The organism is Acidovorax sp. GW821-FHT10A04, from assembly GCF_059415825.1.
This window is the reverse complement of record NZ_JBWKNZ010000015.1, coordinates 1-113585: the sequence shown is the minus strand read 5'-3', so window position 1 is coordinate 113585 and position 113585 is coordinate 1. Positions and strand designations below refer to the sequence as shown.

Genomic DNA, 113585 nt, shown 5'->3' with positions numbered 1-113585 from the left:
CGAGACGCACAACCTGGGCGTTCTCCTGGGGTACGAGCTCACGTCCACGGTGCGCCTATATGAACCGGACTTCACCCAATCGTCCATCTACCAGTTCACGGCCAAGGCGGGTGCCACCTACCACATCCACAGCACGTCCTTCTTCGAGCCCTGGATCAAGCTGTACGACCAGAATGGCAAGCCGGTTGCCCGTGGAGACCTCACGGACGACTGGTACTCGGGTTCCTCCTCCTACGATTCCATCAGCGGGTGGAAGGCCCCTTACGACGGCGTGTTCTACATCGATCCGGGCTGGGACAGGGGGGTTGCGCAAGGCCACCGAAGCACCAGCCTGACGGTGGACGAAGATACCGACTCGTCCGGCTGGAACACGTCCCCGGCGCCCGCACCCGCGCCCGCGCCAGCACCGGTGGTCGCGGCCCTGCCGTCCGTGCTGATGGCACCTGCACCGCGCCCCGATGCCACCTTGCCTGCAGCAACTACCGTCCATGGAACGGATGCGGCGGACACGCTTGCGGGTGGAAACGGAATGGACCTGATCGACGGCGGCAACGGCAATGACGCGGTGACCGCCGGCGCAGGCAACGACTTCGTGCGCGGTGGCAGCGGCAACGACAGGCTCAACGGTGGCTCGGGCATCGACACTGCGCAGTATGCGGGTGCCTATTCGGCCTATACCGTGACCGTGGACCGTTCCGCCAACACCATCCAGGTGGCGCACAACGCGGGTGGAGCCGACGGCACCGACGTGACCTCGAACTTCGAGTTCTACCAGTTCGGCGACAGGATCGTCCCGGCATCGCAGCTGTGGCTGCTCAATGCCCCGCAGATCAAGGGCACGGATGCCAGCGACACGCAGGAGGGTACGGCTGCGGCGGACATCATCCTGCCGGGCAAGGGGAACAACCAGGCGCTTGGCAATGGCGGCAATGACCTGATCGTGGCCAGCCTGGGCAGCAGCAACTCTGCCGAGGGCGGCGACGGCATCGATACCCTGTTCATTGATACCGCCTCTGCCAACGTCACGGTCACCAAGTACCCTGCCCACTGGGCGGAAGCCAAGATCTCTGTGGAGCAGAACAATGTGCTGGACGATGACATGGAGCGCGTCCAGCTGAAGGACAAGTACTTCGTGCTGGACCTCGACCCCGGCACCAATGGGAACAAGGCCGCTCTGCTGGCCTATACCCTCAAGGGCCCGGCGGGGCTCAGGGATGGCGACCTGATCGCCAAGACCCTGCTGCCCCTGTTCGACAGCGGTTTCTCGGTGGCCGACGTGAGCTCCTACCTCATCGACTCGGGCTACATGGCGGGACTGGCCGGCGGTGCATCGAACGCGCAGTTCGTCGCCACGCTGTTCAAGGCCGTCACCGGGATCAGCGCCGACAGCGCCACCGTGGCCACCTTCGAGGGGCTGATCACGAGCGGGACCTACACCCAGGCCACGATGCTGGCCGGCGTGGCCCAGTTGGAGCTGGTGGGCACGGCCGCCAACCTGCCGCAGTACGCCAGCACCGGCTTGGCGTTGGGCATCTGATCACCGGTGCAGGGTCGCCACCGGGACCGGGCTGGCCATTGATTGATTGCAGCGGCCCCACCTGCCCCTATGATCCAGGGATGGCAGAAGTTTGCATTTTCCACTCCACAGACCGTTGCACAGTGCCCTCACCGTGCGCAGGGGATGGAATGCTGCCAGCGCAAGAGAAGAGGGCGGACACCTAGCCATGCCGTCCCCGGTACCCCCCGTGGTGCCCAAGCGTCTCAGTACCTTCCCGACGTTGTGGGCGTTTCTGTTCAGCCGCAGGCGCTTTGCCGACATGGCGGCCGCCCACGACCTGGCCATCATCATCCAGCCGGCGGACCAGCTCGCGCGCTACAAGGCGGGCGGGTGGAGCACCGGCACCGAGCTGGAGGCCCTGCGCCAGGCGTCGCTGGAGCGCCTGTTGCGCACGCGCGCGCAGTTCTGGCGTGCGGGCCTGGCCATCGTGGGCGTGTTCATGCTGCTGGTCATCATGTACTCGGGCCTGGGCCGGCCGGTGGAGCTGGAGTTCCCGAACGACATGGGCAAGGTGCTGGCTGCGCTGGGCGCCATCTTCGCCACCTGGGGCTCGGTGATCCAGCTCACGGGCGTGGAGTCGTGGTCCGGCGAAAGCGCGGACGAAAAGCTGCGCAGCATGTTGTTCCAGGCCATGTTCGTGCTGGGCGGGGCGTTTGCGCTGATCGGGGTGCTGTGGTGAGAGTGGTGGTTCCCGCACGCGTCCGTTTGCGCAGGCCCTGAGCTTTTCCAAGACCTAGCCCGCTCCGAGCGGGCTTTTTTTCGCCTGCGCGGGATCTCCGGGGCGTTGCGGCCAGGGCAAGTCTCGTCGGCGTGGACGGGGGCTGTTCCGCGCATTGCATATATGCCCTCCCTGGTCGGCGGCGGGGGCGCGGCGGACAGTGGCGCTCCGATCCACTACTTCCTGCCGGGGCCGCCAATGAACCTTTTAGAGTATGCCTTTTCGGCGATCACCGGACGGGACACGGCGGATTCGGGCGTCACGCGGGTGCCGCTGGAGCGGCCGGTGCAGGACAGCGAAGCGCGGGCACGGAACACCCGTGTGGAAGAGGCCTTCGACCTGGCAGCCCGGCAGTTCCAACTGGATCCGGGGCTGCTGCGCTCCATGGCGGACCGGAGGGCGGGCGGGCGGGGCGAGTGGCTCAATGACGGCGATATCGATGCCGTGGGCATCATGCGGTTGCCACCGCAGACGGCGCAGCGGCTCAAGGTGAATCCCCTGGACCCGGTGCAGTCGATCTATGGCGCCGCTGCGGAGTTGCGGGCCCAACTGGATCGTTTTGGTGGCAACTATGAGCAGGCATTGGCCGCCTACGGTGCCGGTGGCAGGCAAGGCTCTTCACCTGTGCCTGCAACTGCACCTGCTGCGCCGCAGGACACGCAAGCCGAGCAGCAGGTCATCTCCTCGGCCCGTGCCTGGCACGGCGGTGGTGGTGGAAGGGGGGCGGTTTCGGGCATGCGGCTCGATACCGACAAGGGACGTCGCGAGTTGACGGTGGAGCAGGAGATGGACCGGCTCGCGGCGATCAATCCCGGTAGCCGCGAGAAGCTGCGCGCGTTGGCGGAGTTCAATGTGTCCCCGCCCGCCGTTGCGCCCAAGCCAGTGGACCGCAAGGCGCAGTATGCGGGGCGCGGGTATGGCGATGCGGATGCCAGTGCCAACGCGCGCTTCGATGCACGGCTTGAGCAGCGCCTGAACGCTCGCACGCGCACGGCAGCCCCCGACGCGGTGACGGGGGAGCGCATTGTGCTGGGCTACAACCCGAACACCGAGCGCGAGCGTGTGGTTGCCGAAGAAAAGGAAATGCGTGCGCTGCAGGCCGATGCCCGGGTGCGTGCCGCTGCACAAGACATGCCGGCCGTGGTGCGCGGCCTGGCCAAAGGGGGCGGCGAGCTGATCGCACTGGGCCAGAGCGCGGCTGGCCTGGTGGGGCAGTTGACAGGCGATGAGGCGCTGCGCGAGTGGGGCCTGGCCGGTTACCGGGACACCATGCGCACGGTGGACAACATCGGCATGGCGCCCGGCTTCACCGGCATCCGCAGCGCGGACGATGCGGCGCAGTGGGCCATGGAAAATAGCGGCTACCTGGCCGTGCAGGCCGCATCGGCGGTGCTGGCTTCGGGCATGGGCGGCGTGATCGCCAACACCGTGGGCAAGAGGGCGCTGGGTGAGGTCATCGGCAGCACGCTCTTCGACGCCAGCCAGACCTTCGGGTCGGTGTATGTCGACGCGGTGGAGCAGGCCCGGCGCACGGGCCAGCCCGTGGACCTGGAGCGGGCGATGGCCGGTGCCGCCACCTCCCTGGCGATCAATGCGCTGGCGGGCCGGATCGGGCTCGACGCCCCATCGGCCGACGCATTCAAGGCCCGGGCCTACGCGCAGGTGGCCAGGTCGGTGGGGGCCCAAACCCTGCAGCAGGGCGCCATTCAGGGCGCACAGCGGGTGGCCGAGGACTGGGGGGCGAAGGGCGACCCGTTCGGCGAAGGCCAGAGTGCGGGGTTCATCGATGAAGCTGCGGTGGGGGTTTTGTCGGGCGTGCTGTCCGGGGCCAGGGGCGCCCGGCGCGCGGCAGGTTCGCCTGCCACCCCGCACGCCATGGCGGCGCGGGCCGAGGAGCCGGGGGGGCGCCCGGCGCATGTGCCTGCCGGCAATGGGGTTCCCCGGGTCGAAGACCAGCCCGCCAGGCCGCAGGTGCCCGCGGACAGGCCGGGGCCCCCTGCGGCTGTGGACCCGCGGCATGGGCAGGCCAATGGGCAAGCGGTGGAGCCCTTGTCTGCCGTGCGCCAGCAGCGCGCCCAGGATGCGCTCGCCCGTACGCATGCCTATCCGGACGCGGATGCCCCCGCACAGGCGATAGCCGATGCGCCAGCACCGGTTGCAGTGCCATCGCGCGGGCAAGCCCCGGTGGCGCCTGCGGCGTCGCAGGCCGCACCGGGCGACGCCGCAGGGGTGGACGGCCCGGGCGGGGCGGGGCGCATGGAGCCTTCTTCCAGCGCACACCAGGTGCACGCGCTGGACAGTGGGACCCTGCTCGTGCAGGGGGATTCGTCGCACATACGCACGCAGTTGCTGCAGGCGGGCGTGGCAGAGGCGGACATCCAGCCTGCCGGCGCTGGCGAATTGCTGGTGGCGCAGCGCAGTGCTGCGCATGCACGCGAAGCCTTGGCATTGCAGCCGGGCCCAGGGGGGCATGGCGCGAGCGCCGCGCAAACTGTGCCTGTTGCATCCGCGCCCCGCATGCGCAGGCTGGACAAGGGCAGCCTGGCCGTGGAAGGTGCCGGGCCGTCCGAGCGGGCGCGGCTGCAGGCGGCGGGGGTGCCTGAAGGCGACCTCAAGGACATGCCCGGCGGCCAACTGCTGGTGGCACCCGGCAGCGCAGCGCGCGCGCAACGGGTGCTGGCTGCGGATGCCGCGGACGCCGCAGCCCCGGCCTCCGCGCGTGCGCAGGCCCGCGGCCAGGCGCGGCCGCCCAGTCCGGCACAACCCGCAGTCGCACCGCCGCCATCGGCCATGGACGGTGCGCAGACCGGGGTGATAGATGGTGGCGTCACGCAGGCGGTCGTCAGCACGCTGCCATCGAAAGCCAATGTCGATGACATGATGGAAAAGCGCCGGTCCGAATGGCCCAAGACGGGGCCTGACGGGCGGCCCTGGAAGCCCAACGCCTACACGGTGGCCTTCGAGATGCAGCTCGACCTGGACGACTTTGGGCACCATCGCAAGGTCCACTACCAGCGCGCCAACGCCGCATTGAAGAAAGCGCTCGATGCCAGCCCGGAATTTGCGCGGATGATGGAGGCCATGATCCCGGGCGTCGGCCACACCGTATCGGCCCGGGGCACGCCCAAGCCACCGCCCGGCTGGATATGGGAGCATGCTTCCACGTCCACTGCGGACGGCCGGAAAGGGGTCATGCGCCTGGTTCCGAAGGAGCAGCACACACCCGGCTCGCCCTTCTGGCGGGTGCTGCATCCGGACCCAGGTGCGAGCGGAGGGTACTCCGAGTGGGCAATCCCCGCTGGCGCACCCCCCAACCGCAAGAAGAAGAAAAAAAGCGATGACAAGGAGCCCGGCGAATCCGGCTCCGCACGCGAAACATAGTACAAACAACGTGGAGCTTGGGCAGCGCTGCTTTCGGCACCCCCCGCAAACAGTGCCAACCAGTTCCGTCACCCCAAAAGGCGGGGCCAGGCCCTGCACAACCCAAGGAGGAATGCGATGGACCGCTACGCAGGCAAGCCGTTTCTGAGGCTGCTGGACAGCTATTTTCTGGACGTGATCGGGCAGTTGAGCGAGGAGCAGGACGAGGCGCTGGTCGCCATGCAGCCCCGGCTTGCGCAGGTGTATGGCGACGAGGGGTCGTGGCAGGACATGGTGGCCGCGCAGATGCAGTTCCCGCCGCGCCTGGACGAGCAGGTGCGCCGGTTCTGGGCAGGCTACCTGGAGCACTGCAAGGCCAACGGCATGCCTGCAGACCCCAACGAGTTTGTGGTCTCGTTCATCGACCAGAACTTTCCGGGGATCGAATAGACCCGTCTCTGCGTGAGCCATGGGCAGCCCGCTTCGAGCGGGCTTTTTTTTGCCTGTTTGTTGCCATGGTGCGCGGCATATATGCCACCCATTCAACGTGGTCGCCTCTTCGCGGACATTGCTTTCACGGGCGATGCGCCCGGTGTCAGCAACCACCACCCGCCACCACTGCCTCTGGCCCCGCGGGCCACGCCGAAGAAGGACCGACCGCACTATGAACACCACCGACAGCAGCAACAGCAGCAACACCAGCCACGCCACCGCAGCCAGCCTGGAACCCGGCGAGGGCGCCGCCAGCGCAATGGATGCCGAGGACCAGATGGCGCAGGCGCTGGATGCGCTGCGCCAGGAGCGTGCGGAAACGGGTGGTGACGCACAGGTGTCCACCGCCACCATGCCGGCTGGTCCCGATGGGGACTTGCCCGCAGCAATGGCGATGGGCGCCGAGGCCACCGGCACCGATGCCGCGCAGACCCGTGCGCGCCAAGCCGCCGCGCAGCACAGCGACCGGGCCGGCAACCCCGACCCCGCCGAGCTGCTGCGCCGCACGCAGGAAGAGCTGCACAAGGCGCGCAGCGAGATGGGCCGCGTGGGCCAGCTCAACCGCTACCTGAACCAGGCACGGGCCGAGCGCGACCGCTTGCTGCAGGAGAACGCGCAGCTCAAGGGCCGTGGCGGCAGGGCTGCGCCGGGCACCCAGGGCGACAGTTCCGCCGCCGCGTCCGCGCGGCTGGCCGAGCTGTCCGCGAAGGTGCAGCAGTTCCCCGAACTGCATGGGCTGGTGGGCGCCGTGCAGCAGGCCCTGCAGGCCGTGGATGCGCAGGCCGCGACGGTGGCCGAGCAGACCGCCGCCCGCATGGTCGAGCCGCTGCACGGCCTGCGCGCCGAGCACGAGCAGCGCGCCCAGGAGCAACGCAGCGCCGCCTACCAGGCCGCGATGCAAACCTTCGAGGCCACCTACCCGAACGCGGTGGAGGTGGTGCGCAGCGCGGACTTCAGCGCCTGGATCGGCACGCAGCCCCAGCCCATCCAGGTGGCCTTCTACCAGGGGCAGGACCCCGGTGAGGCGATTGCGGTGATGGATGCGTACGACGCCCATCTGCGCCGCGCGGGCCGCGCACCGATTGCCCGCTACCCCCAGCAACAACAGCCCGCCGCACAGCGCGCCAGCGCCAATGCCGCCAGGCTGCAGTCGGCGGCGGGCCTGCCTTCGCGCACCAGCGGCGCCCGGGGCGGCCTGCCGCCCGAGGACGATTTCGAAGCCTCGCTGGACTTCTTTCGGCGCCAGCGCCTGGGCGGCCTGGCATAGCCACGGGCTGCGGGGCCGCAGCCGCGCGCTGGCGCACACAGACACGTTTGAATTTTCCGACAAGGAGCCAATCTCATGACCGTTTACGGTGACATCACCCCCCGTACCGCCGCCTATGCGGTGGACAAGATGCTGGAGCGTGCCCAGCCCTCCCTGAACATGGCCAAGTTTGCCGTGGTGACGGCCGTGCCCAAGGGCAAGACCAAGGTCGTCAAGTGGCGCCGCTATGGCCGCCTGGCGCCCACCACCACGCCGCTGACCGAAGGCGTGACGCCCGTGCAGGGCAACATCACCAGCACCGACGTGTCGGCCAACCTGGAGCAGTACGGCCAGCGCGTGCAGATCACCGACGTGATTGCCGACACGCACGAAGACCCGGTGCTCAGCGAGCTGAGTGCCTCGCTGGGCGAGACCGCGGGCCAGACGCAGGAGCTGATCCTGTACAACACCATCAAGGCCGGCACGCAGGTGCTGTATGCCAACGGCGTGGCGCGCAACGCGGTGAACACGACGATGACGGCCAACGTGGCGCGCCGCGCCATCCGCCAGCTCAAGGCGCAGGACGCGCGCCCGCTGACCACCGTGCTCAACGCCACCGACGGCGTGGGCACGCTGCCCATCCCGCCGTGCTACGTGTGCTTTGTGCACCCCAACGTGGAGATGGACCTGCAGAACCCCGCGTTCTTCCCGGCCGGCTACACGCGCATCCAGAACTACGGCACCTTCAAGCCGCTGTGCGAGAACGAGATCGGCGCGTTCGAGAACATCCGCTTCGTTTCGTCCACGCTGTATGCGCCGCTGGTCAACGCCGGCAATGCCACGCTGAACGGCATGCTGGGGGGCACGGCGGTGGACGTGTACCAGTCGGTCATCGTCGGCAAGGAGGCCTATGCCACGGTGAACCTGTCGGCATCGGGCTCGGGCCTCACGCCCATCGTGGTCAACCCCAAGCCCAGCGACAGCGACCCCATGGGCCAGCGCGGGCACGTGGCTTTCAAGATGTGGTCGGCCGCGGCGATCTTGAACGACGCCTGGATGACCCGCATCGAACATGGTGTGAGCGCCTGACGCCGGCTTGACCCCCGGGGCCGGCATGCAGCCGGCCCCTTCTCTCAACAGAAGGAATACTCCCATGGCAAAAGCACAAGCCAAGGCCGCCGCATTGGCCGAAACCACCGCAGGCACCGACACCGACATCGACGTGGCCGTGCAGCAGCACGGCTTCTCGGGCCAGACGGTCGAGATCAAGCTCTTCAAGGGCGAGCTGCACGAACCGCAGCAGCCCTTCTTCGGGCTCAACAACTACCAGATCCAGATCCAGCGCGAGCGCTGGGTGCGCGTGCCGGTGGAGATGGCCGACCACATCGAAGGCCTGGCCTACACGGTGCGCGAGGCCGACCCCGAGGAGCCCGAGAACATCGACAAGATGCGCTGGGTCGAAAAGCCGCGCTTCCCCTTGCAACGCAAAAGCTGAGCGGGGAGGGCGCGCACCATGAACTTCCTGCAACTGGCCCGGGCCGTCAAGCGCGAGAGCGGCCTGTCGGGCGGCCCGCCGGCCTCGGCCACGACGGCCAGTGGCGACGATTCCCGCGTGTTCGAATGGGTGAACTGGGCCTGGCGTGACATCGCGCTGGCGCACGAGTCCTGGCTGTTTCGCCGCGGCGAGGCGCTCGGCCAGGTGCCGGCCGGCACCCTGGTGATGGTGCCCGAGGCCGCGGCCCCGGGCTTTGCGCTGGCCGACTTCGCCGCCTGGAAGCCCGCGGCCGATGGCTACCGCCCCAGCGCCTGGCGCGTGGCCGATGGGCAGGTGAGCGAGCATGCGCTGGCCTGGCTCGACTACGAGGCGTTTCGCCAGCGCTTTCTCACGGGCACGCACGCGCCGGGCGCGCTGCAGTACTGGAGCATGGCGCCCGGTGGCGAGCTGCTGGTGGGCCCCACGCCCGATGCGGTGCACATGGTGCGCGCCGCGTACGTGAAGGACGTGGTGGACCTGGTGCTCGACGCCGACGAGCCGGCCCTGCCGGCGCGCTTTCATCCCCTGATCGGCTGGCGTGCGCTGCGCGAATACGGTGGCTTCGATGCGGCCAGCGAGGTCTACCAGCGTGCCGAGCAGAACTACAGCATGGGCTTCTCGGCGCTGGCGCAGTCGCAGCTGCCACGCCCCGGCTTTGGCGCAAGGCCGCTCGCATGACTGGCGATATGCGCATGCCCGCGCTCAAGACCCAGTACTTCCCGCTGGCGGGCGGGCTCGATGCCGAATCGGCCCAGCTCACGTTGCGCCCGGGCATGATCACGGGCGCGATCAACTACGAAAGCTCGGCGCTGGAGGGGTACGAGCGCATCGGCGGTTACGAGCGCTTCGACGGGCGGCCCCGGCCCAGCGATGCGGCCTACAAGTGCCTGCGCGCCGCCACCGCCTTCACCGGCGTGGCCGTGGGGCAGACGGTGGCGGGCGCCAGCTCCGGCGCCACGGCGGTGGTGCTGTTGCTGCGCAGTGCGGCGCAGATGGTGGTGACCCGGTCCACGGGCGTGTTTGCCGTGGGCGAAGCCCTCACCGTGGCGGGCAGCCCGGTGGGGGTGTTCGACGGCGATGCCTCGGACATCGATGGCTTCGACGACAACGCCTTTGCGGCGCTGGCCGCTGACCACTACCGCGCGGCCATTGGCGCCGTGCCGGGGTCGGGGCCGCTGCGCGGCATTGCCGTATTGAACGGCACGGTCTACGCCTGGCGCGACAACCTGGCTGCCACGGCGTGCAGCATCTACAAGAGTTCGGCCACCGGCTGGGCGCCGGTGTTCCATTACTACGAGCTGGCCTTCAGCGGCGGCAGCGGCACGGAGCCTGCGGTGGGCGCCAACGTCACCAAGGGCGCGGTGTCTGCCATCGTCAAGCGCGTGGTGGTGGAGTCGGGCACCTGGGCAGCGGGCACGGCCAAAGGGCGCTTCATCGTCACCGCGCCCTCGGGCGGCGCGTTCACCGCAGGCGCCTTCACGGCGGGTGTGACGGCCGTGGCTGCCGGTGCCGAGGCGGCTATCACCCAACTGCCCGGCGGCCGGCTCGATGCCGTGGTCTACAACTTCAACGGCCGGGCGGGGCAGCAGCGCATCTATGGCGCCGATGGCGTGAACCGCGGCTTCGAGTTCGATGGCGAGGTGCTGGTGCCGCTGGCCACCGGCATGGCGGCGGACAAGCCCGTGCACTGCGTGGCGCACAAGAACCACCTGTTCTTCAGCTTCGAGGGCTCGGTGCAGCACAGCGCCGTGGGCGATCCGTGCCGCTGGTCCGCCGTGGTGGGCGCCGCCGAGATCGCGGCCGGCGATGTGGTCACGGGCTTCCAGGTGCTGCCGTCGGACGCCGAGGGCGGCGCGCTCATGGTGTTTGCCGCCGAGCGCACCTGGGTGCTGTACGGCAGCAGCAGCGCCGACTGGCGCTTCGTGAACTTTGCCGACGACGTGGGCGCCCAGCGCGGCAGCGTGCAGAACCTGGGACGCGTGCTGGTGTTCGACACCCTGGGCGTGGCCGTGGTCAGCGCCACGCAGGCCTTCGGCAACTTCGAGCGGCTGCCACTGTCCTCGCGCATCCAGCGCCTGCTCAAGGCGCGCCAGGTCACGGCCTCGGTGGTCAACCGGGCCGACAAGCGCATGCGCCTGTTCTTTGCCACGGGCGAAAGCCTGAGCGTCACGCCCATTCCCACGGCCGACGGCGGCAGCGCGCTGGCCTTCATGCCCATCGACTACGGGCGCACGGTGCGCTGCACCTGCGATGCGGTGGTGGGCGGCGAGCACCGCAACTTCTTCGGCAGCGACGACGGCCATGTCTACGAGGCCGACCGGGGCCGCAGCTTCGATGGCGCTCCGATCCAGGCCTACCTGCGCCTGGCCTTCAACCACACCAAGAGCCCGATGGAGAAAAAGCGCTTTCGGCGTGTGGACCTGGAGAGCAAGAACCGCAGCGCCTGTCGCCTGCTGGTGCAGGGCGAGTACAGCCTGGGCAAGCCCGACGTGGGCCTGACCGACGTGGTGCATGTGCTGCAGAACGCCGGCGGCGCCTACTACAGCGTGAGCAACTACGGCCAGAGCTACTACAGCGTGCCCGCCAACGTGCTCTCCAAGGTGCGCCTGGACGGCGTGGGCACCGACCTCAGCCTGAACATCGTGAGCACCGCGCGCGACGAACTGCCCCACACGCTGCAGAGCGTGTCGGTGGTGTACACGCCGCGGCGCCTGGATCGATAGCTACCAAGGAGCAACAACACCCATGGCCAACACTTTCTACCACCGCGTCTTCAACCCGCTGCCCGGCCAGCGCGTGGACGAGCAGGTCCTCAAGGACGAGTTCCAGCGCGTCGAGCTGGGCTTCGACGGCGTGGCCACCAAGGCCGGGCAGGTAGATGCCGGCCTGGCCACCAAGGCCAACCTGGCCGGCGGCAACGCCTTCACGGGCGACCAGTCCATCGCCGGCCACCTGGCTGCAGCCGGCACCGTCACCGCCGCCACGCCGCTGCCACCGGGCGACAACAGCCAGGCCCTGGCCAGCACGAACTGGGTGCGGGCCTGGGTCAGCTCCCAGGCCGGTGGCGCCCTGGGCCTGCCCGTGGCGCCGGTGCATGCCCAGCCGCTGGCGCTGTTCGTGACCCAGGGCGTGCAGCAGTGGGCCCCGGTGCAGTCGCGCAGCAAGGTTTTCTTTCTTTCAGGAGCTTGATCGACATGGCAAACGGACGCCTTTTTGCACTGGACCTGGCCGCGGCCACGGCCACCACCCTCTACCAGCCGGCCACGCAGACCGGCACGCTCACGCTGTCGCTGGTCAACCGCAACACCTCGGCCGTGCTGGCCCGCGTGGCCCTGGCCGCCGCGGCCACGCCCACCGACGCGGAGTGGATCGAGTACGACGTGTACCTGGCGCCCTCGGGCGTGCTCGAACGCACGGCCATCGTCGTCGGGCCGGGCCAGTACCTGGTGGCGCGCACGAGCGCAGCCGGGGTGTCGGCCGTGGGCTTCGGGTTCGAGGAATAGGGCAGGGCGGTCGCTCTTTGTCGCCAGGATGCAACGCTGGATGGCACCCCCCATTTGGGTGAAGTTGTTGTAACCCTTTGTATGGGGGCGCGTTGCCCGCACGGGGTGCCGATTTGTGTGCACATGTAACCGTAAAACTGCCGCCGCCAGGGGGCTTTCTGAGATAATTGCTCCGTGTGTGCCGTACACACGCCAAGCAATCAAAGAAATCGGGAGAGGGCTGTGCGCGCTGCGTTCGCCGTTCGGGCGTGGGCTGCGATAGCACCGGGCCTGCAAAGTCAGGAGCAATGGCTGCAGTGGGCCAAGGCACCGGTGTGCCCCGTGGGGGGCACGGCGGTCGAGCTGCCCCACGTTCCCGCCATGGCGCGGCGCCGCCTGGGTCACCTGGCGAAGATGGCCGTGAGTGTGGCCGACAGCGTGCTGCCACCCGAAGAGGGCGCCGATATTCCCGTGGTCTGGGCCTCTCGCTACGGCGATGCCGACAAGGCGCTGTCCCTGCTGCGCTCCCAGGCCCAGGATGAACCCCTGTCGCCCACCGCCTTCGGCCTGTCGGTGCACAACGCCGTGGGCGCGCAGCACTCGATCCTGCGCGGCATGCGCGCCAACGCGGTCTGCGTCGCGTCCTCGCACTGCGCGCCCGAAGCCGGCGTCGTCGAGGCCGTGGGCCTGCTGCAGGATGCCGAGCCCGGTGCGGCCGAGGTGCTGCTGGTCTGCTACGACGAACCGCTGCCGCCCGGCTACGCTGCGTTCCACGACGAGCCCATGGCCGAATACGCCTGGGCCGCACTGCTGGCGCCCCTGCAGGCCGGCGAAGCGGGCTTTGCACTGCAGGCACTCGATGCGGCGCCACAGGGCGACGAAGAGACCCCGGGGCGTGGCGGGGCCGGTGCCTTGCCGCATGGGCTCGATGCCCTGCATTTTCTGCTGCAGGGCGAGCGGCAACACCTGGTGCATGGCCATGCATCGGGCCAATGGATGTGGGAGCGCGTGCATGCTTGAAGTCATCAACCGGGCCTGGCGCATCGTGGCCACGGGATTCTGCTTTTCCGTGTTCGGCCTGGGCGGCCTGGTGCTGCGCTGCGTGGTGTGCCCGGTGTTCACGCTGGTGGTGCGCGATCCGGCGCGCCAGCAGCAGCTCTCGCAGGCCGCCATCCACCACTGCTTTCGCTGGTTCGTGGGGCTCATGAACTTCGTGGGCGTGATCTCCTACGAGGTGCATGGCCGCGAGCGCCTGCAGCGCCGGGGTCTCTTGATCCTGGCCAACCACCCCTCGCTGATCGACGTGGTGTTCCTGATCTCCTTCGTGCGCCATGCGGACTGCATCGTCAAGGCGGCGCTGGCCCACAACCCCTTCATGCGCGGACCGATCCGGGCGGCGGGCTTCATCACCAACGGCGACGGCGCCGGGCTGCTGGAGGACTGCGTGCGCTCGCTCAAGGACGGCAACAACCTCATCATCTTCCCGGAGGGCACGCGCACGCCCGTGCAGGGCGCCAACCGCCTGCAGCGCGGCGCCGCCCACGTGGCGGTGCGCGGGCGCATCGACATCACGCCCGTGCACATCCACAGCAGCCTGCCCATGCTGACCAAGGGCACGCCGTGGTGGAAGGTGCCCGTGCGCAAGCCGCACTTCACCATCGAGGTGCGGCCTGATATTGCGGTGGAAGAATTCTGTGACTCGGCTGCCAGCGACACCCTGGCCGCGCGCCATGTGACCGAGCACCTGTCCGTACAACTTTTCAAGGGGCCTGCAAGTGCTTCAACTTGAGCAAGAAATCAAAGAAATCATCATCTCCTCGCTCGCGCTCGAAGACATCGCGCCCGAGGACATCGACCCTGCGGCGCCGTTGTTCGTCGAGGGCCTGGGCCTCGACTCCATCGACGCCCTGGAGCTGGGCCTGGCCCTGCAAAAGCGCTACGGCCTGAGCATGTCGGCCGATTCGGAGCAGACGCGCAAGCACTTTGGCAGCGTGCAGGCGCTGGCCGCCTTCGTGGCCGCCAGCCGCACGCACTGACTGATTGAAGCGCTCGGCATTCACGGAAATCCAACATGAACAAAGAAGCCATCTACGAACGCATCGCCGCCATCCTGCAGGAGACGTTTGAAATCGACGCCGCCCGCATCACGCCCGAGGCCCGCCTGTACGACGACCTGGACATCGACAGCATCGATGCCGTGGACCTGATCGTGCAGCTCAAGCCCTGGGTGGGCAAGCGCCTGAATGCCGACGCCTTCAAGTCGGTGCGCACCGTGCAGGACGTGGTCGACGCGCTGCACCGGCTGGTGAACGACGCCGCCTCCACGGCCTGAGCGCGCGGGCAAGCAGCCAGCCTTCCACCATGCACAAGCTCGTGACCACCGTTCTGGTGGTGCTGACGGTGCTGTACCCGCTGGGCGTGTACCTTGCCATGGGGCACGTGGCGCCGCAGTGGCTGGCCGTGCTGCTGGTGGCGCTGGCCGTGCTGCGCGCCGTGGTCACGCGCCAGCGCTTCTGGTGGGCCGTGGCCTCGGGCGCAGCGGTGCTGGCCCTGGCCGCCTGGTGGCAGGGCGATGCGCTGGCCGTCAAGCTCTACCCGGTGCTGGTCAACGCCGTGCTGCTGGTGGTGTTTGCGGTGAGCCTGCGCTACCCCCCCACGGTGATCGAGCGGGTGGCCCGGCTGACCGCGCCCGACCTGCCCCCAGCCGGGGTACGCTACACCCGCAAGGTGACCGCCGTGTGGTGCCTGTTCTTCGTGGCCAACGGCGCAGTGGCGGCCTACACCGCCGCCTTCAGCAGCGATGCCACCTGGGCGCTGTACAACGGGCTCATCGCCTATGTGCTGATGGGCTGCCTGATGGGCGCCGAGTGGTGCGTGCGCCAGTGGGTCAAGCGCCGCAGCGCGCTGGCGTGACCCTGCGATAAAGAGCGAGTCAGATTTTTCGTCCGTCCCTGTCCAAACAACTCCAAGAATCAGGAATCGAGCAAGTGAACACGTTTACAGCGTTGTCCGAAGTGGCCCTGCCGCAGGCCCGTGCGGCCGCGCATGAAGTCGCGGCCACCGGTGGCCGCACGCTTCCGCATGCGGACTGGGTGCGCGCCGTGCAGGCCTGGTGCGCCGCCTTCCAGAAGGTGCAGGGCTCCGAGGTGGGCCTGTATTTCGACGACCCGCTGGCCTTTGCCGCCGCCCTTTGGGGCGCCTGGCATGCGGGCAAGACGCCGGTGCTGGCCAGTGACCTGCAGCCGCACACCCTGGCGCACCTGCTGCCCCAGGTACAGGCCTGCGCAGGCCTGCTGCCCGGTGCCATCGGGCCCGACGACGCGGGGGCTGGCGCTGTGTCGCTGCAGCCCCTGTCGCTGCGCACAGCGCAGGTGGTGCTGTTCACCTCGGGCTCCACGGGCGTGCCCGAGCGCATCGCCAAGTACCTGTCGCAGCTCGATGCCGAGGTGCATGCCCTGCAGGCGGTCTTCGGCCCCATGGCGGATGCGCCCGCACTGCGCACCCTGGCCACCGTGTCGCACCAGCACATCTACGGCCTGCTGTTCCGCGTGCTGTGGCCGCTGGCCGCAGGGCGGCGCCTGGGCACCGAATTCCTGCGCTACCCCGAGGAGCTGGTGGCCCAGCTCGCGCAGCCTGGCCCCACGCTGCTGGTCTCCAGCCCCGCCATGCTCAGCCGCCTGCCGCAGCAGCTCGACTGGGCGGCCGCGTCCCGGGGCCTGCGCGGCATCTTCTCGTCGGGCGGGCCCTTGCCGCCCGAGGCCTCGGCCCATGCGCTGGCCTTGCTCGGCCATTCCACCACCGAGGTCTTCGGCAGCTCCGAAACCGGTGGCATCGCCTGGCGCCGCCGCGCGGAGCAGGGCGATGCCTGGCAGCCCCTGCCGGGCGTGGAGGTGCGCCTGGCCGACAGCGGTTGCCTCTCGGTGCGCTCGGGCCACCTGCCCGATGCCGCCGCCTGGTGGGAGACAGCCGACCGCGCGCTGCCGCAAAAGGCCGGCGCCGGCTTCGTGCTGCAGGGCCGGGCCGACCGCATCGTGAAGATCGCCGAAAAGCGCGTCTCGCTGACCGCCATGGAAAACGCGCTGCTGGCCAGCGGCTGGGTGGCCGCGGCCAAGGCCGTGGTGCTCGAATCACCGCCCGCCGCAGCCCGCGTGGGCATGGTGCTTGAATTGAGCGACGCCGGCTGGCAGGCCCTGCAGCAACAGGGCCGCAAGCAGATGGGCGCCGCGCTGCGTGCACTGCTCGTGCCCCTGGTGGACCGCGTGGCCCTGCCGCGCAGCTGGCGCTACGTGGCCCGCCTGCCGCAGAACGCGCAGGGCAAGACCACGCAGCACGACCTGCTGGCGCTGTTTCGCCCGCTCATGCCGCAGCCCGAGTGGACCGAGCGCGGCGAACACCAGGCCACGGCCACACTGCTGGTGGATGCCGGGCTGCGCGTGCTCGAGGGCCACTTCCCCGGTGCGCCCATCGTGCCCGGCGTGGCGCAGCTGCACTGGGTGGTCACCCTGGGGCAGCAGGCCTTCGGCATCCCCGCAGCCTTCCTGCGTGCCGAGGTGGTCAAGTTCCAGCAGCCCATTCTGCCCGGCGCCAGCGTGCAGGTGCAGCTGCAGTGGGTGCCCGACAAGGGCTACCTGCAGTTCGCGCTGACCTCCAGCCGCGGGCCGCATGCCAGCGGGCGCCTGGTGCAAGGGGAGGGGGCCGCATGAGCGCCGCCGCGTTGTTCAACCCCGTCGCCATCATCCCGGTCTACAACCACCCGACGACCATCGGCGCCATGGTGCAGGGCGTGCTCGCCGCGGGCCTGCACTGCATCCTGGTCGACGATGGCTGCGAGCCCGGCTGCGCTGCCGTGCTCGATGCCCTGGCCGTGCAGCATGGCGAACAGGTCACGCTGCTGCGCCTGCCGCAGAACCAGGGCAAGGGCGGTGCGGTGATGACCGGCATGCGCCATGCGCTGGCAGCGGGCCACAGCCACGCGCTGCAGATCGACGCCGACGGCCAGCACGCCGTGGCCGACATCCCCGCCTTCATCGCGCTGGCCCGCGCGCAACCCGGTGCCATGGTCTGCGGCGCCCCGCGCTACGACGCCAGCGTGCCCAAGGCGCGCCTGTACGGCCGCTATGCCACCCATGTGTGGGTGTGGATCAACACCTTGTCGCTGGACATCGAGGACTCGATGTGCGGCTTTCGCGTCTACCCGCTGCGCGAAGCCATCGGCGTGATGGACGGCGCGCGCATCGGCAAGCACATGGAGTTCGACACCGAGATCCTCGTGCGCATGCACTGGAAGGGCGTGCCCTTCATCACCCAGCGCACGGCCGTGACCTACCCGCAGGACGGGCTCTCGCACTTTCGCGTGTGGCGCGACAACGTGCTCATCTCGGGCATGCACACGCGCCTGTTCGGCGGCATGCTGCTGCGCAGCCCGCTGCTGCTGGCGCGCAAGCTCCTGGGCCGGCGCGGCGCAGGGCAGGCGGCATGACGGCACCCACGCCCGCACCCGGGCCGCAGGCGGCCCCGCCTGCCGCTGCCCCGCACTGGGCGCAGCTGGGCGAGAACACCTTCGTCGCGGGCATGTGGCTCATGGTCCAGGTGCACCGCTTCCTCGGGCGCTGGCCCTTTCTGCTGTGCCTGTACCCCATCGTCGCCTACTACTGGCTGGCCAGCCCGGTGGCCCGTCGCGCCTCGCTGCAGTACCTGCAGCGCATGCAGGCGGCCCACGGCCTGTGGCCCCGCATGCCGGGCTGGCGCCAGAGCCAGCGGCACTTTCGCATGTTTGCGCAGGTGATCCTGGACAAGCTGCTCGCGCTCAGCGGGCGCTACCGCTTCGACCGCGTGGCCTTCACCGGGCGCGAGCCGCTCAACGCGCTGCTCGCGCAGGGCCAGGGCGCCGTGGTGGTCACCGCGCACATGGGCTGCATCGAGCTGTGCCGCGCGGTGGCCGAGCGGCGCTCGGGCCTGCGGCTGAGCATCCTCGTGCACACGGCCCATGCCGAGCGCTTCAACCGCGTGCTGCAGCGCCTGGCGCCCGACAGCGGCGTGCAGTTGCTGCAGGTGACCGAGTTCAACGCCGCCACGGCCATGATGCTGGCCGAGCGCGTGGCGCGCGGCGAGCTCATCGCCATCGCCGGCGACCGCGTGCCCGTGCGCGAAAGCCGCGTCACGCACGCCCCGTTCCTGGGGCATCAGGCGCCTTTCCCCTGCGGGCCCTACATCCTGGCCTCGGTGCTCGAATGCCCGCTGTATTTCATGGGCTGCGTGCACGAGGGCGCTGGCTATGCCGTGGAGTTCGTGCCGCTGGCCGAGCGCGTGCTGCTGCCGCGCGCCCGGCGCGAGCAGGCGCTGGCCGAATACGCGGCCCTGTTCGCCCAGCAGCTCGAACGCATGCTGCGCAAGGCGCCCTACGACTGGTTCAACTTCTTTCCCTTCTGGGAACAGGGCGCGCCCGCACGCCCTGCTCCTGCTGCCCACACCGCATGATCCACTTTCACGCCACCCCATCGACCCGGAGGCCTGCGCATGTCCACTGAGAAAGAGCTGGCCTCGCGCGAGCGGCTCAGCCACGAGATCGAGATCACGCCCGCGTTCTACGACATCGACGTGATGGAGATCGTCTACCACGGCCACTACGTGCGCTTTCTCGAACTGGCGCGCAGCGCGCTGCTCGCCAAATTCGACTACGACTACCCGCGCATGCGCGAGTCGGGCTATGGCTGGCCCGTGGTGGACATGCGCCTGAAGTACGTGCGCCCGGCCACTTTCGGCCAGGTGCTCAAGGTGCGCGCCACCATCACCGAGTGGGAGAACCGCCTGCGCATCGACTACCTGATCAGCGACGCCGCCACGGGCCAGAAGGTCAACAGCGCCCACACCATCCAGGTGGCGGTGGACATGGGCACGCGCGCCATGTGCTTCGTCTGCCCGCCGGTGCTGTGGGAACGGCTGGGGGTGGCGCCATGAAGCCCGCTCTCTGGCTGCGCGCCGCCGCGCTGGCCCTGTGTGCGCTGGTGCTCGTGCCGGCCCATGCGGCGGAACCCGCGGCCCAGGACCTGCTCGCCCAGGTGCGCCAGCGCGTGCACGACGCACCCGTGGTGCGTGGCGAGTTCGAGCAGCTCAAAACTGTCAAGGGCTTCAAGCAGCCGCTGCGCTCGGGCGGCGACTTCGTCGTGGCGCGCGGCAAGGGCATCGTCTGGCATGTGCTCAAACCCTTCGAGTCCACGCTGGTGGTGCGGCCCGACAGCCTGCAGTCGCGCGGCAGCGACGGCAAGCTCACCACGCAGATGCGCGCGCAGGACGAGCCCGTGCTGCGCACCGTCAACGCCATGCTGTTCGCGGTGATGTCGGCCAACCTGACCGAGCTGGCCCAGCACTTCGAGGTGACCGGGCAGGTGGCGGCCAAGGGCTGGTCGCTGCGCCTGGTGCCGCGCGACCCCACGCTGGCCCAGTGGCTCACCGCCGTGGACCTGCAGGGCAACCAGTTCGTGCAGGAGGTGAAGCTGCAGGAGGCGCGCGGTGACAGCAGCCTGATCCGCATCCTTGCGCCCGTGGCCGAAAACGCCCTGCGCCCGCAGGACGCGGCCCAGTTCGAATGACGGGCAGCCCCCCCCTGCAGGATGCCGCCCCCGGCCGGCTGTGGCGCGCGGCCGCGCTCGCCTGGCTGCTGGTGGTGCTGGCCGTGGGCCTGCACCAGTGGCAGTTCTGGAAGCACGACGGCATCGACACCGACGTGATGGCCCTGTTGCCCGTGAACGAGCAGGCGCCCGACGTGGCCCTGGCCACCGAGCAGCTGGTGGGCCAGATGTCGCGCCAGGTGGTGGTGCTGCTCGGCGCGGGCGAATGGGCCGATGCGCGCGCTGCGGCGCAGGTGCTGCGCCAGTCGCTGGGCAGCGGGGCCGGCGCGCGCCTGCGCGAGGACCCCATCGCGCAAAAGACCTCCATCGACGCCGCACTCGGCTTCTACCAGTCCTGGCGCGAGCGCCTGCTCACCCCGCAGCAGCGCGCCCTGCTGACCGGCACGCCCGATGCCGCGCTGGTGCAAAAGGCGCTGCAGGACCTGTACCAGCCCGCCGTGCAGGCCCGCCTGTCCGACTGGGTGAGCGACCCCCTGGGCCTGTGGACCCAGTGGTGGACCACGCGCGGCGCGCAAAGCCAGGCCCGCCCGCGCGACGGCCAGCTGTGGGTGGCGGCCGATGGCCTGCAGTGGGCCGTGCTGCAGTTCACGCTGGAGGGCTCGGCCTTTCGCCTGTCGGGCGAGCCGGTGCTGGGGCAGGCCCTGCAGGGCGCGCTGGCCCAGGTGCAGGCCCAGTGGCCCGGCGCCCGCATGGTGGTGGCCGGCGTGCCCCTGCATGCCGAGGCCGCGGCCGTGCAGGCCAACAGTGAGATCAACACCATCGGCTGGGGCTCGCTGGCCGGCGTGCTGCTGCTGGCCTGGCTGGCGTTCCGCTCGCTGCGGCCGGTGGCGCTGGTCGGTGTGTCGCTGCTGGTGGGCTGCGCGGTGGCGCTGTCGGTCACGGCACTGCTCTTCGGGCAGGTGCACCTCTTGACCCTGGTGTTCGGCGCCAGCCTGGTGGGCGTGGCCGAAGACTATGGCATCCACTACTTCGCCAGCCGCCAGGGCGCGCCTGGCCGCAGCCCGCACGGCCTCATGCGCGGGCTGATGCCGGCGCTGTGGCTGGCGCTGGGCACCAGCGCCATCGCCTACCTGGCGCTCGGGGCCGCGTCCTTCCCGGGCCTGCGCCAGATGGCGGTGTTCTCGGTGGTGGGGCTCACGGCCGCCATGCTCACCGTGGTCTGCTGGTTCCCCTGGCTCGACCGCGGCACCATGCCGCACAGCCGCGTGGCCGACCGCATCGGCCAGACGCTGATGGCCTGGCCGCGCTGGCGCCAGGCGCTGCCCGGCTCGGTGGCGGTCTGCGTGGCCATGGCGCTGCTGCTGTGGCTGCTGGGTGGCCTGCGCGCGCAGGACGACGTGCGCCAGCTGCAAAGCGGATCGGCGGCCCTGGTCGCGCAGCAGCGCCAGGTGGGCGAGATCCTGGGCCTGCCCAGCCCGGCGCAGTTCTACCTGGTGCAGGGCAACACGCCCGAGCAGGTGCTGCAGCGCGAAGAAGAACTCAAGGACCGGCTCGACGCGCTGGTCGCGCGCCAACTGCTGGTGGGCTACAGCGCCGTGTCCGACTGGGTGCCCTCGGCCCGGCGCCAGGACAGCGATGGAGCGCTGGTGGCCCGTGCGCAGGAGGCCGTGTACAAGGGCGTCAACGCCGCGCTCGGCGAAAGCTTTGCCCGGGCCGCCACGCCAGCGCCGGCGCCGCTCACGGTGCAGGCCTGGCTGGCGCAGCCGATCTCGACCGCCGCACGGCCGCTGTGGCTGGGCGAGCGCGAGGGCCGCTACCGCAGCCTGGTCATGCTGCGCGGTGTGACGAACCTGGATTCGCTGCCCGCGCTGGCCGGCGCGGCCCAGGGCCTCGAAGGCGTGGCCTGGGTCGACAAGCCGGCCGAGATATCGGGCCTGCTGCAGCGCTACCGCATCTCCATGACCGAGCTGCTGCTGCTGGGCCATGTGCTGGTGCTGGCCGCCCTGTGGCTGCGCTTTGGCCGCAAGGCCTGGCGCGCCTGGATGCCCACGGTGCTGGCCAGCCTGGTGGTGGTGGGCGTGCTCACGGCCTTTGGCGCGCCCTGGCAGCTGTTCAACGTGCTGGCGCTGATGCTGCTGCTGGGCGTGGGCATCGACTACGGCATCTTTTTGCAGGAGCATGAGGACGACCCCCATGCCTGGCTGGCGGTGGTCATCGGCGCGGGCAGCACCTGGCTGTCATTCGGCCTGCTGGGCCTGTCGGCCACGCCGGCACTCAAGGCCTTCGGCCTGACCCTCATGCTGGGCCTGCCGCTGGTGCTGGTGCTGGCGCCGCTGTTTCGCAGCCCTACCGACCCCAAGGAACCCTGATGCCCCAACGCCGCATGGAACAGACCGAGGTGCTGATCGTGGGCGCGGGCCCCTCGGGCGCCGTGGCCGCCGGCCTGCTGCGCAAGCAGGGCCGCCAGGTGCTGGTGCTCGAAAAGGAAACGTTTCCGCGCTTTTCCATCGGCGAGAGCCTGCTGCCCCAGAGCATGGCCTACATCGAAGAGGCCGGCATGCTGCAGGATGTGGTGGAGGCAGGCTTCCAGTACAAGAACGGCGCGGCCTTCGCCAAGGGCGATCTGCGCACCGACTTCGACTTCCGCGACAAGTTCTCGCCCGGCTGGGGCACCACCTACCAGGTGCAGCGCGGCGACTTCGACAAGGTGCTGGCCGATGCCGCCGCCAAGGCCGGCGCCGAGGTGCGCTACCGCCACACCGTGACGGCGGTGGACGTGTCGGGCGAGCGCCCCGAGGTATCGGTCACCTCGCCCGAGGGCGAGGAATACACCGTGCAGGCGCGCTTCCTGCTCGACGCCAGCGGCTTCGCGCGCATCCTGCCGCGCCTGCTGCAGCTCGAACGGCCGTCGGATTTCCCGGTACGCGGGGCGCTGTTCACGCACATCCAGGACGGCATCGCCCATGGCGACATGGACCGCAGCAAGATCCTGATCTCGGTGCACCCGGTGCACCACGAGGTCTGGTTCTGGACCATCCCCTTTTCTGGCGGCCGCTGCTCGCAGGGCGTGGTGGCCACGCCCGAGTTCCTGGCGCGCTACCAGGGCAGCGAGGTCGAGCGCCTGCGCGCCATCATCGCCGAGACGCCGAGCCTGGACCACGTGCTGCGCAACGCCGTGTGGGACACGCCGGGCCGCTCCATCACCGGCTATGCGGCCAACGTCACCGCGCTGTGGGGCAAGGGCTTTGCGCTCCTGGGCAATGCGGGCGAGTTCCTCGACCCGGTGTTCTCCAGCGGCGTGACCATCGCCGTCACCTCGGCCAGCCTGGCCGCGCGCTGCATAGCCCGCGCCTGGCGCGGCGAGGCGGTGGACTGGCAGCAGGACTATGCCGTGCCGCTGCAGGCGGGCGTGAACACCTTCCGCGCCTTCGTGCAGGGCTGGTACGACGGGGGCTTTCAGGACGTGATCTTCCACGACCGGCACAGCCCCGAGATCCGCCGCATGATCGCCTCCATCCTGGCCGGCTACGCCTGGGACGCGAAGAACCCCTATGTGGCCGAGCCGCAGCGCCGCCTGCAGGTGCTGGGCGAGCTGTGCCGCATGCAGCAACAGCAACCACAGCAACCGGGGGCCGTGCCCGCATGAGCCTTGTTACTTCACTCGGCTGGGGCGCCGCCCTTTCGGTTCTGCTGCTTGCAGGCTGCGCATCGCCGGGCGCCCCCGATGCCACGCGCAGCCCTCGGCTGGCGCTGGCGCCTGCGGCCCTGCGCTGCGAGGTCGCCGTGCAGCAGCGCTTGACGGTGGAGGTGCCCGGCCGGCCCGCGCAGCAGCTCGAATCCCTGCTCGAAGTGGATGCCGAGGCCGTGCGCCTGGCCTTCTTCGTGATGGGGCAGGGCATGGGCACCCTGGTGTGGGACGGCTGGCAGTGGGACAAGCAGCTCTCGCGCCACTGGCCTGCCCAGCTCGCGCCCGAGCAGGTGCTCAGCGACCTGCAGCTCGCCTTCTGGCCAGCCCGGGCCGTGCAGCGCGCCGTGCAGCCGCCCTGGAGCGTGGAGGTCGGCCCCACCGGGCGCCGCCTGCTGCGCGATGGCCGCGAGCAGGTGCGCGTGCAGTTCGTCGGCAACTCGGCCGTCGAGATCATCTACCCCGGTGGGCCCTTCACCCTGCGCGTCGAATCGCCCGGGGGCTCCCGTCTGTGCGCCCCGGCGCAGGAGTTGCCGTGATGGCCCGCCCGCATGTCTACCTGAACGCCGCATCGGCCCACAGCGCGCTGGGGCTCGATGCCGCATCCATGCGCGCGCACCTGTTCGCCGCCACCGACCCCGCCACCCTGCAGTGGACCGAGCGCTACTCCCCCGGCCGCAGCTTGCCCCTGGGCTGCCTGCCCGCGGGCGCGGTGCTGCCGGCGCTGGACTTTGCGCCCATCCACCAGCAATCGCGCAACAACGCGCTGGCCTGGGGCGCCGTGCAGGCGCTGCAGGGCGCGGTGCAGCAGGCCATCGACCGCTTCGGCCCCACGCGCGTGGCCCTGGTGGTGGGCACCAGCACCGGCGGTATCGAAGAGGGCGAGGTGGCCGCGCGCCACCTGCTGCACGAGCAGCGCTTTCCAGCCGACTTCGCCTACGCCGTGCAGGAGATGGGCAACGTAGCCCAGTTCCTGGCGCAGCACCTGGGCATCCGCGGGCCAGCGCACACCGTCTCCACCGCCTGCTCCTCGGGTGCCAAGGCCCTGGCCTCGGCCGCGCGGCTGCTGCAGTCCGGCATGGCCGATGCGGTGCTGGCCGGCGGCGTGGATGCGCTGGCGCGCTTCACCGTGGGCGGCTTCAGCGCGCTGGAGGCCGTGTCCGCCGAGCGCTGCAACCCCCTGTCGGCCCACCGCCGGGGCATCAACCTGGGCGAGGCCGCGGCCTTCTTCATGCTCAGCCGCGAGGCCGGCCCGGTGCGCCTGGCGGGCTGGGGCGAATCGCAGGATGCACACCACATGTCCGCCCCCGACCCCACGGGCCAGGGCGCCGCGGCGGCCATGCAGCAGGCGCTGGCGCGCGCCGGCATGCAGCCCACCGCAGTGGACTACGTCAACCTGCACGGCACGGCCACGCCGCACAACGACGCCATGGAAAGCCGCGCAGTGCAGGCCGTGTTCGGTGGCGTGCAGGGCAGCGATGTCGCGGTAAGCTCCACCAAGCCGCTCACCGGCCATGCCCTGGCCGCCGCCGGTGCGCTGGAGGCCGTGGTGGCCTGGCATGTGCTGCAGGACAATCCGCAGGGCGTGCTGCCCGTGCACTGGTGGGATGGCGTGGCCGACCCCGCCATGCCGGCCCTGGCCGCCGTGGCGCCGGGCATGCAGCTCGGGCGCGCGGCGCGTGCCGTGATGAGCAACTCCTTTGCCTTTGGCGGCAGCAACAGCAGCCTGCTGTTCGAAGCCGCCTGACGAATGACGACAAGCCGACTGATGAGCACCGAACTTTTACCCGTCGAGAACTACGTGCCCCACCGGGGCGCCATGCTGCTGCTGGACCGCCTGATCGCCGCCGACGTGGACAGCGCCGTGGCCGAAGTCACCGTGCCGCGCGGCGGCCTGTTCCTGCACGATGCAGGCATGCCCTCGTGGGTGGGCATGGAGTACATGGCGCAGACGGTGGCCGCCTGGGCCGGCTGGAACGCGCTGCGCAAGGGCCAGGCGGTGAAGATCGGCTTCCTGCTCGGTTCGCGCAGGTACGAGACGGCCCAGGCCTTCTTCGCGCCGGGGGCGCTGCTCAGGGTCAGCGTGCACTGCGACCTGATGGGCGACAACGGCCTGGGCATGTTCGACTGCCGCATCCATGGCCAGGATGAGACGGAATTGGCAAGTGCGCGCATTTCCGTGTTTGAACCCGAGGACGGTAGCGCCTATATTTCCCCATCCCCCGCCGCGGGCTAGGGCCGGGACATGCAGGCAGACAGGCCACCACAGACAACAGATACAACAGGCAATCGATACCGAGAATGAATGAGCTGACGACGAAGACGACGACGACACCAGCGCCCGCTGCAGCCACCTCCGTGCTGGTGACCGGCTCCAGCCGGGGCATCGGCCGCGCCATCGCACTGCGCCTGGCCCGGGACGGCCACGACATCGTGGTGCACTGCCGAAGCGGCATCGAGCAGGCGCACAGCGCCGCGGCCGAGATAGAGGCCCTGGGCCGCAGCGCGCGCGTGCTGCAGTTCGACGTGGCCGACCGCGCCGCCTGCGCCGCCGCGCTCGAGGCCGACATGGAGGCCCATGGCGCCTACTACGGCGTGGTCTGCAACGCCGGCATCGCCATGGACAACGCCTTCCCCGCCATGACCGGCGAGGAGTGGGACCGCGTGGTGCACACCAACCTCGACGCCTTCTACAACGTGCTGCACCCGGTGGTCATGCCCATGGTGCGCCGGCGCAAGCCCGGGCGCATCGTCACGCTGGCATCGGTCTCGGCCCTCATGGGCAACCGCGGCCAGGCCAACTACAGCGCGGCCAAGGCCGGCGTGATCGCCGCGACCAAGTCGCTGGCCATCGAGCTGGCCAAGCGCAACATCACGGTCAACTGCGTGGCCCCGGGCCTGATCGACACCGAGATGGTCAGCCAGGAGGTGCTGGAACACGCCCTGGAGATGATTCCCATGCGCCGCATGGGCACGGTGGACGAGGTGGCCGGCGCGGTCGCCTTCCTGCTGGGGGCCGAGGCCTCGTACATCACGCGCCAGGTGATCTCGGTCAACGGGGGGATGGTCGGATGAGCGCTTCCAGCACCACCCCGAACAACAGCGGCAGGCGCCGTGTGGTCGTCACCGGCGTCGGCGCCTTCAGCCCCCTGGGCAACGACTGGGCCACGGTGCGCAGCCAGCTGCAAAGCGGGCGCAACGTGATCCGCCGCATGCCCGACTGGGCCGTCTACGAGGGCCTGAACACCCAGTTGGCCTGCAGCGTGGCACCCTTCGAGCTGCCCGCGCACTACAACCGCAAGACCATGCGCAGCATGGGCCGCGTGGCCGTGATGGCCACGCGCGCCACCGAGATCGCACTGGAGAGCGCCGGTCTGCTGGGCGACCCCTTCGTCAAGAGCGGACAGATGGGGATCTCGTACGGCTCGTCGGCCGGCACGCCGGCCGCCATCGGCGACTTCGGCCGCATGATCGCCGGCAAGAGCACCGAAGGCATCAACGCCAACACCTACATCAAGATGATGTCGCACACCGCCGCGGTGAACATCGGCGTGTTCTTCGGCGCCACGGGGCGCATCATCACCACGTCGAGCGCCTGTACCTCGGGTAGCCAGGGCCTGGGCTACGCCTACGAGACCATCCAGAGCGGCAAGCAGCTGGCCATGCTGGCCGGCGGGGCCGAAGAGCTCGACGCCATCCAGGCGGCGGTGTTCGACACCCTGTTCGCCACCAGCACCAGGAACGACACGCCCGAGCTCACGCCCCGGCCCTTCGATGCGAACCGCGACGGCCTGGTGCTGGGCGAGGGCGCCTGCACCTTCGTGCTCGAAGAGCTCGAACATGCCCGGGCCCGGGGCGCGCAGATCCTGGGCGAGATCATCGGCTTTGCCACCAACTCGGATGGCACCCACGTCACCCACCCCAACTCCGCCACCATGGCCCAGGCCATGCGCATGGCGCTCGACGATGCCGGCCTGGCCCCGGGGGCCATTGGCTACGTCAACGCCCACGGCACGGCCACCGACCAGGGCGACATCGCCGAGAGCCACGCCACCTGCGAGGTCTTCGGCAGCGCGGTGCCGGTGAGCACGCTCAAGGGCTACATGGGCCACACCCTGGGCGCCTGCGGTGCGCTGGAGGCCTGGATGACCCTGGAGATGATGCGCGAGGGCTGGTTCGCCCAGAACGCCAACCTCACCGAACCCGACCCGCGCTGCGGCGCGCTCGACTACATCATGGGCCAGGCGCGCGCGCTCGACACCGACGTGGTGATGAGCAACAACTTCGCCTTCGGCGGCATCAACACATCCTTGATTTTCAAACGTTGGAGGGAGTAGTCAAAAATGGGAATTCAGACATCCATCATCGGCCGCAGCAGTGCCCTGGCCATCGGGGCCGTGCTGGCACTGGCCTTGCACAGCGGTGCAGCCCACGCGCGCGCCGAAGCGCTCTACGACGCACCGCAGGTCGTCTTCTCGGGGGCCTACGTGCCCACCGCGCCGCAGGTGCGTGACCGCATCATCCAGGCCGGCCAGTCGCTGGGCTGGGTCGTGACCCGCGAAGCCCCGGGCGTGGTGGAGCTGCAGTACGACAAGCAGCAGGGCAAGCACATGGCAGCCATCGTCGTGCGCTACGACCATGCCGGTTACAAGATCGACTACGTCAACAGCTACAACCTCAACTATGCTGACGCGGGCGCGGGCCCCCGCATCCACCCCAACTACAACCGCTGGATCCGCAACCTCATGCAGCGCATCAGTGGCGGCTGAAACCCGGCGCGCAGGCCATTCGAAACCGCCTCCCCCGCGTGGAGAGGCAACGACCCAACAGGAGATCCGCATGAAGCAATGGATACTGGCACTGGCCGCGCTGTCGGCCGTGACCGCGGCGCAAGCCCGCAATACCGTTCTGACACTGCCCCTGGACGAGGTGGTGCGCATGGGCGTGGAGCAGGGCAAGCTCGACGGCAGCGTCAAGTTCTACCTCTCGGGCGCCAAGACGCCCAAGGTCGCCGCCCGCCTGGGCGAGGACATCGCCAACAAGAAGACCAACGGCGTCGGCAAGGACGACGCCTACGGCTGCAAGTGGGCCGCGCTGTCGGCGCTGATCGCCTTCCAGGAATCGGCCAAGCAAAAGGGCGCGAACGCCGTGGTCGACCTGCACAGTTACTACAAGCGTGCCACCTACAAGAACCCGGCCAACTACGAGTGCCATGCTGGCGCCGTGGTGATCGGGGTGACGCTCAAGGGGACTTTCGCAAAAATTTGACCCCCTGAGCCGCTTCGCGTCATCCCCCCAGGGGGACGCCCCCGGTGCGGCGGGGCGGCCTTTGCACGGGGGCACTGGCGTCGGGCGCGCCAGTTGCGTGGGCCGGTTGGTTTATGAGGAACCATGGATGAAGACCAGGAAATCGAAGCATTGGGTGCTGGCCCTGGCCGTGCTTTCGGCCGTTGGCGTGGCGCAGGCGCGCGAGGTCAAGGTGTCGATGCTGCCGCTCGAAGACACGGTGCAGATGGGCATCCGCGAGGGCAAGCTTGACGGCAGCGTCCGTTTCTACCTCTCGGGCGTCCCCGTGCCGCAGCTCGCGGACCAGCCTCTGGGCGAGGAGTACCTGCACCGGCGCACCAGCAACATCGGCAAGGAGCTGGTGTTTGCCTGCCACTGGGCCGCCCTGGCCGGCCTGATGGCCCTGCAGGAGAACGCCAAGAAGCGTGGCGCCAACGCCGTGGTCGACCTGCACAGCTTCTACAACGAAAAGACCGTCAAGGACCCGGCCCGCTTCGAGTGCAATCAGACCAGCTACCAGACCATCGTGGCCTTCAAGGGCACCTACGCACGCACCGCGCCCTGAGCCGGGACCGCGAATCGCCCAGCCAGCCATTCATCCATTCATCCATTCAACACCGCGACTCCTGAAGAGCGCCAAAGACCAAGAGGGAACACCGACATGCGCATGAAGAAGACCACAACCATCCTGGCCCTGGCCGTTCTGGCCGCCGCCAGCACCACCGCAGCCCATGCCGAAAAAGTGCTGATGCTGCCCCTGGAAGAGGCCGTGCAGCTGGGCCTGGCGCAAAAGAAGCTCGACGGCAGCGTCAAGTTCTACCTGTCGGGCGCGCCCACGCCCGAAGGCGGCACCGCCATCGGCGAAGAAACCGCCAACCGCCGGACGGCATCCGGCGGCAAGAGCAAGGAAGAGGCCTGCCACTGGGTGGCCCTGTCCACGCTGATCGCGCTCGAAGAATTCGCCAAGAAGCGTGGCGCCAACGCCGTGGTCGACCTGCACAGCAGCTTCAAGGGCAAGGTCTACAAGGACCCGGTCAACTACGAATGCCACGCGGGCAACATGCTCACCGGCGTGACCTTCAAGGGTACCTACGTCCGCTTCGGGCAGTGACACCCTCCACCCCGGCGGCGCCCTTGCAACTGCTGCTCGCCGCCCAGGCCCCCCTGGCGTCCGGCGCCCGGCAGCTGGCGCCGGGATGGCTGACCGGGAGTGAAGAGGCCCGGCTGGCGGGCATGCAGAACCCGGCCCGGCGCGAGGAGTTCATCGCCTGCCGCCATGCGCTGCGCCACCTGCTGGCCAGGGGCAGCAAGGCGGCCGCCAGCGACTGGCGGCTGGACGCCCCCGAGGGCCGGGCGCCGCTCCTCAACGCCCAGCACCATGGCGCCGACGCCGTGGCTGCCACCCACCTGTCCCTGTCCCACAGCGGCGCCTGGCTTGCCTGCGCGGCGGCCCCGCACTCGGTGGGCATCGACCTGGAGGTCAAGGACATCGCGAAGCGCCCCGGCCGGCGCGACGTGCTCGCGCTGGCCGCCATGGCCTGCACACCGGGCGAGGTGGCACAGCTGCAGGCCCTGGACGAGGGCCCCGCACGCCAGCGCCACTTCCTGCAGATCTGGAGCCTGAAGGAGGCGTATTTCAAGTGCACGGGGACGGGGGTGGATTTCTCGGTGATAAGGCGTACCGAGTGCCGGCCTGCTGGAACATCGGATGTTTCCCAGGCGCTTGCCAGTGCCCGGTCGTGGCGTGGAGCCACGCCACAGGGCGCGGATGTGCTGTTGTCCGCTTGCGTGCTGGGGGGCGCGGGGCTGACGCCGCGTGAACTCTTGGCCGATGCGGACCTGAGGTGGCACAGCGAGCAGGACTGGATTCTGGTGGCGCTGCCGGAATGAGGAGATTGCTAGCCCGTCTCCCCGGAGCACTCCAGGGTTCGCTGACAGGGCTTGGGAGGCGGGTTGCACCGCTCCTGAGCGGGTATGATTGCGGGTTGGGAGCAGGTTCCGCGCTTGCCCCATGCTCCGTGGCGCAAGGCCGCTCCCGGATGCAATCTGCCTGTAGCTCAACTGGATAGAGCAATAGCCTTCTAAGCTATAGGTCGGGGGTTCGAGTCCCTCCAGGCAGGCCAACATTCTCCTCTGTGGCAGGTATCTTTTCCGCCGACAGTGGGTCCAGTCTACCCAAAGGGCCGGGCCAGGCAGGCGAAGGCCCATTCAACCGCAGTGCCCGCGCACGATACTGACCGGTGGCTTTGTTGTTACTGGCCCCACGCCCCGCGCACACTCAGGCAGCTCACCTCGTTCTTGGTGTGCAGCAGCTTGCTCGGCGGTATCACGACCACTGCCTGGGCGTTCTTGCGCAGGGGCTTTTTCAGCCGCACATGTACGATGTTGGGCGGCTGCTTCTTCTCTTTGCAGCTGTCGATCCAGAAGGCCAGCACCACGCCCGCGATGGTCTGGCCGGTGCTGTTCTCCATGTGGATGAAAGTAGTGTCGTCCTCGTACTGCCACCAGGTCTGGTCGTCGTTGAGCTTTTCCACCTCGAAGGTCTTGCGCTCGGTGGTGGGCACGATAGTGCCGCCAACCTCGGCGAGCTTGCCCTCGTTCACCCGGTCCTGCAACTCGTCCACCCGTTCGAAGTAGCTCTTGCTGAGCTTGGGGGCGGCCTTGGAGGCCGGTGCGGTTACCGCCGCCTGCTGGGCCCACGACGGCGCGGGGGACGCCAGCGCCAGCGCCAGCACCAGGCCGGACAGTGCGAAGAACCCGCGCGAACCGGCGGTGGGCGCGGTGGTTTGGCGGGGCAGGGCGGCGCGCGTTGGCGTTACAGGCTGGGGGGACGGAGGCAGGTAGCTCATGGGGTGCAAAGGCCAGGTATTGCCCTTGATTTTTGCGTGCTGGCCGCTTCCGGTTATAAGATATTCGACAGCTTCCGTGAACAAACACACGCAATCCGCCTGCGTGTTTTCTGAGCGGTTTCCTCGCGCGCCCTTCCTGCCCCTTTTCGCTTTTTTCGCTTTTTTTGCCACCATGCCCCACAGCGTCAACCTCATCAACACCATCGCCGCCGCCCTGGGCCTGGCGCTGGCGCTGGGGTTCGTCGCCACGCGGCTGCGCCTGCCGGCGCTGGTGGGCTACCTGCTGGCGGGGGTGGTGATCGGGCCGTTCACGCCGGGCTTCGTGGCCGATGCCGCCATGGCCAGCCAGTTGGCCGAGATCGGCGTCATGCTGCTGATGTTCGGCGTGGGCCTGCACTTCTCGCTCGGTGACCTGCTGGCGGTGCGCAAGATCGCCGTGCCCGGGGCCATCGTGCAGATCATGGTGGCCACGCTCATGGGCATGGGCCTGGCCTACTGGTGGGGCTGGGGCCTGGGAGGGGCACTGGTGTTCGGCCTGGCGCTGTCGGTGGCCAGCACGGTGGTGCTGTTGCGTGCGCTCGAAACCCTGGGCATCCTGGAGACGTATACCGGCCGCATTGCGGTCGGCTGGCTGGTGGTCGAGGACCTGGTCATGGTGCTGGTGCTCGTGCTGCTGCCGCCGCTGGCCGGCGTGCTGGGTGGCGCCGGTGCCGATGCCAACGCCGATGCCTCTGGCCTGCTCAAGACCCTGGGGCTCACGCTCCTGCAGGTGGGCGGCTTCGTGGTGCTGATGCTGGTGGTGGGGCGCCGCGTGTTCCCCTGGGTGCTGTGGCAGGTGGCGCGCACCGGCTCGCGCGAGCTGTTCACGCTGTGCGTGGTGGCCGCGGCCGTGGGCATCGCCTTCGGCTCGGCTGCGCTGTTCGGCGTGTCGTTCGCGCTCGGGGCCTTCTTTGCCGGCATGGTGATGCGCGAGTCCGAATTCAGCCACCGTGCCGCGCAGGAGTCGCTGCCCCTGCGCGACGCCTTCGCCGTGCTGTTCTTCGTCTCAGTCGGCATGCTGTTCAACCCCGCCGTCCTGTGGGACCGGCCGCTGCAGGTGCTGGCCGTGGTGGCCATCATCATGGTCGGCAAGACGCTGGCCGCCGCCGCCCTGGTGCTGTCGTTCCGCTACCCGCTCAACACCGCGCTCACCGTCTCGGCCAGCCTGGCGCAGATCGGCGAGTTCTCTTTCATCCTGGTGGGCCTGGGCGCATCGCTGGGCCTGCTGCCGGCCGAAGGCACGAGCCTGGTGCTGGCTGGCGCGCTGATCTCCATGGCGCTCAACCCCATGCTGTTCCACGCCATCGCCCCGCTGCAGGGCTGGCTGCGCACGCGCTCGGCCCTGGCGCGCCGGCTTGAAGAGCGCGACGACCCCCTGGCCGAGCTGCCCATGACCACGCACGCCAAGTTCCTCGCCCACCAGGTGGTGCTGGTGGGCTACGGCAAGGTGGGCCGCCGCCTGGCCGCTGCACTGGCCGCCAACGACGTGCCCTTCGTGGTGGCCGAGCAAAACCGCGAGCTGGTCGAGGCCCTGCGCGCCAAGGGCACCGCCGCCGTGTTCGGCGATGCGGTGGAGCCCGCCGTGCTGATCCAGGCCCACATCGCCCGCGCCGCCATGCTGGTCATCGCCACGCCCGACACCCTCAAGGTGCGCCAGATGATCGCCACCGCCCGGCTGCTCAACCCCGCCATCGAAACCGTGATCCGCAGCCACAACGAGCAGGAGGCGCGCCTGCTGGAGGAAGAGAACGGCAGCACCGTCTTTTTGGCCGAAGAGGCCCTGGCCCAGGCCATGGTGCGCCATGTGCTGGAGCGGGCGAACGACATGGCGCGGCATGGGACGGCGACCGCGCCCGCACGCCTGCACGAGAGCGGCTGAGCGGGCGCCGTCTTCCAATCGCCCGACTTAGTGCCGTACATGCTGCGGCCTCACAGCCCATCGAAGTGGTCGCCATGCACAGCCATGGTCGCGCAAGCTTCGCAGCGCGTGTGCAGTTATCCGCACTGCCGCTCACCTCGCAAGACCCGCAAGATTGCCGAACCCGAGCAGGAGTGCTGTCGCTACCGCCACAGGGACGAGGCTGCTCAGTGCCAGCAGGCACAAAGCCTTGAGGTTTCTGAAGCGACCACTGCACATCGACGGGATCGCCACGGCGATCAGCGGGCATGTTGCAAGATAGGCGAGCACATTCGCCACGACGACGAGCGTGCCCGCATCGCCGCCATTCCAGTCCCCAAAAACGGGGTCCCGGACAACGGAAAAAATCCCGAACACACCGATCAGCCAGACAACCCCCAGGCAACCGCCCAGCAGCACGCAATATCGGTTCTTCACGGTCCTGGCAGTTTGCGGCATCGGATCTGAGGGTGCATTGCACTGTGTCAATTCAAAAGGGCGGGGCCGAGATGAATGCTTCGGAGCTTGTGGGTCACGCTTGCGTTGGGTGCCGGCTACCACCGGGTCAATGGTAAAGCAGCTCCCAGTGGCCAAGAGTGGCCGACAGAACTCAAAAGCCACGCGCCAGCCTGGCCACGCAGGCGGTCAGCCTTGGGTCTTCTTCCGCAAGGTGAACGCCCAGATCACCCAACCGATGCCTGCAGTTGCGGCAAGGCCCGCCACCCCGATAGTGGTGCGTTGCGCAACTGCAGGGAGTGCGTTGACCATGCTGGCGCCCAGCTCGCAAGCCAGCTTGCGAGGCTGTACTGGACACTGGATCCTTGCGGGACCTGGTTCCAGGATCAGCGGTACCGACCCGTAAACCAGCATTCCCGCCATCGCCAGCAGCAACAGCGCCGCCAGCCCTCTGAAGAAAGGCCGAACCTGGGTTTGGTCGGGATCAAGTTCGCGCGGAATCATGGGTTGCGATGGAGGCGGGTTGTGGGTGTGCCGGCGCGGCTGGTGTATCCGTGTGCAATGCAGCGCACCACGCTCAATTTACGGTGCACCCCATCCATGCATCGGTGGTTTGCTTGCATCGACGATAAGCGAAAAATGCCCAACCCATACGGATGTACCCCACACCCGTTTGGTGCATTGACGCAAGGAATGCCGCACGCAGAGTGCAACTGCAAAAAGCTGCTGAATTTGCCCAAGGAGATGCCGGATGCGAACCCAACACGGAATGATGGAGGGCCCCGTCCCCACGCGCTCGCCAGCTCCTCCTTCACGCAGGCCTCACACATCCGCGCCTCACCGGCGGCCCGGACACTTTTTCTTTTCGCGGGCACTGCCGCCGTACGGTGGCAACCGCCTTGGATCGGCCACCTGGAAGAACGAGACCCTGTGAACCTTGCACATGGACATGGACATGCACCTTCGGCGCCCGGCTTCGGATCCGCCCGGTGGCTTTACTGAACCCACAGCACCTCAAACTGCTGTCGGATGGGGGCGCCCTGTATCGACACCTCATCACCCTCGCATTTGCCCAGCATGGCCCTGCCCAAAGGGGCTTCGGTGCTGATGACCTGAACGGGCTGGAGGTCTCTGACCAACTGCATGCTGCCCCCATCCGGGCCGAGAAAGAGCAGTTGCTGCCTGTCGCCTGCATCGACCAGGCAGACCAGCGCGCCGAGCTGTATACCCTGGCCGGCGTCGTAGGGGCGCGGGCGCCATTGGCGCCAATGGGCCATCGCCTGGCGGATGGCTTGCGCGCGCCGGGCCTGGCCGGTGGCCAGGTAGGCGGCTTCGAGTCCCAAGGTGTCGTATTTGTTTTCGGCGATGTTTTCTTCGTGGGTCGCCGTCTCATGGGCCGCCTGCACGGCCTGTTCGGCTTGCAGCAGGTCTTCGGCGAGCCGTTGCAGCACCTGCTGTTGCAGCAAGAATTTATCCATGGTGAAAGGTCGGTGTCTCGAACAAGCGGGGGCGGGCCTTGATTGTGACGGGCTCCACCAGCCTTCGACGCGAAGGGGCTGCTCAGCAGCGACCGAACTGCGCGGGCGGGCAGGGCTTGTCGGCGCAGACATCCCGGCCTTTGTTGTGCCGCAAGCCCGACGCTCAGATCACCTAGAGTTTGGCGTACAAGAAAACCGCAATCGCCAAAAAAATCCCGCCTGGCAGCGTATTTCCAAGCCAGATGTAGACACGCGAGGTGGAGCGCCCTGAGAAGCGACTCTGCAAGCAGATAGGCGCTTCCCTCCGCCGTCAGCAGCCACCCTATCATCACGGCACCACCGGCAAGTGACCCTGTGCCGAGAGCCGCGAGAATCGCCACAAAAATGTTTCCAGACACACTGGCGGCAGGCACAAGCCCAATCAAGGCCCCAAGGGCTGTAGCCGCTGCTTGTCTTCTTTCTGCATGGTCAAAAGCATCCATGAAAATCCTTTCGATAACATGCGCGCCCGTGAACAATGAGACAGCAGGAATATACCGAACCCCTCACCTGGTCACCAGAGAGCATCGCGCGGACCCTATCGAGTTGTCTCAGTAGGCCATCCCGGTGTGGATTTCAAATCTCATCACGCCGTCTGCCAACTGTTGTTTGGTCAGCTCGCCGTTGAGTACGCGAAATGCCGTCCAGCCAGGTCTCGGTTCCACCGATCACGTGGGCCGGAACGTGGCCTCCATCATCTGGTAGATGACCTGCCCGAAGAGAAGGGCATCGGCGCGTTTTAGTCCACTGAAACCGAAAAATCGGCTGTGCGTGAGGGCCTGGCAGGGCCGCAATTTAGGCGGCGGGCGCAGCCGGGTTGGACACCCGGCGAGCACGGCAACGACGAGTGCGGCCCTGTCAGGCCCTCACCCTTCGGGCCGGCGTGGCAGCGGGCGCATCGCCGCGTTGCGGGCTTTGCCAAGGCGGCCAGCCTTGGCCGCAGCCCGCGCCTTTCGCTGCATCCCGCTGCCACCCCGGCGCACAGCCGATTTCTCGGTTTCAGTGGACTAGGTTCGCCACCGCGTGGCGGTGCAGCTCCTCGTCCGCAGGCATGGCGCGTGGTCGCAACACCCGTCCAAGGTGACGTTGATGGAGTACCGGAGGGGGCGCATCGCAGGGGAAGGGGTATGAATGGGATCCATTCGCAGTGCATTGCGCCATTCCAGAAATGGGTTTTCCATTTTTGAAGCCACGGCAGGGCCAAACCACGATGATCGGGTGTAAAGCCTGCCACTGTTACCTCTTCTGGGGGCATCCAGGGGGCATGGCGCCACTATGATCAGAGCACTGTTCCGCATCTCCGCGGCCCATAAAAAACCATAAGCCTGCAGGAGAAGCCCCATGGCGGTCAGTACGCAAGAGCAGAAGCTGCTCATCAAACTCGTCATCAGCATGCTGGGCATTTCGCCCGGCCATGCCTACATGCCGCTGGTCGAAAAAGTCTACGAAGACCTGGGCCGCAGCCTGCCCGATCTGGCCTCGGCGTTGGCGGGGCTGCCGCAGTTCCAGGCGCGCTACCCCGCCGGCATGGCGGGCGACGCCTTTGCCACCCAGTTCCTAGCCGGCATGGGCCTGGCGGCCGATACAGGGCTGCACCGCCTGGCGGCGGACCTCTTCAACACGGGTACGCCGCCGCAGCAGATCATGCTCGCCGCCGTGCAGGCCCTCGCATCGCCCACCGTTCCGGCGCAGTACGCCGCAGCGCGCGCGCTGCTCGAGAACAAGGCCGAGGTGGCCTACTATCACACCCAGATCGCGGGCCGCACGGAAACCGACTTCGCGGCCCTGGCCAAGGTGCTGGAAAACGTGACACAGGACCCGGCCTCGGTGGCCGCGGCCAAGCTGGTGCTCGATCAGCCGTCGGTGCCGGCTGCAGGCGGTGGTGGCGGGCCGCCACCGGTGTTCGCGGTGACCAAGAGCGCGGGCAACATTGCCTCCTTCACCAGCGCGGGCACGCAGATCGACGTGACCGAGGCGGCTGGCACCTTCACCTTCACCAGCAGCGGTGGCAACGCAGGCACCGCGACGCTGGCAGGCCCGCTGGCCGGCATCACCGTGCCCGGGGGTACGACCGTGGCCCTCAGCAGTGCGCTGGCCAATGGCAAGGCGTTTTCCGGCGCGGGCACCGCCCTGGTGGTGGCCAATGCGGCCGGGGAAGACCTCACTGCCTTCACCGGCACCGGGGTCGGCGGCTTTGCGCTCACCAGCGGGCAGAACTACACCCTCACGGCCGCGCAGGCCGCCATCGGGCGCATCGGCACCGGCGGGGCGGCGGGCACGCTGACCGATGCGGGCACCACCACCGTGCGCGACACGCTGACAGCCCTGGGCGGCGGCACCGCCGCCACGCTCAAGGCCCACGGCGCGGACAACGTGATCGCCACCACCACCGTGGGCGCCAATATCTCGGGCATCGCGGTCGCCGGCATCGACAGCATCGTGCTGGTCGCCGGCAACTACACCCTCACGGCCGCTCAGGCGGCGCTGGTCGATGGCACCACGGGCCCCCAGACGTTGACCCTGACCACCCACGCCAGCGGCTTGCTGCTGCCCGCCAGCGTCGAAACCTTCGTGCTCGGCAACTTCGCCAACAGCGTATCGCTGGGCGCGCCAGGGCAGAACGTGAGCAGCCCCGCCGGCTCGGCGATCACGCTGGCCATCGGCGGCGCTGCGCCCACCGGCGTGTTGGCGTTGGCCCATGCCAGCGACGACACCCTGGTTGCCACCGACGGCGCCAGCATCACCGGCGTCAACGGCGGTGCCGCCACCACGGCGGAAAAGCTCACGCTGACCGGCGGCATCACCATGACGCAGGCGCAGCACGAGGCGCTGGCCAGCATCGCGGCGCCCGGCTCCTCGGACAGCGTGACCATCACCAACAGCGGCACCGTCACCGCCCGCGCGGATGTGGAAACCTACAGGGTGGCGAACTCCGGAACCCCGAACACCGTCCTCATCACGCAGGGCAGCACCAACGTCACCGGCGGCTCGGGCAATGTGACACTGGTCATCGATACCGGCGTGGCGGTGACCGGCACCTACGGCCTGAACACCGGTTCCGACGTGATCCGCGCTGCCACCGGCGTGGACCTGTCGGGCGTGAACGGCGGGGCCGCCACCACGGCCGAGAGCCTGGACTTCAACGGCGCGATCAAAATGACGCAGGCGCAGCACGGGGCCTTCACCTCGTTCACTGCCGCCGGCGGTTCGGACTCGGTGGAAATCACCACCGGCGGGTCCGTCACCGCACGCTCCGGCGTCGAAACCTACATCCTTTCTGGAGGAGGCCTGAACACGCTGGCGGTGAACGCGGGTGCCACCGGCATCGCCGGTTCATCGAACAACGCCACGGTGGTGAACGTCGGCGGCAACGCCGTGTCCGGCACCTGGTCTCTCGACAATGGCGCCGACACCCTCGTCGCCACCGACGGTGCCGACATCACCGGCGTCAACGCCGGCAGCGCCACGAAGGCGGAAAGCCTTACCTTGACCGGCGGCATCTCCATGACGCGCGCCCAGTACGCAGGGCTGACCAGCATTTCGGCAACCAGCGGGTTGACGGACCGCGTAAACATCACCGATGGCGGTGCGGTCACCGCCCTGGCTGGCGTGGAAACCTACAGCCTGGCGGGCAGTGTGGGCAACGTCACCGTGCTGGCCGCCACGAGCGTGTTGGGCAGTGCAGGCTTCGCCACCACGGTGAGCGTCGGGGGCAACACGGTGACCGGCACCTACGCCCTCGCCCATGGTGCCGACATACTGGACGCCACCGACGGAGCCAACATCACCGGCGTCAACGCCGGCGCCGCCACCACGGCGGACAAGCTCACGCTGACCGGCGGCATCACCATGACGGCGACGCAATACAACGCCTTCAATGCCGGCGGCATCACCGCCTTGGGCGGCAGCGACAGGATCACCCTCACCACGGCGCTCGCCGGCGGCCAGGTCCTGAACGCGGCGGTGGAGAATTTCACCCTTGCCGACGACGCAAACTACACGGTCGCGCTGGGTGCGGCGCAGTCGATCGATGCGCAGGCCCTGGCGGCCGGGCGGTCGCTGACGCTGGCCGGTGGCTTCGCTGCCAGCGTGCTGCTAGCCAATGGCAACCTCTTGGCCAGCAGCGCCTCGGGCGCCACCACGGTGACGGGCGCAGGCGGGGCCAACACCATCACGCTGGGCAGTGGCAACGATACCGTCGCCGCCGGTGGCGGCGCGGACGTCATCACCGGCGGGGGCGGCGCCGACACCCTCAGCGGCGAAGCCGGCAACGACAGCTTCCTCTACGGCGCGATGGCCGACTTTCTCATCGCGGGCTTGGTGATCGACCGCATCCACGGCGGTGCGGACACCGATGCCGTCATCATCAACGGCGCCATCACACTCGACACCTCCAGCGACCTGGGCCGGATGACCACGGTGGAACAGCTCAAGGCGCAGGCGCAGTCGGCGACCCAGAACACGCACAGCATCGCCATCAGCTCCGATGCCTTCCTGGGCGACCTGGCCACCATCGACCTGTCGGGCGACACCAAGAACACTTCCACAGGCGCCTTCGACCTGCGCGGCGTCACCAAGAACCTCACGCTCAAGGGCGTGGGCGCGGGTACGAACACCTTTCACGGCGGCTCGGGCGCGGACACCCTCATCGGCGGCAGCGGCAACGACAGCTTCTTCTTCGACACCGCGGCGGATGCCGCCAGCGACTCGCTGACCAGCGGCGGTGGCAGCGACAGTGTGGTGTTTGCATCGACCGCGGCCGGGACACTGGTGGTCGGCAACAATTTCAGCGACATCAACTCCTTCTGGATATCCACCGGCGCTGCAGGGACCAGTACCGGCACGACCGGCGAGAACATCAATGCCAGCACCCGCACGGTGGGCAGCGGGGTCACGCTGGGTGGTAACGCCGGCGCCAACACTCTGACAGGCACCACAAGCGCCGACACCCTGGCGGGCAACGGTGGTGCCGACGTGCTGCGCGGCGGCGGCGGCAACGACACCATAACCACCTTCGCCACTGGCGTCAGCACCTATGTCTTCGAGGCAACGGCCTCCGGCAACGGCACGGACACGCTGAACGGCGTGCGCAGTGGCGGTACCTTCGATTTTCGGGCGTTCCTTGGTAAAGCGGGCTCGATGAGCGGCGCTGTGGTGGACTCACAAGTCACCAGCGTGGGCCTGGACCTGTCGGCGGCCAACAATATCGGCGTGCGCTACGGGTCTTCGAGCCTGAGCAATACCAACATCCTGCTGGCGACCGACACCAATGTGGCCGGCGAGGTGGCCGTGGCCGACAACGGCAAGGTGGTGGTGTTCTCGTTCTCGAGTGCCAGCACGGGCAACAACGCGAATGGCTCCATCTACTACGTGGAAGACACCGACCCGGGTGCCGGGCAGAGTTGGTCTGTGATCCTGGTCGGCACGATGAGCGGCAGCTTCGCCAGCATCACGCAGATCGTGAGTTCGGGCGTTTACCTCTAGCCGGGCCCGCACCGCCCGGCGTGCGCCACCGCCATGGCCTGCGGGTGGGCAGCCGCTCGGAGTCCGCTCATGTGGGCATCACGTCGCTGCCTGCTTGGCACTGTCGCGAATGCTCTCGGCGGTCTGGTTGAACAGCACCTTCTTCTGCTCGTCCGTCATCGGCTTGCGCAGGTCCTTGAGCAGGTCCAGGCCGCGCTGCACGGCAGGGCGCTCCATGAGGGTGTCGTGCCAGCGCTTGAGGTGCGGAAAGTTGTTCTCCAGCGGGATCTCGTAGGCCACGTGCGAGCGGATCCAGGGCAGGCTGGCCATGTCGGCGATCGAGTAGTCGTCGCCTGCCACGTACGCGCCCGTGCGCGCGAGCTGGCCGTCGAGCACGCCGTACAGGCGATTCACTTCCTTGCCATAGCGGTCGATGGCATAGGGCACCTTCTCGGGCGCGTAGTTCTTGAAGTGCCCGTTCTGGCCCGACATGGGCCCCAGGCCCCCCATCTGCCACATCAGCCACTGCATCTGCGCATAGCGCTGGCGCAGGTCGGTGGACCAGAATTTTCCGGTCTTCTCGGCCAGGTACATCAGGATGGCGCCGCTCTCGAACACCGACACCGGCGCACCGCCGCCCGGGGGCGCGTGGTCCACGATGGCCGGCATGCGGTTGTTGGGGCTGATGGCCAGGAAGTCGGGCTTGAACTGCTCGCCCTTGCCGATGTTCACCGGCAGGGTGCGGTAGGGCAGGCCGCATTCCTCGAGCATGATGGAGATTTTCCAGCCGTTGGGCGTGGGCCAGTAGTGCAGGTCGATCATGGAGAGCGCTTCATCGGTAATGGATGGAAGCGGCAGCGTAGCAGCCTTGCGCCAAGCGTGCAGGGGGGGCCATGGCAAGACCCCGCCGGGCCTCCATGCCCGGCGCGTCGGCGGCCTACTTGAATCCGTTGAGCACCTTGTAGGTGATTTCGGTGTTGGTCGCGTCGATGACTTCCAGGCGCGCGCCCTTGTAGCCCACGATCCGCGATTCGGACAGGTCGTAGCTCACGTCGTTGCTGAAGGCCGGGCGTGCCATGCTGCCGCTGGACTCGCGGTAGCCGATGGTGATGCGGTTGCCGATCTTTCCGCTGTAGATGAGCGTCTGCTGGAAATGGTTGGCGCTGAACTGGGTGGTCCTGTCGATGGAGTAGTCGATGTCGCCGCAGACGCTGCGCGACAGGCAGACCGTGCGCGTGCCGTTGTGCCTGGTGTACACGTGCAGGTTGCCGTTGTGGGGGTGCTGCGTCGTCGCGTTGTGGAAGTTCACGCGGCTGAAACGGATGTACTCCCGGGTCTGGCTGGTGGCCGTGTACTTGCCCGCGTGCACCACGAAGTCGCCCACCTTCTGGTCCGTGGGGATGACGATGGCTGGCCGGCTCATCCCGGTGGCCTGGGTGAGCATGGGTTCGCCGATTTCCTCGGTGGCGGTCACGCCGTTTTCCGGAAACGTGTAGGACCCAAAGGACGTGGTGGGGGCGGATCTGCAGGAGGCCAGAGCCAGGCAGGCGAGTACAAGGGCGGCGGTCGTCGTTTTCATGGCGGGTTGGAGTGCAGCAAGGCTTCTTGTAAATGGCATGGCCCTTGCCCGTCAGACGCAGCACGCCTTGGCGTGCCAGCCGTGGAGTTTCCACCGTGGCAAAAGCCGTCTGGAGGCAAGGAACGTGAACGCAAGGGTATCAGAATGCCTGGCCTGGCCCTGGTGGAACGTGGCGGCGTTTCATTGGCAATTTCATGGAATGATCAGGCCATGGGGTATGTTAAAAACTGCAACCACCCCGCATTTTTTAAAAAGAAAGCAAGAGCATGAAGCGAGTCTCTTTAGCCGTTGCCACTGCCGCTGCCCTGGCGTTGACGGGTTGCGTGACCATCCAGCAGGTTCAACTGTCCACCGTTTACGATCCTGATGCGGCCGCAACCCTGCTTGCCCCCGGTACCAACCAGGTGACCGGCAGCGCTCTGATCAGGCAGTCGGGTGGAGGTGTGGTGACTTGCGCTGGAAACCCTGTTCATCTGATGCCTGTAACGCCCTATGCAAAAGAGTGGGCGCGCCATCTTTTTGCATCCGAGCAGCAGGGATACCGGTCGGCCAGCGGGCCGGGCACCAGGATCACCAACCTGGATCCGCGGTTTACCAGTGCATTTCGGACGACAAGCTGCAACGCGCAAGGATTTTTCACCTTCGCCGATCTGGCTGACGGTGAGTTCTATGCGTACACGGTAATCCATTGGCGGGTCGGGGACAGCATCCAGGGGGGATCGCTGATGAAGGCTGTCTCGGTTCGTGGAGGCCAAAAGCAAGAGATCGTCATGGCGCCCTGACGCCCCCGCTGCGCTGCCGCCTCAGCCGATCAGCGGCAGCGGCGCCTCGGGGTGCACCAGCCCCGCAGCCCGCAGCTCGCGCCAGAAATCCGCCGGCACGGCCAGTTGCAGCGCGGCGTGGTCCTCGGCAAGGCGCTCGGGTCGGCTGGCGCCCGGGATCACCGCTGCCACCGCCGGATGGGCCAGGGCGAATTGCAGGCCCGCGGCCTTCATCGATACGCCATGCCGGTCTGCAATCGCCTTGATGGCAGCCACCTTGGCCAGGATGGCGGGCGTGGCCGGGGCGTACTCAAAATTGGGCCCGCCGACCAGCGCGCCCGAGCTGTAGGGGCCACCGACGACGATGGACAGGCCGCGCTCTGCCACCTTGGGCATCACGCGCTGCAGCGCGCGGCTGTGGTCCAGCAGCGTGTAGCGGCCCGCCAGCAAAAAGCCGTCCGGGCGCGGACCCTGCAGGTCCAGCAGCAGCTCGATGGGCTCGACCCGGTTCACGCCCAGGCCCCAGGCCTTGATGACGCCCTCATCGCGCAAGCGGTCCAGGGCCTTGAAGGCGCCCTTGCGTGCGGTCTCGAACACGCTGAGCCACTCGTCGCCATAGAAGTCCTGCGCCACGTCGTGCACCCAGGCAATGTCGATGTGGTCGGTCTTCAGGCGCTTGAGGCTGTCCTCGATGGAGCGCAGGGTCGCGTCTTCCGAGTAGTCATTGACGATGCGGTTCGGCCGCCCGTGCTTGAACACCTCTCCCTTCTCGCCCAGGTCACGCGCGGCGATATCCTCCACCTCATCGAGCACCAGGCGGCCGACCTTGGTGCTGATGACGTAGTCGCTGCGCGGGCGGTTGGACAGTGCCTCGCCCATGCGGATTTCGGCCAGGCCGGCGCCGTAGAACGGCGCGTTGTCGAAGTAGCGGATGCCATCGTTCCAGGCCGCATCCACCGTGGCGCGGGCCTCGGCCTCGGGGATGGCGCGGAACATATTGCCCAGCGGGGCGGTGCCAAAGCCCAGGGGGCCAGGCAGAAGGTTCTTGAGTACGGTCATGGTGTCTCTCCTGGGAATGGCAGGCTCACGCTGCCTGCGCTGTGGTGAATTCGGTATAGCCTTCAGCCCCGCCGCCAAAATAGCCCGCTGCCGGCACATTGAACAGTGGCAGCCGGTGCTGCAGCCGCTCCACCAGGTCGGGGTTGCCGATGAAGTCGCGGCCAAAGGCCACCATGTCGGCGTGGCCCGAGTCCGTGGCGGCAACGGCGCGCTGGCGGTCGTAGCCGTTGTTGGCGATGTAGGCACCTCCGAAAGCGGCGCGCAGTGTCTGGTTGTCGAAGCGGGTGGTGCCGTCCTCGGCATGCATCTGGCCTTCCACCACGTGCAGGTAGGCCAGGCCCATGGCGCCCAGGCGCTGGGCCAGCCAGGCATGCGTTTCCATGGGCGTGCTGTCCAGGGGGGTATCGCCGATGGCGGTGGACAGCGGCGACAGGCGCAGGCCCACGCGGTCCGCACCCCACACGCCGGCCACGGCCTCGACCACCTCCAGCGTGAGGCGGGCCCGGTTCTCGATGGAGCCGCCGTAACGGTCCTCGCGGCGGTTGGTGCTGTCGCGCAGGAACTGCTCGAGCAGGTAGCCGTTGGCGGCATGCACCTCCACCCCGTCGAAGCCTGCGGCATGGGCGCGCAGCGCGGCCTGGCGGTAGTCCTCGACGATGGCGGCGATCTCGGGCAATTCCAGCGCGCGCGGCGTGCTGGGCGCCTCGAAGCCGGCTTCGGTGAACACGTTACCGCCCGCCTGCAGGGCCGAGGGCGCCACGGGAGCGGCGCCGTTCTCCTGCAGGCTGGTGTGCGACATGCGGCCCACGTGCCACAGCTGCAGCACGATGCGGCCACCGGCCGCGTGCACAGCGTTGGTCACCTGCTTCCATCCCGTGACCTGGGCATCGGTGTAGATGCCGGGTGTGAAGGCGTAGCCGCGTGCCTGGCGCGAGATGTTGGTGGCCTCGGCGATCAGCAGGCCGGCGGATGCACGCTCGGCGTAGTAGCGCGCTGCCAGGGCCGATGGCACGCCGTCCGTGCCGGCGCGCGAGCGCGTCAGCGGGGCCATGGCGATGCGGTTCTTGACGTCGATGGCACCCAGGCGGGTGGGGGTGAACAGGGTTTCGGTGGCGGTCATTGTGGTTCCTTGCAGTAACAGTGGATGAAGACAAAGGGCTTGCACAGGACGAAGGATGCGCGCCGGAGTTAAATTCATCCAATTTATTTGCTGGATTCCAGATATGCGTATAAAAGCATATCTATGCGCTACGATCTCAACCTGCTCCCCGTCTTCCTGACCCTGATGGAAGAGCGCAGCGTGACCCGCGCCGCCGAGCGCCTGGGCACCACGCAGCCCGCGCTGTCCAACGCGCTCACGCGGCTGCGCACGCTGCTTCAGGACCCGTTGTTCATCCGCGAGCGCTACGGCATGCAGCCCACCGAGCGGGCCCTGGCGCTGGCGCCGCAGATCGCGCAGGCCCTGGGCGTGCTGGACGGCATCGTGCTGGGCCAGCAGGCCTTCGACCCCGCCAGCGCCGACCAGCTGGTGACCATTGCCGCCAACAGCTACATGGAGTTCGCGCTGCTGCCGGCCATCGTCGCGCGGCTGCGCGCGCAGGCCCCAGGCATCCGCTTGCGCCTGGTCCCGTTCGGCACCGACCTGGCCGAGACCGGCGTGGTCTCGGGCACCACGGCCCTGGTGCTGGGCCGCATCGTGGACCCGCCGGACAACCTCATCGTGCAGCACCTGGGCGACGATGGCCTGGCCTGCGTGGTGCGCGCCGACCATCCGCAGGTCGGCGGCAGCCGCCTCACGAAAAAGCTCTACGAGCAGCTGCGCCACGTCAACGTGCTGCCACCGGGCCGGCTGCGCGCCGGCCTGTTCCAGGCGCTGGAGCGCCAGGGCCTGCAGCGCGACGTGGCCGTTTCGGTCACGCACTTCCTGGCCATACCGGAGATGGTGGCCATGACGGATTACTGCACCACGCTGCCGCGGCTGATATGCCGGCGCCTGGCGCACGATGCGCGGCTCAGGGTGCTGCCGGCACCCGTGGACCTGGGTACCTTTCCGCTGCACATGGGCTGGCACGTGCGCTACCGCGACGACCCCGCGCACCGTTGGCTGCGCACCCTGGTCGCGCAGGTGGCACAGGAGCTGGTGGGGGAAGGGGGGCCGGCTGGCGACCAGCCTGATGCGGCGGGTGCCGCGGCAAAGCCATCCGCGCCAGTGGCAGCGCGCCGGCGCCCCCGGCGCTGAATGTTCGCGCGGCCTCGCGAGGCCGCGAACCGGCTTTTACTGCGACATGCGCTTGGACAAGAACCGCATCGCAAACGGCAACAGGATCCCCAGCGTGATCATGATGAAGCGCACCAGCGGCGGCTGGTTGCCCATGGCCCAGTGGCCGAACCAGGCGACGATGAAGACGGTGTACGCATAGGTGCGCAGCACCTGCATCACATCGAGCGGCACCTCCTCGATGAACTCGTAGTTGGTGGTGCGCTTGAGAAAGGGCACGCCCTCGCTGCCCAGGTCGCGCAGCCGCACACTGCCCAGGGGAAAGATGGGCGCCACGATCTGGAACCACTTGGTGGTGACGAACGAGTCGTCCTGCTCGAACTTGCACTTACCCAGGTAGGATGTGCCTATGCCGTTGTAGGTATCAGGCATGGTGCACTCCTGGCTGTACGGCCCCGCTGCAATGCTGGCCGCAACCGGCCATGGCGCCTCGCGTCTTCATTGGTTTCCCCTTGTTGGATTTGATTTTGGATACCGCATTGCGCGGCTGCCGAATCAGCCAGGGTCTGCGGTGGCGGGATGGTGCCATGGGACGCGGGGGACCATCAACCCGGGGCGACAGGCGGAGCGTTGCCGGGAGCCAACGGCGCCGCGGCGGGCCGCCCAAAGGGCGTCTAGCTCTCTCGGGCTGCGCCGCCCTCATGCCATGCAGGCACCGCATCCCCATGGATGCTGCGCAGCGCCTTCTTCGGCACGAACGGCGTATCCAGCGTGCCCAGCGAGAACGACATCCATGCCGCCGCATCGCCATGCGCGCTGTGCCAGGTGAGCGGCGAGCCGCACTCGGGGCAGAAGCTGCGCGTGACGCCGGGGGATGAGTCGCGGCGCTTCACCAGGTCTGCGCCGCGCGTGAAGGCAAAGCTGCCCACCGGCACATTGCCATAGGACCCGAAGGCTGCGCCATGCGCCTTTTGGCACATGCCGCAGTGGCAGTGCGATGGCGCCTTGATCTCGGCGCGGGCTTCGTAGCGGATGGCACCGCACAGGCAACTGCCCTGGTACAGCGGTGCGGTGGGGGTGTCTTCGTCGGCCATGGCGCGATTCTGCACCGTCCGCTATGCCCCCGCAGCGCCCGCCGCGTGGATCTGGTAGCCGTTCTTGCCCGAGCGCTTGATCTGGTACATGGCGCTGTCCGCGTACTCCAGGAGCTTGCCCAGCGTGTCGCCGTGCGCCGGGTACAGGCTGATCCCGATGCTGGCGCCCAGGGCAAAATTGCGCTCCTCCACGGTGATGGGCCGGATCAGTTCCGCAAGCAGCTTGCTGGCGATGTCGCCGGCCTGCTCGCCGCGTTCCAGCTGGGTGCAGATCACCACGAACTCGTCGCCGCCGATGCGCGCGCAGATGTCCGTGCTGCGGGTGCTCTTCTTGAGCCGACCGGCCACGGTGCGCAGCACCTCGTCACCCACGTGGTGGCCTGCGAGGTCGTTGATGGGCTTGAAGTTGTCCAGGTCGATGAAGATCACCGCGGCCGACTGGTGGGGCCGGTTGGCCAGCACCAGGGCCTTCTCGAACAGGGTGTTCATGTAGCGCTGGTTGTTCAGGCCGGTCAGCGGGTCCTGGAAGGCCATGTCCAGCGCGCTGGCCTCGGCCTGCACCAGGCGGCGCTGAAAATCCATCAGCACCGCCGCCAGCAGCGACAGGTACTGCGCCAGCACCAGCACCGTGCCCAGCAGAAAGCCCTGCACGCGCCAGCCCGGCAGGGCCTGGAAGATCACGAACGCGGACATCCAGTGCACCACCAGGGCCGCGCTCACCACCGCCGTCAGCAGCATCAGGTGGTGGGGCACCTCCTTGCGCTGCCGCAAGGCGGTCCAGGCCACAAAGCTGAGAAAACCCGCGTTGAACGCCGCCAGGCCGAAGCTGCGGGCCACCGGATCCACCTCCGACAGCCAGGCCAGCAGCACCCAGCATTCGGCAACCAGCAAGGCCCCCCAGAACCAGCGGTGGCGCACCTTGAGGCCCAGGAACTCGACCAGCCCGATGGCCAGCAGCGCCTTCTCCACCACCACCAGCGCGGCATAGACGAACACGGCCACGGCCAGGTCGGTGCCGCTCAGCAGCACGGAGTAGGCCAGGCGCGCCGCCAGGGCAAACGACATCGCAGCCGCCCACCAACGCGGCCCGGCCCGGGTTCTGGGGACCCTGCCCATCCACAGGAACAGGAGGGCAAAGACAAAGTAGATGGTGCAGCCGATGGTATGGACTATTTCGCTGGGCATGACGGCGCTCCATGGGCAGCGTGGTCATCGGCTTTCGCTCCCATGGCCACGCTGTGACTGCGCGTGGCCGATGGGCTGTTGTCGCCCCCAGCCCCGCTGCTCCCGCACAGTATGGGCGCACCCCGTGGGTGGCATGCCCCGGGTCAATCCCCTTGCAATCCGGGACGTTTTGTAACAACTCCCGGCCACTGCAGGGCCCTCAGGCCCGTGCCGGGCAAGAAGATGTTTCGCGCTGGGGTGGCCTGTCCCATGTGCCGGGCAGCGCTGCCGGATTGCAGACCCTTCGCCGGGCTGCTCAGGGCTATCGGGGGTGGCTTGTGTCCTCTGCCTGGCACCACGGTAGCCAGGTCGACGGGCATGGCAGTGCCATGGGGCTGTCGATGGCAAAGCGGATGGGAATCCGGGCCCAGGAGGCGCGTGCCACCCCGTCCATCCTGGCGGGGGTGAACTGGAACTGCTGGACCGATTGCAGGGCTGCCGCATCCAGTACCGGGTGCCCCGAACTCCTGTAGACCGTCACGCGACTGGCTGTGCCCGCGGCACTGATGTGCACGCTGAGCACGGCCGTGCCCTGCATGCCGGCGCGCAGGGCCTCGGGGGGATAGTCCGGCTTCTTCATGGCCGCATACCTGGCGGGTTCCTTGCGCAGAGGTGCCAGTGCGGGTTGCACCACACCGTACGACACCAGGGCCAGAAGCGGCCAGAGCCTGGCCGCCCTTGGAAACTTCGGCATCCGCAGAGTCATGGCCATCCCGTTCAGGGTTGCGTGGGGCCGCAGGTTGCGGCCGGTGGTGGCGTCCAGCGCCGCCAGGGCAAAGCCCGTGCCCTCGTGGGGCGGGGCCCCGGGTCCTCGCTTGTGTGCCGAAGGCCCTGGTCAATCCGTCTCGTCGAACACCAGCGACGGCGTGGACATCACGCGCACCGTTTGCGACAGGTCTTCCACCAGGCGGTTGGCAAAGTAGCTGTTCTGCGTGTCGGGCTCCAGCGCGGCCACGGCCAGGTGGGCCAGGGGCTGGTTCAGGGGCACGTAGTAGCTGCCGGCGGGCACGTCGATGGCGGCGCGCACCGGGGCCACCTGCACGCGCAGGATGTCGGCGCTGTCGCTGATGGTGCCCAGCACGTCGCGGCGCTCCGAGGTTTCGCGTGCCGTCTCGCGGTAGGTGTCGGCCAGCAGCGAACCGCCTTCGCCGATACGCAGCACCTGCAGGCCCAGCAGCTTCAGGCGCTCCACCACGGGAGCGGCCTGGCTGGCCACCCAGTAGCCGCAGGGGCGGGCGCGCGACTTCAGGGTGCGCAGGCTCAGCGAGGAATTCCAGTCCACGCGCACAGGGCGGTCCACGCCGGTCTCGGGGTCGATGAAGACCACCTCGCGCTGCGTGGGCGTGGGCCCGGCTTCGATGACCACGTTGTCGCGGCAGGCCTTGGCCGAGATGTCGCGCACCACAAAGCTGCGCACCTGCTCCAGGTTGGCGGCGCGCTCGGCCGTGGAGCGCAGCGCGCTGGTGATGGCCGTGACCTGGGTGTGCACGCGGCGCTGGATGTGCAGCGTACCGATGCCCACGCCGCGTGTCTCGACCAGCAGGCTCACGGTGTTTTTCAGGCCGTGTACGTTGCGGCCGGTGTCGGGCTGCGTGCCGCCCATCGACAGGGTGCGGTCGTCCGCGCCCGTGGCATTGGTGTAGTACCACTCGCTGGACAGGCCCTGCGCCTTGAGCGCAGCCACCATGGGCTGGTGGTACCACTCCTGCGAGGCCTTGGTCAGGAACTCGGGGTAGTTGGCCGTGGTGGTGTACTGCAGCAGCGCGTCGTAGCGCTGCACGGCGTTGAACTTTTCCTTGTAGCGGCCGGCCACGGTGTACTCGTGCGCGTCCACCACCAGGATCGGGCGGTAGTCGCGCACCAGGCGCGCGATGGCCTGGGCCTCGGGCGTCTTGAGCAGCAGGTGGTCACGGTTCATGTCGATGCCGTTGGCTGTGGCACGCGTGTCGGCCTGCGCGCCATCGGGGTTGGCGCGCGGCACGACGATCACGTTGATGCGTTCGAGCAGCGGCTCCAGCAGGCCCTGGCCCAGCTCGCGGGCGATGACCAGCAGCGCCTCGGCGCCGGCCGGCTCATTGCCGTGCTGCTGGCCGATGAGCACCACCGTAGGGCGCTTGCCGGCGTCCACGCTGGCCGGGTCGTCCCCCTGGGCGCGCGTGAGCAGCAGGCCCAGCAGCGGCTCGCCGCGTTGCGAGGTGCCCAGGCGCAGCACGCTGGCGCGCGAGGGGCTGCCCGCGGCGCCCTGGGCCACGGACTGCAGCCACTGCTCCAGCTCGGCATTGGTGGTGAAGGCGCGGCGGTCGGGCGCCAGGCCCGGCGTGCTGTAGCGCACCTGGGGCTCGGGGAAGCGGGCCATCACGGCCGGCCCATAGGGCGGGGTGGCCAGGGGCTCGTTGCGGGCCACCACCGGTGCCGTGGGCGGCAGCGGGGCGGCGATGACGCCCGTGGCGGCAGGTTGGGCGGCGGGTGCCTGCTGGGCCGCGCCCAGCGGCGCCGGCACCACCTTGCCCGGCTGTGCGCGCGGCACCGGGGCCGGGGCATTGGGTCGCGGCGCGGGGGCGCCTGGCGAGTTCCAGGGTGGCAGCGGCGTGCTGGTGCAGGCCGCCAGCAGCACGGCCACCAGGGCGGCCGCCGCCGTACGGACCGGCCAGCGGCTGGCGCGGGCGTCGGGTTGCTGGGGCGGTGTGAAGGTATGGGCTCTGGGCATGGTCATGTTGGTCTCGTCGCCCGCACGCAATCCGGGGCTTGGTCCGGCATCTTACTGGGGGGCTGGTTACGACTTGTGTCAGCCGGCACGCCGTGTTGCAAAGCCTGCGCTGGCGCGGCCTGTGGCAGCGCGATGCCCCTGGTGGCGCAGGGACTTCAGGCGCTGATCAGGCGCAGATCAGTTGCACAGCGTCTGGGCGCCCACGCGTGCGCAGCGCTTTCCGGTAGCGGGATCGACGAAGTCCGGCCCGCTCTTCATGTGCACGCCGCCCTTGTTGTCGTGGCAGAGGCCGGCATCGCAGTAGATGAGGACCACGGGCGCGGACGCCGTCGCGGCAGGTGCCTTGCCGGCCACGGGCGGCGCGGGCGCACCAGCCGCCGGATCGGTGCCGCAGGCGGCCGCCACCCGTGTCTCCTGGGCCTGCACGCGGATGCGCTTTTCTTCGGGCGGCAGGGTGCGCAGGCCGGCGAGCTGGGCCAGCTCTTCCCTGGCCGTGCGGCAGGGGGCGGAGTTGGCCGTGCCGGCGCCTTGGGCCCGGTTGCGCGCCTGCTCCCAGGCGACTTCCCGCACGGTGGGGTCGGGCAGTATCACCCCGCCGGTCTGGCTGCGGGTGCATGGCTGGTCGCTGTAGACCATCTTGCCATCGGGCTGCTTGCAGCGGTGTACCTGCGCGCCGGCGGACAGGGCGGCGAGGCCCAGGCAGGCAAGGGCGAGGGTTCTCCAACGCATCTGTCTTTTCCTCGAATTTTCCGGAAGGAATATAGGGCATGTCATCATTCATTTCACCCCCGCGAAAGCCTGCAGCGCGGTGCAGTGCAAGGCGCCCTGAGTGCCGTGTAGCTCGGCTACACAAGCGAAGGGCAACGCCGCAATGTGCCGCGCTGCAGGCTTTCCCTTCGGGCTGGCCCCGGCATGCGGCGTCTGCTTTGTCGCTCGGCTTGCCCATAGTCCACTATGGGCTGCGCCGCGCTTCGCGCATCCATCCGCATGCCGGGGCCAGCGCGGGGGTGAAATGAATGATGACATGCCCTGGCACCGGCAAGCGCCGCCGTGGGCAGGCAAATGGGTGATGCCGCGCCCGCTGGTGGCGGGTGTGCTTTCAGCCCACCGGCTGCGGGGCTGCAGGCGCCGGCTGGGCCTGCTGCGGCCCCATCTGCAGCCTGAGCAGCGCGCGCACGAAACCGTGGTCCGAGCGCGTGCGGTCGCGGCCCTCGTGCAGGTGGTCGTTGAAGTAGTCCACGCGGCGCACGTCGCCCAGGCTGTTGCGCCCGCGGGGCAGGAACTCCTCGCTCACCAGGATCTGGTCCAGCACCGAAGGCGAGCCCTGGTGGATGTGGGAGAAGGCCACGTCCTTCTTGAGCGCCATCTCGCCCTGCAGGTCGTAGGCGTTGAACAGCGCCACGTCGCGGGCCGAGCGGTCGTAGGCGATCTCGGTGGTGGCGCAGATCAGCTGCGTGGTCACGCTGTCGGGCGTGTCGTTGAAGTCGCCCATCACCACCAGCGGCACGCTGGTGCGCTGCAGCAGGTCGATCACCAGGCAGCGCAGGGCCATGGCCTCGGCGCCGCGCATCACCAGCGAGCGCAGCGAGGCCAGGGCGCCCACCTTGCGGTCGTCCTTGTCCTCCAGCGCATGGCCATTGGCGTCCTGCAGGAACTTGGGGCGCTTGGACTTGAGGTGCGCCGTGAGCACGTTCACTCGCTGCCCGTGCTTCATGCGCAGCGTGGCCACCAGGGGCGGGCGCTCGAAGCGCGTGTGCAGGCCCAGCCCCGGCACATCGACCTGGAAGGCCGGCGGAAACTGGGCGAACGACTGCAGCGCCTCCACCTTCAGCCGCGTGGCCAGGCCCACGCGCGGCGTGCCCTGGGCGCCCTGGCGCGTGGCGTCGTTTTCGGCACCGGGCACCGCCACGAAGTCGTAGCGCAGCCCGCTGTGCGCGATGGCCGCTTTCAGGGCCGCCTCGTCCCACACCTCCTGCACGGCCAGCACGTCGGCGTTGAGCGTGCGAAACCGGTTGCCCAGCCACTCCACCTTGCGCCCGTACTCGGCCTCGGTGTAGGCGTCCTGGTTGGGGTAGAACATGCGGCCTGGGTTGGCCAGGTTGAGCACGTTGCAGGTGGCCACCATCAGCGTGTCCAGGGGTGGGGGCGTGTCTGCAGGGATGGGGCGCATGGCGTGGACGGTGGGGCCGAGGGAGGGGGGAGCACCATCCTAGCGGCTTTGTCCGCATGCCATGTGTCAAGTCAAAAAGCGGGGAGTTGGTAGCGGCTGTACAGGGTGACCCCCAGCACCAGCAGAAAATACCCTGCCATCGCGCCGGTGACCCCGAACTCGGTGGCCTGCTGAACAGGGGTGCGCTCATGCTCCAGCGGCCCGATCGCCAGAGCGAACAGCAGCGCCGGTATGATGAAGTAGCGCCCCTGCAAGCCAGATATGGCGGTAGCCGGGTAATCGTTCCAGGTGACCGACAGCGCAAAGAAGACCAGCAGCGTGCTGGCGACGGCGCAGGCCGTCAGCACGGCGCGCAGCAGGGTGTACTGCCGCTCCTCGCGCTGCGCGTAGGCCGTGGCCAGCAGTGCCAGGGCAGCCAGCACGGCCCAGATGCCGCGGATCGCCGGCTTGGGGATGAAGGCGTCGAGCCAGCCCAGGATGCCGACGAACGAGTCGGCCAGGAAGGTCCCCTTGTCCGGGTCCGCCAGCGTGCTGCCGACCAGGCCCAGGAAATACAGCGGGTCCCCCAGGTAGATCTGCACGATCTGCAGCGTGGTGTGCGAACGCACGACCCGCGCATCCGTCGTGGTCAGCAGTACGAACAGCGTCCAGCCCAGGCTGGCCGCGCACAGCAGCACGAAAGCGCCGAGCCGGGCCCGCGAGAAGCGCTGGCACAGCAGCAACAGCGGGATCGCCAGCAGGGGCAGCAGGTTGGTGCGCGAGGTGACGAGCACGAAGGTGAAGCCCGCGATGGCGGCAAACCGCCAGCGGCAGGGCGGTGCGGTGCTGCCCTTGCTCGGGGCCTGGTACTCCACAATGGTCAGCCCCGCGAGCACCAGCATCATGGCAATGCACAGGCCATCGATGGTCGGCGACAGGATCTGGAAGGCCGACATCGGCATCAGCACCAGGGCGCGCACCAGCAGGTTGGGCGGCAGCAGCTGCCATGCCCAGGCCAGCAGGGCCAGCACCGTGAATGTCACCAGGGCGCGCGTGAAGTCGTAGCTGGCCCGCATCGACCAGTCCAGGTGGCGCGAGATGGCCAGGCCCACGGCGTGCGGCAGGTAGATCAGCGGTATGTAGTAGGCCGAGCCGGCAACGTCCACGAACTGCCTGCTGTTCGCCCAACGGTGCTGCGATGCCTGGTCCATGAGCCAGGCGGCAGAAACATCCTGTCTGTCGGGCCCCGCGATCTTGAGCATCCACTGCGCGAACTGGACCAGGTGCTGGTCTGCATAACCGCCGCTATAACCCTTGGCGTCCGGGGCGGGCTTTTGCAGCAGCAAATGGCCATTGCCGATCATATCGGCACGGAACAGATGAACGACTTCGTCCGGTGATTGAAAGGCGGGAATCAACCGCGCCATTCCAAAGGCCAGAAGAAATGCGAGGCACAGTAATCCGATTTGCAAGGGGAGCCGCATCCCGCCTCGCATCGGCACTGCTGGCTCAGCACGCAGCGGCGCACTTGCCGCGGTACTGCCAGGCCTTGTGGCCAGCGTTGGTGGGTCGGCCCCGAGGGTGGCTTGCATTCGAGTATCTTCCTGCACTGTTGGGTTTATGCTTTTTGTGTTTCGAGAGATCCCGGCAGCGCCTGGAGAGAGTTTGTGCCTTTGAATCGGCCAAGTCCATTCCCGCCTTCATGGCCATGGAAGAAAAAAATCGGGCTGCGGAAATTCAAGGCGATGGATATCCATCGCCGGGCGCGATCAGCAATTGAAAATGGTGGAAACGGCATCCGGACTGGTGTACACCAGAAAATCGAAACGTGAACCATTGTGGCGCGAGCCCGGGTTCACGAGCAGTGATTACCGTCACGTCCCGGTGGCGCTTGGGGCAAGGGCGCCGTCCCATTCTAGCTGCGGCCGGGCAGCGAATGCCCGCGCGCGTTCGTTGTTCAGTCCGTCACTCCGACAGTGCCACGCCGTGCAGCGACTGCTGCGTGACCTTGGCATAGGCCAGCACCGCGATGAGCTTGTGCAGCAGGGTGCGGTCGTCGCTCTCCAGGGGGTGGGCCAGGAGCGGCACCAGGTGCGAGAGCGCCTGCTCGACCTCCTGCGTCGAAAACGTCTGGTCCTCGTAGAGGCCGAAGATGCGGTGCAGGAAGAACGAGTCGGCATGCGCGAGCAGGCGCAGGATCGCCGGCAGCTCATGGTGGTCGATGCTGCCGACATGGTGGGCCGGGTTGCGGATCTGGGGGCCGTTGCCGGCGATGAAGTCGAGTGCCATGGGCTGCTGGGGGGTGTGCGTTGCGCGTTGGAACGGCTCAGGCGACCGCGGCCTTGCCTGCGTGGTAGGTGGCCAGGGCCGAGGCAATGGCAGAGGGCCAGTAGAACAGCGCGATCGCGATGACTGTCGCGACCCAGCCCAGGTAGATGCACCAGAAGTGGCACCGGCCCTTCGAGCTCGCCTGGCGCCAGGTCATTACCGACAGCAGCAGCAACTGGGCCGGCAGCACCGTCAGCAGGATGTAGTGCACCCGCAGCGTCGGCGACACCTCGGAATCGGTGAAGGCGTAGGCCAGGAAGGAGCCTGCGCTTTGCAGGAAGGGCACGCCGGAGGAGGCATCGGGCGAGAGCAGCATGAACCAGACGCCCAGTGGTAGCGCTGCGCTGAAGGCGAACTCCAGGCTGGCAATGCGCAGTTCAGAGAGCTTCATTTTGCGGGCGGGGCGGTTGGGTTCCAACGGTGGGGCAGGCTGGGGTGTGTGCATGCCGGTCAACCTGCAAAAGCCACCGGGGGCGCAGCCGGCGGACGCGGCTGCACCTTGAGCAGCAGCCAGGTCAGCAGCGGCAGCACGCAGAGCCACTTGATGAAGTCCACCGCGGTGGAGGCCAGCATCCGCGGCGGCCAGGAGGGCAGGTAGAAGAACAGCAGCCACAGGTTGGGCAGCACCAGGGCGGCGATGCTGAGCCCGAAGGCCAGCGCCACGGGCCGGCGCAGCGCAGCCAGGCGCAGCGCCAGCGCAAAGGGCAGCGCCGCCGCGAGCACGCCGATGCCCTGCGCCACCTGCAGCCACGTGATCGCGGACAGGGTCCGGGACAGCGGTGGCGTCCACCAGCCGGGCTGCGGCATCCACAGGGCGGTCACGGCCAGCGCCGTGGCAGCGTTGTACGCCAGTGCCGCGGCCACGAAGGCCAGGGCACACAGGAGAGGGGTCTTCCAGCGGTGCATGGTGCTCACTCCCATGGTGGACAAGGATTCAGGCAGCGCAGGCCTGCGCCACGGTGCGCACGGCCCGCTGGTCCAGGACCAGGCCGATATGGCTGGTGCCGGGTACCACGGCCACGGGCACGGGCCGGCCGGCCTGGGCGAACAGGGGGGCATAGCGGTCGGCGTGGAACACCTCGTCGTCCTGCCCGGCCACGATGGACAGCGCCCTGCGGGCCTGGCGGATATCGCCCAGGTAGTTCCCCCGGGGCCGGAAGTTCATCGCCACGGTGTACGAGTAGCTGGGCGTGAGGTGGGGGCGCGAGGCCTCGTCCAGCGCAAAGCGCAGCACCACCAGATGGTTCCACCAGCGGATACCCAGCTGGTTGAGCAGGCGCAGCGCCAGCAGGCGCGGCAGGCCGACCGATGCCCAGCCCCCCACGTCGGGCCGCGCGGTGGGCGCGTTCTGGTGCAGAAAGGGCGCCAGCAGCACATAGCGCTCGAACAGGCCTTGCCGGGCGCTGCCGGCAAAGCGCAGCGCAAAGCCGCCGCCCGCGGAGAAACCCATCAGCGTCTGCGGCCCCGCATGGGGCACTGCGCGCAGAAAATCCTCCAGGTCATCCTCCATCTGCCCCAGGTAGGACGCCTGCCCGCGCGCGCCGGAATCCCCGTGCCCGCGCATGTCCAGGGCCGCGACCTCGTACCCCGCAGCGGCCAGCGCCTGGGCCAGCACATGCATGGAGCGCGCGCGCGACGAGGAGCCATGCACCAGCACCACACGCTGGCGCGGCGCGGCGGGCGATCCCGTCGGCGCATACGCATGCCAGGCCAGCCGCGTGCCATCGCGCGCCGCATAGCGCTGCACCGGGGGCAGGCCGCTGAAGTCCACGCCCTCGAAGGGGCTGTTCACGCTGGCCAGCGGCGCGATGTCCCGCGGCCCGCCCCAGGCGATGGCCGCGGCCAGGCCCGCGAGCGCGGCGATCAGCAGGACGGCGAGGAGGGTCATTGGCAGGCACGGGAAAGTGAGTGTGGGCGCCATTGTGGCGAGATTCCCCGCGCTCGGGCAGCACTCAAATGGGTGATACGCCGGGCGTGCCGGGCCGCTTTGCAGGGCCCGCTTGCTGTCGGTTCTCTCCTACAGCGATAAATTTACAAAGGGCTACACTCATTTCGCGCTCTCGCGGGGGGCAGGTAGGTTGGTTTGTCTCAACGAAATTCTCGAAAGGCGAGTGCAGTTCCATGACGCAGACCGTTGCACCCGAGTCCGTGGACCAGAAACCGCCAGCCCGCGAGCATGCCCTGGGCGCTTCGGCTCCGGACGCGCTGGGCGAGGCGCGATTGCGGCAGATCCTGTCTGCGCTGCTGTCCTTTGCCGAGGGCGACTTCCAGGCACGCCTGCCGGTCGACTGGCCCGGCACGGACGGCCGCATCGCCGAAGCCTTCAACCAGACCATCCGGCAGGCCGCGGGGTTCACCGGCGAGGTCGCCCGCCTGAACGAGACGGTGGGCAAGGAAGGCCGGCTGGCGCAGCGCCTCACGGCGCCCGCGGCGCAGGGCAGCTGGGCGGCGCAGGTCGTCGCCCTCAACACCCTGGTGGACGACCTGGTGCGACCCACCACAGACATCGCGCGCACCATCGGCGCGGTCGCCAAGGGCGACCTCGGGCAGCCCATGGCGCTGCAGGTCGATGGCCGCGCGCTCAAGGGCGAGTTCCACCGCTCGGCCGAGCTCGTCAACACCATGATCGAGCAGCTCTCGGTGTTCACCTCCGAGGTGACGCGCGTGGCGCGCGAGGTCGGCATCGAGGGCAAGCTGGGCGGCCAGGCGCAGGTCAAGGGCGTCTCGGGCGTCTGGAAGGACCTGACCGAGTCGGTCAACCAGATGGCCGGCAACCTCACGGCGCAGGTGCGCAACATCGCCGATGTGACCATTGCCGTGGCCAACGGCGACCTGTCCAAGAAGATCACGGTGGATGTGCGCGGCGAGATCCTGCAGCTCAAGGAGGCGACCAACACCATGGTCGACCAGCTGCGCTCCTTCGCCTCCGAGGTGACGCGCGTGGCGCGCGAGGTCGGCACCGATGGCCGCCTGGGCGGCCAGGCTGTGGTGCCCGGCGTGGCGGGCACCTGGAAGGACCTGACCGACTCGGTCAACTCCATGGCCAACAACCTGACCTCGCAGGTGCGCAACATCGCCACCGTGACCACGGCCGTGGCGCGCGGCGACCTCTCGCGCAAGATCACGGTGGACGTCAAGGGCGAGATCCTGGAGCTCAAGGAGACCATCAACACCATGGTCGACCAGCTCAACGGCTTCTCGTCCGAGGTGACGCGCGTGGCGCGCGAGGTGGGCACCGAAGGCAAGCTCGGCGGCCAGGCCCAGGTGCCCGGCATCGCCGGCACCTGGAAGGACCTGACCGACTCGGTCAACTCCATGGCCAGCAACCTCACGGGCCAGGTGCGCAACATCGCCGGCGTGGCCACCGCCATCGCCAAGGGCGACCTGTCCTCCAAGATCACGGTGGAGGTCAAGGGCGAGATCCTGGCATTGAAGGAAACCATCAACACCATGGTGGACCAGCTCAACGGCTTTGCCAGCGAGGTGACGCGGGTGGCGCGCGAGGTGGGCACCGAAGGCAAGCTCGGCGGCCAGGCCGCCGTGCCCGGCGTGGCGGGCACCTGGAAGGACCTGACCGACAACGTCAACTCCATGGCCAACAACCTCACCGGCCAGGTGCGCAACATCGCCGACGTGACCACCGCTGTGGCGCTCGGCGACCTCTCGCGCAAGATCACCGTGGAAGTCAACGGTGAAATCCTGGAGCTCAAGAACACCATCAACACCATGGTGGACCAGCTCAACGGCTTTGCCAGCGAGGTGACGCGCGTGGCGCGCGAGGTGGGCACCGAGGGCAAGCTCGGCGGCCAGGCCGCCGTGCCCGGCGTGGCCGGTACCTGGAAGGACCTGACCGACAACGTGAACTTCATGGCGTCGAACCTCACGGGCCAGGTGCGCAACATTGCCGAGGTGACTACCGCCGTGGCGCGCGGCGACCTGTCCAAGAAGATCACCGCCGACGTGCGTGGCGAAATCCTGGAGCTCAAGAACACCATCAACACCATGGTCGACCAGCTCAACGGCTTTGCCGGCGAGGTCAGCCGCGTGGCGCGCGAGGTGGGTACCGAAGGGGCGTTGGGCGGCCAGGCCCAGGTGCCCGGCGTGGCAGGCACCTGGAAGGACCTGACCGACAACGTCAACTCCATGGCCAGCAACCTCACCGCGCAGGTGCGCAACATCGCCAACGTGGCGACGGCGGTGGCCAATGGAGACCTGTCCAAGAAGATCACGGTGGACGTGAAGGGCGAGATCCTGGAGCTCAAGAACACCTTGAACACCATGGTCGACCAGCTCAACGGCTTTGCCAGCGAGGTGACGCGCGTGGCGCGCGAGGTGGGTACCGAGGGCAAGCTCGGCGGCCAGGCCCAGGTGCGCGGCGTGGCCGGCACCTGGAAGGACCTGACCGACAACGTCAACTCCATGGCCAACAACCTCACTGGCCAGGTGCGCAACATCGCCGACGTGACCACTGCCGTGGCACGCGGGGATCTGAGCCGCAAGATCACCGTGGAAGTGAACGGCGAAATCCTGGAGCTCAAGAACACCATCAACACCATGGTGGATCAGCTCAACGGCTTTGCCAGCGAGGTGACACGCGTGGCGCGCGAAGTGGGCACGGAGGGCAAGCTCGGCGGCCAGGCCGAGGTGCCCGGCGTGGCCGGCACCTGGAAGGACCTGACCGACAACGTGAACTTCATGGCGTCGAACCTCACCGGCCAGGTGCGCAACATCGCCGACGTGGCCACCGCCATTGCCCGCGGCGACCTCTCGCGCAAGATCACGGTCGAGGTCAAGGGCGAGATCCTGCAGCTCAAGCAGACCATGAACACCATGGTCGACCAGCTCAATGCCTTTGCCGAGGAGGTGAGCCGCGTGGCGCGCGAGGTGGGCACCGAGGGCAAGCTCGGCGGCCAGGCCGCCGTGGAAGGCGTGGCTGGCACCTGGAAGGACCTGACCGACAACGTCAACTCGATGGCATCGAACCTCACGGGCCAGGTGCGCAACATCGCCGAGGTGACGATCGCCGTGGCCAACGGCGACCTGTCCAAGAAGATCACGGTGGACGTGCGCGGCGAGATCCTGGAGCTCAAGGAGACCATCAACACCATGGTCGACCAGCTGCGCAGCTTTGCCGCCGAGGTGAGCCGCGTGGCGCGCGAGGTGGGCACCGACGGCAAGCTCGGCGGCCAGGCCCAGGTGCCGGGCGTGGCGGGCACCTGGAAGGACCTGACCGACAACGTCAACTCCATGGCCAACAACCTCACCGGCCAGGTGCGCAACATCGCCGACGTGGCCACCGCCATCGCCCGGGGCGACCTGGGCCGCAAGATCACCGTGGACGTGAAGGGCGAAATCCTGCAGCTCAAGGAGACCATCAACACCATGGTCGACCAGCTGTCGGCCTTTGCCTCCGAGGTGACGCGCGTGGCGCGCGAGGTGGGCACCGAGGGCAAGCTCGGCGGCCAGGCCACCGTGCCCGGCGTGGCCGGCACCTGGAAGGACCTGACCGACAACGTCAACTCCATGGCCAGCAACCTCACGGGCCAGGTGCGCAACATCGCCGAGGTGACGATCGCCGTGGCCAATGGCGACCTGTCCAAGAAGATCACGGTGGACGTGCGTGGCGAGATCCTGCAGCTCAAGGAGACCATCAACACCATGGTCGAGCAGCTGCGCTCCTTTGCCTCCGAGGTGACGCGCGTGGCGCGCGAGGTGGGCACCGAGGGCCGCCTGGGCGTGCAGGCCGTGGTGCCCGGCGTGGCCGGCACCTGGAAGGACCTGACCGACTCGGTCAACACCATGGGCGCCAACCTCACCAGCCAGGTGCGCAACATCGCCGAGGTGACCACCGCCGTGGCGCGCGGCGACCTGAACCGCAAGATCACCGTGGACGTGAAGGGCGAGATCCTGGAGCTCAAGAACACCATCAACACCATGGTGGACCAGCTCAACGGCTTTGCCTCCGAAGTCACGCGCGTGGCGCGCGAAGTGGGCACCGAGGGCAAGCTCGGCGGCCAGGCCGCGGTGCCCGGCGTGGCCGGCACCTGGAAGGACCTGACCGACAACGTGAACTTCATGGCCAGCAACCTGACCGAGCAGGTGCGCGGCATCGTCAAGGTGGTGACCGCCGTGGCCGACGGCAACCTGAGCCAGCGCCTGACGGTGCAGGCCAAGGGCGAGGTGGCGGCGCTGGCCGACACCATCAACGGCATGACCGACACCCTGGCCACCTTTGCCGACCAGGTGACCAACGTGGCACGCGAGGTGGGCGTGGACGGCCGGCTGGGCGGCCAGGCCAACGTGCCCGGCGCGGCCGGCACCTGGAAGGACCTGACCGGCAACGTCAACCTGCTGGCGGCCAACCTCACCACGCAGGTGCGCGCCATTGCCGAGGTGGCCACTGCGGTGACCAAGGGCGACCTCACGCGCTCCATCCAGGTCGATGCCAAGGGCGAGGTGTCCGAGCTCAAGGACAACATCAACACCATGATCTCCAACCTGCGCGAGACCACCGAGCGCAACCGCGAGCAGGACTGGCTCAAGACCAACCTGGCGCGCTTCACCGGCATGCTGCAGGGCCAGCGCGAGCTCACCACGGTGGGCAAGCTGCTGCTGTCGGAGCTGGCGCCACTGGTCGATGCCCACCAGGGCACGGTCTACCACCTGGACGGCCAGGACGGGGTCGGGGGCGCTCTGGCGCGGCTGTCGGGCTATGCCCAGGTGGGCCAGGCGCGCCTGGCCGAGCGGCTGGCCCTGGGCGAAGGCCTGGTGGGCCAGTGCGCGGTGGAGCAAAAGCGCATCCTGCTGACGGGCGTGTCGCCCGATTTCATCCGCATCGGCTCCAGCCTGGGCGAGGCGCAGCGCGTGAACGTGGTGGTGCTGCCGGTGCTGTTCGAGAACCAGACCAAGGCGGTGATCGAGCTGGCCTCGCTGCACCCCTTCACCGCGGTGAACCTGAACTTCCTGGACCAGCTGGCGCTGAACATCGGGGCGGTGATCAACACCATCGAGGCGACCATGCGCACCGAAGGCCTGCTCACCCAGTCGCAGCAGCTCACCGCCGAGCTGCAGTCGCGCCAGAGCGAGCTGCAGCAGACCAACGAGGAGCTGGGCACCAAGGCGCGCCTGCTGGCCGAGCAGAACGCCGAGGTGGAGCGCAAGAACACCGAGGTCGAGCAGGCGCGCGGGGCGCTGGAAGAAAAGGCCTCGGAGCTGGCGCTGACCTCCAAGTACAAGTCGGAGTTCCTGGCCAACATGTCGCACGAGCTGCGCACGCCGCTCAACTCCATCCTCATCCTGAGCCAGCAGCTGGCCGAGAACGGCGCGCGCAACCTCTCGCCCAAGCAGATCGAGTTCTCGCGCAACATCAACTCCTCGGGCACCGACCTGCTGCACCTGATCAACGACATCCTGGACCTGTCCAAGATCGAATCGGGCACGGTCACGGTGGACGTGGAGGAGATCAGCTTCGCGGCGCTGCGCGACAACATCGACCGCAACTTCCGCCATGTGGCCGAGGCCAAGAACCTGCCGTTCCACATCCGCTTCGAGCGCGACCTGCCGCGCTCCATGGCCAGCGACCCCAAGCGCCTGCAGCAGATCCTGAAGAACCTGCTGTCCAACGCGGTCAAGTTCACGAGCCAGGGCCAGGTCGAGGTGCGCGTGGGCATCGCCAAGGTCGGCTGGACGCCCGAGCACCCGGTGCTGCGCCAGGCGCAGCAGGTGGTGGCCTTCGCGGTGGAGGATACCGGCATCGGCGTGGCGCCCGAGAAGCAGCGGCTCATCTTCGAGGCCTTCCAGCAGGCCGATGCCGGCACCTCGCGCAAGTACGGTGGCACCGGCCTGGGCCTGGCCATCAGCCGCGAGCTGGCGGTGCTGCTGGGCGGCGAGATCCGGCTGACCAGCGTCTTCGGCCAGGGCAGCGTGTTCACCCTGTACCTGCCCCTGGAGCATGTGGACGGCGAGAGCACCGGGCCGCGCGGGCCGGCTGAGCTGGCCGAGCAGGCCCCGAGCCGCGCGCTGGCCACGCTGGGCGGCCTGCGCGAGGAGCAGGTGGCCGACGACCGCGAGGCCATCATCCCGCAGGACCAGGTGCTGCTGATCATCGAGGACGACCCGCACTACGCGCGCATCCTGCTGGGCCTCGCGCGCGAGCACGGCTTCAAGGGCATCGTCGCCAACAAGGGCGCGCTGGGCCTGGCGCTGGCGCGCGAGTACCGGCCGGCGGCCGTGTGCCTGGACATCTTCCTGCCCGACATGCTGGGCTGGACGGTGCTCAACCAGCTCAAGCTCGACCCGGCGCTGCGCCACATCCCGGTGCAGATCATCACCCAGGAGGAGGAGCGCCAGCACGGGCTGTCGCACGGCGCCTTCGCCTACCTGGTCAAGGGCCCCACCACCACCGGCCTGGAGGCGGCGTTCGGTCGCATCAAGGACTTCATCGTGCCGCGCACCAAGCGCCTGCTGGTGGTCGAGGACAACGATATCGAGCGCGCAGCCGTGCTCGAGCTGCTGGGCAACGACGACATCGAGATCGTGCCTGCCCCGAGCGGCGGCGAGGCGCTGCAGGCGCTCCGGGCCGAGCCCTTCGACTGCGTGGTGCTGGACCTGCGCCTGCCCGACATGAGCGGCTTCGAGCTGCTCGAGCAGGTGCGCGCCGAGCCGGCCTGGTCGCAACTGCCGGTGGTGGTGTTCACCGGCAAGGACCTGAGCCGCAGCGAGCAGGAGCGGCTGCAGGCGCTGTCGCGCAGCATCATCCTCAAGGACGTGCAGTCGCCCGAGCGCCTGCTCGACGAGACCGCGCTCTTTTTGCACCGGGTGATCACCGAGCTGCCGCCCGACAAGCAGGCCATGCTCGAGCGCCTGCACAACTCGTCGGACGCGCTGCGCGGGCGCAAGGTGCTGGTGGTGGACGACGATGCGCGCAACATCTTCGCGCTGACCTCGGTGCTGGAGAACCATGCCGTGGAGGTCATCAGTGCCACCAACGGCCGCCAGGCCATCGAGATCATCGACCGCACGCCCGAGCTGTCGATGGTGCTGATGGACATCATGATGCCGGAGATGGACGGCTACGAGACCATGCGCGAGATCCGCAAGGACCGCCGCTTCGGCACGCTGCCCATCCTGGCGCTCACGGCCAAGGCCATGAAGGGCGACCGCGAGAAATGCCTGGAGGCCGGTGCCAGCGACTACATCGCCAAGCCGGTGAACACCAACCAGCTGCTCTCGCTGATGCGCGTATGGCTGCACCGCTGAGCCAGGGCCCGATGACCATGTTCCCTGCGTCCCCCGACCTCCCGGCACCCCTGTCGCCCCTGGCAACTGCCGTGCCCGCCGCCATCGCGGCGCAGGAGGGCGGCAGCGGGCCTGTGCCCGAGGCGGGCCCCGGCGTGCCCGTGAAGATCCTGGTGGTGGACGACGAGCCCTCGAACCTGGCCGTGATGGAGGCGGTGTTCCAGGACTCGGGCTACAGCCTGGTGTACGCCTCGTCGGGCTCCGAGGCGCTGATGGCGCTGATGAACCACGAGTTCGCGGTGCTGGTGCTGGACGTGAACATGCCGGACATGACCGGCTTCGAGCTGGCGCAGCTGATCAAGCAGCGCAAGAAGACGGCGCACGTGCCCATCATCTTCCTGACCGCCTACTTCAACGACGACCGGCATGTCGTCGAAGGCTACGGCAGCGGCGCCGTGGACTACCTGCACAAGCCCTTCAACGTGGGCGTGCTGCGCTCCAAGGTTGCCATCTTCGCCGACCTGTACCGCAAGACCCTGGCGCTGGAGCAACTGAACCAGGCCCTGGTGCAGGAGGTCGCGGAACGCGGCGCCGCCGAGGAGCAGCTGCGCCTGCTCAACGAAACCCTGGAGCGCCGGGTGCAGGAGCGCACCCATGCGCTGCAGCTGCGCGACGCGCAGCTGCGCGAGGCCGACCGGCGCAAGGACGAGTTCCTGGCCACGCTGGCGCACGAGCTGCGCAACCCGCTGGCTCCCGTGAGCTACGCGCTCAGGCTGCTGCGCCTGAAGGGCGAGCAGGCGCCGCATGTCGAGCGCGCGGCCGACCTCATCGACCGGCAGGTCAAGTCCATGAGCCGGCTGATCGACGACCTCATGGACGTGAGCCGCATCAACCAGGGCAAGATCCAGCTGCACAGCAGCCGCGTGGCGCTGGCCGGCATTCTGCAGGACGCCATCGACGCGGCGCGGCCCATGATCGACGAGCAAAAGCACACGCTGGAGATGCAGTTGCCCCCCGCGTCGCTCACGCTCGACGGCGACCCGACGCGCCTGGCCCAGGTGTTCATGAACCTGCTGCTCAACGCCGCCAAGTACATGGATGCCGGCGGGCGCATCGAGCTGTCGGTCGACACCTCGGCCGAGGAGGCCCGGGTCACGCTGACCGACCAGGGCATAGGCATTGCGCCGGGCCGCCTGGAAAAAGTGTTCGAGATGTTCTCGCAGGAGGAGGCCGCCCTGTCGCGCTCGCGCGGCGGCCTGGGGATCGGCCTGGCCCTCACGCGGCGCCTGATCGAGCTGCATGGCGGCGCGATCGCGGCCTTCAGCGAGGGCGTGGGCCACGGCAGCTCCTTCGTGGTGCGCCTGCCCCTGGTCGGCCCGGCCGAGCGGGCGGCCGTGGCGCTGAACGCCGGTGCCGCGCAGGGCGCCCGCGCGGCGGCGCCGCTGCGCATCCTGGTGGCCGACGACAACCAGGACGCGGCTGACGCCCTGGCCGAGCTGCTGGGCGCGCTGGGCCACACGGTGCACTGCGTCTACGACGGCGAGGCCGCGGTCGAGGCGGCGCGGCACTTCGATCCCGAGCTGGTGCTGCTGGACATCGGCATGCCCCGGCTCAACGGCTACGAAGCCTGCCGCGCCATCCGCGCCCTCGGGGGCCGAAGCCTGCTGCAGCTGTGGGCCATCACCGGCTGGGGGCAGGCGCAGGACATGCGCTGGGCGCGCGAGGCCGGCTTCGACCACCACCTCGTCAAGCCCGTCAGCCCCGATACGCTGATCGGCATGCTCGCCGACGCGGCACCGGCCCGGCCCGCAGCGGCGGGCTGAGTGGGCGTCGGCGACAATCACCTGCCGACCACCAGACCCCAGGGAACCATTGGACCCCACCATCCTCGCGCGCCTGCTGGCGCCGGCCTTTCTGGCCGAACACATGGCGCGTCAACCGGCGTGTCACCTGGCGCTGCAGGGCGCCACGCTGCGCTCTGCAACCCCCCGGGAGATCGATGCCCCAGGCTACCTCTCCGACCTGACGGGCGTGGTGCTGGACTGGGGCGATGCAGTCGCCGGCGCACCGGAACGCGCCGTGCTCAAGGTGTCGCACCCCGGCTTCGGCCAGCCGGAGCTGCCGTTCTACGAGACCATTGCTGCGCGCCTCGCCAGCCCGGTGATCCCCCGCTTCTACGCCGGTGGCGTGGACGAAGCCACGGGACGCACCTGGCTGCTGATGGAGGACTTGTCGGAGTCGCACCAGCGCCCCAGCGAGGCGCCGCTGCCGCCGACCCTGGCACGCAATGCGCAGATCGTCGAGGCGCTGGCGCGCTTTCATGCCGCCGGCAGGGATGCCGGCCAGGCGCCGGTCTTGGGCGGCACCACGCTGTGGGAGCGCCTGCGCGCATCGGACTGGCAGGACGGCGCCTGGCAGCGCTTGCAGGCCCAGGCCGGTGATGCACTGGACGAACGCACGCGGGGCATGTACGCCCAGTTCCTGCGCGGGTTCCCGGCCCTGGTGGAGCGCGCCGACCGGCTCTCCCACCGCACCTGGGTCCACGGCGACGCCCATGTCTGGAACTGGATGGTGCCGCGCGAGGGCAACGCCGCCGGGGTGGCCAAGCTCATCGACTGGGACGGCTGGCACCTGGGCGTGGGCGTCTGGGACCTCGCATACATGATGGCGGTGCAATGGGACCGCCGCGTGCGCGCACGCTTCGAGATGCCGCTGCTCGACCGCTACCATGCAGCGCTCGTGGCCAGCGGGGTGGGCGACTATTCACGCGAGACCCTGCAGCAGGACTACCGGCTGGCGGTGCTGCTGCACCTGCGCACGCCCCTGGCGCGCTTTGCGCGGGGCATGTCGGCCTATGTCTGGTGGCCGCAGATCGGCCGCGTTGCGGATGCCGTGGAAGACCTGGGCTGCCTGGAGCTGCTGGGCTGAGGTGCAGCCCCATGCGTCCCCGGACCAGGGGCGGGGGGAGGGCGGCGGTTCTCCGGCAGTGACGGCAGGGACTGCAGGGACTGCAGGGACTGCCTTGGGCGCGTGGCACCATGCCGCTTGCAGCCACAAACCAGGAGGGTCCCCATGTTGATCAATTGCGTTGCGTACGAGAATGGCACCAAGCTGGGGGACATCCCCGTCGCCGACATCAGCGAATACATCGTGAGGCCGGGGTGCTTCGTATGGGTCGCGCTTGCCGACGCCACGCCCGAAGAGCTCGATGAAATGCGCGGAGAGTTCGGCCTGCACGAACTGGCGGTGGAAGACGCACACCACGGCCACCAACGGCCCAAGGTCGAAGAGTACGGCGCCTCGCTGTTCGTGGTGATGCACCTGCTGGAGCCCGAGCCCGAGCGGCCCGGGCACTTTCATGCGGGCGAGGTCGATGTCTTCGTGGGGCCCAACTACGTGCTGTCGGTGCGCAATCGCAGCAAGCAGGGGTTCCTGGGCGTGAGGGACCGCTGCGAGCGCGAACCCGACCTGCTGCGGCACGGCTCGGGGTTCGTGCTGTATGCGCTGATGGACGCCGTGGTCGACCGCTACTTTCCCATCATCGACGCCCTGGAGGTCGAGCTCGAAAAGATCGAGCACCAGATCTTCACCAAGAAGGCGGCGCGCGACAGCATCGAGCAGCTCTACCACCTCAAGCAGCGCGTCATGCTGCTCAAGCACGCCGTGTCCCCCCTGCTCGAGGGCGCAAGCAAGCTCCATGGCGGGCGCGTGCCGCAGATCTGCATGGGGTCGCAGGAGTATTTCCGGGACGTGGTGGACCACTTGGTGCGCATCAATGGCCTGATCGAGGGCATGCGCGACACCATCGGCACGGCCATCCAGGTCAACCTGTCGATGGTGACCATTGAGGACAACGAGATCACCAAGCGCCTGGCATCCTGGGCCGGCATCTTTGCGATCTGCACCGCCTTCGTGGGCGTCTGGGGCATGAACTTCGAGTACATGCCCGAGCTGAAATGGCGCTACGGCTACCCCGGTGCACTGCTGCTGATCGTGAGCGTGTGTTCCTACGTCCACTACCGCTTCCGCAAGGCAGGCTGGCTGTAGCGCTAGCTAGCTGGCCTCCTGCATGGAGTATCACGATCTCCATGTCCTGCAGCGCCGAAATACGCACTCAGTGCACGGCCACGAAGTCCGCGCCCAGCACCAGGCCCACCATGAAGTCCACGTGGATCTCGCGGCGCGAGGCATCGCCGTCCTGCTCCTGGACGATCTCGGTGCAGATCAGCAACTGCTCCTCGCCGCCGCCCGCCACGCCGCGGCGGTAGGGCATGAACACCACGTCCTGGCGCAGGCCGTTGCGGCCCAGGCGGTCGTCGATGCGGTTCTCGGTACCACGGAAGGGGGCGATGTGCTCCTGCGCGGGGCTGCCGGCGCTGCGCGTGTAGTCGATGGTGTCGCCGTCACCGAAGGCCTGCTCCACCAGGGCCTGGGGCAGGCCCAGCCCGTCGAACTGCGCGCGGTGCAGGCTGAAGCGGATCTGCCCCAGGCCCGCGCCGTCTTCGCCCAGGAAGGCCGCCTGCTCCTCCTCGCTGGCCGGAATCAGGCGCAGGATGCGGTGGTAGTAGACCAGCTCCCGGGCCTCGCCCTCGGGGTCGGTGTAGATCTGCAAAAAGCACTCGGGGCCGTCGCCCCGGTCGCCGCGCGCGGTGTACAGGCGGTGCACGGCGCCCTGCAGGTCGGCCGAGCGCAGGCGCGAGATCGCCTCGACCTGCACCAGGTCCGCAGGGGCGGGCACCAGCGTGTCGGTCGCCAGGCGGAAGGGCGTGGCGTCAAAACTGATCGAGCCGCCGATGCGCCCACCCAGGGGCACGCCGGCATCGGCCGCGGGGGCCGGTGCATCGCCGCGCCCGCCCAGGAGACCCCGCGCCCTGGCCAGGGCCTGGGACCAGCTCACAGCACGTACCTCTGGGTCTGCTCTGCGGCCTGCGCCTTGAGCCGCTTGGCCCGGATGTACAGGCCGATCACCAGGGCCCCCAGCGTGATGAAGATCCACGCACCGCCCAGCCCCGAATCTGCTGGTGCCGGGGCGGGTGGCACGCGCGCCGCCGCATCCTTGAACGGGGTGCTGCCGTCGCCCACGGTGGCCAGGCCCCCGATAGCCGATCCACCGCTGTCGGTGCCCGTTGCAGAGGGCGGGGACGTTCCCGCAGTGGCTGCCGTGGCCAGGGCTGCGCCGGCCACGGCACCGGCGGCAACGCCCACGCCCGTGCCCAGCCCCATGCCATTGCGCGGGGCCGAGGGGCGCGCGGGGCGGTCGTCCACCGGCCACTGCGCTTGCTGCTGCCGCTGCGCGCGGTAGGCCCGCTCGTTCGCTTCGTCCAGCGCGCGCTGGCGCTGATCGGCCAGCCGTTCGGCGTGGATGCGCCGATCCCGCTCATACGCCGCCGTGGCACCGCCCGCGCCCACGCCTGCGGGTGCATAGCCGCCGAAGTTCGGGCCTGCTGGGGCGGGTGGTTGGCGCTGCAGTTGCGCCGCCGGGGCGGCACTCGGCTGCCGGGCATTGGCAATGGCCGCAGCCGCCTGCGCCTCGGCGCGTGCCGCCTGCGGCAACGGCTGTGCAGCGGGCTGCTGCCGATTGTCGAACGAGCGCATCGCCTGGTTGCGGGCCGTGCTGTTCGACAGGTCGTTGGCCACCGAGCTGTTCGGCCGGACCGCCTGCAGGGGCGGGGCTGCGGGGGATGGCTTGGTGGCTTCCGTCTTCTGGCTGCCGCCGCCAAAGCTGCCGAAACTGGTCGCCGGCTGGGGCTTGCGCTCTGGCCGCCCGGAGGCCTGGTCGGCGGGGGCCGCATCCTTCTTGGCGGGCGCGCTGCCGAACGAGCCGAAGCGGGTCGGGCGGTCGTCGGAGCGCGCAGGGGACGCCGCCGGTGCCGAGCGGGACGGCGCCGCAGCGCTCTCGCGCTTGGCCGACGAAGACGATGAGGACCCGAAGGAGCCAAAGCTCTGCCGGGGGGCGGACGAGGGTGCTGGCTTCGCGCTGCCGCTGCTGTTACTGCTGCCGCTGCCGGACTTGCTGCCCGAATCCTTGGCCAGGACCGGGCCGCCCGCCAGTGCCAGCACCAGGCCGGCGATGGCCAGCAAACCGGTCCAGCGAGGGGCCCCGGTGTGGCGCTGGGAGGACAGGCCGGCCACGTCGCCGCGGGGCAGGGGGGCATCAACGCGGGGACGTCGGTCGGCAGATCTCATGGGCGGTGAAGAGCGTGCAGGCCGGGGTGCGCCCCGGGCCGTTGGGACAGGAGGGCCATTATGCTGCGGGCGCCTGGATGCTGCTGCCGCAGGCCGGGGCAGCACCCTCAGGCGAGGGCAGAATGCGGCCCAGGGCCGGCCGGCATTCCACACCCCGCCGTTCCAGCGAACCCGGCCAGCGCCGCGCGCGCAGCGGCCAAGGAAGAAGGAGACAAGCACCATGGGAATGGAAACACTGGAAATCAAGGCCTATGTCCCGGCACGCGACTTTGCGCTGTCGCGCCGCTTCTACACCGACCTCGGCTTTCGCGAAGAACTGCTCTCGCCGGACATGGCCTACTTCAACGCCGGCCACTGCAGTTTTCTGCTGCAGAACTTCTACGTGAAGGAGCACGCCGAGAACTTCATGATGCACCTGATGGTGGCCGACGTGCAGGCCTGGTGGGAGAGGGTCGTGTCCCAGGACCTGGCCGGCCGCTATGGCGTGCGCGTGATTGCGCCGCAGGACCAGCCCTGGGGCATCCGGGACTTCTGCCTGGTCGATCCGACCAGCGTGCTGTGGCGCATCGGGCAGAGCATCGAATAGCGTCAGGCTGCGGCCGCAATCTTGGGGGGCGCAGCAATCCGGCACGCCACCCAGGCCCCCGCCGTAAACGACGCGGAGAGCACCGCCGTGGCCAGCATCCCGCCGCCCATCGCCGGGAACACGGCCCACGGCCAGGCGGCGGACACCCCCATGGCCACCGGCCAGCGCAGCAGGCCCAGCCGTGACAGCAGGTAGAACAGTACGGCGTGGAAGACCGCGACCACCAGGTACAGCACGGGCCAGGCCATCAGGGTCATGAAGATGGTGCGCGTGTAGCCATCATCGGGTGTGCCGTCGGGCAGCAGCAGGGGCAGCGAGAAGAACTCGACCACCACCACCAACAGGGGCGCCAGCAGCGCCAGCGCCGAGCCGGCGAGGACGGCGATGGTGAATCGTGCAAGAAAGGGGCGTGGTCGTGGCATGGGTGTGCGGCTGCGAAAGTGCTCTGGATGGCGCCCGATTGTTGCGTGCGGCCCTGCATTCAGTACGAGGCGGGCGTGAAGTCTTCGCCGTAGGCCGGTTCGATGCGATAAGGTGGTGCCTCTATGCACATCCATATCACGGGCGCGTCGGGCAGCGGCACCACGACCTTGGGACAGGCCCTGGCCCAGGCCTTGCCACTTCGCCACCTGGATGCCGACGACTACTACTGGCTGCCCACCTCACCGCCTTTCCGGCACAAGCGGGATGCGGCTGAGCGCCTGGCCCTGCTGGATTCTGGCATCGCATCCGGTGGCGCGGTGGTGCTGTCTGGCTCCATCGTGGGCTGGGGCGATGCGGTGGAAAACGCCTTTGGCCTGATTGTCTTCCTGTACCTGCCGGCCGACATCCGCTTGGAGCGCTTGCGCCAGCGCGAGGTGGATCGCCACGGCGCGGTCGACCCCGCTTTTCTGCAGTGGGCGGCCCAGTACGACGGCGGCACTGCCGAGGGCAGAAGCCTCGGCAAGCACCATGCCTGGCTGGCGCAACGTACCTGCCCCGTGCTGCGGCTGCAAGAGGACATGCCGGTCCATGAACGCGTGGCCCGAGTTCTGGCTGCGCTGCCGCCAAAGCCGGCGGATCTGGCCGACTGGCGTCTGTTCGGGCAGGAGCGGTACCTGCGGGGCGCGCTCTTCGAGTGGGCGCAGTACCGGCCCTATCGGCCCGGCTGGGAACATGACCACTGCGAATTCTGCAGCGCGGAGTTCTCGCTCCATGGGGCGGATGCCCTGCGTGAAGGCTATGCCACGCACGACCGCTACCGCTGGGTCTGTGCGCAATGCTTTCAGGACTTCAGGGAGCCGATGGCACTGCGCCTGGAGTGACCGGCAATCGGCGCCTCGGGAGCTGGGGCGACGTGGGGCGCATCCCACAGCCGTCGGGTCTGGTTTCTCCGTGTCCATGCGCGACGAAGAAGGCCGCGATGCAAAGCCCGCATGACCTTCTGGCGCCTTGTTGTTTTTTGTGCCGCGGGGCCTGGTTGTTACGAAGGCTTGCATGTTCGGTGGATGCGCGCACCTATTCTTGGCTGCAATTTCCATGGACAGTGGCGCCGCCTGCGGCGCGTTGCCATGGCGGCATCGCAGAACGAACAAGCAAATATCCAGAGGGAGAAGAGCACCATGGCCCAGAACGACAACCGCACCACCATCGCCCGAGCCGCCGCCGCGGCGGCCATTGCCATCACGGCCGCCATGGCCGGCCTGCTGCCGCAGGCCCATGCGCAAGCCACGGTGCGCGACGTGGCCGTCGTGGCCGAGTCCGATGGCCCGCAGGCCCAGCGCCTGGGGGCCCTGGTGACCGAGGGCATCCGCAAGAGCAGCTCCATGCGCTACCAGGACGCCGCCGCCAAGGCCCAACTCACGGTGCGCATCGCCACCATGTCGGCGCAGGATGCGGGCTCCATCGTCTATTCCGCGACCTGGGTTTCGACCCGCAAGGATGCCCTCATCGACCGGCAACTGGCCACCTGCGATGTGGAGCGCATCGCAGCGTGCGCCGATGCGGTGGTGGCCAAGACGGATACGGTGCGCGCGTCGCTGGCTGGCAAGAAGTAGGCAAGCCTGCGAGGCTGCGGCGCTCAATCCGGCTGCAGCTCCCGCCCCATCAACACCCGCACCTGCGGCACCCCCTCGCGCGGCCCGGCCTGCACGGCCCGCACCAGCGCGCGCGCCACGTCGGCACCCGGGCGGGCGCGGTAGTTGGCGGGGATGATCGGGTCCAGCAGCTTGAAGGCCTGGATGGAGAGGGACTCGGCCGCGCGCGGCGCCTGGCCCAGGGCCTGGCGTTCTCCCAGCAGCAGGGAAGGGCGCGCGATCACCAGCGTGGCGAAGCCCAGGCTCTTGAGCGCCTGCTCGACCTCGCCCTTGGTGCGGTTGTAGAAGATGCGGGAGTGGGCATCGGCGCCCATGGCCGTGACCACGCCGCAGCGGGTGGCACCGGCCGCCAGGGCGGTGCGTGCCGTGGCGATCACGGCATCCAGGTCCACGGCGCGAAAGGCCTGCTGGCTGCCTGCCGCCTTGATGGTGGTGCCGAGCGTGATGTACACGTCGTCCACATGCTCCGGCAGGCCGGGCACGACGGGCCTTGCGCCCAGCGTGGCAAAGTCCACGGCATGCAGGTGCAGCCGTGGATGGGGTGCAAGGTCCGGTGCGCGCCGGCCCTGGGCATGCAGGACATGCACCTGGGGCGGCGCAGCGCCGGGCGCTGCTGTTGCTGCTGTCGTTGGGTTGTTGTTGTCTGCGGTCGCCGTGGGGCGATCAGCGTCCAAAAGAGCCGCGAGAACCGCCCGGCCCACGAGACCCGTTGCCCCGGCTACCACCACCACCGCCGCCGCCGCCACCGCCATAGCCACCACCTCCAGAGTTGCCGCCACGATAGCCGCCACCGCCACGGCGGCCTCCGCCCATGCTGTCCACGCTGGTACGCATGGGGTCAGGCTGGCCGCCGGCCGCGCTGCCGGAATGGCGATGGCCCGGGTTGCTGTGGCCCGAATGCGTGCCCAGGTGGGCATTGGGGCGTGGTGGTTGGTCGTCGTAACGGCCGCTGCCGCCGCCGCCTTCGTAACCGCCGCCGCCGCCACCACCGCCGCCGGAGCGGCCGCGTGCAGGGGCCTGGCCACCGGCACGTGCGCCGCCGCCCTGGCCGCCACCACCGCCGCCGGCACGGGCGCCGCGCGGGCCATTGCCGCCACCGCCGCCGCCTGCGGCTGCGCCGCCACCGGCGCGGCCACCACGGCCGCCACCGCCACCACCATTGCCACCGCCGGCAGGGCGGGGGCCACGGTCGCCGCCGCCACTACCACCGCCGCCAGCACCCTGGCCGGCCTTGTTGGTGCGGATGCGTTCCATCATTTCGCTGCGGGCGGCCTTGGCGGCGGCCTGCATCACGTCACGGCTCGGGGGCTTGCCTGCGCCGCCCCAGATGGTCTGGCGGCCCATGGCGATGGGCTCGGCCTTCTCGCCTGGCTCGGGGCCGAAGCCGTCGATGACCTGCACGGGGATCTGCTGCTTGGTGAAGCGCTCGATCTCCATCATGAAGCCTTCTTCGTCCATGCAGACCAGGCTCACGGCTTCGCCGCTGTTGCCGGCGCGGCCCGTGCGGCCGATGCGGTGCACGTAGTCTTCCGAGACGTTGGGGATTTCGTAGTTCACGACGTGCGGCAGCTCGTCGATGTCGATGCCGCGCGCGGCGATGTCGGTGGCCACCAGGGCGCGGATGTCACCGCTCTTGAAGCCGGCCAGGGCCTGCGTGCGGGCGCTCTGGCTCTTGTTGCCGTGCAGCGCCATGGCGTTCACGCCGTTCTTGGTCAGGAACTCGGCCACGTTGTTGGCGCCGAACTTGGTGCGCGTGAACACCAGCACCTGGCTCCAGTTGTGCTGCTGGATGATGTGCAGCAGCACCTGCTTCTTCTTGCCGCGGCCCACGGGGTGGATCACCTGGGTGATGCGCTGCACCGTGGTGTTGCTCGGCGTGACCTGGATGCTCTGGGGGTTCTTGAGCAGGGTGTTGGCCAGGTCGCGGATCTCGTCGCTGAAGGTGGCCGAGAACAGCAGGCTCTGCTTTTCGCGGGGCACCAGGGCCAGCACCTTCTTCACGTCGTGGATGAAGCCCATGTCCAGCATGCGGTCGGCTTCGTCGAGCACCAGCACCTGCACGGTCGACAGGTCCAGGAAGCCCTGCTGCTGCAGGTCCAGCAGGCGGCCGGGGGTGGCCACCAGGATGTCCACGCCGCGCTTGATGCGGTCGATCTGCGGGTTCATGCCCACGCCGCCGAAGACGACGGTGGAGTTGATATCGAGGTATTTGCCGTATTCGCGTACGGACTCTTCCACCTGGGCGGCGAGCTCGCGCGTGGGGGTCAGCACCAGGGCACGGATGCCCTTGCCGCCGAATTTGTTCTTGGGCGCTGCACTTTGCGAGAGGCGGTGCAGCAGGGGCAGGGTGAACGCGGCGGTCTTGCCGGTGCCAGTCTGTGCGCCGGCCAGCAGGTCGTGGCCTGCGAGAACGGCGGGAATGGCCTGGGCCTGAATGGGCGTGGGGGTTTCGTAGCCCGTTTCGTGCACGGCCTTCAGGATGGCAGGAGCCAGGTTCAGTTCGTCAAATGTCATGTCGTTGAATGCGCCCGTCCGGGGCGCCGGGTGTCGGCCTGTCGTACAACCGGTAGGTTGCCGAGCCAGTCTCAAGCCGACGAGGTTCAAGGGTGGGAGCCCAGAGGCTGAAATGCCTCTTTCGTCCCCAGCGGTGTGCTGATGTGGCGGGCAACTGGAGCCCGTCACGGTGCGTATTGTCGCATGGCCTGATAATCATGCCCTGAACGCAGAATTCTTCTGCCCAAATTTCGCAGGTACAAGACTCAAGCAAATGGCTCAATACGTATTTTCCATGAACCGGGTCGGCAAGATCGTGCCGCCCAAGCGCCAGATCCTCAAAGACATCTCCCTGAGCTTCTTCCCGGGCGCCAAGATCGGCGTGCTGGGCACCAACGGCTCGGGCAAGTCCACCCTGCTCAAGATCATGGCGGGCGTGGACAAGGAAATCGAGGGCGAGGCCATCCCCATGGCCGGCCTGAACATCGGCTACCTGCCCCAGGAGCCGCAGCTCGACCCCGAGCAGACGGTGCGCGAGAGCGTGGAAGCCGCCATGGGCCGGGTGATGACCGCCAAGGCCCGCCTGGAAGAGGTGTACACCGCTTACGGTGAAGAAAACGCCGATTTCGACGCGCTGGCCGCCGAGCAGGCCGAGCTCGAAGCCATCATCGCCACGGCCGGCACCGATTCCGAGCACCAGCTCGAAATCGCCGCCGACGCGCTGCGCCTGCCCCCGTGGGACGCCAAGGTCGGCCTGCTGTCCGGCGGTGAAAAGCGCCGCGTGGCCCTGTGCCGCCTGCTGCTGTCCAAGCCCGACATGCTGCTGCTCGACGAACCCACCAACCACTTGGACGCCGAATCCGTGGACTGGCTGGAGCAATTCCTGCAGCGCTACTCGGGCACCGTGGTGGCCATCACCCATGATCGCTACTTCCTGGACAACGCGGCCGAGTGGATTCTGGAACTCGACCGGGGTTCCGGCATTCCCTACAAGGGCAACTACAGCGACTGGCTGACCCAGAAGCAGGCCCGCCTGGAGCAGGAGCAAAAGGGCGAGGAATCGCGCGCCAAGGCCCTGAAGAAGGAACTGGAATGGTCGCGCCAGAACCCCAAGGCCCGCCAGGCCAAGAGCAAGGCCCGCCTGGCCCGCTTCGAGGAGCTGTCGGACTTCGAGTACCAGAAACGCAACGAAACCAACGAAATCTTCATCCCCGTGGCCGACCGCCTGGGCCATGAAGTGATCGAGTTCGTCAACGTCACCAAGTCCTTCGGTGACCGCGTGCTCATCGACAACCTGAGCTTCAAGGTGCCCGCGGGCGCCATCGTCGGCATCATCGGCCCCAACGGCGCGGGTAAATCCACGCTGTTCCGTATGATCGCCGGCAAGCAGGAGCCCGACAGCGGCACCGTCAAGATCGGTTCCACCGTGAAAATGGCCTTCGTGGACCAGACGCGCGACGACCTTTCGGACGACAAGACAGTGTGGGAAGACGTCTCGGGCGGCCTTGACATCCTGAACGTGGGCAAGTTCCAGATGGCCAGCCGCGCCTACTGCGGCCGCTTCAACTTCAACGGCGGCGACCAGCAAAAGAAGGTCGGCATGCTGTCGGGCGGTGAGCGCGGACGCCTGCACCTGGCCAAGACCCTGATCGCGGGCGGCAACGTGCTGATGCTCGATGAACCATCGAACGATCTGGACGTGGAAACCCTGCGCGCCCTGGAAGACGCGCTGCTCGAGTTCGCCGGCACCATCATGGTCATCAGCCATGACCGCTGGTTCCTGGACCGCATCGCCACCCACATCCTGGCCTGCGAGGGCGACAGCCAGTGGACCTTCTTCGACGGCAACTACCAGGAGTACGAGGCCGACAAGAAGAGGCGCCTGGGCGAAGAGGGTGCCAAGCCCAAGCGCATGCGCTACAAGGCTTTGAAGTAAGTACAGCCCCCTGAGGCGCTTCGCGCCTTCGCCCTTCCCGAATTGCTGCGCAATTCGGGAAGGGGGACACTCCCAGCGCGGCGGGGCGGCCCTTGCGCGGGAGCACTGGCTCAGGTCGCGCCAGTTTCTAAGGTCTGGTGCTATGGCCCCTTCTTCGGAGGGACCGGGTCTTGAGCTGGGACTCCGGGCGTGTGCTGTACCCGGGTCGGCCTGGGTGTCAGGGCGCTGTCGCAGCGTTGGCTGTCGGGCAGTTTCAGCATCATGATCTGGTGTTCCTGCCCGGGCAACTGGCTGAAGGTGATGGCGCAGAATTCCTTGGCGCTGGCCTGGGCCGCCTGTTCGGTGGCGAAGGTCAGCGTGGCGCGGAAGCCCGATCCCTGCATGTCCTGGCGGCCGAAGGTCTGGGCCACGTCGGGCCGCTGTACTGTCTCCATGCTGCTGGCCTGGGGCATCTGCTCGAAGCCCACGAACGCCAGTTTGCGCCCGGGCCCCAGGGTGGGGGTCCAGCCCTCCACGTTCAGTTGGTTCCCGAGCACGCTCACGTTGTCCACGGCGCCGCCAAAGGCATGGGCCAGGGAATGCAGGGGCCGCTTCATCGGCAGCACGAAGAGGTCACTGCGCATGCGGGCCGCAAGGGCGGCCTCTTGCTGCGCAGGCGGCATGTCACCCAATCGCACCATGCAGGAGCAGCCGTCATCCCAGGTCACCATGCGGCTGCGCTCCTGCGCCGTGGCCGGGTAGTGCCATGCCAGCGCGGGCGGGGTGTGGGCAGCCTGGGGCTCTATGGCCTGGCGCGCCTGGAACACGCTCATGGCCTGCAGGATCATGCCGTTGGCCTGCGCCTGGGGCTGCAGCAGCATCTGGCCGGGTGGTGGCGCCAGCGCAAAGCCATAGTAGGCCTCGAACATTGCCGCAATGGGGCGGTCGTGCTGGCGCTGCACCCAGGCCTGCTGGCCCGCCGCCGCCACGAACACGAGCAGTGCCACCTTGTGCCAGCCTGCCAGGCGCCGGGGCCATGGCAGGGCCCACAGCACACAGGCAGCCACCCAGGGCACCCACAGGATGCGGGCGTTGCCCATCCATTCAAAACCGGGCCCCACCACGAACAGCAGCGGGAAAACCGCGACCACGACGGCAACCCCTGCGCCCAGGGCCAGGGGCATGCGTCCGTTGGCCGGCTGTGCCGCCAGGCCCGCCCCCAGACATGCCAGGCACAGGCCGGTGGCCACCAGGCCCAGGGTCCCGGCTCCCAGCAGGCCTTCGCTCAGCGTCCGGGCGATGGCGCCCAGCACGCCGCCAACGGCTTGCCAGCCGTCCAAGGCCACGCGGGTGTACCCTCCGACGCCCTGGAACACATGGATGCGAAAGGCTGCGTAGGCGACGGCCACCAGCAAGGCCGGCACCGCATAGCGCCAGCGCGCCAGGGCCGATGGCGAGCCAGCTGGGGGTGGTACGAACAACAGCAGGGCGATCCAGGGGACATAGATCTCCTTGCACAGGCATGACAGCAGGTACATCCCTGCCGCCAGCAGGCTCCAGCGCCATTGCAGGGACCGCATCGCGTGGACCTGCGCCCACAGCGCCAGGCAGGCGAATGCCAGGCCGTCCAGGTAGTGCCCCACCATCAACTGCTGCGCCATCTGGAACGCCGGTGCGCCCAGGAGCAGCAGGGCGGCTGGCAACAATGCCTGCCGGCGTCCCAGCCAGTGGCACAGCACCAGGTACAGGGCCCATGCCGCGCAGGACAGGGAAATCAGGTGGTGCAGGTAATAAGGCCAGGGGTTGAAGCCAAAGAGCGCGGAATTGACCTGGTAGAGGAAGACGTTCCAGGGCGCAATCTGGCTGGAGGAGACGAAGCGGGTCACCTGCGGGTCCAGGAAGACGGAGCCGGGGGAATACTGTGTTGAATACAGCAGGTTCTGCCCGTCGTCCCAGCGCCAACCCCCCTGCAGCGCACTGCCATGCAGTGCCAGGGCCAGCAGGCACAACAGCGCCAGTGCCAGGAGATGCCCGCGCCAGGACGGTGGGCTGTTCTGCGAAGTCCGCAAGGATGAATTCATAGGCAAGGCAAAAGCGCGGCCGGCGGAGCCAGCAGTGCACAGGGGTTAAGGTGGCGGTGTGGTTTGCGCGTTGCGCCCGCACCACGCCACTGCACGATGGCGGCACGCGCTCCAGCGCACGGACCTGGGGCATTTCTGCCGAACGGCTCCCTGCTGTGTGAAAGCGGGGGTGTCTCTCGTTCCAGCGATTGTGCATGGAACATTCACTGTAAGATCGAACGACCGGTAGCGTGGTCCACGGCGTTTCAGGGCTGTGGCTGGGGTCTGGGATCCCGAACCAGGCGCCTGATCGGGGTGCTGACAGTCCGTTCGTGGCCGTGTTCCCACCGGCCGGCAAGGATTTATGCACAGGGCCCCGAGGTCAAGTAGGATTGCAGCTGGAAACGATTTTTTCGACTTTTCCTATTTCGCCTTTTTCCGCCCAACATGTCCCAGCCAGCGTCCCGTTCGAGATCCGTTTTCCGTGCCTGCGTGGTCAACGCGGTGCGTGGCGGCGAAGTGCTCATGGAAAAGCTGGTCGCGGTCACCCGCAGCGCGCTGACGGCCGAAGAAAGCACGGTCCGCAACATCCAGCAACGCAACCTGGCCAGTGACAGCCTGCGCCTGCTGGGCCAGCATGAGACGACCCTGATCAAGGGCTACTCCATGGCCCTGCTGGAGATCTTTGCCGAAGGCCCGGCCGCGGCCCCGGGCAGCAAGCCCCGGGCTGCCGATGACATGGGCATGGACTTTGGCGAGCTGTCGCTCCTGGACGAGAGCGAGGTGCAGAACCAGGTGGAGCTGGCCCGTGCCCAGCAACTGGCCGCGCACGCCACCGAGGCGGTTCTGGCCGAGCTCAACACCCTGGTCAGCTCGGCCCAGGGCCTGCGCAGCGTGCAACCCGAGCGCAACCCGCTGCGGCCCGAAAGCTACATCCGCGCCCTGCAGCAGGTGGTGGGCGAGACCGGCGTGAACGCCGAGGTGCGCGGGCTGTGGATGCAGCACATGCGCGACCTGCTGGGCAGGCTGCTGGTCGACGAATACAAGGGCATGGTCAAAAGCCTGCGCGACAACGGCGTGGAACCCGTGGGCTACGCCGTCGTCGGCGCGCCGGGCGCCCGCACCGGCTACGGCGGCCTGCAGGGCGGCGGTGGCAATTCCGGCAACGCCGGCTATGGCGGTGGCTACGTGGGCCACAGCCATGGCGGCCCCATGGCCGGCCCCAGCGGCTTTGGCAGCCCGGGCTACGGCAATACCGGCTATGGCAACACCGGCTACGGCCGCGGCGGTTATGGCGGCGGTGGTGGCAACAACAATTGGAGCGGCGACCCCGGCAACAACTGGAACGGCGATGCCCAGGTGCCCATGATGTCGCCGCAGGCCGCGGCCGCCGAAGAGGCGCTGCTCACCGTGGGCATCCTGCGCCAGATGCTGGCCGGCGGCGATCCGTTCGACCCGCGCTCCTATGGTGGCCCGGGCATGGGTGGCGGGGTCCCCTCGCAGCCCGCCAGCATGCATTCGGGCCTGGGCGGCAGCAGTGGCTACAGCAACTCCGCGGCCGCAGCGGCAGCCGAGGCCATCGACGACATGGCCCAGCTCGAACGCCTGGTCGTCCGCCTGGCCGGTGGGCAGCAGGCCCCGGCCATGCCCCAGGTCATGGTGCCCGGGCACCAGGCACCCCAGGTCATGGTGCCCGGGCACCAGGCACCCCAGGTCATGGTGCCGGGTCACCAGGTGCCCCAGGGCGGCTGGGCACCCACCACGCCAGGCACGGCACCCCAGCACCTGTACACGGTGCCGGGCATGCCCTACCAGCAGATCTACACCGTGCCCGCGGTGGCCCCGCACGACCCGCCGGCCATGGCCGCCGAGGTTGTGGGCCGCATGATGGAGAACATCGCGCGCGATTCGCGCCTGCTGCCCTCGGTGCAGCGCGCCGTGCAGAACCTGGAACCCGCGCTCAAGCACCTGGTGCGCCGCGACCAGACCTTCTTCACCGAGCCCGGCCACCCGGCACGCGTGCTGCTCGACGAGATGACCCAGCGCAGCCTGGCCTTCCCCGACGAGAAGGCCCCCGGCTTCGCCCGATTCATCCGCCTGCTCAACGAATCCGTGGGCTACCTGGCCGGCATCGAGATCAAGGACGCCACCCCGTTCGAGACCGTGCTCAAGGCCCTGCAGGCCGCCTGGAACTCGCAGGTGCAGAAGGCCAAGGCCCGCCAGGCCGAAAAGGACAAGGCCGCGCTGCTGGCCGAGCAGCGCGAGATGCTGGCCGGCAAGATCGCCGCCGACATCAGGAAGCTGCCCGACCTGGAGCGCGTGCCGGCCGACGTGCTCGACTTCGCCGCCGGCCCCTGGGCCGAGGTGGTGGCCCTGGCCCAGGTCTCGCAGGCCGATGGCAGTGAGGACGACCCCGGCGGCTACCTGGCCCTGGTGCCCGTGCTGCTGTGGAGCGCCCAGCCCGAGCTCACCCGCACCGAGCCCGACCGCCTGTCCGAAGCCATTCCCGGCCTGCTCGTCAAGCTGCGCGAAGGCCTGCAGACCATCGACCACCCGGCCGCCAAGACCAGCGCCTTCCTGGAGCGCCTGGTGGGCCTGCACCAGGACGCCTTCGAGCGCGCCAACTTCGCCAAGATCACCCTCGATCCGGAGGATTCGTCCCGTGCGCCGGACTCGCGCGACCCCATGGACTCCGTGGCAGCGGTCGCTGGTTACGACGACAGCGCCCAGGCCCCGGTGGACAGCGCTGCCCCGGCAGCGGCTGCGGCGCTTGCAGCCGCCCCTGCCGAGCCCTATGCCGAATTCGTCGTCGGCGCCTGGGTCGAGCTCATCACCAACGGCCGCGCCGTGCGCACCCAGCTCACCTGGACCAGCCCGCACGGCACGCTGTTCCTGTTCACCGCGCCGGACAACAGCACCCAGTCCATGACGCGCCGCATGCGCGACAAGCTGGCCGACGAAGGCTCCCTGCGCGTGGTGCCCGCCCCCAAGGTGCGCCCACCGGTGCCGGCCCCCACGCGGGCAGGTGGCATCGCCACCACCCGCGGCAGCCTGCCTGCACCGCTGGAGACCTCGCGCGGCAAGCTTGGCAGCGCGCCCAGCAGCAAGCAGGCACCGCTGTCGGGCAAGCCGTCATCTTCCAAGGGGCGCTGAGCGGCACCCATGTCCTGGCAGCGTGCCTCGGCCGCCCAGGGCAGAACACACACCAAGGCAGTGCAGCGGGCTTGCGCTGAGGCGTACTGGGGCGCACGGGCTGCTGCTCCAGCCCCGCCACCCATCCTCAACGGGTGGGTGGAGGTATCAGCACCCGGTCGCAACGCTTGTGGCCCTGCACGGGCAGCAGCAAGAACTGGTGCTCCTGGCCCGGCAGGTGGCCGGTGACCAGGGCGCACAGCGCCTGGCTGGCCGCCTGGGCGCTGGCTTCGTCGGCAAAGCCCAGCGTGGCGCGAAAGCCCGCGTGCAGCATGTCGGGCCGCTGGTGGGCCTGCACGATGTCGGGGCGCTCGGTGCTGACCAGTTCTTCCAGGCGGGCCTGGGCCTCGGGGGGCAGGCCCGTGATCACCAGCTTGCGGCCGGGGCCGATGGTCGGCGTCCAGCCGGACAGGTGCAGCTGGCGGCCCGCGACGGTCATCGCGTCGATGGAGCCTGCATACCCATGGGCCACGCGCGGCAGGGTCTTGCCCAGCGACAGCACGGCCCCGGCATTGGACAGCTGGGACCGGATCGCGTCGTCCTGCTTGTCTGGCGGCAGGCTGTCGAGAGGCACCAGGCACAGGCACGCCTCGCTCCACACCCGGATGCGCGCGCGCTCGGCGGCATCGGCCGGTGGCGTGCGCAGCAGGGCCGGGCGGGCATGGGGCTGGCCCGGTTCGAGCACCCCCTGCGCCGCATGCGCGTTCATGATCATCGAGGTCATGGAGATGGGTGAGAAGAACTCGAACGGCGCCAGGATCTGCCCCGCAGGCGGCTGCATCGCAAAGGCGTAGTGCGCCTCGAACATGGCGTCGATGGGCCGGTCGTGCGCGCGCTGGGCCAAAGACTGCTGGGCCACCGCCGCCACGAAGACGAGCAGGGCGGCCAGCTTCCAGCGCGCCAGGCGCGCGGGCCATTTCAGCGACCACAGCACGCACACGGCGGCCCAGGGAACCCAGAGAAAGCGCGTGTAGGCCATCCAGTCTGCATAGGCCTGCACCGCGAACAGCAGCGGAAAGACCACGACCACGGCCACAGCCCCCAGCCCCACCAGCATGCGGGGGCGCGCCGGGGCGGGCTGTGCCAGAACGCCCGCCCCGGCGCAGGCCAGGCACAGCACGCCCGCCACAACGCCCAGCAGGTTTGCGCCCAGCAGGCCATCGGTCAGCACGCGCGCCAGGGTGGCGACAAAGCTGAGCACGGCGCGCCAGCCGTCCAGGGCCGACTGGTGGTAGCCGCCCACGCCCGCAAACACCACGATGCGCAGCACCGCATAGCCCAGCGCTACGGCCAGGACCGGCGCAGCAAAGCGCCAGCGCGCCATGCCCCGGGGCGTGCCCGCAGGCAGCGGCAGCAGCAAATACAGGGCGATCCAGGGGACGTAGACCTCCTTGCACAGGGTGGACAGCAGGTAGAAGCCCGCGGCCAGCACCGCCCAGCGCCATTGCGCCTTCTGCACCGCATGCACATAGGCCCACAGGCCCAGGCAGGCGAACAGCATGCCATCCACGTAGTGGCCGGACATCAGCTGCTGGGCCATGTGCACGGCGGGGGCGCCCACCAGCAGCAGCGCCGCGGGCAGCAGCGCCTGCCAGCGCCCGAGCCAATGGCGCAGCAGCAAATACAGCGCGCCCGCGGCACCCGCCAGCGACAGCAGGTGGTGCACGTAGTAGGGCAGGGGCTTGAGGCCGAAGAGGGCGTGGTTGACCTGGTAGATGAACAGATTCCAGGGCGCGAACTGGTTCCCCGAGACGGCGCGCGTCACCTGCGGGTCCAGGAACACCGACCAGGGGCTGTACAGGCCCAGGTAGAACAGGTGCTGGCCGTCGTCCCAGCGCCAGGAGCCCTGCAGGGCGCTGCCGTGCACGGCAAACGCCAGCAGGCACAGCGCGCCCAGCACGGCCAGATCGGCCGCCCAGGCGGGTTTGGCGGGGGGGGCCATGCGCAGCTGTGTCACAGGGGGCGCGTCCTGGCCGGCATCAGCGCGTTCTGGCAGCGTGTGCCGCCTTCGATGGGCAGCATCAGGAACTGGTGCTCCTGCCCCGGCAACTGGCCGGCAACCACCGCGCACAGGCTGGCGGCGGCGGCCTGCGCGGCCTCTGGGCTGGCAAAGCGCAGCGTGGCGCGGAATCCCGAATCCAGCATGTCGGCACGGCCGTGCGCGCTGGCCACGTCGGGCCGCTGCACGTTCTCGATGGCCACGGGCGGTATGCCGGTGAACCCGGTCAGGAACATTTTTCTGCCGGCACCCAGCGTCGGCGTCCAGCCCCGCACATGCACCACGCCGTCTTGGGTGGTGATGGCGTCGATGGCGCCGCCCCAGGCGTTGGCGATGTAGGGCAGGGGCTGGCGCAGCGGTGCTGCGAAGGCCTGGTTGTCCAGCTGCGCCTGCAGTGCCGCCTGCTGCAGTGCGGGCGCCAGCGTGTCCAGGGGCGCAAGGCACTGGCAGCTGTCCTGCCAGACGCGGATGCGCGCGCGCTCGCCCGCATCCACCGGCCACTGGCGCAGCAGCGCGGGCTGGGCATGCGCCAGCCCGGGCTCCATGCGCTGGCGCGCCGCATGGGCGCTCATGGCCACCGCAGCCACATAGCCGGGCGTGTTGAACTGGATGGGGAGCAGCACCTGGCCGGGCGGTGGCTGCAGGGCAAAGCCGTAGTGCGCATCGAACATGGCCTCGATGGGGCGGTCATGCTGGCGCTGCACCCAGGCCTGCTGGCCCGCCGCCACCGCAAAAACCAGCAGCGCCAGCGCATGCCAGCGCGCCAGCCGTGGCGGCCAGGGCAGGCACCACAGCACGCACAGCGCCACCCACGGCACCCACAGCAGCCGGGCGTGGAGCTGCCACTCCAGGCCCGGGCGCGCCACGAACAGCAGCGGAAAGACCACCACCGTGATGGCCGCGCCCAAAGCCGCCACCGCCCTCAGGCGCGCCTGCGGCGGCTGCGTGGCCAGGCTCACCCCGATGCATGCCAGGCCCAGGGCCGTGGCCAGCAGCCCCAGGGCGCCCGCGCCCACCAGCCCGTGGGTCAGCATCAGGGCCACCGCACCCAGCACGCCGGGCACGTCGTGCCAGCCTGTCAGCGTGCTGGGGTGGTACCCGCCCGCCCCGGAAAACACCAGCACGCGCACCGCGGCGTAGCCCAGTGCGACCGCCAGGGCTGGCAGGGCGTAGCGCCAGCGCTGCAGCCACGGCATGGGGGCCACTGTGGCGCCCAGGGGCATGAACAGCGCCAGCGCGATCCATGGCACATAGACCTCCTTGCACAGCGTGGACAGCAGGTACAGCACAGCCGCCAGCCAGGCCCAGCGCCATTGCCTGCGCTCCACCGCGCGCAACTGGGCCCACAGGGCCAGGCAGGCGAAGGTGAGTCCGTCCAGGTAGTGCCCCACCATCAACTGCTGCGCCATGTGGAAGGCCGGCGCGCCCACCACGAGCAGGGCCGCGGCCAGCATCGCCCGCCACGCCGGGAACCACTGGCGCATCAGCACATACAGGGCGAAGGCCGCCGCGGCCAGCGACAGCAGGTGGTGCAGGTAGAACGCCCGCGGGTCCATGCCGAACAGGGCGGTGTTGACCTGGTAGACGAACAGGTTCCAGGGCGCGAACTGGTTGCCCGAAACGGCCCGCGTCACCTCGGGGTTCAGGAACACCGACCAGGGCGTGTACTGCGTGCTGTTGAAAAGGTGCGTGCCGTCGTCCCAGCGCCAGTTGCCTTGCAGCGCGGTGCCATGCAGCACGAAGACCAGCAGTGCCAGCAGGCACAGGGCGATGAGGTTCTGGCGCCAGCCAGATGCTTGCGATGAAGGGCTCACGGGACTAGCGCAGGCGGTAGGTGAAGAACCGGTGGCCCAGGTAGCTGAAGGCCGGGATCACCGTCACCACCAGGGCGATGCCCAGCGCATAGTGGCCGCCGGCCTGCTCCACCACCCAGGTGATGCAGGTGCTGACCACGCCGCCCGCGCCCGCCACCAGGCCGAAGCGCCAGGCGGTGGCCGCGCTCAGCCGCTGGCCAAAGCTCAGCAGGGTGTTGGCCGTGTACGAGAACATGGTGGCCACGGCGAACGCCACCACATTGGCCACGGGCGGCCGCGCGCCCAGCAGTTCGATGCACAGGGTGGCAACGCACACGTGCGTGAGGGTGGACAGCACGCCGATCAGCGCGAATCCGATCAAGGACCGAGAAGTGTTCATGAAAAAAGACGGAAACAGGGCACGGCGCCGCTCAGCGGGCATCACGTTGGGGCGGGGCATCGCCTTCGGCCGCCTCGCGCACAATGTAGACGGGACGCCCCTTGGACTCCATGTACACCCGGCCCAGGTACTCGCCCAGCACGCCCAGCCCGATGAGCTGCAGCCCGCCCAGGAACAGCACCACCGTGATCAGCGAGGCATAGCCCGGCGCATCGCGCCCGAACAGCAGCACCTGGCCCACGATGAACAGGCCATAGCCGAAGGCCAGCAGCGCGACGACCAGGCCCAGGTAGGTCCAGATGCGCAGCGGCACGGTGGAAAACGAGGTCAGCCCCTCCACCGCCAGGTTCCACAGGCCCCAGCCCGAGAATTTGGTGTCCCCGGCCGCACGCGCCGGCCGGGTGTAGGGAATCGTCGCCTGGCGAAAACCCACCCAGGCGAACAGGCCTTTCATGAAGCGGCGCCGCTCGGGCAGGCGCTTGAGCGCCTCCACCACCTGGCGGTCCATCAGCCGGAAATCGCCCACGTTGGGCGGTATCGGCGAGTCGGAAATCCGGTTGTGCAGGCGGTAGAACCACTCCGAGGTCTTGCGCTTGAGCACGCGGTCGGCGCTGCGGTCCGTGCGCTGCGCCAGCACCACGTCAAAGCCCTGCTGCCACAGCCGCACCATCTCCAGGATCAGCTCGGGCGGGTCCTGCAGGTCCGCATCGATGGGCACCACCGCCGCGCCCAGCGCATGGTCGATGCCTGCGGTCAGCGCCGCCTCCTTGCCGAAGTTGCGCGACAGGTCGATCACCCGCAGGCCCGGCACCGTGGCGCCCAGCGCCTGCAGCCGCGCCAGCGTGCCGTCGCGGCTGCCATCGTTCACGCACACGATCTCGAACGCCAGGCCGGTCTGCGCCAGCACCGGCAACAGCTGCGCAAAGAACAGGTCCAGCGTGGCCTCTTCGTTGAACATCGGGCAGACCACCGAAAGCAGGGCGGGCGCGTTGCTGCCGTCGCCGCTGCGCTGGCCGGTGTCTGACAGAGATGGAGGTACGGTTTGGCTCAATGGACTTCGTGGTGGTTGGCCACTGGATGGCGGATATCCCTGCGTGCCCAGGGCACCGCAAGTGGTTGGTCGTCGAAGATACTACATGCGCGACCGCACACGGCCCGTCCGAGGCAGAGCACCGTTGCCGGGGTGTGCCCCGGCGCACACGCACCGGCGCCTTGGGGGCTCAAGCCAGGGCCTGGTTTGTCAAGCACCTGCCGCAGCGCTGCTGCGCACCCCCCGCGGTGCCGACAGGTACAGCACCTCGAACACCCGCCCCGCGGTGCCCGCTGGCGGTGGGCCCTGCCACAGCACCGTGCGGTTCACCTGCCAGCCCTGGGCATCCAGGCCCGCGAACACGCTGTGCACCCCCGGCGCGCTGGCCAGCTCGGCAGCGGCGCCACGCTCTTCGGCCGCGCGCTGCACCAGGTCCGTGGTGTCGGGCAGGTCCTCGAAGTACTGGGTGGCAAAGCGCGGCACCTGGCCGGCCGCCGGGCCCTGCAGGTGGGCGAGTGGGTTCCAGCCATGCACCACGGGGCGCCCGTAGCGGGCCTGCACCGCGGCAAAGTCGGGCGAGGTGACGAAGCCGGCCGCGCCGGCAGGGTCGTCCCACAGGTAGAAGGGCGCGTAGCGGTTGGGCGCCGTGGCCGTGCGGTCGGCCAGCAAAAAAGCCTTGAGGTGCAGGCCGGGCAGGGCGTCGAAGCGGCCGCCGATCTCGGGGATGCGGCGGCGCAGGGTGTCCATGTCGAAGTCATCGGGCAGGTCGAATCCGTATTGCATGGCCAGCATGTCAGGTGTCCTTCAGGGGTAGAGCAGGGTGGAGGTGCATGCACTGTAGAAACTACCGTTGCTTTAAACAATCGAATTGTTTTGATTGGAATGTTTAAAACAGCTAATCTATTGCCCATGCTGCTCGACCTGCCCTCCCTGCAAACCCTGGTCACCGCCGTCGAACTCGGCGGCTTCGGCAAGGCCGCCGAGCGCCTGCACCGCACGCCCGGCGCCGTGAGCCTGCAGATCAAGGCGCTGGAAGAGCGCGTGGGCACGCCCCTGTTCCGCAAGCAGGGCCGCCAGCAAGCGCTGACCGAGGCGGGCGAGCTGCTGCTGGGCCATGCGCTGCGAATGATTGCGCTCAACGACGAGGCCGTGCTCTCGCTGCAGGGCGCGCGCATGCAGGGCAGCGTGCGCTTTGGCATGCCGCAGGACTTTGCCGACGGCTGGCTGCCCGCCACGCTGGCCCGCTTTGCGCGTGCGCACCCCGCCGTGCGCATCGACATCCGCGTGGACCGCAGCAGCGCGCTGCTTGCGCAACTGCAGGCCGGCGAACTGGACCTGGTGCTGGCCTTTGGCGAGCCCTCCGGCGTGCAGCCCGGCGCACAGATGATCGCCCGCCTGCCCACACAGTGGATCGCGCAGGCTGGCCTGCCGCTGCCGCCCGGCGCATCCGTGCCCCTGCTGTTGCTGGAGCAGCCCTGCAGCTTCCGCCAGGCCGCCATCGCCGCGCTGGAGCGCACGGGCCGCCCCTGGCACGTGGTGCTTACCAGCGCCAGCGTCTCGGCCATCTGGGCCGCCGCCCAGGCCGGTCTGGGCGTGGCACCCCGGGCCACGGCGCAGATTCCTGCCGGGCTGGCCGCAGTGGGCAAGCCGCTGGGCCTGCCTGCACTGCCGTCCGTGGGCGTGTCACTGCACCGCGACAGCGTGGGCCTTGCCAATCCTGCGGTGGAGCATTTGCGGGCGGTGGTGCAGGAAGTGGTGGCGGGGCAAATGGGGTCCGCTGCCTTACATTCAACGGCCTGACGCCGATGCAAAGCTCTGGGCGTACCGGGGCAACCGGCGCAGACCATTCCACAAGCAACCACCGGGAGGATAGAGACACATGAAGTTCTTTGGATTCTTGAGCCTGTTCGGCGCCATCGTCGCCGCGCTGGTGCTGCTGACGGGCATGTTCACCGCCCAGAGCGCTCCGCAGGAAGCGGCCATTGCGGGGCTGGCCATCGCCATCGCGGTGATCCCCTACGTGTTCTTCCGCGTGCTCCAGGCCCTGCGGCAGGCCGATGACCTGGCCGCCATCCGCCGCCTGCTCGAAGCCCGCCCCGGCGGGTCGGCCGCGGCCGCGGCACAGCCGCCCCAGGTCGCCGCGCCGGTGCTGGTGGCCCCCGAGCCCGCCCCGCCACCGCCTGCTGCCGAGGTGCTGCAAAGCGGGTCCATGGGCGTGGAGGGGTGGACCTGGCACCAGCTCAGCGATGGCAGCCTGCGCATCACCGATGCACACGGCTCCGACTATGCCTACCCCTCGGTGGCCGCGGCCCGCAAAGCCTTCACCTGGTGGCAGGGGCCGGGATCGGCATGAACCGCAGCTGCCCTCACATGCCTTTCAAGCCCGCATGCGCGTCGTAGTCGTCGGCACCAGCGGTGCCGGCAAGTCCACCTTTGCCGCCGCGTTGGCGCAAGCCACCTGCAGCCCGCACATCGAACTCGACAACCTGTACTGGGGCCCCGGGTGAGTGGCCGTGCCGCACGCGCAGTTCGAGGCCCGTGTGCGCGGCGCGACCGAAGGCGAACATTGGGTGGCCGACGGCAACTACACCGCCGTGCGCGAGCTGCTGTGGGCGCGCGCCACGCATATCGTGTGGCTCAACTATGGGCGCGCCACCGTGTTCCCTCGCGTGCTCTGGCGCACGCTGAGCCGCGGCCTGCTGCGCACCCAGCTGGCCCACGGCAACCGCGAATCGCTGCGCATGGCGTTCTTCTCGCGCGAATCGGTGCTGTGGTGGTCGTACACCACCTTTGCGCGCAACCGGGTCAAGTTCGCAGGGCTCCGTCAGGACCCGGCGTATGGACACCTGCAGTGGGCCGAACTCACCAGGCCGGCGCAGGCGCGGGAATACATCCAGCAGCACGCTGCCCACGCGGCATAGCACCCGCCCGGTGCTGCCGCCTCAGATCGAATCGTCATTGTGCTGCGCCCACACCGGCGCCGCCGCCTCATGCGACTCGACCCCCCGAAAGAACGCATCGCCCAGCACTTTGTAGTCCGCCGTGCCCGGCCCCTGCCATCCCATGAACTTGGGCCGGTGCACGGCAAAGCCCGCAGATGACTGCGCATTGCGGTAGGGCACCGCCATGGTGAGCGTGGTGGGCGGCCGGGCGTACGAGCGCACCAGCACGATCAAGGCATCCGTGCGGCCCGAGGGCAGGGTGATATAGCCGTCATAGACCAGGGCTGCGCGCTCGGCCTGGCCCGGGTTCTGGTCCAGGTACTCCTGCGCCTGGGCCACACCCTCTTCGAGCTGGTCGGCCGCAAAGCGCAGCATGTTGCGCCCATAGGCCGCCGACTCCTGGGCAAGCATGGGGGTCAGGGGCTCCCCTTCGGCCACGCACCAGATGCCGTGCGCGGCAAAGAAACCTGCAAGTTCGACGGCTCTTTCCATGGCGGCTCCTTGCGTCTCGGTGATCGCGGCATTCTGCATGAGGTGGCTGGGGCGTGGCCAGCCCGGCATCCTGTCGCCCTCTCGCGGTTTTTATTGACCAATCGTTCCAATATGCCTATACTCGCCCCATGGCAAGACCCCGACAGTTCGATCCGCAGGAGGCGCTGGACGCCGCCGTTGGCGTCTTTCGCGAGCATGGCTATGCGGCCACATCGGCCGAGATGCTGACCGAGGCCATGCAGATCGGCAAGCAAAGCCTGTACAACACCTTTGGCGGCAAGTGGCCGCTGTACTGCACAGCGCTGGAGCGCTATGCGGCTGGCGAGACACAGAGCCACATCGCAGCGCTGCAGCAGGGCGCCACCGCCTGGGCCGGCATCGAGCGCATGCTCAAGCGCGTAGTGGCCGAGGCCCACAGCCCCTGCCTGGGTGTGGGCTCGGTCAGCGAGTTTGGCAGTGCTCAGCAAGAGCTGGTGGCAATACGTGCCGTGGCGGCCAATGTTTTGCAGACGGCCTTGGTCGCGCGCATCCGCGAGGCGCAGGCCGCAGGCGACGTGGCGGCCGATGTGGACCCTGGCCATGCAGCCAGCTTTGTGCTGGCCCAGGTGGCAGCCTTGCGCATCGCCGCGCGCGGCGGTGCGCCAGACGCGGAGCTGCGTGCCATGGCACGCCTTGCACTGCGGGCTCTGGGCTGAGAGGCTGAGAATATTTCGTCCATGCCCGCCTTGCCCGTCAAAACGCCCCGGCTCGTCGTTGCAAATGCTCGCCATAGCCCGAGCTATGGCTGCGCTTTGCGCCTAGATCCAGGGCGTTGTGGCGCGCCTTTCGGGCACGGTCAAAAGTTCTCAGCCTCTGAGTCCCTTTTTTTTGGTTTGTTTTGGAACGATTGTTCAATTAAAGGAGTGAAACCATGGACAGCAATGCAGTAGCAGCAGTGGAGATGGCGCGGCCCGGTGCAGCGCAGGGTTGGGATGCCGCACAGCGGCAGGCCAAGGCAACCGGTGGCCGTGGTGTGGCGCTGGTCTTCGGCGGCTCGCGCGGCATCGGCGCGGCAATTGCCGGCCGGTTGGCGCACGATGGTTACGACGTGGCTATCACCTATGTCTCGCGGCCCGACAGTGCCGATGGCGTGGTGGCCGCGGTCGAGCAGGCCGGCCGGCGTGGCCTGGCCATCCAGGCCGACAGTGCCGACCCGGCGGCGATCCGCGCCGCGGTGGACGCCGCAGTGCAGCGGCTCGGACCGCTGAGCGCGGTGGTTGTCAACGCAGGCATCCTGCGCGCAGCGCCCATCGGCTCTGTGGCGCTGGACGACCTGAACGCCATGCTCGATGTCAACGTGCGCGGCGTGTTCCTGGCCATCCAGGCTGCCGTAGCGCAGATGCACGATGGCGGGCGCGTCATCACCATCGGCAGCAACACCGCCATCCGCACCGGCTCGGCGGGCAGCAGCGTCTACGCCATGACCAAGGCCGCCGTGGCCGCACTGGTCAAGGGCGTGGCGCTGGACCTGGCGCCCCGGCGCATCACCGTCAACAACGTGCAGCCCGGCCCGACCGAGACCGACATGACCGCGCCCATGGCCTCGTGGCTCAAGGACGTGATCCCACTCAAGCGCATGGCCGAGCCCGGCGAGATCGCCGCCCTGGTTGCATACCTGGCCAGCCCGGAGGCGGGATTCGTGACCGGCGCCAGCATGACCATTGATGGGGGTTTTGTGCTGTAGCGCGGTGCGTGGCGCAAGCGGGCAAGCGGGCAAGAGGGCGGGCCAAACCTGCGCTGCCGTGGCTATGATGGGCCGAACCCGTCGCATCGGCCTGCCAGGGCAGGCCGATAGACAAGTGATCCACGGCTCCATCGCTTTCTTCCCATGACCTTCCCGACGACCTTTCTCCTCACGCGCGTGCGGTCCGCCGCACGCGCTTGCCCCGCGCCAGATTCTGTTCGACGCCGCGGTGTTCCACGCACCGCCGCCGCCCTGGCCGCCCTGGTGCTGGCGGTGATCACCAGCGCACACGCCAAGGAGCCCATCGGCCCTGACGCTGCCAAGGCGCTGGCCGCTTTGCAGCAGCTGGCAAAGCAGGGCGCGCTGCCCAGTGTGCAAGTGCTGCCCGCCCAGGGCATCGTGCGCATCCAGGGCGCCTCGTTCGCCCGCAACAGCCACTGCCTGCCGGCCTCCGTGCAGCAAGAACTGGCCACGCGCGTGGCGCCGGCGCTGGACGCCGCACTCCAGGCCGACCAGCGCCTGTCGCTCAAGGTCATCGGCTACAGCGACGTGTATGCCCCCGGCGGCCCGCCCCCCACGGTGGACGCCGATTGCCTGTCGATCAACGCCGACGAGGCCCTGTCCGCCCGCCGCGCCAGCCGCGTGGCCCGCGCCGCCGCCGCCCGGGCCGAAAAGGAGGGGCGGGTGGACACCGTGGGCTATGGCTCCGACAACAGCCTGCTGGTCGAGGCCGAGCCGCAGTCGCCGCGCAACCGGCGGGTGGATATCGTGCTGGTGCGGGAGCCGGTGTATTGAGAGGAGGCCCAGGCCCCGTTTTCTCGGGCGCATGTTGACCGGCGGTGTAGCTAAGGGCCCTCCCAAGGCCCACCCATTCGACCCTCAGCCCCTTGCCCTCGTCCCGGCCACCGCATGAACACACCCGTGCCCTGAAGTCCGACCTCACCATCTTGCATGTGCTTGCGGCGCGCGAAGGAATGGCTGATCGTGCCATCTGCGGCTGAAAAAAGGGCTCTGCTTGCCTGTTGGCTTCGGGGTATTGAGCGGTTTCCCGGCACCTATGTCGCGCAGTTGCTCACCCATTCGGGTGGGCGCTTCGATGGATTTGGTTGGTAGAGTAGCCCCTTGCAATTTAATTGCTCGCAGCCATTCAGCTCGATGGTGCGTAGTAGTGATTCAGAATAATCAAAGAGGGTGGGATGAATTTTCTTTTTAATTTTGTGGTTTTCGCGCTGCTTTTATTGGGTGGCGGACAACTTTGATCAATTCTGCACTGAAGGACCTCTCAATGGCAAAAATGGTTGCACGCTTCAGCCTAATAAAATAACAACATGGAAATATACTCACAAAATGTCTGGGTATATTTTTTCTTCTTGGGGGGAGGCTGCCGAAGATTATTACAAAATATGGAAAGGGGATGGCGTTGGTGTTTGCCAAACCTCGTACCGTCTCGGGCCGGTAAATATTATTGAGCGCGATAGGTTTGTCCAGTCAAAGCAGATAATTTTTGAAAGCCGAGAGATGTACATCACTTATGGCATTGCCTCAAATGGCAATTGCCTCAATGTGAGGGAGGGTTATGCAGGTTCAACGCTGTTTGGCAAACGTCAGGCCACGTGTTCACCATGGAATGAAGATTACTTTACTGACAAAGATTCGCGAGGCTGCTACATAGTAAATCCTGCGCAGGGATCTACTTCGTCAAAATTTTCGTATACGTCTGGATTCACCTCGAAAGGGCCCAAGTCGAAAGGGCCCACTTGTTCTAAGGACGATTCTCCACCGCCAACGAACCACTTTGGAAACCCGATTCAGGCCTCAACCAGGGAAAAAATCGAGATTGCAGTTGACTTGAGCGTTGGCGGCCCGCAGCCGCTGGAGTTTCGCCGCCAATACCGTAGCCACAGGGCTCGCGATGCGGATTTTTGGCTGCGCGATTCACTGGTGAATTTGCACCCGGGAGACTTGGGCAGTGGGTGGATACACAACCACGACATCCATCTGGCCTACACCCGCATGCCTGATGACAGCACTGGCATCAGTGATCAGGTGCGCATTCAGATGTCCGATGGATCATTCAATTACTTTGGACGCAACAACGGAGGGCCGTATGTCGCAAAGTACCCCCTTCACAGCCTGGCTGCCACCGCAGTGGGCGCTGAAAGCGGCTGGATTTTTCACGACCGAGAAGCGGAAGCCCAGTACCTTTTCAACGCCAAGGGGCGATTGGTCCAGCAGACCTCGCGCAATGGGTGGACACAGAACTATTCATACAACCCCCAGGGCAAGCTCAGCACGGTGCAGAACAGCTTTGGCCGCGCATTGCAATTCGCATACAACGCAGCCGGTCAACTGGCCAGCGTAACGACAACGGATGGGCGCAGCGTGCAATTTGGCTACGTCGGAAACCTGCTTGCATCCGTGCAGCAGGTAGACGGTACCAGCCGCCAATATCTTTATGACAGCACCAATGCTCCGGGTCTGTTGTCAGGCGTGATCGACGAGAACGGAGTCCGCTACTCCACATTTGGCTACGACGTCGATCGCTGGGCTGTCACTACGGAAAAAGCCGGCGGAGTAGACCGCTACTCCATTCAGTCGGTAGTGGCCAATGGCGCCAACTACGAAGCAACGGTGGTTGATCCATTGGGCACCGTGCGCAAGATCAGGCACGTATTGGTCAGCAGCAGTGACTACAAATACGCTGGATCCGATCTTCCGTTGGCGGATGACGGAAAGCGTCCCAAGTGGAATGTCAGCTACGCAGCGAACGGGCTGCCGGAGTTCTCCTCTGACATGTTCTCCAGCATTGATCGGGTCACATGGGATGTGGCCCGAAGGCTCCCCCTGTCCCTTACAGAGGTAGAAAACCGGTCTCCATTGGCCCGAACCACCACCACATCCTGGCACCCTCAATGGCGCTCTCCCGCAACCATCAATGCACCGGGAAGTACCACCAACTTCACCTATGACAATTCCGGAAACGTACTGAGTCAGGCAGTCACCGACACGGCCACCGGCATAGTGCGCACCACTGCATGGACCTACCACCCCAGCAACCTGGTCGCGACACGGATCGAGCCCAACGGCGCCGTCACCAGCTACGCCTACGACGCACAAGGCAACGTCACACAGACCACCAACGCCCTGGGTCATATCGATACCTACACCTACGATGGCGCGGGCCGGGTGCTCACCCACACGGCCCCCAATGGCGTGCTGACCACCTATGCCTATGACGCCCGTGGCCGTGTGCTCACCTCCAACAGTGGTGGCCAGGTTTCCACGTTCACCTATCGCCCCAGCGGCCAGGTGCTGACGGCCACGCTGCCATACGGTCACAGCATCACCTATGCCTACGACCCGGCCCATCGACTGACGGGCTGGACCGACAACCGAGGCAACACAGGTGTCTACGTGCTCGACAGCATGGGTAACCGCCTGAGCGAGGAAGTGCGGGACGGCCAGAGCCAACTGGCTTGGCAACTGGCGCGCAGCATCAACAACCTGAACAAAGTGGCGTCGCTGACCACGGGCTCTGCTGCTGCGCCGGTGAACTACAAGTACGACGCGCAAGGCGATCTGAACACGGTCACTCAAACCGTTGCAGGCACTGCCATCCAAACCCGCTACGACCGGGACTACTTGGGGCGAGTCTCTCAAATCACTGAGCCAGAAACCTATCGGGCGTCGCTGGCTTACAACGCACTGGATGCCGTCACCAGTGTGTCTGATTTCAAGAGCGTCACCACCACCTACACCCGCGACGCCCTGGGCAACGCCACCTCGGAAACCAGCCCCGACAGCGGCAGCGAGAGCGCCCAATACGACGCCCTGGGCCTGCCCAGCAGCATCACCAACGCCCTGGGCCAGGCAACAACGATCACCCGCGACCTGCTGGGCCGCCCCACCTCCATCGTGCATACCGGTGGCACCACCACCCTGCGCTACGACCAGACCCCTGCAACCAAGGGCTACCTCGGCGAGATCGAAGACGCCAGCGGCACCACCACCTACCAGCGCGACGTGCACGGCCGTGTTGTGAGCCAGACCCAAAAGCTCATCAACAACGACACCCGCACCCTGGCCTACAGCTACCACCCCACCACGGGGCTGCTCAGTTCCACCACCTACCCGGGCGGCCAGGTTCTGCAGAACGTTTACGACGCCACCGGCCAACTCACCGGCCTCACCTGGGCCGGCCAACCCTTGGTCAGCGGCATCACCTGGAGCCCCCTGGGCCAGCCCACCGGCTGGAGCTGGAACCTGCCCGGCGGCGCAGCCGCCATCCCCGCCACCCGCAGCTACAACACTGCGGGCCAACTCACGGCAACCGAGTTCAGCAGCTACATCTACGACGCCGCAGGCCGCATCACCAGCCTGACCCAATCGCTGATGCAGCCTGCCAGCACCGACGCCCAGGCCAACACCGTGACATTGGCCCCCGCCACCTGGACGGTGACCTACAACCGTGCAGGCCGCATCACCGGCTTCACCAAACAGGTGGCCGCCGGCAGCCCTGCCAACACCGTCACCTACGCCTACGACGGCAACGGCAACCGCACCACCAGCAGCCAACAGAGCGCAGGCACCACCACCAACCGCACCTACGCCCTCACCGCCAACCGCCAGACCGGCTTCAGCCAGACCAAGACAGGCACCGGCGGCAACGCCAACACCAGCGTCACCTACCAGTACAACGCCGCCGGGGACTTGCTGAGCGACGGCCTGCGAACCTTCCACTACGACAGCCAGGAACGCCTGGAAAAAGTCACCACCGGCACGGGCGTGGACGCCCCCAGCACCCAGTACGCCCACAACGCCCTGGGTCAGCGCGTGTTCAAGACCGAACCGCTGTTTGCCAGCGGTGGTGGCAGCAGCAGTGGATCAGGATCGGGCAGCACCACCAGCGGCAAGAACCTCAACAACCTGCTGGCCGACCCCGACGACCAGGAAGAAGCAGAAGCGGAGAAGGAAAAGGACAAAGGCTTCATCCAGACCGCGTATGAATTCTTCACCCGCCTGTGGAGCCCCGGCAGCAGCGACGCGCAAAAGCTCGGCTTTGCTTATGTCTATGGAAACGACGGCACCCTGCTGGGCGAATACGGCATGGGCGGCAGCAACAGCACTGGCACCACCCAGTACGTCTACCTGCCCACGGCAAACGGCCCCATGCCCATTGCCGCCATCATCAATGGAGTGGCATATGTCGTGCACAGCGACCACCTGAACACGCCGCGCAAGCTGACACAGCCCGACGGCCAAGTGGCCTGGCAATGGGCCTACAGCGCGTTTGGGGACGAACAGCCCACGCTGGGAGCCAAGCGCTTCACCGACGCAACCACCACCCCCACCACAGGCAGCACGACCATCCCCGAGGTGACCTTCAACCTGCGCTACCCGGGGCAGTACTACGACAAAGAGAGCAACCTGCACTACAACTACTTCCGCAGCTACAGTGCGGAGCGGGGGCGGTACACGCAGGCTGATCCGATTGGGCTGGAGGGTGGGTTCAATCGGTTTGGGTATGTGAACGGAAACCCGTTGAGATGGACAGATCCCAAAGGATTGGTGGCTCCTGCTGTCGCGGCCTGTATGCTGAATCCTGTTATGTGCGCAACTCTCGTTGGTGGCACTGGTCTGGCGCTGATAGATGCATGCAAGAAGACATGGGATTATTTATCCAATAATAATATGTCCTCAACCAGTTCGAGCAATTCAATGGATGGGGAGGCTGGTTGTGAAGTTGAGTGCAGCAATAAAAAAGGAAATCGAAAGCAAACAAGACGATATGCTCCAGATGGCCTTCCCGAGACAGATACTGATTGGGACCACAGCCATGACGGACTGGGGTCGCCTCATTCCCATGACTGGACTCGGCCTGTGGATGGTAGTAGGCCAACTAAAGATAATCGCGGTGGCGGACGTCCTTCAGTACCTGGCGACCCGGGAATTCCGCAGTAACTATCGGTGGAGGTGAAATGATTTTTCTCGCAGTTACGCCTGAAGGATTAATTGTGGCCCTTGAAGCTGCAAAACTAATTGGTGGGCACGTTTGGTGTGGTTCTGATGCGGTATCTGAGCTGGATGGGAAAAAAATAAAAATCTCACGCTTCAATTACTCCTTGATCGAGGGTGACAGAGATGTTATGCAGGACGCTCTGGAAACCATTGAGGAACATCATCCTGGTCAAGTGATATGGGTTGAAGGAGTGAATTCGAGAGAAAAATAGGGGTCAGGTCTTGTCTTTTTTCTCCCGAGCCCAGAAATTGCTCTCCATCACCAAACCGAGCAGTAGGTTTGTTCGCAGAATCCTGAAAATGGCAAGACCACTGCGAATCGAGTTCACCGGCGCGATCTACGGGTGACCTCGTGGGGTGACCGACGTGAGCCCATCGTGCTGGGCGATGATGATCGCGAAGTCCTGCTGATCGGTCTGGGTCAAGCTCTGATAGGGCTAGGGTCAGGTCTTGCCTTTTGCCTCTAATACCTAGAAGCTCCCCTTCATCATCGAACTGAGCCGCTAGTTCGCGGAGATTCTGAAGATGGCAAGACCATTGCGAATCGAGTTCCCCGGTGCGACCTACCACGTGACCTGCGGGGTGACCGGCGTGAGCCCATCGTGCTAGACGATGATGATCGCCAAGATCCGGCATGCTACAAAGCTGCAGATGCAAAAAGAGCAGCGCCTTTGCGGGGTGCTCGACACACAATAACAATAGCGGGATGGAACATTGTTGGGGTCAGGTCTTGCCTTTTGCCCTCGGTTCGTAGAAACCTCCCTTCACTATCAAACTGAGCCGTCAATTCGCGGAGGTTCTGAAAACGGCAAGACCATTGCGAATCGAGTTCCCCGGTGCCATCTACCACGTGACCTCGCAGGGTGACCGGCGTGAGCCGATCGTACTGGGCGATGATGATCGCGAAGACCTGCTGATCGTTCTGGGTCAAGCGCTGCATCGGTTTGATGCCTGTGCCTTGGCGTGGTGTTTGATGGATAACCACTACCACTTTGTGTTGCACACCCGGCAGCCCAACTTGTCGCTCTTAATGCGCCACATCAACGGTGTTTATACCCAGCGCTTCAATCGGCGGCACGGCAAAGTGGGGCATCTCTTTCAGGGGCCGTACAAGGCCATTTTGGTGGACCGAGATGCCTACCTGTTGGAAGTTTGCCGCTATGTTGAGCTGAACCGGGTGCGCGCGAGTTTGGTGGAGCACCCGGCCCAATGGCCTTGGTGCAGTTACCACGCGCTAACGGGCCAGAACACGGCCCCTGAATGGCTGGATGTGCAAGCCGTCTGGGGCTATTTGCTGGGGCGTGATCCAAAGGATGAGAGGGCATGTGCCCAGGCCGCGCAGGCCTATGCCGCGCTGGTGCAAGCGGGGCAAGGGGTTCAGCTATGGGCCCAGGGCCTGCGCCAGCAGATGTACCTGGGCGATGATGACTTTGTACTGCGCATGCAGGCGCTTGCCAGCGACCGTACCGTTAGCGCCAAAGAGATTCCAAAAACGCAGCGCGCCAGCCCCAAGAGCCTGCAAGACTGGCTGGCCTTGTGCCCCACGCGCGACCAGGCTTTGGTGCAGGCGCACTATGCATCACAAATCAGCCTGTCGCAGATCGCGCGCCAGTTGGGCTTGTCGGTCTCGCGCGTCAGCCGTATTGTGTCGGCGCAGCGGACATTGATGCTGGGGGCCGCGACGGACCTGCGACCGGAGCTCTAGAAGGCAAAAGGCAAGACCTGACCCCAATGCCCGCTTGACCCCAATGCCCGCTATTGTTGACGGTTTTGGGCATGCAACTGGCCGAGCAAATTCTGGAAATCCAAAAGATCCAACGATCGATTACGACCCTTGGCGAAATAAAATTAGACCAATTAAAAATAATTAATTCACATGAAGCACAAGTTGGCTATTCAATTGCTAGGGGTTTTTGCCTTTTTTTCAGGTTGTGGAATTTTTTTGATTTCTATTTCAACTCTAAATAAAGTCAATATTTTTCATTTAGTTTCATCGATTGTTATTTATATTGCGGGAGTAGGGCTGTTGACCTATCCCGTTGAAGGGGGGAAGAGGGGCGCCTATTTTTTGGCGACGCTCATAGCTCCATTGACATTCTTCGGGGCTTTTTTTCTAGGGGATCTTGTAAGAGAATTGGGGATATGGTTGCCATTTGTAGTTGAGCTAGGGGTCTCGTTTGGGATTGCTTTGTTGCTATCATTTTTGATAATAAAATATATGTCCATAAATAAATGATAGAGATTGGATTGAAATTACACCCGGGAAGGGTGTCGGGTGTTGCTTTTCGATGCGGTGACGATGACGATGAAGGGGCCAGTCTTGCTTTTTGCCTCGATTCGATAAAAACTCTCATCCACGGTCAAACTGAATCGTGATTTTGCGGAGGTCCTGAAAATGGCAGGAACATCGCGAATCGAGTGGATGGAGGGGTCAGGTCTTGCCTTTTGCCCCCAAGCCATAGAAACTCCTCTCCATCCATCACCAAACTGAGCCGTCAGTTTGCGGAGGTTCTGAAAATGGCAAGACCACTGCGAATCGATTTCCCCGGTGCCACTACCACGTGACCTCGCGGGGCGACAGGCGTGAGCCCATCGTACTGGGCGACGATGATCGCGAAAACCTGCTGAGCGTTTTAGGGCTAGGATGCCGAAGTCCTCGAAAGAACTACGACCAGAGTTAGAGGGTGGAGAAAGGCAAGTCTGACCCTATTGCCCGTTACTGAAAGAAAGCATGGATGCCAATTCGCTTGAGATAGGTGCAACTTACTATCGAATTACATACGCCGACGTGGCTCAAACAATGCTGGGCATTGAGCCGTTGGTATACGCAGGAATGAACATATCTGACCCACCTTCTGACGAATCGGCCAAGTACTACTTCCAGGACGCGGTTTCTGTAATGCGGTTTGGATTGGGCGTCCGGTGGGGACAAGAAGTGCAACCCGCTGACGAGACGTCAGATCTGAATCCGGACGATGATGAAGGGCGTGTGTATTGGGTCCATGACGCGAGCGAGATAGGCGAGGGGATAGTTGACCTACTGGCTCTTCCCGCCGAGATTGATCGAACTATTGAACGAGCCAAAGCGTTGGGCTTTCCGAAGTTATCGAAGGCGAAAGGAAAGTGGGTTTAGCTGCCGCATCCAGATCCTTGAGCACCTTGGACTGGACCGTAGGGTTAGTTTCCAGCCTGCCTTCAATCTCGCGCAGGCGGCCGTACCAGAGGAGCCCGCGTAACTGGTACGGCGGTGGCACGATGAGCCCGGTGATCAGCAGGCCTGGCACCTCCAACGCGCGATGAGGAGCGGCCCAGGTTGGCGGATCGAGTGCAGCGCCATGGGGCTAGCGTCGCTGTCAATCGCCCAACTGGGTTGCGGCGCAGCTCAATACCTTTCTTGCACCTGTGGCCTTGCTGGAGGACACTGGCGCAATCAACCTCCGATCCGCTTGCGCAAGACGGAAGAAACCTGTCCAAAACATGAAAAATCCCGTTTGTGAGGTCTCTTGAAATCTCTCTCTTCATTGCTCAAGCTTCAGTTCTGCATTGGATTCATCGGGGCATTGGTCCTCACTCCATTTGTGTACGTTTGGGAGTTGGTGTGGGGTGATATCAGTCTCTTTGGATCTTTCTTTTTGCTGGGAGTGGTCATGGCTATTTGGTGTTCGCTTCTGTTTGGCGGTGTGTTTGTATTGGCTGGATTGGTGGCTTTTCCAGTGCTGAAATTCCTGCAGCGTCGAAATATAGTTCAGGATATTTTTTAGAGACTGTGTCTGAGAAATAATCGGTAGGTTGGGTCTGGTGTGGCTTTTGGTCCTGATGAATTTATGAATAAAATTTTCAAAGAGTTCATGATTTGGAAGTATATCGAAAGGGCTTCGGCTGTCCGGTGTTCTTGTCTCAATGGTTTGACAGCGGGTCAATTCGCTGTCCAGAGTGCAGATTTTTTTCGTTTTCCGTTGAAACTCAATTTAAATAATGATTTTGCACGGCAATTTGCGGAACTTCCCATTGAGATTTCGCCACTTCTGCGTTGCGCACGGTTTGACTCGCTTGAGTAGTTTGTGCTTCACCATGAGCGTAAATTTTCATAGGGTGGATAATAAAATGAATACCAAGCAAAAAAACATTGCGACAGCTTTATTCATGACGGCTGGAGCGATGGATGGGGTGCTTATCATGGTTTTGATGATGCCCGAACGAGATCATGGTCTTTCGGAATTGAAGCTGGGCCTGGCGATTGGGGCATCCATGGGGTACGTTTGCTTCCGGGTTGCGATGCATTTCTTTGACAAGCACGGCCGATAGAGCGCGGAATGGTTGTTAATGGCATCAAAAATTCTCCTCCGCCTGCGATAGGCAGTGAGCGCGTTATTGCCTATGCTATCGTTGATAGGTCAATGCGTTACACAGGGACACGGCGTCTGTACGTTGGGGAAAAACTGCTCGGTAGAATGCCCAGAATCGCGATCTGCAAGAGTTTGCGAAAAGAGATGGGCGGATACCTCATTCTTTTCTGCGACAAGCACTGGCGGATGCTGGGTGTGAGCGGTGCCGAATCGTTGCGTGCGGCAAAGAAAGAAGTTGAGGGCTACTACCTTGGGATCGAGTCAAAATGGGTCGCGGTAGATACTCCGGTGAAGGCGGCCAAGCAATGGCTGGCGGCACAGTATCCGCAAGATGTATGCAGCTTCTGCGGGCATTTTTCTTATGATGCGCGGGTCATGTTCCTTGGCCCAAAGGCTGTCGTGTGTTCAAACTGCGTAGAAGCGTTTGCATAGGAGTTGAAGAAAGGAAGCGAATCTGAATAGGCCAGGAGAAGAAATGGACTCTCACTTCGAAGAACTTTTGGAGCAGGTCTACTCGTCGTGGTTGCAAACCATGGCGTCCGCACATGGCCCCGGTAGCCACAGGATTGACATGGAGTTTATCGAGCAATTCTATGATTCGGAAATAGCGCCTGCCGCTGAGGCCTCGGGCAGCAGGCTGCTGATCCAGCTGGACTGGATTCTGTATGGTGCAGTATGTTCTGTCTTGAAAGCGGCGCACGTCGTTCGCCTGGATGAAATTCGAAAGGATCGCTTGAAGGAGCGATTTCACCATCTACTGCTGACTGTCGGGATCCCGCAATTGAAAGGAGAAGCAGAGGCAGATGGCTCGCTCGATCTTGAGGAGCTTGCGGCCTATCTGGGGCGCAGCGGACTGGCTGAAATAAAATAAACCAACGCAGATTGGAATTGCGAATCTATTTTGGGGCCATGTACTTTTGGCCGTAGTGCAGCGGCCCGTTGATCGCCAATACGTATGAAAAAACTACTGCTCAGCATCCTTGCTATTGCGCTTTGCGCGCTGTGTGGCTGCGATCAATCCAGCACCTCGGCACCGAGCAACCAAGCACCCGCTGCTCCCACTCCGACCGCATCGGCGCCAGTGCAGAGTCGTGCGCCAACGGCGTCCAGCATCAGCGAAGCGCGCTTGCTGGACGACCTTCGATCCCAGGATTTCGATCGCGTTATCCGGACCATGAACGATGCCAAACGCGCGCGGTACGCAGGCCATTTGACGCCCATCTTTATCGGCTTCTGGAATGGGACGGACTTGCATGGAGTCGACCCCAATTTCCTGAACCTTCCGCGGATTCGGATCGAAATCGCGGATGTGCTCGCACAGCAGGAGAAGAACGGCTACCAGGGGTTGGACAAAACCGCTTTCGCCCAGTACGCCCGGGGCCTGATTACCTCCAACGACACGCAGGTCGCAAACCAGGCCATGCTGGTGCTCGGCATCGCGGGCAGCGCTGCCGACATGTCACTGCTGGAAGGCATGGCCGAGGACATTGCAGAGAGCCGGTTTCGCGCTGCTGTCATCGCCTTGGCCCGCAACTGCAATACCACCGACCAGCTTCTTGAAAAATTGAAGGCCAGCTTGAAGGAGGCATGGCGCAAGGATTTCCTGGCGGAGATCCGTGAGAGTTCCGGCCCCTTGCGGGTATGCCCGTCTCGCTAGCCCGCATGGATTTGTCAGGGGCGGTTTGCGAATGCAAGTCGGGCGCACTGTGGCTGTCTGTGCGAGATGGATTTGCGCTTTCTTTCAATAGGCAAGCATGACGCAACGGGTCTTCAGATTTCTCGCAGCACTGCTTGGCTGCATCGCTGCAAGCCTTTTCTTTCTTTCATGGGCCATGCAAACGCTCTGGACAGCGTCTTTCCACGGCCAAGACAACGCGCAGTGCGCCGTATGGTTTTACGGTCAGACGGCTGCCGGCTTTCTTTCGGCTGTGGGTGGAGTCGTAATCGTTTGGAAGTGGTGGCAAGGGCTGCCAGCCGCAAAACGCCGAGAAAGAAAGGCTGAACACCACCGATGGCCAATGAGGCCGTCGCGGGAGTCGAGGTCTCGGGATTTGGCCGACCTCAGTATCGTCAAGAGGTGGCCGGCTGTCCGGGTTCCACCCGTTGAGTTCCACCCGCCGGGCCTGTTGGCTGCGCCGCAGGCGCCTCCTCCGCCACACCCCCCGCCTGCACCCTGAGCAACTTCCTGCGCACCATCTGGATATGGTTGCGCAGCGCATACAGCTCGTCCGCATACGACAGCGGCACGCTGATCTTCTCCACCTGGACCTCCAGCGCGTCCAGGGCCTTGAGCATGTCGGGGTGGCCGGCGGGGTTGGTCTCCAAGGTGTCTTCGATCTCGCGCAGGCGGCCGTACCAGCGAAACACGCGCGAGCGCACGCGGAACTGGTACAGCGGCGGCACGATGCGCGACAGGGGCAGCAGCACGGCGATCAGCAGGCCCATCACCAGCCACATGCGGTCGATCAGGTTGGCGATCCAGAACGGCAGGTAGCGCTGCATCATGGGCACGGGCTCGTTGATGGCGCGCTCGCCCTCCTTGGCAATGGGCAGCTCGCTGTGGCGGGTGCTGGGGAACTCGCGCGCGCGGTTGAACCAGCTGGCGCCGCCGTGCAGCTTCTGCGCGTTCTGCGCAAACAGCGTGAGCAGGGCAGGGTGGGTGCCGTCGCGTGCCAGCAGCGAGGTGGTGGTGGCCACCAGGCGCGCGTCCAGCGGCGGGATGTTGCTGGCCAGGTCGACCACGCCGCGCGGCAGGGTCACCGGCGTCAGGTAGGGAAAGCGCCGCGCGTAGGCCTCGTGCTGGGCAAAGTCCATCAGGTGCACGCCGGGGGTCTGCAGCAGCATCTGCACCATCAGCGATTCGGGGGCCGAGGCGAACACCAGCGCATCGAGCTTGCCGTCCAGAAAAGCCACGGTGGCGGGCGTCTGCTCCAGCTGCGACAGGCGCACCTGTTTGGGCTCCACGCGGTTGGCCTCCAGCAACTGCTCCGTCAGGCGCGGCACGCCACTGCCTTCGGACCCCACGTTCACGCGCAGGCCGCGCAGCTGGCGCAGGCTGTCCAGCCGGCCAGTGGCCGTCACGCGCAGGGCCGAGTCGGCGCGGTAGAACAGCCAGATCGGCTCGACGAACAGGCTGCCCAGCGATGCCAGGTTGTCCGGGTCATCGGGCAGCAGCTCGGCCGTGCCGCCCTGCACAAAGGCCAGGTCGGCCTCGCCGTCGCGCAGCAGCTGCAAATTGTGCGACGAGCCCGCGCTGGGCTTGAGCACCACCTCGATGCCATCGACCGCCAGCGCCTTCTGGTAGCGCTTGCCGAATTCTTCGTACGCGCTCTGCGCCGGGCCGGTGGCCAGCGTCACCGTCTTGGGCGGGTTGGGGTTGAGCCACCAGTAGGCGGCGATCAGCAGGCCCACGGCCAGAAAGGCCAGCGGGCCGGCCGAGACGATCAGGTCGCGCAGCGTGAGGAAGGTGTTGCGTAGGGCCTGGGGCATGGGGGTGGGTACAAAGGAGGGAGGGGGTGGTCTTGTTCTGGCTGCGCCGGCGCTGGGCCGATGGTGGCGGTACCTGCCGCCCCCGATTGGCGATGGCGCGATTATCCGTGCAGGTGGCCGGGCGCTGGTCGGGCGGGCCGGGTTCAAGGTATCCCAAGGTATCCATTCGTACGGCCGGGCCTGCGGATCGACACGGCCATGGCAAACTTGCGCCTTCTCCTCTCTCACGAGCGATCCTGGCGTTCCCTTGCTCCATGACCATCCTGACCCGCGAGAACCTCCGCAACGGCAGCTTGCGCCGCCGCATGAATCTGGTTGCCCACCCGGGGTGGTCCGACGAGCGGGTGGAAGAATCCTTTGCCCACGCCTGGGACAGCCGGCCCGAAGGGCCCACCTGGGTGTTCGGCTACGGTTCGCTGATCTGGAACCCGCTGATGCCGTTCGAAGAGCAGCACACGGCCACGCTGGCGGGCTGGCACCGCAGTTTTTGCCTGCGCTCCATCTCCGGGCGCGGCAGCCCCGAGCGCCCGGGCCGCGTGCTGTCGCTCATGCCCGGCGGTGCCGTACAGGGCGTGGCCCTGCGCCTGCCCGAGGCCGATGCGCGCGACGAGGTGCGCATGCTCTGGACGCGCGAGATGACCGGCGGCGGCTACCACCCGCAGTGGCAGGCCGTGCAGCTGGAGGACGGCCGCAGCGTCACCGCCATCACCTTCGTGGCCAACCCCGACCACCCGCAGCACGAGCACGACGCCTGCGCCGAGACCGTGGCCCGCCTGGTGGCGGTGGCCAAGGGCGTCTTCGGGCCCAACATCGACTATGTGCTGTCGCTGGACCAGGCGCTGCGCGAGCGCGGGCTGCACGACCCGTATGTGGAAGCCATCGTGCAGGGGATCCGCGAGGCACAAAGCCAGGGGCAGGAGCAAAAGCAGCAAGGCTAGGACCGCATTGTCCGCCGGCAGGCAGGCGACAATGGTGGCCAACTGCGCCATAACCCGCCCCCGTTTTCTTTTTGTACCCTCCGCCCGCATGCCCGCCATCCACGCCGCCATTCCCAGCCGCACCCTGTTGATCGCCGTCGACCCCGATGGCAGCTGGTCCCTGGCGGACGAGGGCACGCCGGGCTCGGCGGACGTGGACTTCCGCCTGGAGATCACCGATGACGGCGGCAGCGGCTGCCTGCTGGTGTGCTCGTCGCTCGATGGCCGGCTGGCCGCCGACCACTGGTTCGCCACGCTCGGCGAAGCCCAGGCCTTTGCGGCCGATGCCTTTGGCATCGAGGCACAGGAGTGGGGCAGCGGCGGCTGAGGGCCGCCGCAAGCCGGCCCGCCCGCCCTCCCAGGACACCCTGCGCGTTGTTTGTTGTTTGTTTTACCCGGACAAAGACCTTTCGATGATCCAGCCCCCCATACCCTACGAGCCCGTGGAACCCGCCACGCAACCTGCGCAGCTGGCCGCCGACGACTACGACGATGCGGAGACCACACAGCCCGCAGGGCTCGACGAGGGATCTGCGCAGCCCGCCGAGCCGGACCAAGACGCCCCGGCCGAAGTGGTGCGCCTGATCGCCGCGCTCACTGCCGTACCGGGCGTGACCCAGGCGCAGCTGGACAACACCTACCTGCCCGAGGTGGCGCTGGTCGACCTGTCGCTGCCCAACGGCCCGCATGCCGACCTGCCGATTGCCGCGCTGCGCCGCTCCAATGGCGCGCTGGAGAACGAGGTGCTGCTGTCGCTGGAATTCCGCATCCAGCGCAACGAATCGGGGCTGCGCGCCGCGGAATTCCTGTCGTGGTGGGTGCGCGAGCAGTCGCGTCTGGGCGAGAACATGCAGCTGCGCACCCTGGGCCAGCCCCCCATGGTGGCGGGCGAGCAGCAGCTGGGCCGCACCCTGCGTTTCACCATCGACTGGTTCTATGCCGACACCTCCGAGGACATGGCCAACGTGCTCAGCGCCGTGGGCGGCAAGGCCCTGGCGCTGGAGCTGGCGACCGAGATGTACAAGGATGCGTTCTAGCCGCCGCGCACCCTTGGTGTGCCAGCGGCACGCCCGCGTGCGGGCTGCCGCATGATCATCTACCCCACCGAACTCATCGCACTGGGCCTGTGGCTGCTGGCGCCCGCGCTGGCGCTGGGCCTGCTGGTGCTCTATGCCGTGCATGCCCGCTTCGGTGCCCGCATGGGCCTGCGCCCCTGGCGGGCTGCCAGCCTGCTGGTGGTGTTCGGCATTTCCCTGGCAGCGATACTGCTGGTGTATGCGCCTGCAGAAACGGCGCGGTCCCTGGGGCTGCGCGACATCCGCATCCTGGGTTGGCAGACCTTCTGGGCGCCCGTGGGCTTTGTGGCCGAGTTGCTGGCGCTGCCCATGGCGCTGTGGCTGGGCCGGGGGCGGTGATCCAGGCCCAGCCATCTTGCTTCAAATTGGCGGTTTTATATTGTCCAGCAAGGCGCGAACCGATTGCAAGGATTGCGAGGACGGATTTTTCTCGATGAACTCGTATGCCTTCGAGCGAGCCTTCGATATCTCAGCAGAGTATGTTTTTTCCATTGCCAACTCTCTCCCGCGGGCCGATATGAGAAATGCGATCGCGAAGCGAGGATCGGTATCCGCCATTTGCAGCTTGTCAAAAATGACTTGGTCGTTGGGCCTTGCTGAGGGGCCTTTCTTTTCGAATTCGCTCATGGCGCCGAGCCACTTTTCTACGCGAATGGCTTCAAACATGCTGAACGCGGTGGGCGCTCCAGTGAACAAAGGTTCGTTGGCTTTGAGGAAGCTCTTGAGCGCACCCAATTCGGCGGCGGTCAAAGCGCCCGCGTTTCCTCCGCTCATGTAGTCTGCAACGATGTCCGATGCATAGCGATTATGGCTTTCCGCCAGTTCCTTGATCATCGAGGCCCGGGTGTCCGGCGGTGCGCCAGGAAAGGCATGGGCCAACTCTCCGTAGTAGTCGTCGAAGCTCAAGAATTTCTTTTTGTAGGATGCGGAGAGATTGTCCAAGGTATTGTTGTCGAAAAGAAGGCGTGAATGGCTCAATGCCAACTCTCGACCTACCTTGGCGTCGGCCTCTGCCCAAATCAACTCCGTCAGAGTGGCTGATATCTTCTCTCTCAGTTGCTGATCTTCTGTATTGAAGTATGCTGAATTATAAAAACGTGCCAATCGCGATCGCTCTTGCGGATCCTTGCTGTCCTTGAAGCGTTGGCTTATCTGGTTGATCATGCTGTCGCTTGCTGGTATTTTTTTGGACAAGAGTATGTCCAATTTGCTTGAAAGATCACCCGCGCCGGCAGAGTCGATAAGCGAAGACAATGACTCCTGATTTTTATCGTGCGTGCTTGCGCTTTGAGCTTCAGCCGCAAGCATCGCCCAATTGGGCGGATTGAGGGGGGCTTCATCTCCCTTGAGATTTATCGCCGCATATACCGCCACGCCGGCCAGGCCGACGATCAAAACAGTAGCCATTATTTTCCTCAAAGATGCAGTGCCGTGGAGATTAATCCAAACCATGGTCAGTCGAGCTGCGTGCGCCCCCAGTGCGAATTCGAGCGAGCGCGGGTCTGCCGCACCGATTCGCCCTCGCCATTGAAGTTGAAGCTCCAACTGCCACTGGCCTGGCTGGGGTAGTGGATCAAGCGCCGGTAGCGGTTGCCGGCCCAGCCCAAGAACCTGTTCACGCTCTTTGCGGGGTCGCGCAAGTCCCTTGCGCCCGGCACAGCAGGGTGGGCCAGTCGATGGCGGGCAATTGGTGGCCGGTGGTGTTGCGCATGGGGCTCTGCCTCGCTCAGTCCCGGTCCGGCGCGCCCAGCGGAAAGTACGGCCGGAAATACCGCGCTTCGTCCACCGCGCGTGCGAACGAGGGGCGCGCCAGCAGCCGTGCGCGGTAGGCACGCAGCACCGGGTAGGCGTCGGCGATCGGGTGCGTCCAGTCCGCATAGAACAGCGAGGGCGCCGCCGCGCAGTCGGCCAGCGTGAAGTGCTCGCCCGTGGCCCAGGTGCAGCCGGCCAACCGGCCTTCCAGCCAGGCGTAGGCGCGGTCGAGCTTTTCCACGGCCAGGGCCATGCCGTCCTGGCGCTTGACCGCATCGCCGGTGAGCGCGCCGTTCACGGCCAGCTGCATGGCGTTCATCACATGCAGGTCGAAGAAGCGGTCCATGAAGCGCACGCCGAGTGCGTCCACCGGGTCGCTCGGAATCAGGCGCACCGGGCCGGGGTGGGCGATCTGCAGGTACTCGATGATGATGCTGGTCTCCACCACATCGCGCGCGCCATCCACCAGCAGCGGAAACTGCCGCAGCGGCCACTTCGCCAGCCATTCGGCCGCATGCTGCGGCGCATCGGGCCCCAGCACGCGGAACTCGAAGGGCGTGGCGTTTTCGTACAGCGCGGTCAGCACCTTCTGCGTGTACGACGAGAAGGGGTGGCCGTAGAGCACGAGCGGCGGGGCGTTCGAAGGGGCCGGAGCAGACGGGCTCATGCAGGACTCCTGGGGATGGGGTGGCTGGCGGGCATGGTACCGCCTGGGACTATATTGCCGGTCAGCCACGCCCGCCATGGAATGAAACACTTTCTCCAACAACTTGCCATCGCTGCCCTGGCCTTGCTCCTGATCGCCGCGGCGGGCCTCTTTGCGCTGTCGCTTCTGTTCCCGGATCTGTGCGGCAACAGGGTGCTTGCCGAGGCCGTCTCGCCCGACCAGCGCCTCAAGGCCGTGGTGTTCCAGCGCGACTGTGGCGCGACTACGGGATTCTCGACGCAGGTGTCGGTCATCGCTGCCACGGATGCCTTGCCCAATGCGTCCGGCAACCTCTTCTCGGCCGACAGCAACCGGGGGGCCGTGCCCGTCAGCGCGGCGGGCGGGCCGGTGGTGCAGGTGCGCTGGGCGTCGGGCCGTGCGCTGGTCCTCGCGCACCACGCGGGCGCCCGTGTCTTCACGCAGAAGGATTCGGTGTCCGGGGTCGCGGTGGCGTACGAGCAGCTACCCGCCAGGTAGCCTGTGGTGCGCCCGCCGGTAGCAGCGCAAGCTGCTCCTGCAGTCCATGGCGTGCAGTGCCAGGCCGGGCCGGGCCGCTAGGCTGGCTGCATCCACTTGACGAGGTGTTTGCATGCCATGGCCACTTGCCGCGCGCTGCCTGTTCCTTGTGGCCCCGGCTGCCGCCAGTGCTGCTTGTTCTGCATACTGGTACGCGTCACCGTGGCCCAAGCCTGTGGGCTTGCCCACCATGGGCTTCGCGCTGGAGTGGCCAGGGCGTGTGATCATTCATTTCGCCCCCGCGCTGGCCCCGGCATGCGGATGGATGCGCGAAGCGCGGCGCAGCCCATAGTGGACTATGGGCAAGCCGAGC

At 67.2% G+C, this 113585-nt stretch carries 103 protein-coding genes, 1 tRNA gene and 1 pseudogene (1 of these 105 running past the window's edge); 68 read left to right on the top strand and 37 right to left on the bottom strand.

The genetic code is table 11. From position 1 onward, the window contains the following. The 34 genes from AC07PF_RS26315 to AC07PF_RS26150 form a co-directional block, all read left to right on the top strand. A protein-coding gene (locus tag AC07PF_RS26315; protein WP_494613837.1) for a calcium-binding protein crosses the window boundary here: on the top strand, positions 1 to 1537 show its 3' portion. The gene continues 86 nt to the left of window position 1, outside the view; 1537 of the gene's 1623 nt are visible here — the last part of the coding sequence; its start codon lies beyond the left edge, outside the window; its stop codon occupies positions 1535 to 1537. 187 nt (positions 1538 to 1724) lie between these two features. Further along, complete coding sequence (locus tag AC07PF_RS26310) at positions 1725 to 2237, top strand: hypothetical protein (protein WP_494609372.1); 513 nt, start codon at positions 1725 to 1727, stop codon at positions 2235 to 2237. 237 nt (positions 2238 to 2474) lie between these two features. Beyond that, a complete protein-coding gene (locus AC07PF_RS26305; RefSeq protein ID WP_494613836.1) occupies positions 2475 to 5657 on the top strand; it encodes a lytic transglycosylase domain-containing protein in 3183 nt (1060 codons plus the stop codon). A 117-nt stretch (positions 5658 to 5774) separates the two neighbouring features. After that, on the top strand, positions 5775 to 6086 hold the full coding sequence (locus AC07PF_RS26300; RefSeq protein ID WP_145699168.1) for a cytochrome P450 family protein: 312 nt from the start codon (positions 5775 to 5777) through the stop codon (positions 6084 to 6086). Between the two features lie 214 nt (positions 6087 to 6300). Then, a complete protein-coding gene (locus AC07PF_RS26295) occupies positions 6301 to 7395 on the top strand; it encodes a hypothetical protein (RefSeq protein WP_494613835.1) in 1095 nt (364 codons plus the stop codon). Positions 7396 to 7470: 75 nt separating this feature from the next. Then, positions 7471 to 8463: a N4-gp56 family major capsid protein gene (locus AC07PF_RS26290; RefSeq protein WP_145699166.1), complete on the top strand. Its 993-nt coding sequence runs from the start codon at positions 7471 to 7473 to the stop codon at positions 8461 to 8463. A gap of 64 nt (positions 8464 to 8527) precedes the next feature. Then, complete coding sequence (locus AC07PF_RS26285) at positions 8528 to 8869, top strand: hypothetical protein (protein WP_007855378.1); 342 nt, start codon at positions 8528 to 8530, stop codon at positions 8867 to 8869. 18 nt (positions 8870 to 8887) lie between these two features. After that, positions 8888 to 9586 (top strand): phage adaptor protein, encoded by a 699-nt coding sequence (locus tag AC07PF_RS26280; protein ID WP_494609369.1) that lies wholly within the window; start codon positions 8888 to 8890, stop codon positions 9584 to 9586. Further along, the gene (locus AC07PF_RS26275) at positions 9583 to 11631 is read left to right on the top strand and encodes a hypothetical protein (RefSeq protein ID WP_494613834.1); all 2049 of its coding nucleotides are present in this window, start codon (positions 9583 to 9585) and stop codon (positions 11629 to 11631) included. The genes AC07PF_RS26280 and AC07PF_RS26275 overlap by 4 nt, the downstream gene beginning before the upstream one ends. A 22-nt stretch (positions 11632 to 11653) precedes the next feature. Then, on the top strand, positions 11654 to 12097 hold the full coding sequence (locus tag AC07PF_RS26270; protein ID WP_494613833.1) for a hypothetical protein: 444 nt from the start codon (positions 11654 to 11656) through the stop codon (positions 12095 to 12097). Positions 12098 to 12102: 5 nt separating this feature from the next. Next, positions 12103 to 12411 carry a hypothetical protein gene (locus tag AC07PF_RS26265; RefSeq protein WP_007855384.1) on the top strand — a complete coding sequence of 103 codons (309 nt, stop codon included), beginning with the start codon at positions 12103 to 12105 and terminating at the stop codon, positions 12409 to 12411. 222 nt (positions 12412 to 12633) lie between these two features. Further along, positions 12634 to 13410, top strand: coding sequence for a beta-ketoacyl synthase chain length factor (locus AC07PF_RS26260; RefSeq protein WP_494613832.1), 777 nt, complete (start codon positions 12634 to 12636; stop codon positions 13408 to 13410). Then, positions 13403 to 14179, top strand: a complete 777-nt coding sequence (locus AC07PF_RS26255; RefSeq protein ID WP_145699162.1) for a lysophospholipid acyltransferase family protein — start codon at positions 13403 to 13405, stop codon at positions 14177 to 14179. Before AC07PF_RS26260 ends, AC07PF_RS26255 begins: the two co-directional genes overlap by 8 nt. Next, a complete protein-coding gene (locus tag AC07PF_RS26250; protein WP_007855388.1) occupies positions 14166 to 14426 on the top strand; it encodes a phosphopantetheine-binding protein in 261 nt (86 codons plus the stop codon). The genes AC07PF_RS26255 and AC07PF_RS26250 overlap by 14 nt, the downstream gene beginning before the upstream one ends. Before the next feature lie 35 nt (positions 14427 to 14461). Continuing rightward, the gene (locus AC07PF_RS26245) at positions 14462 to 14722 is read left to right on the top strand and encodes an acyl carrier protein (RefSeq protein WP_007855389.1); all 261 of its coding nucleotides are present in this window, start codon (positions 14462 to 14464) and stop codon (positions 14720 to 14722) included. Between the two features lie 29 nt (positions 14723 to 14751). Then, on the top strand, positions 14752 to 15303 hold the full coding sequence (locus AC07PF_RS26240; protein WP_007855390.1) for a COG4648 family protein: 552 nt from the start codon (positions 14752 to 14754) through the stop codon (positions 15301 to 15303). A gap of 74 nt (positions 15304 to 15377) precedes the next feature. Next, positions 15378 to 17093: an ApeI family dehydratase gene (locus AC07PF_RS26235; protein WP_494613831.1), complete on the top strand. Its 1716-nt coding sequence runs from the start codon at positions 15378 to 15380 to the stop codon at positions 17091 to 17093. Continuing rightward, entirely contained in the window at positions 17090 to 17869 is a 780-nt protein-coding gene (locus AC07PF_RS26230) for a glycosyltransferase family 2 protein (RefSeq protein WP_494609363.1), read from the top strand. The genes AC07PF_RS26235 and AC07PF_RS26230 overlap by 4 nt, the downstream gene beginning before the upstream one ends. Then, positions 17866 to 18867: a lysophospholipid acyltransferase family protein gene (locus AC07PF_RS26225; protein WP_494613830.1), complete on the top strand. Its 1002-nt coding sequence runs from the start codon at positions 17866 to 17868 to the stop codon at positions 18865 to 18867. Before AC07PF_RS26230 ends, AC07PF_RS26225 begins: the two co-directional genes overlap by 4 nt. Positions 18868 to 18906: 39 nt before the next feature. Beyond that, positions 18907 to 19347 (top strand): acyl-CoA thioesterase, encoded by a 441-nt coding sequence (locus AC07PF_RS26220; RefSeq protein WP_007855399.1) that lies wholly within the window; start codon positions 18907 to 18909, stop codon positions 19345 to 19347. Beyond that, entirely contained in the window at positions 19344 to 19979 is a 636-nt protein-coding gene (locus tag AC07PF_RS26215; protein ID WP_494613829.1) for an outer membrane lipoprotein carrier protein LolA, read from the top strand. Before AC07PF_RS26220 ends, AC07PF_RS26215 begins: the two co-directional genes overlap by 4 nt. Continuing rightward, positions 19976 to 22327 (top strand): MMPL family transporter, encoded by a 2352-nt coding sequence (locus AC07PF_RS26210; RefSeq protein WP_494613828.1) that lies wholly within the window; start codon positions 19976 to 19978, stop codon positions 22325 to 22327. Before AC07PF_RS26215 ends, AC07PF_RS26210 begins: the two co-directional genes overlap by 4 nt. Next, complete coding sequence (locus AC07PF_RS26205; RefSeq protein WP_494613827.1) at positions 22327 to 23604, top strand: NAD(P)/FAD-dependent oxidoreductase; 1278 nt, start codon at positions 22327 to 22329, stop codon at positions 23602 to 23604. The genes AC07PF_RS26210 and AC07PF_RS26205 overlap by 1 nt, the downstream gene beginning before the upstream one ends. Beyond that, on the top strand, positions 23601 to 24182 hold the full coding sequence (locus AC07PF_RS26200) for a DUF3261 domain-containing protein (protein WP_494613826.1): 582 nt from the start codon (positions 23601 to 23603) through the stop codon (positions 24180 to 24182). Before AC07PF_RS26205 ends, AC07PF_RS26200 begins: the two co-directional genes overlap by 4 nt. Further along, the gene (locus AC07PF_RS26195) at positions 24182 to 25390 is read left to right on the top strand and encodes a beta-ketoacyl-ACP synthase (protein WP_494613825.1); all 1209 of its coding nucleotides are present in this window, start codon (positions 24182 to 24184) and stop codon (positions 25388 to 25390) included. Before AC07PF_RS26200 ends, AC07PF_RS26195 begins: the two co-directional genes overlap by 1 nt. Before the next feature lie 3 nt (positions 25391 to 25393). Further along, positions 25394 to 25879 (top strand): hotdog family protein, encoded by a 486-nt coding sequence (locus tag AC07PF_RS26190; protein ID WP_494609356.1) that lies wholly within the window; start codon positions 25394 to 25396, stop codon positions 25877 to 25879. Positions 25880 to 25944: 65 nt separating this feature from the next. Continuing rightward, positions 25945 to 26718: a 3-oxoacyl-ACP reductase FabG gene (gene fabG / locus AC07PF_RS26185; RefSeq protein ID WP_494613824.1), complete on the top strand. Its 774-nt coding sequence runs from the start codon at positions 25945 to 25947 to the stop codon at positions 26716 to 26718. Further along, positions 26715 to 27980, top strand: coding sequence for a beta-ketoacyl-ACP synthase (locus AC07PF_RS26180; RefSeq protein ID WP_494613823.1), 1266 nt, complete (start codon positions 26715 to 26717; stop codon positions 27978 to 27980). Before fabG ends, AC07PF_RS26180 begins: the two co-directional genes overlap by 4 nt. A gap of 6 nt (positions 27981 to 27986) precedes the next feature. Further along, positions 27987 to 28412 carry a hypothetical protein gene (locus tag AC07PF_RS26175; RefSeq protein ID WP_494613822.1) on the top strand — a complete coding sequence of 142 codons (426 nt, stop codon included), beginning with the start codon at positions 27987 to 27989 and terminating at the stop codon, positions 28410 to 28412. Between the two features lie 70 nt (positions 28413 to 28482). Then, positions 28483 to 28911, top strand: a complete 429-nt coding sequence (locus AC07PF_RS26170; protein ID WP_494613821.1) for an excinuclease ATPase subunit — start codon at positions 28483 to 28485, stop codon at positions 28909 to 28911. A gap of 127 nt (positions 28912 to 29038) precedes the next feature. After that, the gene (locus AC07PF_RS26165) at positions 29039 to 29494 is read left to right on the top strand and encodes an excinuclease ATPase subunit (RefSeq protein WP_494613820.1); all 456 of its coding nucleotides are present in this window, start codon (positions 29039 to 29041) and stop codon (positions 29492 to 29494) included. A gap of 102 nt (positions 29495 to 29596) precedes the next feature. Then, the gene (locus AC07PF_RS26160; protein WP_108016704.1) at positions 29597 to 30040 is read left to right on the top strand and encodes an excinuclease ATPase subunit; all 444 of its coding nucleotides are present in this window, start codon (positions 29597 to 29599) and stop codon (positions 30038 to 30040) included. Then, on the top strand, positions 30037 to 30819 hold the full coding sequence (locus tag AC07PF_RS26155; RefSeq protein WP_494613819.1) for a 4'-phosphopantetheinyl transferase family protein: 783 nt from the start codon (positions 30037 to 30039) through the stop codon (positions 30817 to 30819). Before AC07PF_RS26160 ends, AC07PF_RS26155 begins: the two co-directional genes overlap by 4 nt. 156 nt (positions 30820 to 30975) lie before the next feature. Beyond that, positions 30976 to 31052, top strand: a tRNA-Arg gene (locus AC07PF_RS26150). Between the two features lie 129 nt (positions 31053 to 31181). Here the strand turns inward: AC07PF_RS26150 and AC07PF_RS26145 are convergent. Further along, the gene (locus tag AC07PF_RS26145; protein WP_494613818.1) at positions 31182 to 31778 is read right to left on the bottom strand and encodes a hypothetical protein; all 597 of its coding nucleotides are present in this window, start codon (positions 31776 to 31778) and stop codon (positions 31182 to 31184) included. Positions 31779 to 31950: 172 nt separating this feature from the next. Between AC07PF_RS26145 and AC07PF_RS26140 the strand changes: the two genes are divergently transcribed. Continuing rightward, positions 31951 to 33696, top strand: a complete 1746-nt coding sequence (locus AC07PF_RS26140) for a cation:proton antiporter domain-containing protein (protein WP_494613817.1) — start codon at positions 31951 to 31953, stop codon at positions 33694 to 33696. Between the two features lie 132 nt (positions 33697 to 33828). Here the strand turns inward: AC07PF_RS26140 and AC07PF_RS26135 are convergent, their stop codons facing one another. The 3 genes from AC07PF_RS26135 to AC07PF_RS26125 all read right to left on the bottom strand — a co-directional run bounded on the left by AC07PF_RS26135 (position 33829) and on the right by AC07PF_RS26125 (position 35648). Further along, positions 33829 to 34152, bottom strand: a complete 324-nt coding sequence (locus tag AC07PF_RS26135) for a hypothetical protein (RefSeq protein ID WP_494613816.1) — start codon at positions 34150 to 34152, stop codon at positions 33829 to 33831. Between the two features lie 207 nt (positions 34153 to 34359). Continuing rightward, complete coding sequence (locus tag AC07PF_RS26130) at positions 34360 to 34674, bottom strand: hypothetical protein (protein ID WP_494613815.1); 315 nt, start codon at positions 34672 to 34674, stop codon at positions 34360 to 34362. A 491-nt stretch (positions 34675 to 35165) separates the two neighbouring features. After that, the gene (locus tag AC07PF_RS26125) at positions 35166 to 35648 is read right to left on the bottom strand and encodes a GreA/GreB family elongation factor (protein WP_494613814.1); all 483 of its coding nucleotides are present in this window, start codon (positions 35646 to 35648) and stop codon (positions 35166 to 35168) included. 1380 nt (positions 35649 to 37028) lie between these two features. Between AC07PF_RS26125 and AC07PF_RS26120 the strand changes: the two genes are divergently transcribed. Beyond that, positions 37029 to 41171, top strand: a complete 4143-nt coding sequence (locus tag AC07PF_RS26120; protein ID WP_494613813.1) for a beta strand repeat-containing protein — start codon at positions 37029 to 37031, stop codon at positions 41169 to 41171. 78 nt (positions 41172 to 41249) lie between these two features. On the opposite strand, the gene AC07PF_RS26115 is transcribed toward AC07PF_RS26120, so the two are convergent. Further along, positions 41250 to 41972: a glutathione binding-like protein gene (locus AC07PF_RS26115; protein ID WP_494613812.1), complete on the bottom strand. Its 723-nt coding sequence runs from the start codon at positions 41970 to 41972 to the stop codon at positions 41250 to 41252. Positions 41973 to 42087: 115 nt separating this feature from the next. Beyond that, positions 42088 to 42624 carry a hypothetical protein gene (locus tag AC07PF_RS26110; RefSeq protein ID WP_494613811.1) on the bottom strand — a complete coding sequence of 179 codons (537 nt, stop codon included), beginning with the start codon at positions 42622 to 42624 and terminating at the stop codon, positions 42088 to 42090. A 186-nt stretch (positions 42625 to 42810) separates the two neighbouring features. Here AC07PF_RS26110 and AC07PF_RS26105 point away from each other — a divergent pair, with 186 nt between their 5' ends. Both AC07PF_RS26105 and AC07PF_RS26100 read left to right on the top strand, forming a co-directional pair. Next, positions 42811 to 42999 carry a hypothetical protein gene (locus AC07PF_RS26105; RefSeq protein ID WP_494613810.1) on the top strand — a complete coding sequence of 63 codons (189 nt, stop codon included), beginning with the start codon at positions 42811 to 42813 and terminating at the stop codon, positions 42997 to 42999. Continuing rightward, positions 42996 to 43511 (top strand): hypothetical protein, encoded by a 516-nt coding sequence (locus AC07PF_RS26100; protein WP_494613809.1) that lies wholly within the window; start codon positions 42996 to 42998, stop codon positions 43509 to 43511. The genes AC07PF_RS26105 and AC07PF_RS26100 overlap by 4 nt, the downstream gene beginning before the upstream one ends. Positions 43512 to 43532: 21 nt before the next feature. Here AC07PF_RS26100 and AC07PF_RS26095 read toward each other — a convergent pair whose 3' ends face one another. Together AC07PF_RS26095 and AC07PF_RS26090 are read right to left on the bottom strand one after the other, a co-directional pair. Further along, on the bottom strand, positions 43533 to 44549 hold the full coding sequence (locus AC07PF_RS26095) for an aldo/keto reductase (protein WP_494613808.1): 1017 nt from the start codon (positions 44547 to 44549) through the stop codon (positions 43533 to 43535). Positions 44550 to 44574: 25 nt separating this feature from the next. After that, positions 44575 to 45669, bottom strand: a complete 1095-nt coding sequence (locus AC07PF_RS26090) for an alkene reductase (RefSeq protein WP_494613807.1) — start codon at positions 45667 to 45669, stop codon at positions 44575 to 44577. A gap of 123 nt (positions 45670 to 45792) precedes the next feature. On the opposite strand from AC07PF_RS26090, the gene AC07PF_RS26085 reads away from it, so the two are divergent. Then, a complete protein-coding gene (locus tag AC07PF_RS26085; RefSeq protein ID WP_494613806.1) occupies positions 45793 to 46788 on the top strand; it encodes a LysR family transcriptional regulator in 996 nt (331 codons plus the stop codon). 36 nt (positions 46789 to 46824) lie between these two features. On the opposite strand, the gene AC07PF_RS26080 is transcribed toward AC07PF_RS26085, so the two are convergent. From AC07PF_RS26080 to AC07PF_RS26025, 12 genes are all read right to left on the bottom strand, one after another. Next, positions 46825 to 47199 carry a hypothetical protein gene (locus AC07PF_RS26080; RefSeq protein ID WP_494613805.1) on the bottom strand — a complete coding sequence of 125 codons (375 nt, stop codon included), beginning with the start codon at positions 47197 to 47199 and terminating at the stop codon, positions 46825 to 46827. Positions 47200 to 47441: 242 nt separating this feature from the next. Then, positions 47442 to 47861 carry a GFA family protein gene (locus AC07PF_RS26075; RefSeq protein ID WP_494613804.1) on the bottom strand — a complete coding sequence of 140 codons (420 nt, stop codon included), beginning with the start codon at positions 47859 to 47861 and terminating at the stop codon, positions 47442 to 47444. 21 nt (positions 47862 to 47882) lie between these two features. Next, positions 47883 to 49046: a diguanylate cyclase domain-containing protein gene (locus tag AC07PF_RS26070; RefSeq protein WP_494613803.1), complete on the bottom strand. Its 1164-nt coding sequence runs from the start codon at positions 49044 to 49046 to the stop codon at positions 47883 to 47885. Between the two features lie 301 nt (positions 49047 to 49347). Next, entirely contained in the window at positions 49348 to 49779 is a 432-nt protein-coding gene (locus AC07PF_RS26065) for an energy transducer TonB (RefSeq protein WP_494609598.1), read from the bottom strand. A gap of 141 nt (positions 49780 to 49920) precedes the next feature. Further along, positions 49921 to 51798, bottom strand: a complete 1878-nt coding sequence (locus AC07PF_RS26060) for a M14 family metallopeptidase (protein WP_494613802.1) — start codon at positions 51796 to 51798, stop codon at positions 49921 to 49923. A 171-nt stretch (positions 51799 to 51969) separates the two neighbouring features. Then, positions 51970 to 52521, bottom strand: coding sequence for a DUF4124 domain-containing protein (locus AC07PF_RS26055; RefSeq protein ID WP_494613801.1), 552 nt, complete (start codon positions 52519 to 52521; stop codon positions 51970 to 51972). 370 nt (positions 52522 to 52891) lie between these two features. After that, complete coding sequence (locus AC07PF_RS26050; RefSeq protein WP_494613800.1) at positions 52892 to 53962, bottom strand: endonuclease/exonuclease/phosphatase family protein; 1071 nt, start codon at positions 53960 to 53962, stop codon at positions 52892 to 52894. Positions 53963 to 54033: 71 nt separating this feature from the next. Continuing rightward, positions 54034 to 55425: a DUF2142 domain-containing protein gene (locus tag AC07PF_RS26045; protein ID WP_494613799.1), complete on the bottom strand. Its 1392-nt coding sequence runs from the start codon at positions 55423 to 55425 to the stop codon at positions 54034 to 54036. A 481-nt stretch (positions 55426 to 55906) separates the two neighbouring features. Next, the gene (locus tag AC07PF_RS26040) at positions 55907 to 56230 is read right to left on the bottom strand and encodes a hypothetical protein (protein WP_007851890.1); all 324 of its coding nucleotides are present in this window, start codon (positions 56228 to 56230) and stop codon (positions 55907 to 55909) included. A gap of 37 nt (positions 56231 to 56267) precedes the next feature. Next, the gene (locus AC07PF_RS26035; protein ID WP_146187953.1) at positions 56268 to 56660 is read right to left on the bottom strand and encodes a hypothetical protein; all 393 of its coding nucleotides are present in this window, start codon (positions 56658 to 56660) and stop codon (positions 56268 to 56270) included. 59 nt (positions 56661 to 56719) lie between these two features. Then, positions 56720 to 57175, bottom strand: coding sequence for a hypothetical protein (locus AC07PF_RS26030; protein WP_494613798.1), 456 nt, complete (start codon positions 57173 to 57175; stop codon positions 56720 to 56722). A gap of 28 nt (positions 57176 to 57203) precedes the next feature. Then, complete coding sequence (locus AC07PF_RS26025) at positions 57204 to 58157, bottom strand: alpha/beta fold hydrolase (RefSeq protein WP_494613797.1); 954 nt, start codon at positions 58155 to 58157, stop codon at positions 57204 to 57206. Positions 58158 to 58390: 233 nt separating this feature from the next. Between AC07PF_RS26025 and AC07PF_RS26020 the strand changes: the two genes are divergently transcribed. The 4 genes from AC07PF_RS26020 (at position 58391) to AC07PF_RS26005 (ending at position 69553) form a co-directional block, all read left to right on the top strand. Next, the gene (locus tag AC07PF_RS26020; RefSeq protein WP_494613796.1) at positions 58391 to 65527 is read left to right on the top strand and encodes a HAMP domain-containing protein; all 7137 of its coding nucleotides are present in this window, start codon (positions 58391 to 58393) and stop codon (positions 65525 to 65527) included. A gap of 17 nt (positions 65528 to 65544) precedes the next feature. Further along, positions 65545 to 67329, top strand: a complete 1785-nt coding sequence (locus AC07PF_RS26015; protein ID WP_494613795.1) for an ATP-binding response regulator — start codon at positions 65545 to 65547, stop codon at positions 67327 to 67329. A 49-nt stretch (positions 67330 to 67378) separates the two neighbouring features. Further along, entirely contained in the window at positions 67379 to 68434 is a 1056-nt protein-coding gene (locus tag AC07PF_RS26010; RefSeq protein ID WP_494613794.1) for an aminoglycoside phosphotransferase family protein, read from the top strand. A gap of 144 nt (positions 68435 to 68578) precedes the next feature. After that, positions 68579 to 69553, top strand: a complete 975-nt coding sequence (locus AC07PF_RS26005) for a magnesium and cobalt transport protein CorA (RefSeq protein WP_145697761.1) — start codon at positions 68579 to 68581, stop codon at positions 69551 to 69553. Positions 69554 to 69620: 67 nt separating this feature from the next. Here AC07PF_RS26005 and AC07PF_RS26000 read toward each other — a convergent pair whose 3' ends face one another. Together AC07PF_RS26000 and AC07PF_RS25995 are read right to left on the bottom strand one after the other, a co-directional pair. Further along, positions 69621 to 70403 carry a DUF2491 family protein gene (locus AC07PF_RS26000; protein WP_494613793.1) on the bottom strand — a complete coding sequence of 261 codons (783 nt, stop codon included), beginning with the start codon at positions 70401 to 70403 and terminating at the stop codon, positions 69621 to 69623. Beyond that, positions 70400 to 71692, bottom strand: coding sequence for a hypothetical protein (locus AC07PF_RS25995; RefSeq protein WP_494613792.1), 1293 nt, complete (start codon positions 71690 to 71692; stop codon positions 70400 to 70402). The genes AC07PF_RS26000 and AC07PF_RS25995 overlap by 4 nt, the downstream gene beginning before the upstream one ends. 220 nt (positions 71693 to 71912) lie before the next feature. On the opposite strand from AC07PF_RS25995, the gene AC07PF_RS25990 reads away from it, so the two are divergent. Next, on the top strand, positions 71913 to 72278 hold the full coding sequence (locus tag AC07PF_RS25990) for a VOC family protein (RefSeq protein WP_494613791.1): 366 nt from the start codon (positions 71913 to 71915) through the stop codon (positions 72276 to 72278). 2 nt (positions 72279 to 72280) lie between these two features. Here AC07PF_RS25990 and AC07PF_RS25985 read toward each other — a convergent pair whose 3' ends face one another. Then, entirely contained in the window at positions 72281 to 72700 is a 420-nt protein-coding gene (locus AC07PF_RS25985; protein WP_494609580.1) for a hypothetical protein, read from the bottom strand. Positions 72701 to 72823: 123 nt separating this feature from the next. Here AC07PF_RS25985 and AC07PF_RS25980 point away from each other — a divergent pair, with 123 nt between their 5' ends. Continuing rightward, entirely contained in the window at positions 72824 to 73582 is a 759-nt protein-coding gene (locus AC07PF_RS25980; protein WP_494613790.1) for an AAA family ATPase, read from the top strand. Positions 73583 to 73879: 297 nt separating this feature from the next. Further along, positions 73880 to 74314 carry a hypothetical protein gene (locus AC07PF_RS25975; RefSeq protein WP_494613789.1) on the top strand — a complete coding sequence of 145 codons (435 nt, stop codon included), beginning with the start codon at positions 73880 to 73882 and terminating at the stop codon, positions 74312 to 74314. Between the two features lie 23 nt (positions 74315 to 74337). Here AC07PF_RS25975 and AC07PF_RS25970 read toward each other — a convergent pair whose 3' ends face one another. Together AC07PF_RS25970 and AC07PF_RS25965 are read right to left on the bottom strand one after the other, a co-directional pair. Beyond that, the gene (locus AC07PF_RS25970; protein WP_494613788.1) at positions 74338 to 75027 is read right to left on the bottom strand and encodes a Rossmann-fold NAD(P)-binding domain-containing protein; all 690 of its coding nucleotides are present in this window, start codon (positions 75025 to 75027) and stop codon (positions 74338 to 74340) included. After that, positions 75017 to 76867, bottom strand: a complete 1851-nt coding sequence (locus AC07PF_RS25965; protein WP_494613787.1) for a DEAD/DEAH box helicase — start codon at positions 76865 to 76867, stop codon at positions 75017 to 75019. Before AC07PF_RS25965 ends, AC07PF_RS25970 begins: the two co-directional genes overlap by 11 nt. Before the next feature lie 253 nt (positions 76868 to 77120). Here AC07PF_RS25965 and ettA point away from each other — a divergent pair, with 253 nt between their 5' ends. Further along, positions 77121 to 78782: an energy-dependent translational throttle protein EttA gene (ettA, locus tag AC07PF_RS25960; RefSeq protein WP_035204500.1), complete on the top strand. Its 1662-nt coding sequence runs from the start codon at positions 77121 to 77123 to the stop codon at positions 78780 to 78782. Between the two features lie 140 nt (positions 78783 to 78922). Here the strand turns inward: ettA and AC07PF_RS25955 are convergent, their stop codons facing one another. Beyond that, entirely contained in the window at positions 78923 to 80830 is a 1908-nt protein-coding gene (locus AC07PF_RS25955; RefSeq protein WP_494613786.1) for a glycosyltransferase family protein, read from the bottom strand. Between the two features lie 438 nt (positions 80831 to 81268). Between AC07PF_RS25955 and AC07PF_RS25950 the strand changes: the two genes are divergently transcribed. Then, positions 81269 to 83974, top strand: a complete 2706-nt coding sequence (locus tag AC07PF_RS25950) for a DUF1631 family protein (RefSeq protein ID WP_494613785.1) — start codon at positions 81269 to 81271, stop codon at positions 83972 to 83974. 127 nt (positions 83975 to 84101) lie between these two features. On the opposite strand, the gene AC07PF_RS25945 is transcribed toward AC07PF_RS25950, so the two are convergent. The 5 genes from AC07PF_RS25945 to AC07PF_RS25925 all read right to left on the bottom strand — a co-directional run bounded on the left by AC07PF_RS25945 (position 84102) and on the right by AC07PF_RS25925 (position 90027). Next, on the bottom strand, positions 84102 to 85955 hold the full coding sequence (locus AC07PF_RS25945) for a hypothetical protein (protein WP_494613784.1): 1854 nt from the start codon (positions 85953 to 85955) through the stop codon (positions 84102 to 84104). Positions 85956 to 85966: 11 nt separating this feature from the next. Continuing rightward, positions 85967 to 87826, bottom strand: a complete 1860-nt coding sequence (locus AC07PF_RS25940; RefSeq protein WP_494613783.1) for a glycosyltransferase family 39 protein — start codon at positions 87824 to 87826, stop codon at positions 85967 to 85969. 4 nt (positions 87827 to 87830) lie between these two features. After that, positions 87831 to 88205, bottom strand: coding sequence for a GtrA family protein (locus AC07PF_RS25935; RefSeq protein ID WP_494613782.1), 375 nt, complete (start codon positions 88203 to 88205; stop codon positions 87831 to 87833). Positions 88206 to 88236: 31 nt separating this feature from the next. Further along, a complete protein-coding gene (locus tag AC07PF_RS25930; RefSeq protein WP_494613889.1) occupies positions 88237 to 89232 on the bottom strand; it encodes a glycosyltransferase family 2 protein in 996 nt (331 codons plus the stop codon). Between the two features lie 213 nt (positions 89233 to 89445). Next, the gene (locus tag AC07PF_RS25925; RefSeq protein ID WP_494613781.1) at positions 89446 to 90027 is read right to left on the bottom strand and encodes a DUF4865 family protein; all 582 of its coding nucleotides are present in this window, start codon (positions 90025 to 90027) and stop codon (positions 89446 to 89448) included. Positions 90028 to 90144: 117 nt separating this feature from the next. Between AC07PF_RS25925 and AC07PF_RS25920 the strand changes: the two genes are divergently transcribed. The 3 genes and pseudogenes from AC07PF_RS25920 to AC07PF_RS25910 all read left to right on the top strand — a co-directional run bounded on the left by AC07PF_RS25920 (position 90145) and on the right by AC07PF_RS25910 (position 92156). Then, entirely contained in the window at positions 90145 to 91035 is an 891-nt protein-coding gene (locus AC07PF_RS25920; protein WP_494613780.1) for a LysR substrate-binding domain-containing protein, read from the top strand. 79 nt (positions 91036 to 91114) lie between these two features. Then, on the top strand, positions 91115 to 91588 hold the full coding sequence (locus tag AC07PF_RS25915; protein ID WP_494609570.1) for a hypothetical protein: 474 nt from the start codon (positions 91115 to 91117) through the stop codon (positions 91586 to 91588). A gap of 34 nt (positions 91589 to 91622) precedes the next feature. Continuing rightward, positions 91623 to 92156: pseudogene (locus AC07PF_RS25910) on the top strand (P-loop NTPase family protein). Between the two features lie 21 nt (positions 92157 to 92177). Here the strand turns inward: AC07PF_RS25910 and AC07PF_RS25905 are convergent. Then, positions 92178 to 92669 carry a hypothetical protein gene (locus AC07PF_RS25905; protein ID WP_494613779.1) on the bottom strand — a complete coding sequence of 164 codons (492 nt, stop codon included), beginning with the start codon at positions 92667 to 92669 and terminating at the stop codon, positions 92178 to 92180. A gap of 128 nt (positions 92670 to 92797) precedes the next feature. Here AC07PF_RS25905 and AC07PF_RS25900 point away from each other — a divergent pair, with 128 nt between their 5' ends. From AC07PF_RS25900 to AC07PF_RS25865, 8 genes are all read left to right on the top strand, one after another. Then, complete coding sequence (locus tag AC07PF_RS25900; RefSeq protein ID WP_494613778.1) at positions 92798 to 93364, top strand: TetR/AcrR family transcriptional regulator; 567 nt, start codon at positions 92798 to 92800, stop codon at positions 93362 to 93364. A 215-nt stretch (positions 93365 to 93579) separates the two neighbouring features. After that, positions 93580 to 94392 (top strand): SDR family oxidoreductase, encoded by an 813-nt coding sequence (locus AC07PF_RS25895; RefSeq protein ID WP_494613777.1) that lies wholly within the window; start codon positions 93580 to 93582, stop codon positions 94390 to 94392. Positions 94393 to 94536: 144 nt separating this feature from the next. Further along, positions 94537 to 95187 (top strand): hypothetical protein, encoded by a 651-nt coding sequence (locus AC07PF_RS25890; RefSeq protein WP_494613776.1) that lies wholly within the window; start codon positions 94537 to 94539, stop codon positions 95185 to 95187. Between the two features lie 723 nt (positions 95188 to 95910). Next, the gene (locus AC07PF_RS25885; RefSeq protein WP_494613775.1) at positions 95911 to 100353 is read left to right on the top strand and encodes an RHS repeat-associated core domain-containing protein; all 4443 of its coding nucleotides are present in this window, start codon (positions 95911 to 95913) and stop codon (positions 100351 to 100353) included. Positions 100354 to 100370: 17 nt separating this feature from the next. Then, on the top strand, positions 100371 to 100622 hold the full coding sequence (locus AC07PF_RS25880; protein ID WP_494613774.1) for a hypothetical protein: 252 nt from the start codon (positions 100371 to 100373) through the stop codon (positions 100620 to 100622). 605 nt (positions 100623 to 101227) lie between these two features. Then, positions 101228 to 102115 (top strand): transposase, encoded by an 888-nt coding sequence (locus tag AC07PF_RS25875; RefSeq protein WP_494613773.1) that lies wholly within the window; start codon positions 101228 to 101230, stop codon positions 102113 to 102115. A 171-nt stretch (positions 102116 to 102286) separates the two neighbouring features. Continuing rightward, positions 102287 to 102646 (top strand): hypothetical protein, encoded by a 360-nt coding sequence (locus AC07PF_RS25870; protein ID WP_494613772.1) that lies wholly within the window; start codon positions 102287 to 102289, stop codon positions 102644 to 102646. A gap of 495 nt (positions 102647 to 103141) precedes the next feature. Continuing rightward, positions 103142 to 103543 carry a hypothetical protein gene (locus tag AC07PF_RS25865; RefSeq protein WP_494613771.1) on the top strand — a complete coding sequence of 134 codons (402 nt, stop codon included), beginning with the start codon at positions 103142 to 103144 and terminating at the stop codon, positions 103541 to 103543. An 830-nt stretch (positions 103544 to 104373) separates the two neighbouring features. Here the strand turns inward: AC07PF_RS25865 and AC07PF_RS25860 are convergent. Next, positions 104374 to 104499, bottom strand: coding sequence for a hypothetical protein (locus AC07PF_RS25860; protein ID WP_494613770.1), 126 nt, complete (start codon positions 104497 to 104499; stop codon positions 104374 to 104376). A gap of 15 nt (positions 104500 to 104514) precedes the next feature. On the opposite strand from AC07PF_RS25860, the gene AC07PF_RS25855 reads away from it, so the two are divergent. From AC07PF_RS25855 to AC07PF_RS25840, 4 genes are all read left to right on the top strand, one after another. Continuing rightward, positions 104515 to 104715 carry a hypothetical protein gene (locus AC07PF_RS25855; RefSeq protein ID WP_494613769.1) on the top strand — a complete coding sequence of 67 codons (201 nt, stop codon included), beginning with the start codon at positions 104515 to 104517 and terminating at the stop codon, positions 104713 to 104715. An 8-nt stretch (positions 104716 to 104723) separates the two neighbouring features. Further along, positions 104724 to 105188, top strand: a complete 465-nt coding sequence (locus tag AC07PF_RS25850; protein ID WP_494613768.1) for a hypothetical protein — start codon at positions 104724 to 104726, stop codon at positions 105186 to 105188. Between the two features lie 43 nt (positions 105189 to 105231). After that, positions 105232 to 105627 (top strand): hypothetical protein, encoded by a 396-nt coding sequence (locus tag AC07PF_RS25845; RefSeq protein WP_494613767.1) that lies wholly within the window; start codon positions 105232 to 105234, stop codon positions 105625 to 105627. Positions 105628 to 105711: 84 nt separating this feature from the next. After that, entirely contained in the window at positions 105712 to 106413 is a 702-nt protein-coding gene (locus AC07PF_RS25840) for a hypothetical protein (RefSeq protein WP_494613766.1), read from the top strand. A gap of 413 nt (positions 106414 to 106826) precedes the next feature. Here AC07PF_RS25840 and AC07PF_RS25835 read toward each other — a convergent pair whose 3' ends face one another. Further along, the gene (locus AC07PF_RS25835) at positions 106827 to 108245 is read right to left on the bottom strand and encodes a TAXI family TRAP transporter solute-binding subunit (RefSeq protein WP_494613765.1); all 1419 of its coding nucleotides are present in this window, start codon (positions 108243 to 108245) and stop codon (positions 106827 to 106829) included. 254 nt (positions 108246 to 108499) lie between these two features. Between AC07PF_RS25835 and AC07PF_RS25830 the strand changes: the two genes are divergently transcribed. The 4 genes from AC07PF_RS25830 to AC07PF_RS25815 all read left to right on the top strand — a co-directional run bounded on the left by AC07PF_RS25830 (position 108500) and on the right by AC07PF_RS25815 (position 110637). After that, a complete protein-coding gene (locus AC07PF_RS25830) occupies positions 108500 to 109183 on the top strand; it encodes a gamma-glutamylcyclotransferase (protein WP_494609562.1) in 684 nt (227 codons plus the stop codon). 88 nt (positions 109184 to 109271) lie between these two features. Continuing rightward, positions 109272 to 109550: a hypothetical protein gene (locus tag AC07PF_RS25825; RefSeq protein ID WP_494609561.1), complete on the top strand. Its 279-nt coding sequence runs from the start codon at positions 109272 to 109274 to the stop codon at positions 109548 to 109550. Between the two features lie 85 nt (positions 109551 to 109635). Further along, positions 109636 to 110259: a hypothetical protein gene (locus AC07PF_RS25820; protein ID WP_494613764.1), complete on the top strand. Its 624-nt coding sequence runs from the start codon at positions 109636 to 109638 to the stop codon at positions 110257 to 110259. A gap of 51 nt (positions 110260 to 110310) precedes the next feature. Continuing rightward, positions 110311 to 110637, top strand: coding sequence for a hypothetical protein (locus tag AC07PF_RS25815; protein WP_145697802.1), 327 nt, complete (start codon positions 110311 to 110313; stop codon positions 110635 to 110637). A gap of 21 nt (positions 110638 to 110658) precedes the next feature. Here AC07PF_RS25815 and AC07PF_RS25810 read toward each other — a convergent pair whose 3' ends face one another. From AC07PF_RS25810 to AC07PF_RS25800, 3 genes are all read right to left on the bottom strand, one after another. Beyond that, positions 110659 to 111705 carry a hypothetical protein gene (locus AC07PF_RS25810; RefSeq protein WP_494613763.1) on the bottom strand — a complete coding sequence of 349 codons (1047 nt, stop codon included), beginning with the start codon at positions 111703 to 111705 and terminating at the stop codon, positions 110659 to 110661. A 47-nt stretch (positions 111706 to 111752) separates the two neighbouring features. Continuing rightward, positions 111753 to 111917 carry a hypothetical protein gene (locus AC07PF_RS25805; RefSeq protein ID WP_494613762.1) on the bottom strand — a complete coding sequence of 55 codons (165 nt, stop codon included), beginning with the start codon at positions 111915 to 111917 and terminating at the stop codon, positions 111753 to 111755. A 107-nt stretch (positions 111918 to 112024) separates the two neighbouring features. After that, positions 112025 to 112717, bottom strand: a complete 693-nt coding sequence (locus AC07PF_RS25800) for a glutathione S-transferase family protein (RefSeq protein WP_494613761.1) — start codon at positions 112715 to 112717, stop codon at positions 112025 to 112027. A gap of 81 nt (positions 112718 to 112798) precedes the next feature. Here AC07PF_RS25800 and AC07PF_RS25795 point away from each other — a divergent pair, with 81 nt between their 5' ends. Beyond that, positions 112799 to 113233, top strand: a complete 435-nt coding sequence (locus AC07PF_RS25795; protein WP_494613760.1) for a hypothetical protein — start codon at positions 112799 to 112801, stop codon at positions 113231 to 113233. Positions 113234 to 113585 lie beyond the last annotated feature (352 nt).

Bases quoted from the DNA above. Each gene is read 5' to 3' on its own strand.
- AC07PF_RS25865 (WP_494613771.1), top strand. From the start codon at position 103,142: ATGGATGCCAATTCGCTTGAGATAGGTGCAACTTACTATCGAATTACA.
- AC07PF_RS26170 (WP_494613821.1), top strand. From the start codon at position 28,483: ATGAAGCAATGGATACTGGCACTGGCCGCGCTGTCGGCCGTGACCGCG.
- AC07PF_RS26190 (WP_494609356.1), top strand. From the start codon at position 25,394: ATGACGACAAGCCGACTGATGAGCACCGAACTTTTACCCGTCGAGAAC.
- AC07PF_RS26290 (WP_145699166.1), top strand. From the start codon at position 7,471: ATGACCGTTTACGGTGACATCACCCCCCGTACCGCCGCCTATGCGGTG.
- AC07PF_RS25915 (WP_494609570.1), top strand. From the start codon at position 91,115: ATGAAGTTCTTTGGATTCTTGAGCCTGTTCGGCGCCATCGTCGCCGCG.
- AC07PF_RS25995 (WP_494613792.1), bottom strand. From the start codon at position 71,692: ATGAGATCTGCCGACCGACGTCCCCGCGTTGATGCCCCCCTGCCCCGC.
- AC07PF_RS25985 (WP_494609580.1), bottom strand. From the start codon at position 72,700: ATGCCACGACCACGCCCCTTTCTTGCACGATTCACCATCGCCGTCCTC.
- AC07PF_RS26195 (WP_494613825.1), top strand. From the start codon at position 24,182: ATGGCCCGCCCGCATGTCTACCTGAACGCCGCATCGGCCCACAGCGCG.
- AC07PF_RS25890 (WP_494613776.1), top strand. From the start codon at position 94,537: ATGACCTTCCCGACGACCTTTCTCCTCACGCGCGTGCGGTCCGCCGCA.
- AC07PF_RS26180 (WP_494613823.1), top strand. From the start codon at position 26,715: ATGAGCGCTTCCAGCACCACCCCGAACAACAGCGGCAGGCGCCGTGTG.
- AC07PF_RS26065 (WP_494609598.1), bottom strand. From the start codon at position 49,779: ATGCCGAAGTTTCCAAGGGCGGCCAGGCTCTGGCCGCTTCTGGCCCTG.
- AC07PF_RS26045 (WP_494613799.1), bottom strand. From the start codon at position 55,425: ATGCGGCTCCCCTTGCAAATCGGATTACTGTGCCTCGCATTTCTTCTG.
- AC07PF_RS25900 (WP_494613778.1), top strand. From the start codon at position 92,798: ATGGCAAGACCCCGACAGTTCGATCCGCAGGAGGCGCTGGACGCCGCC.
- AC07PF_RS26265 (WP_007855384.1), top strand. From the start codon at position 12,103: ATGGCAAACGGACGCCTTTTTGCACTGGACCTGGCCGCGGCCACGGCC.
- AC07PF_RS26215 (WP_494613829.1), top strand. From the start codon at position 19,344: ATGAAGCCCGCTCTCTGGCTGCGCGCCGCCGCGCTGGCCCTGTGTGCG.
- AC07PF_RS26275 (WP_494613834.1), top strand. From the start codon at position 9,583: ATGACTGGCGATATGCGCATGCCCGCGCTCAAGACCCAGTACTTCCCG.
- AC07PF_RS26130 (WP_494613815.1), bottom strand. From the start codon at position 34,674: ATGATTCCGCGCGAACTTGATCCCGACCAAACCCAGGTTCGGCCTTTC.
- AC07PF_RS26270 (WP_494613833.1), top strand. From the start codon at position 11,654: ATGGCCAACACTTTCTACCACCGCGTCTTCAACCCGCTGCCCGGCCAG.
- AC07PF_RS25820 (WP_494613764.1), top strand. From the start codon at position 109,636: ATGATCCAGCCCCCCATACCCTACGAGCCCGTGGAACCCGCCACGCAA.
- AC07PF_RS26225 (WP_494613830.1), top strand. From the start codon at position 17,866: ATGACGGCACCCACGCCCGCACCCGGGCCGCAGGCGGCCCCGCCTGCC.
- AC07PF_RS26305 (WP_494613836.1), top strand. From the start codon at position 2,475: ATGAACCTTTTAGAGTATGCCTTTTCGGCGATCACCGGACGGGACACG.
- AC07PF_RS25800 (WP_494613761.1), bottom strand. From the start codon at position 112,717: ATGAGCCCGTCTGCTCCGGCCCCTTCGAACGCCCCGCCGCTCGTGCTC.
- AC07PF_RS25835 (WP_494613765.1), bottom strand. From the start codon at position 108,245: ATGCCCCAGGCCCTACGCAACACCTTCCTCACGCTGCGCGACCTGATC.
- AC07PF_RS25980 (WP_494613790.1), top strand. From the start codon at position 72,824: ATGCACATCCATATCACGGGCGCGTCGGGCAGCGGCACCACGACCTTG.
- AC07PF_RS26075 (WP_494613804.1), bottom strand. From the start codon at position 47,861: ATGGCCGACGAAGACACCCCCACCGCACCGCTGTACCAGGGCAGTTGC.
- AC07PF_RS25830 (WP_494609562.1), top strand. From the start codon at position 108,500: ATGACCATCCTGACCCGCGAGAACCTCCGCAACGGCAGCTTGCGCCGC.
- AC07PF_RS26145 (WP_494613818.1), bottom strand. From the start codon at position 31,778: ATGAGCTACCTGCCTCCGTCCCCCCAGCCTGTAACGCCAACGCGCGCC.
- AC07PF_RS26280 (WP_494609369.1), top strand. From the start codon at position 8,888: ATGAACTTCCTGCAACTGGCCCGGGCCGTCAAGCGCGAGAGCGGCCTG.
- AC07PF_RS26040 (WP_007851890.1), bottom strand. From the start codon at position 56,230: ATGGCACTCGACTTCATCGCCGGCAACGGCCCCCAGATCCGCAACCCG.
- AC07PF_RS26200 (WP_494613826.1), top strand. From the start codon at position 23,601: ATGAGCCTTGTTACTTCACTCGGCTGGGGCGCCGCCCTTTCGGTTCTG.
- AC07PF_RS25850 (WP_494613768.1), top strand. From the start codon at position 104,724: ATGGTTGTTAATGGCATCAAAAATTCTCCTCCGCCTGCGATAGGCAGT.
- AC07PF_RS26245 (WP_007855389.1), top strand. From the start codon at position 14,462: ATGAACAAAGAAGCCATCTACGAACGCATCGCCGCCATCCTGCAGGAG.
- AC07PF_RS26240 (WP_007855390.1), top strand. From the start codon at position 14,752: ATGCACAAGCTCGTGACCACCGTTCTGGTGGTGCTGACGGTGCTGTAC.
- ettA (WP_035204500.1), top strand. From the start codon at position 77,121: ATGGCTCAATACGTATTTTCCATGAACCGGGTCGGCAAGATCGTGCCG.
- fabG (WP_494613824.1), top strand. From the start codon at position 25,945: ATGAATGAGCTGACGACGAAGACGACGACGACACCAGCGCCCGCTGCA.
- AC07PF_RS25860 (WP_494613770.1), bottom strand. From the start codon at position 104,499: ATGAAAATTTACGCTCATGGTGAAGCACAAACTACTCAAGCGAGTCAA.
- AC07PF_RS25810 (WP_494613763.1), bottom strand. From the start codon at position 111,705: ATGGCTACTGTTTTGATCGTCGGCCTGGCCGGCGTGGCGGTATATGCG.
- AC07PF_RS25935 (WP_494613782.1), bottom strand. From the start codon at position 88,205: ATGAACACTTCTCGGTCCTTGATCGGATTCGCGCTGATCGGCGTGCTG.
- AC07PF_RS26020 (WP_494613796.1), top strand. From the start codon at position 58,391: ATGACGCAGACCGTTGCACCCGAGTCCGTGGACCAGAAACCGCCAGCC.
- AC07PF_RS25855 (WP_494613769.1), top strand. From the start codon at position 104,515: ATGAATACCAAGCAAAAAAACATTGCGACAGCTTTATTCATGACGGCT.
- AC07PF_RS26025 (WP_494613797.1), bottom strand. From the start codon at position 58,157: ATGACCCTCCTCGCCGTCCTGCTGATCGCCGCGCTCGCGGGCCTGGCC.
- AC07PF_RS26140 (WP_494613817.1), top strand. From the start codon at position 31,951: ATGCCCCACAGCGTCAACCTCATCAACACCATCGCCGCCGCCCTGGGC.
- AC07PF_RS26080 (WP_494613805.1), bottom strand. From the start codon at position 47,199: ATGCCTGATACCTACAACGGCATAGGCACATCCTACCTGGGTAAGTGC.
- AC07PF_RS26165 (WP_494613820.1), top strand. From the start codon at position 29,039: ATGAAGACCAGGAAATCGAAGCATTGGGTGCTGGCCCTGGCCGTGCTT.
- AC07PF_RS26005 (WP_145697761.1), top strand. From the start codon at position 68,579: ATGTTGATCAATTGCGTTGCGTACGAGAATGGCACCAAGCTGGGGGAC.
- AC07PF_RS25870 (WP_494613772.1), top strand. From the start codon at position 102,287: ATGAAGCACAAGTTGGCTATTCAATTGCTAGGGGTTTTTGCCTTTTTT.
- AC07PF_RS26125 (WP_494613814.1), bottom strand. From the start codon at position 35,648: ATGGATAAATTCTTGCTGCAACAGCAGGTGCTGCAACGGCTCGCCGAA.
- AC07PF_RS26095 (WP_494613808.1), bottom strand. From the start codon at position 44,549: ATGACCGTACTCAAGAACCTTCTGCCTGGCCCCCTGGGCTTTGGCACC.
- AC07PF_RS26175 (WP_494613822.1), top strand. From the start codon at position 27,987: ATGGGAATTCAGACATCCATCATCGGCCGCAGCAGTGCCCTGGCCATC.
- AC07PF_RS25845 (WP_494613767.1), top strand. From the start codon at position 105,232: ATGGACTCTCACTTCGAAGAACTTTTGGAGCAGGTCTACTCGTCGTGG.
- AC07PF_RS25885 (WP_494613775.1), top strand. From the start codon at position 95,911: ATGTACATCACTTATGGCATTGCCTCAAATGGCAATTGCCTCAATGTG.
- AC07PF_RS25815 (WP_145697802.1), top strand. From the start codon at position 110,311: ATGATCATCTACCCCACCGAACTCATCGCACTGGGCCTGTGGCTGCTG.
- AC07PF_RS25895 (WP_494613777.1), top strand. From the start codon at position 93,580: ATGGACAGCAATGCAGTAGCAGCAGTGGAGATGGCGCGGCCCGGTGCA.
- AC07PF_RS25990 (WP_494613791.1), top strand. From the start codon at position 71,913: ATGGGAATGGAAACACTGGAAATCAAGGCCTATGTCCCGGCACGCGAC.
- AC07PF_RS26115 (WP_494613812.1), bottom strand. From the start codon at position 41,972: ATGATCGACCTGCACTACTGGCCCACGCCCAACGGCTGGAAAATCTCC.
- AC07PF_RS25840 (WP_494613766.1), top strand. From the start codon at position 105,712: ATGAAAAAACTACTGCTCAGCATCCTTGCTATTGCGCTTTGCGCGCTG.
- AC07PF_RS26285 (WP_007855378.1), top strand. From the start codon at position 8,528: ATGGCAAAAGCACAAGCCAAGGCCGCCGCATTGGCCGAAACCACCGCA.
- AC07PF_RS25945 (WP_494613784.1), bottom strand. From the start codon at position 85,955: ATGGCCCCCCCCGCCAAACCCGCCTGGGCGGCCGATCTGGCCGTGCTG.
- AC07PF_RS26050 (WP_494613800.1), bottom strand. From the start codon at position 53,962: ATGCGCCCCATCCCTGCAGACACGCCCCCACCCCTGGACACGCTGATG.
- AC07PF_RS25880 (WP_494613774.1), top strand. From the start codon at position 100,371: ATGATTTTTCTCGCAGTTACGCCTGAAGGATTAATTGTGGCCCTTGAA.
- AC07PF_RS26230 (WP_494609363.1), top strand. From the start codon at position 17,090: ATGAGCGCCGCCGCGTTGTTCAACCCCGTCGCCATCATCCCGGTCTAC.
- AC07PF_RS25925 (WP_494613781.1), bottom strand. From the start codon at position 90,027: ATGCTGGCCATGCAATACGGATTCGACCTGCCCGATGACTTCGACATG.
- AC07PF_RS26100 (WP_494613809.1), top strand. From the start codon at position 42,996: ATGAAGCGAGTCTCTTTAGCCGTTGCCACTGCCGCTGCCCTGGCGTTG.
- AC07PF_RS26030 (WP_494613798.1), bottom strand. From the start codon at position 57,175: ATGCACCGCTGGAAGACCCCTCTCCTGTGTGCCCTGGCCTTCGTGGCC.
- AC07PF_RS25975 (WP_494613789.1), top strand. From the start codon at position 73,880: ATGGCCCAGAACGACAACCGCACCACCATCGCCCGAGCCGCCGCCGCG.
- AC07PF_RS25795 (WP_494613760.1), top strand. From the start codon at position 112,799: ATGAAACACTTTCTCCAACAACTTGCCATCGCTGCCCTGGCCTTGCTC.
- AC07PF_RS25905 (WP_494613779.1), bottom strand. From the start codon at position 92,669: ATGGAAAGAGCCGTCGAACTTGCAGGTTTCTTTGCCGCGCACGGCATC.
- AC07PF_RS26120 (WP_494613813.1), top strand. From the start codon at position 37,029: ATGGCGGTCAGTACGCAAGAGCAGAAGCTGCTCATCAAACTCGTCATC.
- AC07PF_RS25825 (WP_494609561.1), top strand. From the start codon at position 109,272: ATGCCCGCCATCCACGCCGCCATTCCCAGCCGCACCCTGTTGATCGCC.
- AC07PF_RS26055 (WP_494613801.1), bottom strand. From the start codon at position 52,521: ATGCGTTGGAGAACCCTCGCCCTTGCCTGCCTGGGCCTCGCCGCCCTG.
- AC07PF_RS25950 (WP_494613785.1), top strand. From the start codon at position 81,269: ATGTCCCAGCCAGCGTCCCGTTCGAGATCCGTTTTCCGTGCCTGCGTG.
- AC07PF_RS26060 (WP_494613802.1), bottom strand. From the start codon at position 51,798: ATGACCATGCCCAGAGCCCATACCTTCACACCGCCCCAGCAACCCGAC.
- AC07PF_RS26070 (WP_494613803.1), bottom strand. From the start codon at position 49,046: ATGCCCAGCGAAATAGTCCATACCATCGGCTGCACCATCTACTTTGTC.
- AC07PF_RS26210 (WP_494613828.1), top strand. From the start codon at position 19,976: ATGACGGGCAGCCCCCCCCTGCAGGATGCCGCCCCCGGCCGGCTGTGG.
- AC07PF_RS26205 (WP_494613827.1), top strand. From the start codon at position 22,327: ATGCCCCAACGCCGCATGGAACAGACCGAGGTGCTGATCGTGGGCGCG.
- AC07PF_RS26160 (WP_108016704.1), top strand. From the start codon at position 29,597: ATGAAGAAGACCACAACCATCCTGGCCCTGGCCGTTCTGGCCGCCGCC.
- AC07PF_RS26255 (WP_145699162.1), top strand. From the start codon at position 13,403: ATGCTTGAAGTCATCAACCGGGCCTGGCGCATCGTGGCCACGGGATTC.
- AC07PF_RS25920 (WP_494613780.1), top strand. From the start codon at position 90,145: ATGCTGCTCGACCTGCCCTCCCTGCAAACCCTGGTCACCGCCGTCGAA.
- AC07PF_RS26300 (WP_145699168.1), top strand. From the start codon at position 5,775: ATGGACCGCTACGCAGGCAAGCCGTTTCTGAGGCTGCTGGACAGCTAT.
- AC07PF_RS26220 (WP_007855399.1), top strand. From the start codon at position 18,907: ATGTCCACTGAGAAAGAGCTGGCCTCGCGCGAGCGGCTCAGCCACGAG.
- AC07PF_RS26015 (WP_494613795.1), top strand. From the start codon at position 65,545: ATGTTCCCTGCGTCCCCCGACCTCCCGGCACCCCTGTCGCCCCTGGCA.
- AC07PF_RS26295 (WP_494613835.1), top strand. From the start codon at position 6,301: ATGAACACCACCGACAGCAGCAACAGCAGCAACACCAGCCACGCCACC.
- AC07PF_RS26090 (WP_494613807.1), bottom strand. From the start codon at position 45,669: ATGACCGCCACCGAAACCCTGTTCACCCCCACCCGCCTGGGTGCCATC.
- AC07PF_RS26035 (WP_146187953.1), bottom strand. From the start codon at position 56,660: ATGAAGCTCTCTGAACTGCGCATTGCCAGCCTGGAGTTCGCCTTCAGC.
- AC07PF_RS26085 (WP_494613806.1), top strand. From the start codon at position 45,793: ATGCGCTACGATCTCAACCTGCTCCCCGTCTTCCTGACCCTGATGGAA.
- AC07PF_RS26310 (WP_494609372.1), top strand. From the start codon at position 1,725: ATGCCGTCCCCGGTACCCCCCGTGGTGCCCAAGCGTCTCAGTACCTTC.
- AC07PF_RS25965 (WP_494613787.1), bottom strand. From the start codon at position 76,867: ATGACATTTGACGAACTGAACCTGGCTCCTGCCATCCTGAAGGCCGTG.